The organism is Pseudarthrobacter sp. RHLT3-21 (assembly GCF_059383495.1).
The window spans coordinates 287770-402678 of sequence record NZ_JBWZCI010000001.1 but is presented as its reverse complement, the minus strand read 5'-3'; the positions used below and the strand labels follow the sequence as shown (position 1 = coordinate 402678).

At 65.8% G+C, this 114909-nt stretch carries 103 protein-coding genes, 4 tRNA genes and 1 pseudogene (2 of these 108 cut by a window edge); 37 read left to right on the top strand and 71 right to left on the bottom strand.

Going from position 1 to position 114909, the window contains the following annotated elements:
• The 8 genes from smc to coaD all read right to left on the bottom strand — a co-directional run.
• A protein-coding gene (smc, locus tag AC50YA_RS01850; RefSeq protein WP_494980678.1) for a chromosome segregation protein SMC crosses the window boundary here: on the bottom strand, positions 1-716 show its start. The gene continues 2875 nt to the left of window position 1, outside the view; the window shows 716 of its 3591 coding nt (coding positions 1-716); its start codon is at positions 714-716; the stop codon falls past the left edge of the window.
• A 102-nt stretch (positions 717-818) separates the two neighbouring features.
• The gene (locus AC50YA_RS01845) at positions 819-1802 is read right to left on the bottom strand and encodes a TolB family protein (RefSeq protein WP_494980677.1); all 984 of its coding nucleotides are present in this window, start codon (positions 1800-1802) and stop codon (positions 819-821) included.
• A gap of 35 nt (positions 1803-1837) precedes the next feature.
• The gene (locus AC50YA_RS01840) at positions 1838-3121 is read right to left on the bottom strand and encodes an MFS transporter (RefSeq protein ID WP_494980676.1); all 1284 of its coding nucleotides are present in this window, start codon (positions 3119-3121) and stop codon (positions 1838-1840) included.
• A gap of 131 nt (positions 3122-3252) precedes the next feature.
• Positions 3253-4200, bottom strand: a complete 948-nt coding sequence (gene mutM, locus AC50YA_RS01835) for a bifunctional DNA-formamidopyrimidine glycosylase/DNA-(apurinic or apyrimidinic site) lyase (protein WP_494980675.1) — start codon at positions 4198-4200, stop codon at positions 3253-3255.
• Between the two features lie 6 nt (positions 4201-4206).
• A complete protein-coding gene (gene rnc / locus AC50YA_RS01830; protein ID WP_494980674.1) occupies positions 4207-4947 on the bottom strand; it encodes a ribonuclease III in 741 nt (246 codons plus the stop codon).
• Between the two features lie 21 nt (positions 4948-4968).
• Positions 4969-5172, bottom strand: coding sequence for a 50S ribosomal protein L32 (gene rpmF / locus AC50YA_RS01825; RefSeq protein WP_009356569.1), 204 nt, complete (start codon positions 5170-5172; stop codon positions 4969-4971).
• Between the two features lie 36 nt (positions 5173-5208).
• Positions 5209-5733: a YceD family protein gene (locus AC50YA_RS01820; protein WP_494980673.1), complete on the bottom strand. Its 525-nt coding sequence runs from the start codon at positions 5731-5733 to the stop codon at positions 5209-5211.
• A gap of 124 nt (positions 5734-5857) precedes the next feature.
• Positions 5858-6358 (bottom strand): pantetheine-phosphate adenylyltransferase, encoded by a 501-nt coding sequence (gene coaD, locus AC50YA_RS01815; protein WP_494980672.1) that lies wholly within the window; start codon positions 6356-6358, stop codon positions 5858-5860.
• 43 nt (positions 6359-6401) lie between these two features.
• On the opposite strand from coaD, the gene AC50YA_RS01810 reads away from it, so the two are divergent.
• Together AC50YA_RS01810 and AC50YA_RS01805 are read left to right on the top strand one after the other, a co-directional pair.
• Positions 6402-7631 (top strand): aminotransferase class I/II-fold pyridoxal phosphate-dependent enzyme, encoded by a 1230-nt coding sequence (locus AC50YA_RS01810; protein WP_494980671.1) that lies wholly within the window; start codon positions 6402-6404, stop codon positions 7629-7631.
• Positions 7631-8419, top strand: a complete 789-nt coding sequence (locus AC50YA_RS01805; protein ID WP_494980670.1) for a spermidine synthase — start codon at positions 7631-7633, stop codon at positions 8417-8419. Before AC50YA_RS01810 ends, AC50YA_RS01805 begins: the two co-directional genes overlap by 1 nt.
• A 19-nt stretch (positions 8420-8438) precedes the next feature.
• On the opposite strand, the gene rsmD is transcribed toward AC50YA_RS01805, so the two are convergent.
• The 4 genes from rsmD to thiL are packed head-to-tail and all read right to left on the bottom strand — an operon-like array spanning position 8439 to position 13333.
• The gene (gene rsmD / locus AC50YA_RS01800) at positions 8439-9083 is read right to left on the bottom strand and encodes a 16S rRNA (guanine(966)-N(2))-methyltransferase RsmD (RefSeq protein ID WP_494980669.1); all 645 of its coding nucleotides are present in this window, start codon (positions 9081-9083) and stop codon (positions 8439-8441) included.
• A 9-nt stretch (positions 9084-9092) separates the two neighbouring features.
• Positions 9093-11360, bottom strand: coding sequence for an ATP-dependent DNA helicase RecG (locus AC50YA_RS01795; protein ID WP_494980668.1), 2268 nt, complete (start codon positions 11358-11360; stop codon positions 9093-9095).
• Positions 11350-12360, bottom strand: coding sequence for a DAK2 domain-containing protein (locus tag AC50YA_RS01790; RefSeq protein ID WP_494980667.1), 1011 nt, complete (start codon positions 12358-12360; stop codon positions 11350-11352). The genes AC50YA_RS01795 and AC50YA_RS01790 overlap by 11 nt, the downstream gene beginning before the upstream one ends.
• Positions 12361-12382: 22 nt before the next feature.
• The gene (thiL, locus tag AC50YA_RS01785) at positions 12383-13333 is read right to left on the bottom strand and encodes a thiamine-phosphate kinase (protein ID WP_494980834.1); all 951 of its coding nucleotides are present in this window, start codon (positions 13331-13333) and stop codon (positions 12383-12385) included.
• 212 nt (positions 13334-13545) lie between these two features.
• Between thiL and AC50YA_RS01780 the strand changes: the two genes are divergently transcribed.
• The gene (locus AC50YA_RS01780) at positions 13546-14049 is read left to right on the top strand and encodes a DUF3515 domain-containing protein (RefSeq protein ID WP_494980666.1); all 504 of its coding nucleotides are present in this window, start codon (positions 13546-13548) and stop codon (positions 14047-14049) included.
• 31 nt (positions 14050-14080) lie between these two features.
• Here AC50YA_RS01780 and AC50YA_RS01775 read toward each other — a convergent pair whose 3' ends face one another.
• From AC50YA_RS01775 to leuC, 6 genes are all read right to left on the bottom strand, one after another.
• Positions 14081-15229 (bottom strand): D-alanine--D-alanine ligase family protein, encoded by a 1149-nt coding sequence (locus tag AC50YA_RS01775; RefSeq protein WP_494980665.1) that lies wholly within the window; start codon positions 15227-15229, stop codon positions 14081-14083.
• Positions 15230-15231: 2 nt separating this feature from the next.
• A complete protein-coding gene (locus tag AC50YA_RS01770; RefSeq protein ID WP_494980833.1) occupies positions 15232-16281 on the bottom strand; it encodes an NAD(P)H-dependent glycerol-3-phosphate dehydrogenase in 1050 nt (349 codons plus the stop codon).
• Positions 16281-17048, bottom strand: coding sequence for a lysophospholipid acyltransferase family protein (locus AC50YA_RS01765; protein WP_494980664.1), 768 nt, complete (start codon positions 17046-17048; stop codon positions 16281-16283). Before AC50YA_RS01765 ends, AC50YA_RS01770 begins: the two co-directional genes overlap by 1 nt.
• Before the next feature lie 10 nt (positions 17049-17058).
• On the bottom strand, positions 17059-18384 hold the full coding sequence (gene murA, locus AC50YA_RS01760) for a UDP-N-acetylglucosamine 1-carboxyvinyltransferase (protein WP_494980663.1): 1326 nt from the start codon (positions 18382-18384) through the stop codon (positions 17059-17061).
• A gap of 216 nt (positions 18385-18600) precedes the next feature.
• A complete protein-coding gene (gene leuD, locus AC50YA_RS01755; RefSeq protein ID WP_494980662.1) occupies positions 18601-19203 on the bottom strand; it encodes a 3-isopropylmalate dehydratase small subunit in 603 nt (200 codons plus the stop codon).
• Positions 19204-19212: 9 nt separating this feature from the next.
• Entirely contained in the window at positions 19213-20667 is a 1455-nt protein-coding gene (gene leuC / locus AC50YA_RS01750; protein ID WP_494980661.1) for a 3-isopropylmalate dehydratase large subunit, read from the bottom strand.
• Positions 20668-20780: 113 nt separating this feature from the next.
• Between leuC and AC50YA_RS01745 the strand changes: the two genes are divergently transcribed.
• Positions 20781-21500: an IclR family transcriptional regulator gene (locus AC50YA_RS01745; RefSeq protein ID WP_494980660.1), complete on the top strand. Its 720-nt coding sequence runs from the start codon at positions 20781-20783 to the stop codon at positions 21498-21500.
• Between the two features lie 47 nt (positions 21501-21547).
• Positions 21548-22087: a DUF1697 domain-containing protein gene (locus AC50YA_RS01740; protein ID WP_494980659.1), complete on the top strand. Its 540-nt coding sequence runs from the start codon at positions 21548-21550 to the stop codon at positions 22085-22087.
• A 5-nt stretch (positions 22088-22092) separates the two neighbouring features.
• Here the strand turns inward: AC50YA_RS01740 and AC50YA_RS01735 are convergent, their stop codons facing one another.
• From AC50YA_RS01735 to AC50YA_RS01720, 4 genes are all read right to left on the bottom strand, one after another.
• Positions 22093-23709 (bottom strand): GTPase, encoded by a 1617-nt coding sequence (locus AC50YA_RS01735; RefSeq protein ID WP_494980658.1) that lies wholly within the window; start codon positions 23707-23709, stop codon positions 22093-22095.
• Positions 23706-25469: a dynamin family protein gene (locus tag AC50YA_RS01730; protein WP_494980657.1), complete on the bottom strand. Its 1764-nt coding sequence runs from the start codon at positions 25467-25469 to the stop codon at positions 23706-23708. The genes AC50YA_RS01735 and AC50YA_RS01730 overlap by 4 nt, the downstream gene beginning before the upstream one ends.
• A 160-nt stretch (positions 25470-25629) precedes the next feature.
• Positions 25630-25705, bottom strand: a tRNA-Glu gene (locus tag AC50YA_RS01725).
• Positions 25706-25848: 143 nt separating this feature from the next.
• Positions 25849-25920, bottom strand: a tRNA-Gln gene (locus tag AC50YA_RS01720).
• Between the two features lie 318 nt (positions 25921-26238).
• Here AC50YA_RS01720 and AC50YA_RS01715 point away from each other — a divergent pair.
• Entirely contained in the window at positions 26239-27633 is a 1395-nt protein-coding gene (locus AC50YA_RS01715) for a hypothetical protein (RefSeq protein ID WP_494980656.1), read from the top strand.
• Between the two features lie 8 nt (positions 27634-27641).
• Here the strand turns inward: AC50YA_RS01715 and AC50YA_RS01710 are convergent, their stop codons facing one another.
• From AC50YA_RS01710 to AC50YA_RS01695, 4 genes are read right to left on the bottom strand one after another with little or no spacing between them, the layout of a single operon-like run.
• Positions 27642-28379: an HAD family hydrolase gene (locus AC50YA_RS01710; RefSeq protein WP_494980655.1), complete on the bottom strand. Its 738-nt coding sequence runs from the start codon at positions 28377-28379 to the stop codon at positions 27642-27644.
• On the bottom strand, positions 28379-29893 hold the full coding sequence (gene gltX, locus AC50YA_RS01705) for a glutamate--tRNA ligase (protein WP_494980654.1): 1515 nt from the start codon (positions 29891-29893) through the stop codon (positions 28379-28381). The genes AC50YA_RS01710 and gltX overlap by 1 nt, the downstream gene beginning before the upstream one ends.
• 20 nt (positions 29894-29913) lie before the next feature.
• Positions 29914-30690, bottom strand: coding sequence for a fumarylacetoacetate hydrolase family protein (locus AC50YA_RS01700; RefSeq protein WP_426990437.1), 777 nt, complete (start codon positions 30688-30690; stop codon positions 29914-29916).
• A gap of 55 nt (positions 30691-30745) precedes the next feature.
• Positions 30746-31543 (bottom strand): MBL fold metallo-hydrolase, encoded by a 798-nt coding sequence (locus AC50YA_RS01695; RefSeq protein ID WP_494980653.1) that lies wholly within the window; start codon positions 31541-31543, stop codon positions 30746-30748.
• A gap of 99 nt (positions 31544-31642) precedes the next feature.
• Between AC50YA_RS01695 and AC50YA_RS01690 the strand changes: the two genes are divergently transcribed.
• The gene (locus AC50YA_RS01690; protein ID WP_494980652.1) at positions 31643-32251 is read left to right on the top strand and encodes a hypothetical protein; all 609 of its coding nucleotides are present in this window, start codon (positions 31643-31645) and stop codon (positions 32249-32251) included.
• 103 nt (positions 32252-32354) lie between these two features.
• On the opposite strand, the gene AC50YA_RS01685 is transcribed toward AC50YA_RS01690, so the two are convergent.
• The 12 genes from AC50YA_RS01685 to ilvD form a co-directional block, all read right to left on the bottom strand.
• Positions 32355-33467 carry a branched-chain amino acid aminotransferase gene (locus AC50YA_RS01685; protein ID WP_494980651.1) on the bottom strand — a complete coding sequence of 371 codons (1113 nt, stop codon included), beginning with the start codon at positions 33465-33467 and terminating at the stop codon, positions 32355-32357.
• 111 nt (positions 33468-33578) lie between these two features.
• Entirely contained in the window at positions 33579-34631 is a 1053-nt protein-coding gene (locus AC50YA_RS01680) for a 3-isopropylmalate dehydrogenase (protein ID WP_494980650.1), read from the bottom strand.
• 43 nt (positions 34632-34674) lie between these two features.
• Positions 34675-35424, bottom strand: coding sequence for a class F sortase (locus AC50YA_RS01675; protein ID WP_494980649.1), 750 nt, complete (start codon positions 35422-35424; stop codon positions 34675-34677).
• Between the two features lie 115 nt (positions 35425-35539).
• On the bottom strand, positions 35540-36391 hold the full coding sequence (locus AC50YA_RS01670) for a hypothetical protein (RefSeq protein WP_494980648.1): 852 nt from the start codon (positions 36389-36391) through the stop codon (positions 35540-35542).
• Between the two features lie 368 nt (positions 36392-36759).
• Positions 36760-38319 (bottom strand): methionine--tRNA ligase, encoded by a 1560-nt coding sequence (gene metG / locus AC50YA_RS01665; RefSeq protein WP_494980647.1) that lies wholly within the window; start codon positions 38317-38319, stop codon positions 36760-36762.
• A 34-nt stretch (positions 38320-38353) separates the two neighbouring features.
• Positions 38354-39109, bottom strand: coding sequence for an ABC transporter ATP-binding protein (locus tag AC50YA_RS01660; protein ID WP_494980646.1), 756 nt, complete (start codon positions 39107-39109; stop codon positions 38354-38356).
• Positions 39106-41901 carry an ABC transporter permease gene (locus AC50YA_RS01655; RefSeq protein ID WP_494980645.1) on the bottom strand — a complete coding sequence of 932 codons (2796 nt, stop codon included), beginning with the start codon at positions 41899-41901 and terminating at the stop codon, positions 39106-39108. The genes AC50YA_RS01660 and AC50YA_RS01655 overlap by 4 nt, the downstream gene beginning before the upstream one ends.
• A 205-nt stretch (positions 41902-42106) precedes the next feature.
• Positions 42107-43696, bottom strand: coding sequence for a phosphoglycerate dehydrogenase (gene serA / locus AC50YA_RS01650; RefSeq protein WP_494980644.1), 1590 nt, complete (start codon positions 43694-43696; stop codon positions 42107-42109).
• 126 nt (positions 43697-43822) lie between these two features.
• Entirely contained in the window at positions 43823-44848 is a 1026-nt protein-coding gene (ilvC, locus tag AC50YA_RS01645; protein WP_494980643.1) for a ketol-acid reductoisomerase, read from the bottom strand.
• Positions 44849-44947: 99 nt separating this feature from the next.
• A complete protein-coding gene (ilvN, locus tag AC50YA_RS01640; RefSeq protein WP_160671864.1) occupies positions 44948-45460 on the bottom strand; it encodes an acetolactate synthase small subunit in 513 nt (170 codons plus the stop codon).
• Between the two features lie 2 nt (positions 45461-45462).
• The gene (locus AC50YA_RS01635) at positions 45463-47370 is read right to left on the bottom strand and encodes an acetolactate synthase large subunit (RefSeq protein WP_494980642.1); all 1908 of its coding nucleotides are present in this window, start codon (positions 47368-47370) and stop codon (positions 45463-45465) included.
• 385 nt (positions 47371-47755) lie between these two features.
• Complete coding sequence (gene ilvD, locus AC50YA_RS01630) at positions 47756-49477, bottom strand: dihydroxy-acid dehydratase (protein ID WP_111907887.1); 1722 nt, start codon at positions 49475-49477, stop codon at positions 47756-47758.
• Positions 49478-49658: 181 nt separating this feature from the next.
• On the opposite strand from ilvD, the gene AC50YA_RS01625 reads away from it, so the two are divergent.
• From AC50YA_RS01625 to AC50YA_RS01615, 3 genes are all read left to right on the top strand, one after another.
• The gene (locus AC50YA_RS01625) at positions 49659-50807 is read left to right on the top strand and encodes a sunset domain-containing protein (RefSeq protein WP_494980641.1); all 1149 of its coding nucleotides are present in this window, start codon (positions 49659-49661) and stop codon (positions 50805-50807) included.
• Complete coding sequence (locus tag AC50YA_RS01620) at positions 50746-51948, top strand: PQQ-dependent sugar dehydrogenase (RefSeq protein ID WP_494980640.1); 1203 nt, start codon at positions 50746-50748, stop codon at positions 51946-51948. The genes AC50YA_RS01625 and AC50YA_RS01620 overlap by 62 nt, the downstream gene beginning before the upstream one ends.
• A 116-nt stretch (positions 51949-52064) precedes the next feature.
• A tRNA-Lys gene (locus tag AC50YA_RS01615) sits at positions 52065-52140 on the top strand.
• A gap of 163 nt (positions 52141-52303) precedes the next feature.
• Here the strand turns inward: AC50YA_RS01615 and AC50YA_RS01610 are convergent.
• Complete coding sequence (locus AC50YA_RS01610) at positions 52304-52759, bottom strand: MarR family winged helix-turn-helix transcriptional regulator (protein WP_494980832.1); 456 nt, start codon at positions 52757-52759, stop codon at positions 52304-52306.
• A gap of 95 nt (positions 52760-52854) precedes the next feature.
• Between AC50YA_RS01610 and bcp the strand changes: the two genes are divergently transcribed.
• The 8 genes from bcp (at position 52855) to AC50YA_RS01570 (ending at position 62908) form a co-directional block, all read left to right on the top strand.
• The gene (gene bcp, locus AC50YA_RS01605) at positions 52855-53328 is read left to right on the top strand and encodes a thioredoxin-dependent thiol peroxidase (protein WP_494980639.1); all 474 of its coding nucleotides are present in this window, start codon (positions 52855-52857) and stop codon (positions 53326-53328) included.
• Positions 53329-53481: 153 nt separating this feature from the next.
• Positions 53482-53563: transfer RNA gene (locus AC50YA_RS01600), tRNA-Leu, on the top strand.
• Between the two features lie 249 nt (positions 53564-53812).
• Positions 53813-54484: a fasciclin domain-containing protein gene (locus AC50YA_RS01595; protein WP_494980638.1), complete on the top strand. Its 672-nt coding sequence runs from the start codon at positions 53813-53815 to the stop codon at positions 54482-54484.
• 144 nt (positions 54485-54628) lie between these two features.
• The gene (locus AC50YA_RS01590; protein ID WP_494980637.1) at positions 54629-56302 is read left to right on the top strand and encodes an ABC transporter substrate-binding protein; all 1674 of its coding nucleotides are present in this window, start codon (positions 54629-54631) and stop codon (positions 56300-56302) included.
• A 79-nt stretch (positions 56303-56381) separates the two neighbouring features.
• On the top strand, positions 56382-57884 hold the full coding sequence (locus tag AC50YA_RS01585; protein ID WP_494980636.1) for a malate:quinone oxidoreductase: 1503 nt from the start codon (positions 56382-56384) through the stop codon (positions 57882-57884).
• A gap of 87 nt (positions 57885-57971) precedes the next feature.
• Positions 57972-61205, top strand: coding sequence for an efflux RND transporter permease subunit (locus tag AC50YA_RS01580; RefSeq protein WP_494980635.1), 3234 nt, complete (start codon positions 57972-57974; stop codon positions 61203-61205).
• A 123-nt stretch (positions 61206-61328) separates the two neighbouring features.
• Entirely contained in the window at positions 61329-62438 is a 1110-nt protein-coding gene (locus AC50YA_RS01575) for an LLM class flavin-dependent oxidoreductase (protein WP_494980634.1), read from the top strand.
• Positions 62438-62908, top strand: a complete 471-nt coding sequence (locus AC50YA_RS01570) for a MarR family winged helix-turn-helix transcriptional regulator (RefSeq protein WP_160671885.1) — start codon at positions 62438-62440, stop codon at positions 62906-62908. The genes AC50YA_RS01575 and AC50YA_RS01570 overlap by 1 nt, the downstream gene beginning before the upstream one ends.
• 77 nt (positions 62909-62985) lie before the next feature.
• Here the strand turns inward: AC50YA_RS01570 and AC50YA_RS01565 are convergent, their stop codons facing one another.
• Together AC50YA_RS01565 and AC50YA_RS01560 are read right to left on the bottom strand one after the other, a co-directional pair.
• On the bottom strand, positions 62986-63792 hold the full coding sequence (locus AC50YA_RS01565; RefSeq protein WP_494980633.1) for a transglutaminase-like domain-containing protein: 807 nt from the start codon (positions 63790-63792) through the stop codon (positions 62986-62988).
• A 70-nt stretch (positions 63793-63862) separates the two neighbouring features.
• Positions 63863-64678, bottom strand: a complete 816-nt coding sequence (locus AC50YA_RS01560) for a hypothetical protein (protein WP_494980632.1) — start codon at positions 64676-64678, stop codon at positions 63863-63865.
• A gap of 94 nt (positions 64679-64772) precedes the next feature.
• On the opposite strand from AC50YA_RS01560, the gene AC50YA_RS01555 reads away from it, so the two are divergent.
• From AC50YA_RS01555 to AC50YA_RS01545, 3 genes are read left to right on the top strand one after another with little or no spacing between them, the layout of a single operon-like run.
• Positions 64773-65435: a DUF1684 domain-containing protein gene (locus AC50YA_RS01555; RefSeq protein ID WP_494980631.1), complete on the top strand. Its 663-nt coding sequence runs from the start codon at positions 64773-64775 to the stop codon at positions 65433-65435.
• 57 nt (positions 65436-65492) lie between these two features.
• Positions 65493-66341, top strand: coding sequence for a fumarylacetoacetate hydrolase family protein (locus AC50YA_RS01550; RefSeq protein WP_494980630.1), 849 nt, complete (start codon positions 65493-65495; stop codon positions 66339-66341).
• A 17-nt stretch (positions 66342-66358) separates the two neighbouring features.
• Positions 66359-66850, top strand: coding sequence for a GtrA family protein (locus tag AC50YA_RS01545; protein WP_494980629.1), 492 nt, complete (start codon positions 66359-66361; stop codon positions 66848-66850).
• 87 nt (positions 66851-66937) lie between these two features.
• On the opposite strand, the gene AC50YA_RS01540 is transcribed toward AC50YA_RS01545, so the two are convergent.
• The 6 genes from AC50YA_RS01540 to AC50YA_RS01515 form a co-directional block, all read right to left on the bottom strand.
• Entirely contained in the window at positions 66938-68095 is a 1158-nt protein-coding gene (locus AC50YA_RS01540) for a cysteine desulfurase family protein (protein ID WP_494980628.1), read from the bottom strand.
• Positions 68096-68102: 7 nt separating this feature from the next.
• Entirely contained in the window at positions 68103-68975 is an 873-nt protein-coding gene (gene nadC / locus AC50YA_RS01535) for a carboxylating nicotinate-nucleotide diphosphorylase (RefSeq protein WP_494980627.1), read from the bottom strand.
• On the bottom strand, positions 68968-70797 hold the full coding sequence (locus AC50YA_RS01530) for an L-aspartate oxidase (RefSeq protein ID WP_494980626.1): 1830 nt from the start codon (positions 70795-70797) through the stop codon (positions 68968-68970). Before AC50YA_RS01530 ends, nadC begins: the two co-directional genes overlap by 8 nt.
• A 53-nt stretch (positions 70798-70850) precedes the next feature.
• Positions 70851-72173: a quinolinate synthase NadA gene (nadA, locus tag AC50YA_RS01525; RefSeq protein WP_494980625.1), complete on the bottom strand. Its 1323-nt coding sequence runs from the start codon at positions 72171-72173 to the stop codon at positions 70851-70853.
• Positions 72170-72880 (bottom strand): NUDIX hydrolase, encoded by a 711-nt coding sequence (locus AC50YA_RS01520; RefSeq protein ID WP_494980624.1) that lies wholly within the window; start codon positions 72878-72880, stop codon positions 72170-72172. Before AC50YA_RS01520 ends, nadA begins: the two co-directional genes overlap by 4 nt.
• A gap of 157 nt (positions 72881-73037) precedes the next feature.
• Entirely contained in the window at positions 73038-73517 is a 480-nt protein-coding gene (locus AC50YA_RS01515) for an Lrp/AsnC family transcriptional regulator (protein ID WP_494980623.1), read from the bottom strand.
• Between the two features lie 175 nt (positions 73518-73692).
• Here AC50YA_RS01515 and AC50YA_RS01510 point away from each other — a divergent pair, with 175 nt between their 5' ends.
• The 8 genes and pseudogenes from AC50YA_RS01510 (at position 73693) to AC50YA_RS01475 (ending at position 80258) form a co-directional block, all read left to right on the top strand.
• Positions 73693-75072 carry an amino acid permease gene (locus AC50YA_RS01510; RefSeq protein ID WP_494980622.1) on the top strand — a complete coding sequence of 460 codons (1380 nt, stop codon included), beginning with the start codon at positions 73693-73695 and terminating at the stop codon, positions 75070-75072.
• Between the two features lie 198 nt (positions 75073-75270).
• Positions 75271-76320 (top strand): thiamine pyrophosphate-dependent enzyme, encoded by a 1050-nt coding sequence (locus AC50YA_RS01505; protein ID WP_494980621.1) that lies wholly within the window; start codon positions 75271-75273, stop codon positions 76318-76320.
• Positions 76321-76429: 109 nt separating this feature from the next.
• Positions 76430-77413, top strand: a complete 984-nt coding sequence (locus tag AC50YA_RS01500; protein WP_494980831.1) for an alpha-ketoacid dehydrogenase subunit beta — start codon at positions 76430-76432, stop codon at positions 77411-77413.
• On the top strand, positions 77406-77735 hold the full coding sequence (locus AC50YA_RS01495; RefSeq protein WP_494980620.1) for a biotin/lipoyl-containing protein: 330 nt from the start codon (positions 77406-77408) through the stop codon (positions 77733-77735). Before AC50YA_RS01500 ends, AC50YA_RS01495 begins: the two co-directional genes overlap by 8 nt.
• A gap of 4 nt (positions 77736-77739) precedes the next feature.
• Positions 77740-78567, top strand: a complete 828-nt coding sequence (locus tag AC50YA_RS01490; RefSeq protein ID WP_494980619.1) for an alpha/beta fold hydrolase — start codon at positions 77740-77742, stop codon at positions 78565-78567.
• Positions 78568-78637: 70 nt separating this feature from the next.
• Positions 78638-78991, top strand: a pseudogene (locus tag AC50YA_RS01485) (hypothetical protein); the annotation flags it as partial.
• Positions 78992-79118: 127 nt separating this feature from the next.
• Positions 79119-79574: a serine hydrolase gene (locus AC50YA_RS01480; protein ID WP_494980618.1), complete on the top strand. Its 456-nt coding sequence runs from the start codon at positions 79119-79121 to the stop codon at positions 79572-79574.
• Positions 79575-79610: 36 nt separating this feature from the next.
• Positions 79611-80258 (top strand): phosphoribosyltransferase, encoded by a 648-nt coding sequence (locus AC50YA_RS01475; protein ID WP_494980617.1) that lies wholly within the window; start codon positions 79611-79613, stop codon positions 80256-80258.
• Between the two features lie 87 nt (positions 80259-80345).
• Here the strand turns inward: AC50YA_RS01475 and AC50YA_RS01470 are convergent, their stop codons facing one another.
• Positions 80346-81680 (bottom strand): MFS transporter, encoded by a 1335-nt coding sequence (locus AC50YA_RS01470; protein WP_494980616.1) that lies wholly within the window; start codon positions 81678-81680, stop codon positions 80346-80348.
• 279 nt (positions 81681-81959) lie between these two features.
• Between AC50YA_RS01470 and AC50YA_RS01465 the strand changes: the two genes are divergently transcribed.
• On the top strand, positions 81960-82685 hold the full coding sequence (locus AC50YA_RS01465; protein ID WP_494980615.1) for an IclR family transcriptional regulator: 726 nt from the start codon (positions 81960-81962) through the stop codon (positions 82683-82685).
• A gap of 32 nt (positions 82686-82717) precedes the next feature.
• On the opposite strand, the gene AC50YA_RS01460 is transcribed toward AC50YA_RS01465, so the two are convergent.
• The 4 genes from AC50YA_RS01460 to AC50YA_RS01445 form a co-directional block, all read right to left on the bottom strand.
• On the bottom strand, positions 82718-84022 hold the full coding sequence (locus AC50YA_RS01460; RefSeq protein WP_494980614.1) for an MFS transporter: 1305 nt from the start codon (positions 84020-84022) through the stop codon (positions 82718-82720).
• Positions 84023-84134: 112 nt separating this feature from the next.
• Positions 84135-87212 (bottom strand): AAA family ATPase, encoded by a 3078-nt coding sequence (locus AC50YA_RS01455; RefSeq protein WP_494980613.1) that lies wholly within the window; start codon positions 87210-87212, stop codon positions 84135-84137.
• Positions 87209-88390 (bottom strand): exonuclease SbcCD subunit D, encoded by a 1182-nt coding sequence (locus tag AC50YA_RS01450; RefSeq protein ID WP_494980612.1) that lies wholly within the window; start codon positions 88388-88390, stop codon positions 87209-87211. Before AC50YA_RS01450 ends, AC50YA_RS01455 begins: the two co-directional genes overlap by 4 nt.
• A 71-nt stretch (positions 88391-88461) precedes the next feature.
• Positions 88462-89463 (bottom strand): MIP/aquaporin family protein, encoded by a 1002-nt coding sequence (locus AC50YA_RS01445; protein ID WP_494980611.1) that lies wholly within the window; start codon positions 89461-89463, stop codon positions 88462-88464.
• A 143-nt stretch (positions 89464-89606) separates the two neighbouring features.
• Here AC50YA_RS01445 and AC50YA_RS01440 point away from each other — a divergent pair, with 143 nt between their 5' ends.
• Positions 89607-90689 carry an ADP-ribosylglycohydrolase family protein gene (locus AC50YA_RS01440; RefSeq protein WP_494980610.1) on the top strand — a complete coding sequence of 361 codons (1083 nt, stop codon included), beginning with the start codon at positions 89607-89609 and terminating at the stop codon, positions 90687-90689.
• Here AC50YA_RS01440 and AC50YA_RS01435 read toward each other — a convergent pair.
• Positions 90676-91194: a DUF4395 domain-containing protein gene (locus AC50YA_RS01435; RefSeq protein WP_494980609.1), complete on the bottom strand. Its 519-nt coding sequence runs from the start codon at positions 91192-91194 to the stop codon at positions 90676-90678. The genes AC50YA_RS01440 and AC50YA_RS01435 overlap by 14 nt on opposite strands.
• 107 nt (positions 91195-91301) lie before the next feature.
• Positions 91302-92297 carry a 3'-5' exonuclease gene (locus AC50YA_RS01430; protein WP_494980608.1) on the bottom strand — a complete coding sequence of 332 codons (996 nt, stop codon included), beginning with the start codon at positions 92295-92297 and terminating at the stop codon, positions 91302-91304.
• A 127-nt stretch (positions 92298-92424) separates the two neighbouring features.
• Here AC50YA_RS01430 and AC50YA_RS01425 point away from each other — a divergent pair, with 127 nt between their 5' ends.
• Entirely contained in the window at positions 92425-93198 is a 774-nt protein-coding gene (locus AC50YA_RS01425; RefSeq protein WP_494980830.1) for a DedA family protein, read from the top strand.
• Positions 93199-93300: 102 nt separating this feature from the next.
• On the opposite strand, the gene rdgB is transcribed toward AC50YA_RS01425, so the two are convergent.
• The 6 genes from rdgB to clpS form a co-directional block, all read right to left on the bottom strand.
• A complete protein-coding gene (rdgB, locus tag AC50YA_RS01420; protein ID WP_494980607.1) occupies positions 93301-93972 on the bottom strand; it encodes an RdgB/HAM1 family non-canonical purine NTP pyrophosphatase in 672 nt (223 codons plus the stop codon).
• Positions 93969-94727 carry a ribonuclease PH gene (rph, locus tag AC50YA_RS01415; RefSeq protein WP_058932038.1) on the bottom strand — a complete coding sequence of 253 codons (759 nt, stop codon included), beginning with the start codon at positions 94725-94727 and terminating at the stop codon, positions 93969-93971. The genes rdgB and rph overlap by 4 nt, the downstream gene beginning before the upstream one ends.
• A gap of 87 nt (positions 94728-94814) precedes the next feature.
• Positions 94815-95612 (bottom strand): MBL fold metallo-hydrolase, encoded by a 798-nt coding sequence (locus tag AC50YA_RS01410; protein WP_494980606.1) that lies wholly within the window; start codon positions 95610-95612, stop codon positions 94815-94817.
• Positions 95609-96619 (bottom strand): glutamate racemase, encoded by a 1011-nt coding sequence (murI, locus tag AC50YA_RS01405; protein WP_494980605.1) that lies wholly within the window; start codon positions 96617-96619, stop codon positions 95609-95611. Before murI ends, AC50YA_RS01410 begins: the two co-directional genes overlap by 4 nt.
• A 126-nt stretch (positions 96620-96745) precedes the next feature.
• Positions 96746-97312 (bottom strand): DUF2017 domain-containing protein, encoded by a 567-nt coding sequence (locus tag AC50YA_RS01400; protein ID WP_494980604.1) that lies wholly within the window; start codon positions 97310-97312, stop codon positions 96746-96748.
• Complete coding sequence (gene clpS, locus AC50YA_RS01395) at positions 97305-97697, bottom strand: ATP-dependent Clp protease adapter ClpS (protein ID WP_494980603.1); 393 nt, start codon at positions 97695-97697, stop codon at positions 97305-97307. Before clpS ends, AC50YA_RS01400 begins: the two co-directional genes overlap by 8 nt.
• Positions 97698-97735: 38 nt before the next feature.
• On the opposite strand from clpS, the gene AC50YA_RS01390 reads away from it, so the two are divergent.
• Together AC50YA_RS01390 and AC50YA_RS01385 are read left to right on the top strand one after the other, a co-directional pair.
• Positions 97736-99064 (top strand): nicotinate phosphoribosyltransferase, encoded by a 1329-nt coding sequence (locus AC50YA_RS01390; RefSeq protein WP_494980602.1) that lies wholly within the window; start codon positions 97736-97738, stop codon positions 99062-99064.
• Positions 99064-99696 carry an isochorismatase family protein gene (locus tag AC50YA_RS01385; RefSeq protein ID WP_494980601.1) on the top strand — a complete coding sequence of 211 codons (633 nt, stop codon included), beginning with the start codon at positions 99064-99066 and terminating at the stop codon, positions 99694-99696. Before AC50YA_RS01390 ends, AC50YA_RS01385 begins: the two co-directional genes overlap by 1 nt.
• An 87-nt stretch (positions 99697-99783) precedes the next feature.
• On the opposite strand, the gene AC50YA_RS01380 is transcribed toward AC50YA_RS01385, so the two are convergent.
• The 8 genes from AC50YA_RS01380 to AC50YA_RS01345 all read right to left on the bottom strand — a co-directional run bounded on the left by AC50YA_RS01380 (position 99784) and on the right by AC50YA_RS01345 (position 109173).
• Positions 99784-101568, bottom strand: coding sequence for a DEAD/DEAH box helicase (locus tag AC50YA_RS01380; RefSeq protein ID WP_494980600.1), 1785 nt, complete (start codon positions 101566-101568; stop codon positions 99784-99786).
• A complete protein-coding gene (locus tag AC50YA_RS01375; RefSeq protein WP_160671973.1) occupies positions 101568-101909 on the bottom strand; it encodes a DUF3039 domain-containing protein in 342 nt (113 codons plus the stop codon). Before AC50YA_RS01375 ends, AC50YA_RS01380 begins: the two co-directional genes overlap by 1 nt.
• Positions 101910-102046: 137 nt before the next feature.
• Positions 102047-102829: a glucosamine-6-phosphate deaminase gene (gene nagB, locus AC50YA_RS01370; RefSeq protein ID WP_494980599.1), complete on the bottom strand. Its 783-nt coding sequence runs from the start codon at positions 102827-102829 to the stop codon at positions 102047-102049.
• Between the two features lie 30 nt (positions 102830-102859).
• On the bottom strand, positions 102860-104431 hold the full coding sequence (locus AC50YA_RS01365; RefSeq protein WP_494980598.1) for a transporter: 1572 nt from the start codon (positions 104429-104431) through the stop codon (positions 102860-102862).
• Positions 104413-105219 carry an ABC transporter ATP-binding protein gene (locus AC50YA_RS01360; RefSeq protein ID WP_494980597.1) on the bottom strand — a complete coding sequence of 269 codons (807 nt, stop codon included), beginning with the start codon at positions 105217-105219 and terminating at the stop codon, positions 104413-104415. Before AC50YA_RS01360 ends, AC50YA_RS01365 begins: the two co-directional genes overlap by 19 nt.
• 72 nt (positions 105220-105291) lie before the next feature.
• On the bottom strand, positions 105292-106389 hold the full coding sequence (locus AC50YA_RS01355) for an NADH:flavin oxidoreductase/NADH oxidase (RefSeq protein ID WP_494980596.1): 1098 nt from the start codon (positions 106387-106389) through the stop codon (positions 105292-105294).
• Positions 106389-107396, bottom strand: a complete 1008-nt coding sequence (locus AC50YA_RS01350) for a co-chaperone YbbN (RefSeq protein WP_494980595.1) — start codon at positions 107394-107396, stop codon at positions 106389-106391. The genes AC50YA_RS01355 and AC50YA_RS01350 overlap by 1 nt, the downstream gene beginning before the upstream one ends.
• Before the next feature lie 76 nt (positions 107397-107472).
• Positions 107473-109173 carry a DUF8094 domain-containing protein gene (locus tag AC50YA_RS01345; protein ID WP_494980594.1) on the bottom strand — a complete coding sequence of 567 codons (1701 nt, stop codon included), beginning with the start codon at positions 109171-109173 and terminating at the stop codon, positions 107473-107475.
• 216 nt (positions 109174-109389) lie between these two features.
• Here AC50YA_RS01345 and AC50YA_RS01340 point away from each other — a divergent pair, with 216 nt between their 5' ends.
• Positions 109390-110709, top strand: a complete 1320-nt coding sequence (locus AC50YA_RS01340; protein ID WP_494980593.1) for an AI-2E family transporter — start codon at positions 109390-109392, stop codon at positions 110707-110709.
• Positions 110710-110719: 10 nt separating this feature from the next.
• On the opposite strand, the gene AC50YA_RS01335 is transcribed toward AC50YA_RS01340, so the two are convergent.
• The gene (locus tag AC50YA_RS01335) at positions 110720-111520 is read right to left on the bottom strand and encodes an alpha/beta hydrolase (RefSeq protein ID WP_494980592.1); all 801 of its coding nucleotides are present in this window, start codon (positions 111518-111520) and stop codon (positions 110720-110722) included.
• A 107-nt stretch (positions 111521-111627) separates the two neighbouring features.
• A complete protein-coding gene (locus AC50YA_RS01330; protein WP_494980591.1) occupies positions 111628-111984 on the bottom strand; it encodes an Rv1322 family protein in 357 nt (118 codons plus the stop codon).
• 37 nt (positions 111985-112021) lie between these two features.
• On the opposite strand from AC50YA_RS01330, the gene nucS reads away from it, so the two are divergent.
• Together nucS and AC50YA_RS01320 are read left to right on the top strand one after the other, a co-directional pair.
• Positions 112022-112717, top strand: a complete 696-nt coding sequence (nucS, locus tag AC50YA_RS01325; RefSeq protein ID WP_058933052.1) for an endonuclease NucS — start codon at positions 112022-112024, stop codon at positions 112715-112717.
• A 316-nt stretch (positions 112718-113033) separates the two neighbouring features.
• Positions 113034-113237, top strand: a complete 204-nt coding sequence (locus AC50YA_RS01320; protein ID WP_011692441.1) for a cold-shock protein — start codon at positions 113034-113036, stop codon at positions 113235-113237.
• 147 nt (positions 113238-113384) lie between these two features.
• Here AC50YA_RS01320 and AC50YA_RS01315 read toward each other — a convergent pair whose 3' ends face one another.
• Positions 113385-114909, bottom strand: partial view of a bifunctional lysylphosphatidylglycerol flippase/synthetase MprF gene (locus tag AC50YA_RS01315; protein ID WP_494980590.1) — the 3' portion only. Its footprint extends 1025 nt past the window's final position; only the last 1525 of its 2550 coding nucleotides appear in the window; its start codon lies off the right edge, out of view; it ends in the stop codon at positions 113385-113387.

Here is a 114909-nt window from a genome sequence, read left to right as displayed (position 1 = left end):
TTCTGTTGCTGGACAAGGTCGTCGGCCAACAGCCGTGCGCGTGCGTCGCGGACATCGAACTGGACCCGCTGGGCGCGGCGTGCCACATCGGCCTGCTTGCCCAGCGGCGTGAGCTGGCGCCTGATCTCCCCCGTCAGGTCGCTCAGCCGTTGCAGGTTCGCCTGCATGGCTTCAAGCTTGCGGACCGTTTTTTCCTTGCGGCGGCGGTGCTTGAGGATACCGGCCGCTTCCTCGATGAAGCCGCGGCGGTCCTCGGGGGTGGCGTGCAGGACCTTGTCCAGCTGGCCCTGGCCGACAATGACATGCATTTCCCGCCCCATACCGGAATCCGAGAGCAGTTCCTGGATGTCGAGCAGGCGGCAGCTGGCACCGTTAATGGCATATTCGGAGCCCCCGGTGCGGAAAAGGGTCCGCGAGATGGTGACCTCGCTGTACTCGATGGGCAGGGCGCCGTCGGTGTTGTCGATGGTCAGGGAGACGTGGGCCCGGCCCAGCGGCGGCCGCCCGGAAGTCCCCGCAAAAATGACGTCCTCCATTTTGCCGCCGCGGAGCGTTTTGGCGCCCTGCTCCCCCATCACCCAGGAGAGGGCGTCCACCACGTTGGACTTGCCGGAACCGTTCGGCCCCACCACTGCAGTGACTCCGGGTTCAAAATCGAAGGTTGTGGCCGACGCAAACGACTTGAACCCACGGACGGTAAGGCTTTTGAGGTGCAAGGTGTTTCTGTTCTCCTGAGTGGCTGAAGCGGCTGCTTTGCTTTCCCAAATCTACTGCGTCCCTGCGGAATTCCGCGGATTTGGGCCCGTCCGCTGTGGCAGCTACTGCCGGACCACCGCAGGAGACCAGGCATGCTCGATGAGGAGAGAGGGCTGCGCCGCCGGGTCAATGGCCAGTGACCAGATATCGCTGTCCTGGCCGGAATCATCCCGCGGAACGCCGTAGACAACTGTACTTGCGTCGAGCCACTCCAGCTGGTCGTCGATGTCGCGTTGTTCCGCGAGGACGGTTTCCGTTCCTGTGGCAAGATCCAGCACCGCGATGTTGCGGTGACCCACCAGGGTGCCGTTGACACTCTTTTTGTAGGCTATCCGGGTTCCGTCCGGAGAAACTGAGGGACATTCAATGCCGGTGGCCGTGACGGTAAGGGTCCGGTCCTGCATGCTTCCCCGTACCAGCCAGATCTTCCCTTGGGAGGAGGCAGTGGCGTAAAAGGCATCGGGCTCCCCTGGCACGAAGGTCACACCCCAAATATTGCGGTCAGTGGCCTTGATCTGTGTTCCGCCCGAGATCAGGAGAAATTCCTCAAGGTTGCCGTGGATGGTGCCGTCCCGGCCACGGACCACCGTCTCCGTGGAAAACCCTGCGCTGGCGTACGAGTGCCCGGCAACGAACACGGTGGTCGCCACAAGTGCGCCGTCCGCACTGATGCGCGTGCGGCTGGGAATTCCTGCCAGCGCCCACGATTCGACGGCGTCCAGGGAGTCGTCGTACGTGGTCGCTTCAAAATTGGTGGGGATCTCGTTTTTGGTGCGCAGACAGCTGACCAGGCCGCGGACCGCGTAGACGCGGTCACACGCGTGTCCGCTGAGGGCCCGCTGGCCGGAGGGGTCAGCGAGCAGCACGGTGGCGGCCTCCCCGAAGCCTTGGCCCGGCGCGGTATTCCTGAACATCACAAATGGTGCGGAGGGAAGGGATCCGGCGGTGACGATTTCAACGGACGACGGCGCTGCCTGGCTGCTTCTTGCCGCCTGGAACGCCGAGGCGGCGTAGGCTGCCGTCCCCGCGGCAAGCAGAACCGCCACGGCCAGCAAAATAAGCCAACGCGCCGGACCGCGGCTCACGCTGCGGCCATCCACCGGCGGACTCCGCCCATCAGGACCGTGCCCGTGACGAGTGCTGCGGCCAGCAGCCCAGCCACCCAGAACATGGCTGTCACCGGTCCGAGCAGGAACCACAGCACGCCGAATCCGGCGGCAGCGACCATTCTGGTCAAGGCAACCACTGTCTGCGCGGTACCAAGGGCCGTTGCCACGTTCGCTGCCGGCGACAGCTGGCTGACGATTGCGGCGAGGACACCGTCTGTGGCGGCGTAGAAAATTCCCAGCAGGAGCAGGCACCCGAGTGTGGCGCCCAGGCCGCCGAAGGGCAGGGCGGCAAGGACGTAGCAGGCCAGAAGTGCCAGGTGTCCGCCCAGAAAGACCGGTATGCGTCCCCACCGGTCGGCCAGTTTCCCCAGCGGGATGGCGAACAGGAGGAAGACAACGTTGGTTCCCACATACAGCAGCGGAAACCACTGCACGGCAAAGGAACCCTTGTCCTGAAGGATCAGGTAGATAAATCCGTCGCCGATGGTGAGGATGCCCAGCAGGCCGGCTGTCACCAGGAGCCGTGCCAGTCCTTGCTTCTTCAAGGTGGCCCACTGCAGCCGGGACCACCGAAATCCCGGACGGACCTCACGCGCCGGCGCAACAGGACCCCGTCCGCGGCCCGGGACCATCAGCACCAGGGCGGCCACGCCGAGGACCGAGAAGGCCAGCGAAACGATAAATACAGTGCTGAAACCGTTCGGGATCAGCACCAGCACCAGGAATGCCAGCAGCGGCCCGGTGGCGGCACCGATGCTGTCCAGCATGCGGTGAACGCCGAAGGACCGTGCAAGGTAGTCCGGTTGCGCAGCCCCGGAGATCAAAGCGTCGCGGGGCGCAGTCCGGATGCCCTTTCCGATCCTGTCTCCCGTGACGATGCCAGCGATTGCCCAGAATCCCCCGGCGAACAGGAAGCCGATCCGGGCCACCGCGGAGAGACCGTAACCGGCCACCGCAACGCGTTTGGGCTGCCCTGTGCGGTCCGAGACCCAGCCTGCGGCGATCCGTACCACGGCGCTGGCACCCTGGTTGATGCCGTCAATGATTCCGAAGGCGATGGTGGACAGGCCCAGGAAGCCCGTGACGTAAAGCGGCAGTATGGCTGCCACGGATTCCGAGGAAATGTCCGTCATCATGCTGACGATGCCGAGCCAGATGATCACCGGGGACAGCCGAAACGCCGTAGCGGCAGCAGCGGGCATTACTGAGTGCGGGTCCTTCTGGCCGCCGGTGCGGTCCGACATCGAAAGGTACAAGGGCTTGCCTGGTTCCTGCTCAGGGACGGGGCACGGACGGCCGCCTGCAGGCGGCCGACCGCTTTATGGCCTCAGTCTGCCAATGGAATCCACATTGCGGAACCGCAGAATCCGCACACTTTCGCTTCGGACTACCAGCGGCCGTTGCGCGGGCGCGGCTGACAGGCCGGGCAGGAGTAGGAGGAGCGGTTCATGAACTGCTCGCGGCGGATCGTGGAGTTAATTCCGACGGCGGCACAACGGCTGCAGGGTTTCCCTTCCCGCCCGTAGGCATTCAGGGAGCGGTCGAAGTAGCCGGAGGCGCCGTTGACGTTGACGTACAAGGAATCGAAGCTGGTGCCGCCGGCCGCGAGTGCGTCCAGCATGACCTCGCGCGCGCTGGTGATGAGCCGCTCCGCATCGCCGCGGCGCAGCGTATCCGTAGGCCTGGCGTAATGCAGCTTTGCCCGCCACAGGGCCTCGTCGGCATAGATATTGCCGATTCCCGAAACCAGCCCCTGGTCCAGCAGGGCACGCTTTAGGCCCGTCTTGCGCTTCCGCAGCCGGCTGTAAAACAGGTCAAAGGAAAACGCCGGGTCCAGGGGGTCCCTGGCGATGTGGGACGCTTCCTCGGCGATAAGCGCAGCGGGCGATTCCGCCTGGCCTCCCGGGCCGCCGTCGTTCGTAGGAACCATGCCGGCGACGAACAACCCGCCGAAAATCCGTTGGTCAACAAACCTGAGTTGTTCGGGCATTCCGGCTACGGGGCTCAGGCGCAGCCTGACCTTGAGGTGTTTCTCATCCGGCACGTCGCCGTCCTGCATCAGGAGCTGGCCGCTCATCCCGAGGTGGGCCATCAGTGCGACAGACGGTGCGCCGACGGAATCCGCAGTCTCGCTCAGCGGCATCCACAGGAATTTTCCGCGGCGCACAACGTCCACAACCGTAGTGCCCTGGAGATTGCCCTTGAAGTCCTCAGGGCCCAAGGCATGGCGGCGGAGGGAGCGTGGGTCCAGCACCTCTACCGCAGTGATGGTCCGGCCGCGGACCCAACTCACCAGTCCGCGGCGGACCACTTCAACTTCAGGCAGTTCGGGCACGGATTCCTAGACGCTGCGGGAGGACTCTGGTGATGCGCCCTCCGATGCAGAGACTACGGCGGCTCCCGCGCTGGGGGAGAGCTGACGCCATGCGTCCGCGGCGGCTTCCTGCTCCGCTTCCTTCTTGGAGTGGCCTGATCCGTTGCCGTATGGCTTGCCCCCGATGTTCAGGACAGCCTTAAACGTGCGGGCGTGGTCCGGCCCGGCCCCCTCAACGGCGTAGTAGATAGTGCCAAGCTGCCGGCTGGCGGCCAGTTCCTGGATGCTGGTCTTCCAGTCCGTGCCGGCGCCGAGGGCGGCCGCATCCTTGAGGAGCGGGCCGATCAGGCGCATGACCAGCTGGCGGGCGGTCTCGATGTCGTTGGACACGTAAGTGGCACCAATGAGCGCTTCCATGGTGTCCGCCAGGATGGAGGCCTTGTTCTTGCCCTCGGTGAGCTTTTCGCCCTGCCCCAGATAGATGTAGTCCCCGATGCCGAGGCTTCGTCCGATGCCGGCGAGGGCGCGCGTGCTGACCACCGCAGAACGGCGTTTGGCAAGGTCGCCTTCGGGCAGTGTGGGGTTGTCCCGGTACAGGGCATCGGTCACGGAGAAGCCCAGGATGGAGTCGCCCAGGAATTCGAGCCGCTCGTTGGTAGGGATGCCGCCGTTTTCGTAGGCGTAGGAACGGTGCGTGAGAGCAAGACGAAGCGTCCCGGCGTCAATGGAGACACCGAGACGCTTCAGAAGCTCTTCAGTTGAAGACATCATGTCAGCCCAAGCGGCCGATTAGACGTCTGCGACCTTGCGGCCCTTGTACTCAAGGAACAACGCAGTGCCAGCCGAGTCGGTGACGACCTTCGCCTGGTGCGGCAGGCTGTAAGTAACCTGGCCGTTCTCTACGGTCTTCACCAGGTGGGGGGCAGTTGCCTTCCACTGGGAGCGGCGGGCGCGGGTATTCGAGCGAGACATTTTCCGCTTGGGAACAGCCACGGCTAACTCATTTCTCTCTAGACAAACACGTACAAATCAATTTTGCCGGTCAGGCTTAGCCATATCAGCTAGGGCAGCCCAGCGAGGATCCAAGACCTCGTGGTGGTGCCCCGGCTCGTCTTCCAGGCGAATTCCGCATTCGGAACAAAGGCCCTGGCAGTCTTCCCGGCACACCGGCTGGAACGGCAGCATGGTTACAACTGCGTCCCGCAACACCGGTTCAAGATCGATCAGATCGCGCTCGACTCGATATTGCTCTTCTTCGTCTTCTTCGTCCGAAAGCAGGACGCCCTCGTAGAAGAAAAGTTCTTGCACATTGACCTCGAGGTCATACGCAAGGGGATCCAGGCATCTGCCGCATTCGCCTTTTACTGCGGCGACCGCGGTTCCTGATACCAGAATTCCTTCGTGTACGGCCTCAAGCCTCAGATCCAGCTCGATATCCGAGCCTTCCTGAACGCCAATGAGTGCCACACCAAGATCACTTGGTGCGGGTACATGTTCTTTCAGTGTCCGCATGCTTCCCGGGCTGCGCCCGATGTCCTTGACGTCGAACGCCAAGGGCGAACTAGCATCTCGTTTAATGAGAACTCCTGTTGAACATATGACCGACGTACCATCTTAGCCTGAAGAACCGCAGGGACTCAAACCAGGCGACGGACGGCCGTCGAAGTACCGGACTAGCCTACCCTCTTGGAAGCTTATCGGGTCCCGACTCGCCCGCGAGCAACCTTTTATGTACCGAACGGGGCACATAATCGGACACGCTGCCACCCAGGCCCGCCACCTCTTTGATCAGGGTGGACGACAAATGCAGGTAGTGCGCCTCGGCCGGCAGGAAAACCGTTTCCACGCCGCTGAGCTGGCGGTTCATCGTAGCCATCGGAAGTTCGTAGTCGAAGTCGGAGGATGAGCGGAGACCCTTCACAATCGCGGAGACACCGCGCTGGCGGCAGTACTCCGCCAGGAGACCGTCGCCCACCGGTTCCACCACAATGCCTTTCAGGGACGCCAGGGTTTCGCGCGCCATGTCCAGGCGGTCCCCCAGGCTGAACCTGTACTTCTTCGCATAGTTGGTGGAAACCGCAACAATCACCTCGTCAAAGAGGCCGGCGGCACGGGCGATGACCTCGAGATGGCCGTTATGAATAGGGTCAAAGGATCCGGGGCAGACAGCGCGTCTCATGCACCGAACCTACCGCATGGGGCGGCCGGGATACCATGACTGGATGCATCCACCACGGGACCTTTCAACGCCCGCCGCGCCTGCCCCGTGGCAGCGCGCGGCCTCAGGCGCCAACCTGCTGGGACCTGCCGGCCGGCTGGGCGTCACCATCTTCGAGGAGATGACCACCCTGGCGGCACAGACCGGCGCCATTAACCTCGGGCAGGGCTTTCCGGACGAGGACGGACCGCTGGAAATCAAGGCGGCCGCGATGGCCGCCATCGAAGCCGGGGCCAACCAGTACGCGCCCGGCAAGGGCATCCTGGAACTGCGTGAGGCCGTGGCTGCCCACCAGGAACGGTTCTACGGGCTGACCCCGGATCCGCAGACCGAGGTCATCATCAGCACCGGCGCCACAGAGGGGATCGCGGCAACGTTGCTTGCGTTCGTCGGCCCCGGCGATGAGGTGCTGACCTTCGAGCCGTTCTATGACTCGTATGGCGCCGTCATCGGCCTGTCCGGCGCCACCCACGTCACGGCCCCGCTGCTGGCTCCCGACTTCTTCCCGGACATGGCGGCCCTGGAAGCGGCCTTCACCGACCGCACCAAGGTGGTGCTGTTGAATAACCCGCACAATCCCACCGGCGCGGTCTTCCCCCGCCACATTCTTCAGCGCGTCGTCGAGCTTGCCGCGAAGCATGACTGCCTCATCATCACCGACGAGGTGTACGAGCACCTCACCTTCGGCGCCCAGCACATTCCTGTGGCCACCCTGCCGGGGGCAGCTGAGCGGACCATCACCCTCTCGTCCGCCGGAAAGACCTTCTCCTTCACCGGCTGGAAGATCGGCTGGCTGACCGGCCCGGATCACCTGGTGGCGGCGGTCCGCACGGTCAAGCAGTTCCTGACCTACAGCTCCGGTACACCGTTCCAGGCTGCCATTGCGACCGGCCTGGCACTGCCGGATGAGTTCTACCAAGGCATTTCGGCCACTCTGCGGAAGAAGCGGGACATCCTCAGCGAAGGCCTGCGCGCCGCAGGGTTCGACGTCTACACGCCGCAGGGCACATATTTCGTCAGCGTGGACACCGCGCCACTTGGCATTGGCGACTCCGTGGACCTGGCCCGCAGGCTGCCCGGGCTGGTGGGAGTAGCCGCGATCCCCGTCCCGGTGTTCTGCCACCCGGAGGGCGCGGAACGGACACGCAGCCTGCTCAGGTTCGCGTTCTGCAAGAAAGTTGAGGTCCTCGAGGAGGCCGCTGCAAGGCTGGCGACCCTGAGCGGAAAGCTCTGATGGCGGATCCAGGCGGCATACGTTCCACGCGGTTCCTGCGGACCACTGGACAGCACGCCTCGATTGAGCCCGATGCCTTCACCGACGGCGGCTACGTCCTGAGCATCGGCGGGGCCGAGCAGTCCCACGTTAATCTGGCGCACCCCGAGGAGATCTTCTACGAATACCTGCGGCGGATCGGCCATCTGGTGGATCTCGCCGCTCCCGAAGGCCAGCCGATCACGGCCCTGCATCTTGGGGCCGGGGCGCTGACCCTGGCCCGCTATGTCCAGGCGACCAGACCCGGATCCGTCCAGTACGCGGTGGAGCTGGAACGGGAACTCCTCGACTTTGTCCTGCAGCAACTCCCGCTGCCTGGCGGAACCGACCTGCATACCGTCATCGGCGATGCCCGCGACGCCCTGGCGGACCTGCACCCGGAACTTCAGTTCGACGTCGTGATCCTGGACATCTTCTCGGGTCCGGAAGCCCCGGCCCACATCGCCTGCCGGGAGTTCTACCAGGAGGCCCGAGCACGCCTCGCACCGGAAGGGTTGCTGATCATCAACGTGGGCGACGAACCGGGCCTGACACTGGTGCGAAGCCAGGCCGCCGCCATGCGCCGCGCCATGACGGACGTTGCCGCCTTCGCCGAAACCGGGATGTTCGCGGGCCGCTACCCCGGCAACATCATCCTCGCCGGAACGCAGACGCCCTGGCCCGAAGCGTGGACAGCCGAACTGACGGCACGCGGCCCCCACCCCGCGAAGGTTCTGGCCGGCGTGGACCTCGATGGGCTCGCCGGCTGAGCCAGGACTCCCCTGCACCTCAGGCGTTCCGCGCCTCGCCGGGCGCCTGCTCCTGCTCCCGCTCCTCAATAACAACGTCCGGCGCGACGGCGTCAGGCACAAACGGCTCCGCGAACCAGAGCCGGGTTTCGCCGTACTTCTTCTCGGCAAACCGTTCCAGGCCGGCCGGCCAGAACGGCTCCGGAGAGCGCGAGGAGCGCTCCACCACCACCACGGCCGCCGGAGCCAGATGATCGGCGAGTTTACCCAGCACAGCCGACAGGGCAGGGTCATCCAGCGGATACGGCGGGTCCAGGAACACCAGGTCCCAGCTGGCCGTCTCCGCCGCGCGCTCCAGGAAGGACTCCACCTTGGACCGGTGGACCGTCACACCTTTGCGGCCCAGCACACCGTTGATCAGGTCCGCGTTGCGTTGGCACACGGAAGTGGCCTTGGCATCGAATTCCACAAGGTCAACGGCATCAGCGCCCCTGCTTCCGCTCTCCACCCCCAACGATCCGGACCCTGCGTACAGGTCCAGGACCCGGGCGCCGGCGATGATCCCGAAGGCGTCGAGCCGGGAGAACAGCGCTTCCTTAACGCGGTCGGTAGTGGGCCTGGTCAGGGAGCCGGGGACGCTGACCAGCGGGGTCCCGCCTGCGGCGCCCGCGATGATGCGGCTCATGGCCGCCTCCTATCCGCGCTCAAGGAACGCCTCCTTCTCGGGGTTCAAGTACTCGTCAATGGCCTCTGCCAACCGCGGATGCCGCGCCAGGGCCGGATCCGAGCCCACAATTTCCTGGGCGTCCTGGCGCGCCTGCGCGATGATGTCCTCGTGCTCCAGCACCCGCAATAGTTTCAGGGTGGAGCGGCCGCCGGACTGCGACGCGCCCAGGATGTCGCCCTCGCGGCGCAGCTTCAAGTCCTCCTGCGACAGTTCGAAGCCGTCGGTGGTTGCTGCCACGGCGTCCAGCCGGCGCCGGCTCGGGTGCCCGCGTTCCAGGCTGGTGACCAGCAGGCATGTTCCGGGAAGCCCGCCCCGACCCACCCGGCCGCGCAGCTGGTGCAGCTGCGAAATGCCGAAGCGGTCGGCGTCGAGGATCACCATCAACGTTGCGTTATGGACGTCGACGCCGACTTCGATGACGGTGGTGGAGACGAGGAGCTTGGTCCGGTTGGCGGTGAAGTCCGCCATCGCTGCGGACTTCGCGGCAGGGTCCAGGCGGCCGTGCATCGGCCCCAGCGGCACACCGGCCAGGGCCGGCTCCTGGTGGAGATGTTCGACGACGGCGGTCACCGACGCGAGCTCCCGCGCGGCGCCGTCGCCCGCCAGGTCAGCCGCGGAAGGTTCCGCTTCCCCCGGGCTGAAATCGCCGTCGTCGTCCGTTCCGATCCGGGGGCACACCACATAGACCTGATGCCCGGCGTCGATCTCCTCACGGGAACGGGACCAGATGCGGTCTGCCCAGCCGGGGTTCTCGGCGAGGCCCACCACATGCGTGGAAATCGGTGCCCGGCCTGCGGGGAGCTCGTCCAGGATGGAGGTTTCGAGGTCACCGAAGACCGTCATGGCCACGGTTCGTGGAATCGGCGTAGCCGTCATGACCAGCAGGTGCGGCGGCTTGTTGGCCTTTGACCTGAGGACGTCCCGCTGCTCCACGCCGAACCGGTGCTGTTCGTCCACCACGATCAGGCCAAGGTCGTAGAACGCGACGTTGTCGCTGAGCAGCGCGTGCGTGCCGATCACGATCCCGGCCGCGCCGGACGCGGCGTCCAGCATGGCCCGTTTCCGGGCGGCCGCGGGCATGGAGCCGGTGAGGAGGGCGACCTGCACGGCCCCTTCGGCCAGGCCGCCCAGCAGCATCGGGTCGCGGGACAGGGCGCCGAGGGTCCGCCGGATGGAGTCGAAGTGCTGGGCGGCGAGGACCTCCGTTGGCGCCAGGAGCGCAGCCTGCCCGCCGGCATCCACCACCTGCAGCATGGCCCGCAGCGCGACGATGGTCTTGCCCGAGCCGACCTCGCCCTGCAGCAGCCGGTTCATGGGGCTGTCCTGCGCCAGTTCCGTGGCCAGAGTTTTTCCTACGGCGGCCTGGCCGGCGGTGAGCGTGAAGGGAAGCTGCCTGTCGAACGCCGTCAGCAGCCCGTTGGTGGCCGGCCGCCGCGCAGTGGCTTCCTCGGCCGCAAGCTGGGCACGGCGCCGTGCCAATGCTGCCTGCAGGACCAGGGCCTCCTGGTAGCGCAATCGCTCCTGGGCCTTGTTCCAGTCAGCGTGCGATTCCGGCTTGTGGATGAGCCGGTAGGCCTCGGACACCGGCAGGAAATCCTCCCGCGCGACGACCGTCTCCGGCAGCGGATCCGGCAGGGCGCCCAGATCCACGGTTTCCAGGAGCGTGGAGATGACTTTCTGAATCGACCAGCTGGTGAGCTTTGCGGTGGCCGGATACACCGGAATCGGCATGGCAGCCAGTTTTTCAGGGTCCACGGCCGGCATGTCCGGGTCCTCGTCGAGGAGGTGGAAGTCCGGGTTGGTCAGGCCCAATGACGGGCCGTACCGGGTCACCTTTCCGGAGAACATCACGCGCCGGCCGGGCAGGAGCTGGGCTTGGGCCCGGTAGCCGCTGAAGAAAGTGACCTTGAGCGTGCCGTGCCCGCTGCCGGGGCCGACTGAGGCAAGGCGCGGACGGCCATGGGAGGCGGCGTCGTCGGTGATCACGACGTCGGTAATGGAACCGCGGCGGGTATGCATCTTGCGGGTGCTGCTGGAGAGCACCCGCGCAATGAGGGTGACCTCCTCGTCCACGGGCAGCTCGCTGATGGGGGTCAGCTCGCCACGGTTCAGGTAACGGCGGGGGAAGTAGTTCAGCAGGCCACCCACTGTGGCGATGCCCAGGTGCTTCTCAATGGCCGACGCTGACCGTTTTCCGATCAGGTGTTCCAGGCCCAGGCCGAGTTCAGCGCTCATGCCCACTGGAGTTCACCGGAGCTGGTTCGGGATCGCGGGCCATGGCGAGTTCGCTGACCGAAATGTCGCTGGGTTTGCCGAGGGAACGGATCAGGGCGACCGCGGGTGCGGCGTCGGGGACGTGGACGTGGACGCGCCACCGGTAGCTGCCCTCAGCATCGGCCAGGCTGTCCACCTGGCTCATGATGACGGACTCGCCGATCTCGTCGAGCCGCTGGCGCAGTGTGGCCGCGCTGAGCGGCGAAAGGCTGATGGTACACATGACCTCAACGCCGTCGTCAACCGGCATGTCGGCATGGATGTGGGGGTCCTGGACGTCATAGCCGTGCAGCCCGTCGAGGAGTTCGCCCTGCAGTTCTTCGCCCAGGACGGCGGAGCGGAGGCAGTCGAGGATGAGCAGCATGCCAACGCCCCCGGCATCGACCACATGCGCGGCTTCAAGGGCGGCCAGCTGGCTCTCGGTGCTGACTACTGCTCTCAGCGCGGCGTTGACGGCAGCGTCGAGGGCTCTGCCCAGGGCCTGGTTGCTGTCGTCGCCGTTGTGTCCGGCTTCCACTGCAGCGGCGGCCCGGGCGGCTGCTTCCATGACAGAAAGCATGGTCCCTGGTACGGGATCGCTCAACGCGGACCAGGCCCGGATCTGGGCGCGGTTCAGCGCGGCGGCCAGGAGGGTTGACGTCAGGCGTGTGTGACCGGCGAGTGGCTCGGCCGCGGCGCAGAGAAAGACTGAGAAGAGGGTTCCGGAGTTGCCGCGGGCCTGCTCCATCGCGGCCCTGCCGGCGCGCGCCAGCACTGCTCCGACATCCGCCTGGCCGGCGTCAGCGGGGACTGCCGTGCTCTGGCCCGCAGGGTCGCTGTGCAGGGCACGGGCTGCTGCCCGAACCGTGAGGTAAAGGTTGGTGCCCGTGTCACCGTCCGCCACGGGGAAGATGTTGATGGCATTGAGGCGGTCGCTGTGGTTGGCAATGGCGGTTTCGGCCTTGTCCAACCACCGCTTCATCGCTTGCGCGTTGGCGGCAACCTTAGTCTGCAAAGTGATCCCATCCCCCGGTGCCAGCGGCGTGGCCCGCAATTGTGACGCCCGGAGGTGTGGAGCTTTCCGGGGCTTGCACTGAGCCTATCGCAGTGAATCCGGCAGGCAGCTGAACGCCGGCCGGGAATGTGGCCAGCAGCCCGTGGTCCTCTCCGCCACCCAGCACCCAGGCCATGGGGTCAGCCCTGAGAAGGTCCGACGCCGGCCGCAGGGCTTCTGCGAGGGGTTTCAGTGCCGCGGGGTCAAGGTCAAGCACCACGCCGCTGGCGAGGGCCAGCCGGGTTCCGTCGCGGACGAGGCCGTCCGAGATATCCAGCATGGCCGTGGCGCCGGCCGCCATAGCCGGCGGCCCGGCGGACAGGGGCGGCCGCGGCCTGCACTGCAGTTCCACGAGCGCCCGCTGCGCCGGCGCCAGCGACTGCACGGCGTTCTCCGATTCCAGCAGCGCAAGTCCGGCTGCGGCCCGGCCCACCGTCCCGGCCAGGGCCACGACGTCGCCGGCACGGGCCCCTGATCGCAGGACCGCCGTGCCGCCAGCCAGTGAGCCCAGCACGGCGACGGTCACGGAGATTTCCCTGCCGCGGCCCAAATCACCCCCTGCCACCGAGCAGTAAGTGGCCCCCAGTTCCCTGATTCCGGCAGTGAGGCCGTCGGCCAGGTCCGCCACCCAGGTAACGGAAGTTTCGGGCGGCAACGTCAGGCTCACCACCAGCGACATGGCCACGCCGCCCATGGCGTTGATATCGCTGAGGTTCTGGGCTGCCGCCTTCCACCCGACGTCGAAGCCCGTGGTCCGGTATCCGTTGGGCCACTGCAGCCGGAAGTCCTGGTCCTGCACCTGGGTATCGATGCTGATTACTGCCCTGCCATCCGGAGCGGAGACGATGGCGGCATCGTCTCCCGGGCCCAGCAGGGTTGCCGAACCGTGCGTTCCGCCCATTTCCAGCCGCGGAAAGATCCGGGCCAACAATTCGGCTTCGGACAATGCGGCAACAGTCAGCGTTTCTTCAGTTAAGGGAATTTCAGGCACGCCCCTACGCTACAGCGCGGCGCCGACATTGCTGATCCGCCCCCTTGCCTATGAGGTGCTCTCAACCGGCGCACGGCCTACGCGCGTCCCGCTCCACACGGCGGCGGCGCTACGCTGGACAGATGCGCAATCCTCGTTTTTCCTTGCCTGTCCGCGTGTCCGGAATCCTGGTGACTGCGACCCTCACTGGAGCGGTTCTTTCCGCCTGTGCCCCCGTTGTGGATGTCACCGCCGCCGGCGATGCGGCGAACCCGGCGTGCGCGCCGATGATGGTGGCCCTTCCGGACGCCATCGGCGACGCCGCCCTGCGAAAGACCAACAGCCAGGCCACCGCGGCCTGGGGGGACCCTTCACAGGTGATCCTGCGCTGCGGCGTTAACGTTCCAGGCCCGACGACGGACCGGTGCGTGAGTGTCAACGGCATCGACTGGGTCATCAAGGAGGGCGATCCGGTCTGGACGCTGACTACCTTCGGCCGCGAACCCGCCACGGAAATCCTGATGGATCCGGAGAAGATCAGCTCCGCAACGGTCCTGGCTGATCTTTCCGCCTCCGCCGGAAAGATCCCGGCCAGCCGGAACTGCGTGGGTCAGGAAGACCTGCAGAAGCTGCCCTCCAGCAAGTAGGTCTCGGCCAGCTCGACTACCAACCCACCGGTCAGCGCAGGCCGGTCTTACGGTTCAAGGCCAGGTAGATCAGCTCATCGATCAGGTCCGCATAATTCAGGCCCGATGCTGCCCACATCTGCGGGTACATGCTTTTTGGCGTAAACCCCGGCATGGTGTTGATCTCATTGATGATCAGTTCGCCGTCGGGCGTATAGAAGAAGTCGACGCGGCTCAGGCCTTCGGCCCCCACGGCGTCAAAGGCAGCTGCCGCGAGTTCACGGACACGCACGATCGCTTCCTCGGGAATCTCGGCGGGGCAGCTCAGCGCGGCGGCGTCGTCCTCAACGTACTTCGCATTGAAATCGTAGAATTCATGCGTGCCTGCGGCGACGGAGATTTCACCCGGCATAGAGGTCCGGGGGGAATCGGTCCCGCGTCCTTCCAGGACGGCGCACTCAATTTCACGCCCTACGATGCCCGCCTCGATGACCAGTTTGAGGTCGTGGCGTCGGGCTTCCTCGACGGCGGCGTCGAGTTCCTCAAGCGAGTCCACTTTGGAGATCCCCATGGACGAACCCGCCCGCGCTGGCTTGACGAACACTGGAAAGCCAAGCTGGTCCACCTGCTTGCGGACGGCCTCCGCGTCCTTGACCCACTGCCGGTCCGTCACGGCAATGTACGGACCCACGTGTAGCCCGGCTGCCTCGAACACAACCTTCATGTAGTGCTTGTCCATGCCCACAGCCGATGCGAGCACTCCGGCGCCGACGTAGCGGGTGTCGGACAGTTCCAGGAGTCCTTGGATGGTTCCGTCCTCGCCAAAGGGACCGTGCAGCAGCGGAAACACAACGTCAACCGTGCCGAGTTCCTGCGGTACCTGGTTCGGTGCGGCGACGATCAGCTGGTGCTCGCCGCCGATCTCGGCCAGTGTCACTGTTTCCGATGACGGCGGGACCTCCGGAAGCGACGACGCGGACAGCGACCACTGGGCGGTATCCCCCGCAGCCAGCACCCACTGCCCCGATTTGGCGATGCCGATGGGGATGACATCGTACTTGTCTTTGTTGATGGCGCCCAGGACGCCGGCGGCGGTCACGCAGCTCACGGCATGCTCGCTGGACCGGCCACCAAAAAGCACCGCCACGCGGGGTTTGGCCCGGGGGGCTGGATCCGCTGCGGTCAGGTTATCGTCGGACATCGTCAGTAATCGCCTTCGGGTTTCAGGTCCCGGGCCAGCAGCAGCGGCCCCAGTTGGTCAACGGATAGTTTGCCGGCCAGGACGGCTACGACGGCGGCGGTAATGGGCATTTCGACGCCCAGTTTCCCCGCAAGTTCATGCACGGCCGGGCCGGATTTGATGCCTTCGGCGGTTTGGGTCATCTGCTGGGCCAACTGCTCGAGGGTAAGTCCCTGGCCCAGCATCCGGCCAGCCGTATGGTTCCGCGACAGCGGCGAGGAACACGTTGCCACCAGGTCCCCGAGGCCGGCGAGACCGGCCATGGTCCGGGCCTCGCCACCGAGGGCAAGGGCGAGCCTGGACGTTTCGGCCAGGCCCCGGGTGATCACGGAGGCCTTGGTGTTGTCCCCCATCTGTTTACCTTCACAGATGCCCACGGCCAGCGCGATGACGTTCTTGACGATGCCGCCGATTTCAACGCCGACCACGTCCGCCGTCGTGTAAGGACGGAAGTACGGCGCGGTGCAGCTCCTCGCGATCCAGCCTGCGGCCGCCGCGTCGGTACAGGCCACCACGGAGGCCGTGGGTTCCTCGCGGGCGATCTCCATGGCCAGGTTGGGGCCGGAAACCACTGCGATGCGGTCCGCGGGAATCCCGAGTTCGTCGCTGATGACCTCACTCATGCGGGCGTCCGTGCCGAGCTCCAGGCCCTTCATCAGGGACACCACCATGGCGTCAGCAGCGATCAGCTCTTTCCATTCACGGAGCTGGAGGCGCAGTGACTGGGCCGGAACAGCGAGGACCACGAGGTCCGCGCCCGACAGCGCGTCACGGACGTCCGTGGACGCGGTGATGCCGGGCGGCAGTTCGGTGTCCTTCAGGTACTGGACGTTGCGGTGGGAGCTGTTGATCTGTTCCACCACTTCACTGCGCCGGCCCCAGATCCGGATGCTCCGCTGTTCCCCCGCTGCGTCCGCTGCATCGGCGAGGATCTTGGCGAAAGTGGTTCCCCAGGAACCGGCTCCCAGGACGGCGACAGACCGGGCGGAACCCTGGCGGCGTCCGTCAGCCATCACGTTGCATCCGCCGCGTCGTCAGGATTTCCCCGCTCAACGAAGCGACCGTGCGTGGCTTGATTGTGCTTGGAGGGGTCCCAGCGTTCAGCGGGAGGATCCTCCCCGCGGATGCCGGCGAGCAACTCGGTGACGGCATCCATGATCGTCTCAGTGGCCGCGGTCAGCGTTGCTTTATCCAGTGGCCGGTTGGCGTACTGGCTGAGGTCAACGGGCTTGCCCACCATTACGCGGGACGTCTTGCGCGGGAAGAGGTGGAACCGCTTCGCATACCGCGGGAACACCTCATGGGCGCCCCAGTGCGCAATCGGTACCACGGGAATGCCCGCTTCCAAGGCGAGGCGGGCAGCACCGGTGTGGCCCTTCATCGGCCACAGGGCGGGATCGCGGGTGAGAGTCCCTTCGGGGTAGATGATGATGGCCCCGCCGTCGGCCACAATCTCCTGGGCGAGCTGCAGCGAGCGGTTCGCTCCCGCCGTCGAACGTTCCACTGGGATCTGCCGGGTGGCCCGCAGGACCGCGCCCAGGACCGGAACCTTGAACAGCCCGGCCTTGGCCAGGAAGTGCGGGGCGCGCTTCTGGTTGTAGAGAATGTGCCCCACGATGAGGGGATCGATTTCCGTGCAATGGTTGGGCGCGGCAATAAATCCGCCGGCGGGGAGGTTTTCAAGGCCTTCCCACTTCTTGTTCATCATTGCGTTCAGCACCGTGCGCACGATGGCTGCGACCACAACGAATGTGGCCTGGCTCTTGGCCGATTCCTTCACGTACCCACCGCTACTTTGCCGAGGTGACGTCGAAATCGGCGCCGAGGCCGGCCAGCTTTTCGGTGAAACGTTCGTAGCCGCGGTTGATGATGTCGATCCCGGTCACGCGGGACGTGCCGGATGCGGCCAACGCAGCGATCAGGTGGCTGAAGCCGCCACGCAGATCGGGGACGTCGATGTCGGCGCCCTTGAGCTGGGTGGGGCCGGAAATGACGGCGGAATGGAGGAAATTTCGCTGGCCGAAGCGGCACGGCACACTACCCAGGCACTCACGGTGCACCTGGATGCTGGCGCCCATCCGAATGAGTGCATCTGTGAAGCCGAACCTGTTTTCATAGACGGTCTCGTGGACGATCGAGACGCCTTCAGCCTGGGTCAGGGCCACCACCAGCGGCTGCTGCCAATCGGTCATAAAGCCGGGGTGAACATCCGTTTCCAGGACCAGCGGATTGAGCTTGCCGCCGCGGTGGTAGAAGCGGATGCCGTCCTCGCCGATGTCCATGCCGCCGCCTACCTTCCGGTAGGTGTTCAGGAACGTCATCATGTCCCGCTGCGAGGCGCCCTCGACGAAAATGTCACCGCGGGTCACCAGGGCTGCCGAAGCCCACGACGCCGATTCGTTGCGGTCGGAGAGGGCGCGGTGGTTATAGCCGCCCAGGTCCCGGACGCCTTCAATGCGGATGGTCCGGTCGGTCTGGACGCTGATGATGGCGCCCATCTTCTGCAGCACGGCAATGAGGTCGATGATCTCAGGCTCGGTGGCGGCGCCGGAAAGCTCGGTGATCCCTTCTGCGCGGGTGGCGCTGAGCAGTACCTGTTCCGTGGCGCCGACCGACGGATAGGGCAGATTGATCTTGGCGCCATGCAGGCCCTTGGGGGCCGAGATATGAATGCCGCCCGGGCGCTTTTCCACCACGGCGCCGAACTGGCGGAGCACGTTGAGGTGGTAGTCGATGGGCCGGTCGCCGATCTTGCAGCCGCCAAGGTCCGGAATGAAGGCCTCACCGATCGCATGGATCAGGGGTCCGCAGAGCAGGATGGGGATGCGCGAGTCACCGGCGTGGGCATCGATCGCAGTGCTCGGGGCGGTTTTGGCCGCCTTCGGATCCAAGGTGAGGTCACCGCTGACGGGATCCTTGACTACTGTCACCCCGTGCAGCTGCAGGAGCGAGGTGACAACCTCGACGTCCTTGATCTCCGGAACATTCCGCAACACCGACGGCTCGTTGCCCAGCAATGCTGCCACCATTGCCTTGGGAACTAGGTTTTTGGCCCCCCGGACGCTGACGCGGCCTGTAAGCGGGACTCCGCCGCGGATTGTCAGAACACTACTCATATACCGGTTTCCTTACGATTACTCGCCCCAAAATCCTTGCAAAGGCTCCAGCTAAGCATAGGAGGTTGCGTTACCGAACCGAAATACGGCGTGCCCAGCGCCGTCGTTACTTCCCCCCGTCGCGGCCATCAGGAGAGATGCATCGCGGGGTCACCTACGGCCCGTCCTGGGACCTGACATGGGCCGCAAGTGACCCCGCGATGCCCCCAGCGGTGCTCAGGAAAGGCGGGCCGGAAGCGTGGTGGGCTTGAAGGCGGGGCGGGTGGCCTCGTACGCGGTGATGTCCTCTTCGTGCTGGAGTGTCAGGCCAATATCGTCCAGGCCTTCCAGGAGGCGCCAGCGCGTGTAATCGTCGATTTCAAAGGGCGCCGCGATGCTTCCGCAGCTGACGGTCTTGGACGGCAGGTCAACGGTGACTTCGGTGCCCGGGGCGTTTTCCAGTTCCTTCCAGATCAGCTCGATATCGTCCTGGGCCAGCTCGGCAGCCAGCAGCCCCTGCTTGCCGGAGTTGCCGCGGAAAATGTCAGCGAAACGGGATGACAGGACGGTCTTGAAGCCGTAGTCCTTTAGGGCCCAGACGGCGTGTTCACGGGACGAACCGGTACCGAAATCCGGGCCCGCCACCAGGACGGAGCCGGCGTTGAACGGCGCCTGGTTCAGGATAAAGGCAGGATCCTTGCGCCAGGCGGAGAACAGTGCGTCCTCGAAGCCGGTACGGGTGATCCGCTTGAGGTAGACCGCGGGGATGATCTGGTCCGTGTCAACGTTGCTCTGGCGCAGCGGGACGCCGATGCCGGTGTGGGTAATGAACTTTTCCATGGCGGCCTCCTAGGCTGCGTCGGTGCGGATGGCGGCGGATTCGGGAGCCGGATCGAGGTCCGACGGCGAACTCAGGGTGCCACGGATGGCTGTGGCCGCTGCCACCACCGGCGAAACCAGGTGCGTGCGGCCGCCCTTGCCCTGACGGCCTTCGAAGTTACGGTTGGAGGTCGAGGCGCAACGCTCCCCCACCTCCAGCTGGTCCGGGTTCATGCCCAGGCACATCGAGCAGCCGGCGAAGCGCCACTCGGCGCCGAAGTCCTTAAAGACCTTGTCCAGCCCTTCGGCCTCCGCCTCGAGGCGAACGCGTGCCGAGCCCGGCACCACCAGCATCCGGATGTTGGGGTCCTTCTGGCGGCCACGGATGATGTCCGCGGCGGCCCGGAGGTCCTCCATGCGCGAGTTGGTGCAGGAGCCCAGGAAGACCGTGTCCACCCGGATATCCTTCATTGGCGTCCCGGCCGTCAGCCCCATGTACTGCAGGGCGCGTTCGGCGGCCGCCTTGGCGTTTTCGTCGCCGAAGTCCTCCGGGGACGGCACCTTGGAAGAAAGCGAAACGCCCTGGCCCGGGTTCGTGCCCCAGGTGACAAACGGCTCCAGCGTGTTGGCGTCCAGGTCCACCTCGACGTCGAACGTCGCGTCGTCGTCGGTCCTCAGTGTGTTCCAGTACTCAACGGCGGCATCCCAATCCGCGCCCTGCGGCGCGTGCGGGCGGCCATCCATGTAGTCGTAGGTGATCTGGTCCGGTGCCACCAGGCCGGCGCGGGCACCGGCTTCGATGGACATGTTGCAGATGGTCATCCGGGCTTCCATGGACAGCGCGCGGATGGCGGAACCGCGGTATTCCAGGACGTATCCCTGGCCGCCGCCGGTGCCGATCTTGGCAATTACGGCCAGGATGATGTCCTTGGCGGTGACGCCCGGGCGCAGGGTGCCTTCGACATTGATGGCCATGGTTTTGAACGGCTTCAGGGACAGTGTCTGGGTGGCCATGACGTGCTCCACCTCGGACGTGCCGATGCCCATAGCCAGGGCACCGAACGCGCCATGGGTGGACGTATGGGAGTCGCCGCAGACAACGGTCATGCCGGGCTGGGTGAGGCCAAGCTGCGGGCCAACAACGTGCACAATGCCTTGTTCCGCGTCGCCGAGCGAGTGCAGGCGGACGCCGAACTCCGCGCAGTTGTTGCGCAGCGTCTGGATCTGCGTGCGGCTGGTGAGATCGGCGATGGGCTTGTGGATGTCCAGCGTGGGAGTGTTGTGGTCCTCCGTGGCGATGGTGAGGTCCGGGCGGCGCAGCTTGCGGCCAGCCAGGCGCAGGCCCTCAAAGGCCTGCGGAGACGTCACCTCATGGACAAGGTGAAGGTCAATGAAGAGGAGGTCTGGCTGGGCGTTAGCTCCTTCGCCGTCGCCTTTGCGCACCACATGTGCGTCCCAGACTTTCTCGGCCAGTGTCTTTGCCACGGCCATCTCCCTTCACTGCTGTTTGGCTGTTTGGTTCCACTGAACCAGCAGGGCTGCAATATGTGCCAGTCCAAAGATTTGCATCTCAGATAATGAGACGGCAATATCATTACATGGACAATTCTAGTGGAGTCGGCGTCATTGATAAAGCGGCCCATGTGCTTGATGCATTGGAGGCCGGACCCACCACGCTCGCGCAGCTGGTGGCCGCCACGGGCCTGGCCCGGCCCACCGTGCACAGGCTCGCCTTGGCCCTGATCCACCACCGGCTGGTGAGCCGCGACATCCAGGGTCGGTTTGTCCTCGGCAGCCGCCTGGTGGAGCTTGCCTCCGCCGCCGGCGAGGACCGTCTCATCGCATCCGCCGGGCCGGTCCTGATGCAGCTGCGCGACGCCACCGGCGAAAGCTCCCAGATCTTCCGCCGCCAGGGCGAATGGCGTATTTGCGTCGCCTCCGCAGAACGCCCCATCGGCCTGCGCGACACCATACCCGTGGGCACCAAACTCTCTATGAAGGCCGGCTCCGCCGCACAGGTGCTGCTCGCCTGGGAAGACCACGACCGGCTCCTTGAAGGCCTGCAGGCCGCGCGATTCACGCCTACTGTGCTGGCAGGCGTACGACGGCGGGGCTGGGGCCAGAGCCTCGGCGAACGCGAGCCCGGGGTCGCCTCAGTCTCGGCCCCGGTCCGGGGACCGTCCGGACGCGTCATCGCCGCAGTCTCGATCTCCGGCCCCATCGAGAGGCTCACCCGCCAGCCGGGCCGCCTCCACGCCGAGGTGGTCTGCAACGCCGCGCGGCTCCTCACCGACGCCCTGCGCAAGGGCAACGACTGAGGCCTCGCCTCCGTCCAGGCGTGGCTGCCCGCAACTAGGCTGTCGGCATGAACAGCTACGCAGTCTTCCTCCGCGGGATCAATGTCGGCGGGATCAACATCAAGATGGCGGACCTCAGGAACGCCCTTGCATCGCAGGGGTTCGCGGACGTCAAGACACTGCTGGCCAGCGGTAACGTGGTGCTTGCCAGCGACGAGGATCCTGCCGCCGTCAAACGGACGTTTGAGAAGTGCCTGCGTGACGCGTTCGGCTACGACGCCTGGGTGGTGGTTTTGACGGCCCAGCGGGTCTCCGAACTCGTGGCGGCCTGCCCGTATCCGGCGAACGACAAGGCAACGCACACCTACATCACGCTGGCCTCAGACACCGCCATGCTCGATGAGCTGGACGCGGCCGGCGCAGCCCTTGACGGGACTGAGCAGAAGCGCCTCGGCCCGGAGGCACTGGCCTGGCTGGCTCCGGCCGGCGGGACGTTGGACAGCCCCTTCAGCAAGATCTCGTCCAAGGCAAAGTTCAAGGCAACCACCACCACCCGGAACCTGCGGACGCTGATCAAGGTCAGTGACGCCGCAACCGCCCTGGCGTAGCGGCCTTAGTTTCCGGCCGCAGCCTTCAGCGCCGCGTTGAAGGACGCGAGCCTGCTGACCTCAACTTCCGCCGGCTCCACCACGAAGTCCCGGGCAACCTCGCCCACCGCTGCCCGCAGCCGTTTCCTGGCCCTGGCTGCACGCGCCCTCGCGGCTCCTGACCCAATGAACTTTCCGGTCAGCGCCAGGAAGATCCCCAGCGCCACCCCGCCGGCAATCATCAACGTCGGCACCGGCCAGCCTTCCACCTTCGGAACCTCCGGGACGGGCAGTTGGAGATAGCCGAGCCCTGCCAGCACGCCAAGCCAGCCCAGGCCGCCCAGAACCGTCAGCAGCGCGAGCCACTGGACCACGTTGAATACTCCCCACCACCATGACTTCCGGGACGCCATCAGGTCCGTGCCCGCGATGGCCTGGTCCAAGGCATCCGGCAACGCGTCCCGCCCTTCCCGGGCAGCACCCCGGATCGCCGCACGCCACGGTCCGGGTGCGCCCGCACTCGCCGCGTCCGCAAACTCACGGACAGCAGCATCCGTCCGGGCGCGTTCCGGAGCTCCCGCTGCCGGGAGCGACGTCCGGTTAAGTTGGGACGGAGAAGAACTTCTCAGATTGAGCCGGCGGAGCGGATCCGGCCGGAACCGCACCAGCCACCGCGTCGCCGGCCACCCCGTGCGGCGCGTCGACTCGATGCGGTAGGACCGGGCGACTGCGTCCACCACCACGGGCACATTGGCAGCTGTCGCCAGCTCATCGGTGAGCCGGGATCTCGATGCCGGTCTGACACCGGCGGCTTCCCCAACGCCTGCGGCTTCCCGGAGCTGCCCCGAGGCCCGCGAAACGTCCGCGGCCAGCCGCTGCGAAACCGCCTGGCGCTGCACCACCACATGTCGGATGGCGCTCCGGACCTTGTCCACGCCCGTTCCCTTCAAGGCGGATGCTCCCAGGACCTGCACTTTGCCGAGCCCGTCGCGGGCAAGGATCCCTTTCAAGGACTCCAGCACAGGCTGCACGTCCCGTTCGGGCAACCGGTCCACCTGGTTGAGGACCACCAGGGTCACGGCGCCATGTGCGGACAGGGGCGCCAGGAAATCGTTGTGGACTGCCGCATCGGCGTACTTTTGCGGATCCAGAACCCAGACCAGGACATCGACCAGGCCAACCATGCGCTCCACGATCTCGCGGTTCGCGGCCCTGGTGGAATCGAAGTCCGGCAGGTCCAGCAGGATCAGCCCCGTACCCTCATCCGCGAAGCCTGCCACGGGCTCGGCATGGTGGCGGTTGCGCACCTCGAGCCAGTCCAGCAGCGGCTCGCTGCCGTCCGCGCCCCAGACACCTGCCAACGGTTCCGACGTCGTGGGCCGGCGGGTGGCCGCCGTCGCGATTTCAGCCCCGCTGACCGCGTTGAAGAGTGACGACTTGCCACTGCCAGTGGCACCGAAGAACCCAACAACGGTGTGATCAGCCGAAAGTGACCGCCGGGAGCTCGCGCGCTCGAGAAGCTGGAACACCTCCTCGAGTGCGGCGTCCGGCAAGACGCCTTCGGCGAGTTCGCGGGCATCGTTGAGGGCTTGGAGCCTGCGGTCCAGCTGCGACGCTTCACGGGCAACGCTGTGGCGGCTCATGCCTTGTCCGCCAGCCGGGCCAGTGCAGCGGCGTGGTCGGTCAGGATCCTGCCGGTGTCCGTGCCGCCCGCCGGCAGGCGTTGGAGAAACTTCTGCTGCTCTGCCCGCAGGAGGCGTTGGCACCGGGCATGGAGGTCATCCCGTGCCGTCTGCGCAAGCCGGCGCACCGCGTCTTCGCCGAACACTGCTTCGAGCAGTTTCTGGCCGACGACGGCGGTACCGCCCGCCAAGCCGATTTCCAGCCCTGTGAGGCCCGCGGTCATGGAAAACACCACGATCATCAGCGCGGCGCCCAGTCCGTTAATGCCGAAGGAAAGCCATCTGGCCTGCGTGCGCTTGCCTTGCCCCTCCGTGCGGATCAGTTCCATCAGGCCTGCCTGCCACGCCCGGATCTCCGCTGCGGCCACATCGGCAAACCCGGGGCTGGTGCCGGACAGATCGTCCGTCCCCAGGAGCTCGCGGCCGGCCGGGTCCGAGCGCCACCGCTGGTCAGTCTCTTCGCCGGCGTTGGCGGCCTCGTCCAGGATGACGGCCTGCAACCCCGTTTCGATGGCGGCCTCAACCCGTACGGCCGGTGTCGGTTCGCCCCGGAAGAACGCTCCCACCCGGTCCCGCAGCCGTCCGATGTTCTGTTCCAGCGCCCGGAAGAATTCACCTGTTCCGACGAAGTCCTGCCAGCGAGCCAGTACTTCCCCGCGGAGCAGGGCGCCGTCCTTTGTAGCGTCCAGGATCCGGGTTCCGGCATCGCGGTAGGCGGCCTCAGCGTCTGCACGGAGCGATGCCGCGGCCCGCTCCTGCCCCTGGACCGCGCGCGCCACGGTGCCGACCCGCCCGGCCAGCGCCTTCACCGTCCCGTTGAGGGTCCGGCGGGCAATTTCAGACCGCCCTTCGGCGTCGGCTGCAAGGTCCTGCAGCCAGCGCCGCAGCGGTTCCACGGCGGCGGCTGGCAGCATGCCGAGATGGTCCAGGTCCGTCTCCGGCACAATGAACAGCCGGGCATCGCCGAGGCCTTCCTTTTGCAGCAACGCACGGAGATCGGTGCTGACTTCGGCTTCCGCGTCCGCCGGCACACGGTCCAGGACCACGGCCACCATGATGTCCCGCGAGGACGCGTTCAGAAGAAGCTTCCACGGGACTGCGTCCGCATAGCGGTTGGCAGTGGTCACAAAAACCCAGAGGTCCGCGGCGGCCAGCAATTGACCGGCCAGCCTGCGGTTATCGTCGGAAATGGAGTCGACGTCGGGAGCGTCAAGCAGCGCGATCCCCCGCGGAACAGCCTGGTCCGCCACCAGCACCAGGGAGGAAATGGCCTCCGCATCCGGTGTTGCCCCGGCCCGGCTGGCCGGGACGGGTTCCGTGGAGACGGTGCCCCTGATCCGGTTGAGCGTGGGCAGCACACGTTGGCCTTCGAACCAGCCGGCATCGGCCGGGTGGTGCAGCAGAATGGGCTGCCGGGTGGTGGGCCTGATGGCGCCGGAGCGTGTGACCGGGTGCCCCACCAGAGCGTTCACCAGCGTTGACTTGCCGGCGCCGGTGGAACCTCCGACGACGGCAAGCAGCGGTGCGTCCAGGCTGCGGTACCGCGGCAGGATGTAATCGTCCAGCTGGGCGACAGCGTTCCGCGTGTCCTCGCGTGCCTGTTCGACGTCCGCAAGGGAGAGTGGCAACAACACCGCGGAAAGATCCTCACGCACCGACTCGAGTAGTGCTACGGCCGGCTTCGGGTTGGGCGGGCCAGCCTGCGATTTCGGTGCGCGCATAGGCGGCAGAGGCTGCTTGGGACGAAGCCCGTCTGAGGAGGTCACAGCATCATCATGCCAGTTGCGGCAGCTTTTCCACCGGGCCCCTGTTTTGTCCTGATACCGGCACGGCGGACTCCACACGAAAGACGGCCCCGGGCTGGTGCCCGGGACCGCTCGTTGGTGACCCCAGCGGGATTCGAACCCGCGTTACCGCCGTGAGAGGGCAGCGTACTAGGCCGCTATACGATGGGGCCGCGTACTTCCGGGAAGTTTTCACTTCCGACCGGCGCTGGGCCGGTTTGCTAAGTGAGTATTTCATACACTCAGCGCGCGTTTCAAATCGGCGAACCGACGTGAAACCACTGATTTGCCGCGGTTAGCCTGCGACCAAACAGAGCTGGGATACCAGGACTCGAACCTAGAATGACGGTACCAGAAACCGTAGTGTTGCCAATTACACCATATCCCAATGATACTTTCGGGCCGGAGTTTCGGGCTTCAAGCCGCGCTCCGTGCGCCTCAGCACGAGAAATTACTTTACCCGAGACTTTGGGCTGGCACAAATCGGCGACTTTGGGCTGGCACAAATCGACACTGGCGGCCTGATCTCCGAAACCCTTGCCAGATCCCCCGGACTAAGTTTACTCTCGGTAAGTTACTAGAGAGTAACCACCCGCCTGCCTTCGCTGCAGGCAACTCGGAATTTCGATTCTCGTCCGAGCTGCCGCATGGTCCAGGTGGGTGGCCGGCAGCTTTCACTGCTGGCGAACCGTCGAGAGGACCCACCGTGACACAAAGTCGTGCCGCCGCGCCCACCAAGACCCGAACCCGGGCACAGCAGCTCACCATCGCTGTCCTGGCCCTGATGCTTATTGCTTTGCTTGGCTTTTACACCCTGGTCACCGGCAGAATAACCGACGGATCAGCCAAACTGCTGGACGGCGCGGGCCAGGCCTCGGCTGGCGCTGAGCAGCTCAAGGACGGTGCCGGCCAGCTGGCGGCCGGCGCGGGCAAGGCAGACAGCGGCGCCGGCAAGCTGTCCTCCGGCGCTGACAAAGTCTTCCTGGGTGTCAGCGAGAAGCTGGCACCGGGCGCTGAAAAGCTGCAGGCCGGCGCCGACCAGCTCGCCGTTGGCGCTGTCAAGATCGAGACTGACGTCAACAACAAACTCGCGCCCGGCGTCTACAAGGTGGACGATGGCGCCCGGAAGCTCGCCGCCGGAGCCACCCAGCTCGCCGCGGCACTAACGCCTACGGCCACCGGAAACGCCGAGAACAACCTGGCGGACGGCGCTACTGCCCTGGACGCCGGCGCGGCCCGCCTGGCCTCCGGAACCGGCGAACTGGCCGCCGGAACGGGCCAGCTGAAGGGCTACCGGGGAGCGAACAACTCCCCCGAGGCAGGTACCGGCACCGCAGCCCTGGCGCAGGCCCTTGAACTGCTGGAGGCCGCAGCCTCGGACCCGCTTCAGGGCCTGGCGCCGCTGGCCGTTGTCAAGGACAAGATCGCCAAGATCACCGCTGGAGCCCACAAGCTCGACGCCGGCGCGCAGCAACTGCAGGCTGGCGCCGGGAAGCTCAATGACGGAGCAGCACAGCTGCATACGGGAACAGGGCGCCTCACCGCCGGCTTCGCCACGTTGGGTGAGAAGCTCAACAGCCGCGATCCCAACAAACCGGGCGTTGTGCTCGGCACCGAACTGCTGGCCGCCGGAACGTCCCAGATCCGCACCGGAATGGACGGCGTGCCCGGCAATGCCGACCGCCCGGGCCTGATCAATGCCGTGGCCAAGATCACTGAGGGCAGCTCACGGCTGGCGGACGGCACGCTGGCTTTAAATGCGGGCATCAAGGGCGATCCGGCCGATCCCGGAAACCCCGGCCTGCTCCAGGGCTCCCAGGCACTGGCTAGCGGCGCTTCGGAGCTGGCTACAGGCAACACCAAGCTGGCCTCGGGATCGACGGTGTTGGCGACCGGGGCCGAGAAACTTGCTAACGGCAATGCCCGGATTGCGGATGGCACGGACACCCTGTACTCGAGCGCAGCCGCCATCTCGCCCACCAGCATGGTGGGGAAGTCAGATACCGCCGTTGCCGTCGGCCTGGTAGCTGTGCTCGTGTTCGGATCCGTCGGCATCTACATCGTGCTGTGGAATAGGCGAAGGCTGCAGCCTGCGGAGTAACCGGCCCGTCAGCCCAGCAGCTGCGATAGCGAGGTGACCTTGTGACCGGCGAAATCCGGCGCGGTCTCCCCCACCCTGTTGAGCCAGACCCCTACCAGGCCTGCCGCCGTCGAACCTTCAGCGTCCAGCAGCCGGTTGTCCCCCACATAGAGGGTCTCCTCCGGCGCGGTCCCCAGCAGTCGGACGCCTTCGAGGTAGATGGCTGGCTCAGGTTTGGCTACCCCTACGGTGTCCGTGCCAACCAGACGCACAACGCGTTCCAGGCCGGCGCCGTCGAGCTTGGCCCGCTGGTAGTCGTGCACGTTGTTGCTGACGGCACCGTAGCGGATACCGGCGGCGTCCAGCACGTCAAGGAGCGGCAGTACGTCCGCGAAGGCCCGCACATAGCTGGGCTGCAGCCGGCTGTAGGCCGAAAGCCACCCGTGCGCTTCTTCGCCGTCGGCAAGTTCCACCCCGAAGTGCCCCAGGGCCGCGCGTCCCCGGAGGAGGCGCTGATCGTTGAAGGTCAGCTCCCCCGCCAGGTACCTGTCGTAGTAGTGCGTGGTCTCGTGCGTGAAGATCCTGCCGAAGCGCTCCCAGCCGGTCTGGTCCAGGCCGGGCAGGAGGTGCTCGCTGACCTCACGCAGGGCGGTGGTCATGGCGTACTCAAGATCCACCAGGGTGTCGTCGATGTCGAACAGGACGCCCCGGATGGTCCCGAAGCGCGTCTTCAGGACTCCGTCAGCAGTGGTGCCTGTGATAGACATCAGCCGCGGAAGGTGCGGAGCCGGCTCAGGGACGAATCCTTGCCCAGGATCACCATGGATTCGAAGAGCGGCGGCGAGATCCGGCGCCCGGAGATGGCGGTGCGGACCGGACCAAAGGCCAGCCGCGGCTTCAGCCCGAGGTCCTCCACGAGTGCCTGCTTCAGGGCCGTCTGGATCTCCTCCGGGTTCCAGTCCTGAACAGGCTCAAGGGCCGTAAGGGCGGCGTCCAGCACTTCGGTCAGGTTCGCGGGCAGGCCCTTGCGGGCATCGTCTGCGACGTCGATCGCGTCGTCGGCCTTGAACAGGAAGGCGAGCATCTCCGGGGCCTCCCCCAGCAGGGTGATCCGCTCCTGGACGAGGGGTGCAGCCTCGGTGAGGATCTCCTCCTCCCGGTCCGTGAGGATCTCACCTACCAGGTCCGCGGCCCGGAGGTACGGCACCAGGCGCGCACGGAAATCGGCCGCCTCAAGCAGCCGGACGTGCGTGCCGTTGATCGCCTCTGCCTTCTTCAGGTCAAAACGTGCCGGGTTGGCCAGCACGTCGTGGATGTCGAAGTGCTCCACCAACTGCTTGACGGTGAAGATGTCCTCGTCGGCGCTCAGGGACCAGCCCAGCAGGGACAGGTAGTTCAATAGGCCCTCGGGGATGAAGCCGCGTTCGCGGTGCAGGAACAGGCTGGATTCGGGGTCGCGCTTGGAGAGCTTCTTGTTGCCCTGGCCCATGACGTACGGAAGGTGGCCGAACTCCGGCATGTACTCGGCCACGCCGATGGCGTAGAGGGCACGGTACAGGGCGATCTGGCGGGGCGTGGAGCTGAGCAGGTCCTCGCCGCGCAGCACATGGGTGATTCCCATCAGGGCATCGTCCACCGGGTTCACCAGCGTGTACAACGGCGCGCCGTTGGCACGGACCACCGCGAAGTCCGGCACTGAGCCGGCCTTGAACGTGATCTCGCCGCGGACGAGGTCCTTGAACGTGAGGTCCTCGTCCGGCATCCGCAGGCGCAGCACGGCCTGGCGGCCTTCGGCCTTGTACTGGGCCAGCTGTTCCTCGGTGATGTGCCGGTCAAACCCGTCATACCCCAGCTTGGGGTCCCGGGAGGCCGCACGGTGGCGGGCTTCGATTTCAGCGGGCGTGGAGTAGGACTCGTAAATGTGGCCGCCGGCCTTCAGCCGCCCGATGACATCCTGGTAGATGTCGCTGCGCTGGGACTGGCGGTACGGCTCGTGCGGGCCGCCCACTTCGACACCCTCGTCCCAGGTGATGCCCAACCACTTCAGCGCGTCCAGCAGCTGGTGGTAGCTTTCCTCGCTGTCCCGCGCCGAGTCCGTGTCCTCGATGCGGAAGACCAGGGTGCCCTTCGTGTGCCGGGCATAGGCCCAGTTGAACAGCGCTGTGCGGATCAGGCCGACGTGCGGGGTGCCCGTGGGTGACGGGCAGAACCGCACCCGGACCGGGGTATCGGCAGTGACGGACGGGATGGCGGCAGGGTTCAGCGCAGAGGCAGTAGTCATAGTGGTTCCAACTTTACCCGTCAGCGGCGGACCACCGGGTTGGACAGGCGGCCGATGCCCTCGATCTCCACGTCATAACGGTCCCCCGCGGTGACGAGGTCGACGCCGGCCGGGGTGCCGGTCATGATGACGTCGCCGGGGAGCAGTGTGAAGGCCCGGGACACGATGGAGACGATTTCGCGGACGCCGCGGATCATCTGGCTGGTGCTGCCGTCCTGGCGCAGTTCGCCGTTGAGCCAGCCCTTGATGGCCAGGTCTTCGGTGTCCAGCTCGGTCTCGATCCACGGTCCGAGGGGTGCCGACGTGTCGAAGCCCTTGGCCCGGGCCCACTGCAGGTCCGTTTTCTGGACGTCGCGGGCGGTGAGGTCGTTGCCGCAGGTATAGCCGAAGATGACGTCGTCGACGCGATCTTCCGGGACGTCCTTGCAGATCCGGCCGATGACCACGCACAGCTCGGCCTCGAACGAAACTTCGTCTGAGAATTCCGGCAGCACAATGGGGTCGCCGGGGCCGATGACCGAGGTGTTCGGCTTCAGGAACAGCAGCGGCTGCTGCGGAACTTCATTGCCCAGCTCGGCGGCGTGCTCGGCGAAGTTGCGGCCCACACCGATCACCTTGCTGCGGGGAATGATCGGCGCCAGGAGCCGGACGTCTTCGAGCTTGTGCTTGACGTGGGTGCGCTCCACCCCGTTGAAGAAGGGGTCGCCGTTGATGACAGTGATTTCCTCACTGCCGGGCTCGCCTTCAACAACGCCGTAGAGGGGATCAGAATCGACTACAAACCGAGCAATACGCATGGTTGCTAGCCTACCGTCTTGAGCGGCCACCCCTGCCCTGCGTCACGTTGTGCTGTCAGGCCTCAGCCTGCCCACGCAGGTAGTCGAGCTGCGCGGCCACCGACATTTCGGCCGCGCGCCGGACGGAAGGTTCGACGTCGGCGTACACGGCGTCTGCCACGTCCGCCACTGATGCGTCCCCGCCTAGCCGCACCAGCGCCGCGCGGATCTGCGCCAGCCTCTCGTGCCGGTGATCGCGGTAGGCGCGGGTAATGGCCGCAAGAGACGGAAGCACCGGGCCGTGGGCCGGCAGGACGGTGGCCTGGCCAAGGGCTTCAAGCCGGTCCAAGGACTCGAGGTAGTCCCCCAGCCTGCCGTCCGGGTAGTCCAGCATTGTGGTGCCGCGGCCCAGGATGGTGTCACCGGTCAGTACGGAACCGTGCTGACCGTCGTCGGGAAGGTGGAAGCAAACGGAATCGGAGGTGTGGCCAGGCGTGGCCAGGACCTGGACCGTCACTCCGGCCGCCTGGATGGTTTCACCATCTTGGAGGGGCTCGCCGCCGCCGTGGCAGTGCCGGGGATCGGCCGCTCGGACCGGGGCGCCGGTGAGCTCATGGAGCCGCAGGGAACCCGCTGTGTGGTCGGCGTGCCGGTGTGTCACAAGAATGAGTTCCACGGAGCCTGCGTCCGCCAGGCGGCGGAGGTGGCCTTCGTCCGCGGGGCCCGGATCCACAGCCACGGAGGTGCTGGCTCCGGGGGCGGAGATGAGGTATGAATTGGTGCCGTCCAGGCTCATGGGCCCGGGGTTGGGTGCCAGGAAGAAAACCGTCAGCAGGCTGCCGGTATGAAGAGGGCCGCTCGAGGTGGAGTTCACTGCACCATCTTCGCATCAGGCGGGGCACGGAATAACCTCACCCCCGGCGCGGGTTATGGCTGGTGAACCCACCGCCCAGAGAGAGCAGCCAGCACACCTATGAGCACTTCATCCACCATCTCGTTGTCCGACCTGTTGTCAGGCGCCGACGCCGCGGGACACGACCACGCAGTGGCAGAGAAGAACAGCGGCCTGCAGCACATCCACAACCACGCGACGGGCGCCATTGTCTGGTTTCCCACGTGGCAGAAGTTCCGTGAGACCACCGACTGGCCGTCCGCTGTGGCAGAACAGGAAGCCTTGCTTGCTGCCGCCACGGACGACGGAACGCCGCTTGAAGAGGCAGCCGCCGCCCTGCTGGAGCAGCAACTGAACCTCCTGCTGGAACGCGCCGCAGTATCCGCGGATGCGAATGTTTTTGTTCAGGACAACCTCACGCCGCATCTGACCGGAACCTGGGCCATCGGCGACGCCGTGGCACGCAAGTCCGGCGCGGCACTCACCACAGGAACGCCGTCGGCCGCCTTTGGCGCATACCCCTACCAGGTGTACGCCCAGGACGGCGGCGCCTTCGCCACCGCACTCTGGAACGACGTCATCGATGCCCGCCGCAACCGCGCACTGGCCGACGAAGCGGCGCGCAAGGCCCTGAAGCCGGTCTCCCGCAAGGCGCTCAAGAACGCTGCCCGGAAAGCCGCCCGCCGCTAAAGAACAACGCGGGGTCACTTAGCGCCCATCCCGATGCGGTTAATGGGCGCTAAGTGACCCCGCGTTGCGGTGGTCAGGATTGTGGTGGTCAGGGTTGTGGTGGTCAGGCCAGGCGCGTCAGCCAGCCGTGGGTATCCGGCACGGTTCCGGTCTGGATGCCGAGGAGCTGTTCGCGGATGGCCATGGTGGTCTCCCCAGCTTTCGCGTCCTCGGAGCCGATGAATTCGGTGGTGTCCTTGAGGACCCCGATCGGGGTGATGACCGCTGCGGTGCCGCAGGCGAAGACCTCGGCGATCTCGCCGGATCCCACGCCGTCGCGCCATTCATCAAGGGTGATCTTGCGCTCCGTCACTTCGCGGCCCATGTCCATGGCAACCTGCATCACGGAGGAGCGGGTTACGCCTTCCAGGATGGTGCCGCTCAGCGCGGGAGTGGCCAGTGAGCCGTCCTTCATGACGAAGAAAACGTTCATGCCGCCGAGCTCTTCCACGGCGTCATCGTTGAAGTGGTCCAGGAACAGCACCTGCTTGCAGCCGTTGGCTTCGGCTTCCTGCTGGGCGATCAGGGAAGCTGCGTAGTTGCCGCCGCACTTGGCCGCACCGGTGCCGCCGCGGCCTGCGCGGGCGTACTCGCGGGAGATCCAGATGGATACGGGCTTGAGCTCGCCGCCGAAGTAGTTGCCGGCGGGCGAGGCGATCACCCGGAAGGACACCTCACGCGCGGCCCGGACACCCAGGAACGCCTCGGTGGCGATCATGAACGGGCGCAGGTACAGGGCCTCGCCGTCACCGGCGGGCACCCATTCCTTATCCGCCTGCACGAGTTCCCGGATGGCGCCGAGGAAGTATTCCTCGGGCAGTTCCGGAAGTGCAAGGCGTCGCGCCGACTTGTTCAGGCGGGCCGCATTGGCCTCCGGACGGAAGGTCCAGATTGAGCCGTCAGCGTGGCGGTATGCCTTGAGGCCTTCGAAGATCTCCTGACCGTAGTGCAGCACCGCGGCAGCCGGATCCAGGGAGATGGGTCCGTACGCCTCAACGCGCGCGTTGTGCCAGCCACCCTCGCCTTGCTCGTCCACGCTGTAGTCGACGACCGCTGTGTGGTCAGTGAAGTAATTGCCAAACCCCGGGTTCGCCAGGATGGCTGCACGCTCTTCAGCTGACTTCGGGGTTGCCGAGAGCTGCTGGTTAAATTCGACGCCATGGGCGGTCTGAGTCATGGTTCCTCCACGATCGGCTGCCTTCTGAATGTGGTTCGGCACTGAACCGCAGGGCAGCATTTGGTGATTCGAAACAAGCTTACGCCCGTTGGCAGGACCTTCCGGCCGGACCTAAAGCGCTGCAGCGATGGCATCCCCGACGGCGCTGGTACTGCGGGCGCCGCCGCCGCGGGTTTCGACGTCGGCGATCACCGCAGCTTCGATCCTGCGGGCCGCGGCCGTATAGCCAAGGTGTTCCAGCAGGAGCACCGCCGACAGGATGGCCGCGGTGGGGTCTGCCTTCTGCTGGCCGGCGATGTCCGGGGCCGAGCCGTGGACCGGTTCGAACATGGACGGAGCGGTGCGGTCCATGTTGATGTTGCCGGATGCCGCCAGGCCGATGCCGCCGGTGATGGCTGCAGCGAGGTCAGTGAGGATGTCGCCGAAGAGGTTGTCGGTGACAATGACGTCGAAGCGGGACGGGTTGGTGACCATAAAGATGGTGGCCGCATCAACGTGCAGGTAATCGTGGGTGACCTCGGGGAATTCCTGGGCCACCGCCTCGACGGTGCGCTTCCACAGGTGTCCGGCGTAAACCAGGACGTTGTGCTTGTGCACCAGGGTCACATGCTTGCGTTCGCGGGCGCTGGCGCGGCGGAAAGCGTCGCGGACAACGCGCTCCACGCCATATGCCGTGTTCAGTGAGACCTCGGTGGCCACCTCGTGGGGCGTGCCGGTGCGAAGGGAGCCGCCGTTGCCCACGTAGGGCCCCTCGGTTCCTTCCCGGACAACGATAAAATCGATGATGCCGGGATTGGCCAGCGGGCTGCCTACCGTTCCGTACAGCCGCGACGGCCGCAGGTTGACGTAGTGGTCCAGGCTGAAGCGGAGCTTGAGCAGCATCTCCCGCTCGATGATGCCGGACGGAATCCGGGTGTCGCCGGGGGCGGCGCCCACGGCACCGAAGAGGATCGCGTCCCGTGTGCGCAGGTCGGCGAGGACCTCATCCGGAAGAGTCTCGCCGGTGGCCAGCCAGTGCTCGGCGCCGAGCTTGTAGTGGGTCAGCTCGAGGACAACGCCTTCAGCGGCGACTGCCTTTTCGAGGACTTTCAGTGCCTCGGCAATGACCTCTGGGCCAATGCCGTCACCGGGGATGACAGCGAGATTGATCGTGGATGCGCTCATGCTCCAAGAATATTAAGATCATCCGCATGCCGGACAATCAGTCTCATTTGTTGAGACGAAGGAGCGGGTCCTCCGGTGAGGCCACCACCACAACGTTGGTGCCCCAGAAATCATCCGTGTAACAGGAAATGAGGACCAGCCTGTTGGGTGCCACTTGCCAGATGGGGCTGTCTTTGAGGCCGGACTTGACGTAGGTGGTCACCGAATCCACCACGTAAGCCACTTCGCCGGTGGCTGTGGCCACAGTCAGCCGGTCACCTGCCGCGGCGCGGGTACTCAGCCGGTTGAACGGCGCGTCCCTGTCCGTCCAGCTATGCCCGGCGATGTAGGTGGTATTGACCGAACCCGCTCCGGGCACACCGTAAGGCGACAGCCAGTAACCGTCCATGGTGGGCGGCGGCACGATGGTCTGGGTGGCCTTGTCCTGGCCGGAGGGTTCGAGCGGATGGACCACCACATCGATGTCTGCGGCCGGGTACACCAGTCTCTGAGGCGGCGACGCTGCCGGACCTGCCGGCACCGGTGCTCTGGTGTCCACCGAGGGCGTGGGGGTCGACGGTGCTTGAGCCTGGGTGGTCGGCTGCACCGCAACCCCGGTCACCGTCGGCGAAGTCCCCGGACCGGCCAGGAATGGGAGAAATGCGAACGCCAGGTAGGCCAGCACGCCACAGAGCACCACAAAGACGATGCTTTTGGCGGTGAAGAGCTTTCCCCGCCCCGTTTCCGGCAAACGGTCTGCCTGGTCCCGGGATGGAGTTGATGCCGTTGATTCCGGTGAATGATCGCTGTCCATGGTTACCCCGTATGTCAGTCGGATTGACCCGGTTTGCCGGCAGGCGCCGTGCCCTTGCGGCCACGGCGCCTGCCAGTGATTCAAACAGCGCCCCTGCGGGCGCCAGGATCCGGCGTCATTCCTTCCGAGGCCCGGACACGGTACCGCTGGCCGCCAGAGTCTTGCGGGCGGCCACTCCCGCTGCAGCGAGCAGCATCACGACGATGCCGGCTGCCCAGGGGGCAACGGCAACGTCAGTGGATCCTGCCACTGCAGTCTGGACATTGAAGCCAGGGTTGTTGGCAGCTACGGCACCTTGACCCGTCGGCCTTCCGACAACTGCCCCAGTGGGAATACCCGGCACAACTGGCGTCACTCCCGGCGGCACTACTGGCGGAACGACTGGTGGGACGACTGGCGGGACGACTGGCGGGACGACTGGTGGGACGACTGGCGGTACCTTGGTGGGAACACAGCCGTTCTTAAAGGTGGCCTGGCCTTCGGCCGTCCAGTTCTGGCCGCCCGGCACGATGGTGCCGCTGTTCGGCGGGATGATGTCCTCACCGTTCTGGTGACCGGAGCCGGCGTGGCCGTTCAGCGCATGCAGGTCCACTGCGATTACCACAAAGGGGTTGGTGGTGGAGCCGGTGGCGTGGCAGATGGTGATCTTGTGGCCGCCATTGCCGTTCGGCGGCTCGCCGGGTGCCGCGCAGCCGGCATTCCAGATGTCGACCATGTCAAGATTCTGGCCTGCGGGGAGAATGTTGCCCTCATTGGCCGGAATGATGTCCTCATCGTGCTGGTGGCCCACGTGGCCATTGAGCCCGTTGAGGTTGATTGTCACCGACACATAGGGATTGCTTTCCGAGCCAGTGGCGTGGCAAAGGGTGATCTTCTTATCGTCGTCAGAAGGCGACGCAGTAGCCGGCGCTGTGGCACCCAATAGCGCAAGACCCGCGACACCAAAAGCGGCAAGGATCCGTTTCATTTCCGTCTCCATCCATTGTCTGGTCCAAACTGATCAGACATGTGGAAGAACGGCGCCATCCCCGACACGGAGGGCTAAAGGCAAACGGACAGCATCGGGGCGACGGTTCTCCCAGATGCGAATCATCAGTTTGCTAACCAGATAAGGCTAGACAGACGGACACCGACGTGTCTCCAGTACTCAGTACCCGCCTTCCAAGGCGGGCCCTACTTCCGGCCCCGGAACCGTACTCAGTACCCGCCTTCCAAGGCGGGCCCTACTTCCGGCCCCGGAACCGTACTCAGTACCCGCCTTCCAAGGTGGGACGTACTGACCGCCCCGGAACCCTACTCAGTCCGCGTACAAGCAAGTAGCCAGCCGGGACATACTTAGGCTTCGGCCGGCTCCTCATACTTGGGGAAGACGGGCGCCGGGGCTGGCAGCGGCGTTCCGGCGACAATCGGCGTGGTGAGCGCTGAGAACTGGCGGGATCCGCCGTCGGGCTGTCCCAGGGTGTCCAATAGCGCGGCGGTGGCGGTGGGCATCACGGGCTGGGCCAGGATGGCCACGATGCGCAGCACTTCCAGCGTCACGTACAGCACGGTGTTCATGCGTTCGACGTCGGTCTTCCGCAGCACCCACGGGGCCTGCTCGGCAAAGTAGGCGTTGGTGTCCCCCAGGACGCCCCAGATGGCCTCGAGGGCGCGGCTGAATTCCTGCTTTTCGAACGCGGCGCGGGCCGTCTCCAGGAGCCCGTTGGCCTGCTCCAGGATCGCGGTGTCTTCAGCCGTGAAGGCACCCGGAACCGGGACCCGGCCCTCACAGTTCTTGGCCACCATGGACAGCGAACGCTGCGCCAGGTTGCCGAAGTTGTTGGCCAGGTCCGAGTTCATGCGGCCCACAATGGCCTCATGGTTGTAGCTGCCGTCGGCGCCGAACGGGACCTCGCGCAGGAAGAAGAACCGTACCTGGTCCAGGCCGTACTGCGCCACGAAGTCTGCCGGCGCCACCACGTTGCCGAGGGACTTGGACATCTTCACGCCGTTGTTGTGCAGGAAGCCGTGGATCATCACGCGCTTGGGCAGTTCGATGCCGGCACTCATCAGGAACGCTGGCCAGTAGATGGCATGGAACCGTGAGATGTCCTTGCCGATCACGTGCACATCGGCGGGCCAGAACTTCTTGAACGATTCCGACTCGACGTCCGGATAGCCGACGCCGGTCAGGTAGTTGGTGAGCGCGTCCACCCAGACATACATCACGTGCTTGTCGTTGCCGGGGACGGGGACGCCCCAGTCGAAGGTGGTGCGGCTGATCGACAGGTCGTCGAGGCCGCGCTTGACGAAGCTGATGACCTCGTTGAAGCGGGACTGCGGCGCGCCGAACTCCGGCTGGGCCTGGTACAGCGCCAGCAAGCGGTCCTGGTAGGAGGACAGCCGGAAGAAGTAGCTCTCCTCAGCCGTCCACGTCACCTCGGTGTCCGTCTCCTTGGAGTACCGCACGCCGTCGTCCTTGACCACGGTGTCGTCCTCCACATAGAACGCTTCGTCCCGGACGGAGTACCAGCCCTCGTACTTGGACAGGTAGACATCGCCGTTGGCTTCCATCTTCTTCCAGATGGCCTGCGACGCGGCGTAGTGGTCAGCGTCCGTGGTCCGGATAAAGCGGTCGTAGGTGATCCCCAGCGCGGCGTGGGCGGACTTGTAAACTTCCGCGTTGCGGTCCACCAGCTCCTTGGGTGTGACGCCTTCCTTCTCGGCCGCCTGCGCAATCTTCATGCCGTGCTCATCCGTGCCCGTCAGGAACATCACGTCAAAGCCGTCAAGCCGCTTGAAGCGCGCCATGGCGTCGGTGGCGATGTACTCGTAGGCATGCCCGATGTGCGGAACACCGTTCGGGTAGGTGATGGCCGTGGTGATGTAGAACGGGGTTTTGTCTGTTGCGCTCACGTGCGGGCGTTACCTTTGGTGCGAAGGGGTAGGGCTAGATCAGTTCAGTCAGCGTGTCGCTCAGGCGGACCAGTTCGTGGTCGTGGGAAGCGACCAGTACTGCGATTCCGTCCGAGGTGGTGTCCTTGAGGATGCTGATGATGCGGTTGGCGGAGGCCCGGTCCAGGCTGGCCGTGGGCTCATCAACCACCAGCACACGCGTGCCCAGGATCAGGGCGCGGGCAATGGCCACACGCTGGCGTTCACCACCGGACAGCTGGGCCGGACGGTGCCGCATGCGGCGGCCCAGGCCCACCAGGTCCAGGAGGTCCTTGGCCATGTCGCGGCGCTGGTCCACCTCGCCGTCGGGCACGGCCGGAAGGAGCACGTTCTCGAGGGCGCTCATGCCGTCGATCAGGGCACCGCCCTGGTCAACGTAACCGATCAGGGCCCGACGGCGGTCGGCGATTTCGTCGTCGCCCATGCTTTCGAGGGAATCCCCTTCCCAGAAAACACGGCCCGACGTCGGCAGGGTCAGTCCCGCGCCCACTGTCAGGATACTGGTCTTGCCGGATCCGCTTCGGCCGGCCACACAGTGCATCTCGCCGGCGTGCAGCGTGAGGTCGAAGCCCTCCACAACACTGACGGCTTCAGCACCGCCCTTGCCGCCGCCGTAGCGGATGGTGATGTCGCTCAGTTCCAGCGGGGTCCCGTGGTCCGCGGCCTTGACGATGGTGTTGGCACGCGTCAGCAGGGGCGCCTCAGCCGAGCCGGACCTCCGGCTCCGGTGAACATTCGTCTCGTTTGTCATTGGACCACTTTCGTTGCAATCGGTATCCAGCAAAGTACAGCCACCAGGCCGGCGACGCCGGCCCACAGCGCGGCATAAGGGGCAAGGAGCAGCCCGATGCCCAGCGCGCCCAGGACGCCCAGAGGCAGTGCCACCGTGCCCACCAGCGCGTTTTCGAAGAGACGGACCTGGCGGAGCATGTCCGGGTTCCAGCCCATGGCTTCGAGGATGCCCAGGTACTGGCGTTTGGCGTTGAGCTCAAACCTGCCGGTGACCAGGGTCAGGGTGAGGCCAACGGCGACGCCGGCGAGGGCCAGGAGCATGCTGGGCAGCGCCACGCTTGCTGCAGCCAGCCCGCTGAGCGCACTCGCTCCGGCCGCACGGGGGATGTCGATGAGCAGAGCCACCAGCCCGCCCACTGCGGCTCCGAAGACGCCAACTGCGACGGCCAGGGAGAGGGTATTGAACTTGTTGGTGCTGAGTTGCCTGTTGGCAAACGTCAGCGGGGAGTCCACCGGGATCAGCCGCTCGTCGTGCTGCGGTTCCTGGTCCACCTCATCGCGGTGACGCAGCTGCTGCGCGGCGAAGAAGGCCGCTGCCGCATACAGGACCAGGACGGAGGCCGAGACGATGGCCGTGGTCACGCTCCAGCTCACCAGGCTCAGGACAATCCCGGCCACAGCGAGCAGCGCAGCGCCGACACCGAATTCCTCGAGCACCCAGTTCCTAATGCGCAGCTGGGTCCAGCCCATGGCGCGGAGGGTTCCGGCTTCGCGTTTGCGTTTGCGGATGTAGCTGACGGTGGAAGCGCCGGTCAACAACGCGGCTCCGCACAGGGTGAGGAAAAGCAGTGTGACGTTGGTGCCGGTCAGCGAACCGGAGACTGCGTCGGCCGCGTTCTGCCGGACCCAGGACTGCTGGACAGTGCCCAGCGCTGACTCTTTGCCGGCGTCGTCCTTTGAGTATCCGGGAACAAAAATGCTGGCGTCTTCACGGGCCGAACCGGCAACGACAGTAGCTTCCAGACCCATTTCGCGGATCTCGCTGGCGAGCTTTTCGACGTCCGGCTGGGCTTCCTTCCAGCTGCCGGGGGCCTTGGCCCGGACACGCACCGCATCGATCACGGCGGCGTTGTCCTTGTAGCCGCGGGCCGCTGCCAGGCCGTAGAAGTCGGTGATGGCGCCGGCGGACTGGCTTGCTAGTCCGGTAGCACTGAGTGAGGGCTTGAGCTCGGTACCGGTGACCGTCTTGCCGTCAGCGTCCTTGGTGAGGGTAAACGGCGTGGGGTCGTAGCCACCCAGCGGGAGGCGGTTGACGTCGCCGGCCGCCTTCTCCACGGCCGAGGGGTCGAAGGTCCCGTAGACCATGGCCAGCGGAGCCGCGAGCTTCTCCCCTGTTGCCAGGTCTTCGCGGTACGAGCGTTCATCGACGGGCTCACGCTGCGTCTGGTCCACCGGGGCGCCGTTGGCACCCTTCTCCGGCAGCCGGTTCACCGTGACCCAGTCGCTGGGAACTGCGGCCTTCTGGACCGCGCCGTTGGCGGCCGATTCGCCGTCAGTGTACTTGGGTGCGGCGGCGAAATCCGTGCTCCACGTGGCCGGGGTGTAGAGCCCCTGGTTGAAGTTGCCCTGGTTGCCGAGCAGACCGGAGTGGTCGGTGGAACCGGGCCAGGACAGGGCGAACGGATCCTTCGACACGAACGGCAGGTAGTCCTTGCCGAGGGAGCGAGTGGCGGTGCCGATGTCCTTGACGACCTTCCCGGCTGCGTCGATCTCCTCGATCTTGACGTTGTATTTGAGGTCCAGGGACGTGCCGGAACGGACAATCAGGGGAATGGCCTGCGAGTCCGCGGTGAGCTGTCCGCTGCGCTTCGCCTGCTGGTACTGCGTCATCAGCGGTGCCCAGTACTTGAGCTTGACGCCGAGGAAGTCAGGGCCCTCGTTGAGCTGGTCCATGCTGATGCCGTTGGTGAAGAGGCTTTCGAAGTGGCGGCCGATGGCACCGGCATTCCGCGCGTCAGCGGGCGGGGCCTTCTCGAGCGGGGCCAGGAAGTCGCCCGCGGAGCCGAGCAGTGCGCGCTCGGAGACGGGGTCGACGGCGACCACGGACTCGGTCACTTCGGGAGACAGCGGCAGGGATACCGAAAGGTTGAACAGGTTGTGTTCGGAGCCGCCGGCTGGAGCGGGGAACTTGATGCCCGTCTCGTTTGCGGGAGGGGCGATCCGGATGCTGGTGCCACCGGCCGTCTTCTCTTCGATCAGGCGGGCCTTGCCCAGGCTGCCCTCGGCGGTGGACTTGAACAGGGTCTGCTCGGAGACGCCGTCGGAGCTGACGGCGCTGGCTGTGAGGCGGTACTTCTTGGTCTCGTCGCGCAGGACGGACTCTGCAGCCGGCCATTTGCCGGGGTCCGTTGCGCCGGCGGCCTGGTCCGTGGTGGCCGTGCCTGCCAGTCCGGAGTTGTAGCCAAGGTAGTCCATGGCGTCGAGCCGCGGAGCTTCCAGGTTCTGCGTCACGCGGGACACCAGGCTGATGGGCGCTGCCACCGAGGTTCCGGAAAGCTTCCGGATCTTCTCGAGCTGGTCAAAGCCGATGCCGCCGCCGCCGTTGGCGATCTCCGGCTGCATCAGCGCAGCGGAACCTGCCTTGGCCTGGACCAGGACATCGTAGAGACCTCGCGAATTCTCATCCACCGTCCGGTTAAGTGCGGCCTGCGACTGGCCTTGGACGAGGACCGACAAGCACATGGCTGCGATCAAGATGGCCGCGGTCAGCAGCAGCACTTTGCTTCTGATGAACCTCTGGACGGCGTTCATTGGGGCTCCCTGAAACCTGGATTGCGTGCGCACACCGGGATCCGCAGGCGGCGGATATAAAGGATTTCCTGCCTGGTGTGCAAAAAGTAGTGGCCGGTCTGCCGGCGTGGTCCCGAAACAGGACCCAGCCATTGTAAGCAGACCGGCCAATCATACGTGGCCGGCGTTAATCTCCGGTCACGCGTAGTTGATGGCGGTGCTGTTCCTAGTCCTCGAGGTCCACTTCACGGACCATCTCGGCGCCGATGCCTGCCTTGATGGCGTCAAGCACCTGCTGCGGAACGGAACTGTCGATGGTGAGCAGCGCCAGAACCTGGCCGCCTTCCGCCTGCCGGGCCACCTGCATGCCGCCGATGTTGATGTTGTTCATGCCCAGGATGTGTCCGATGGTGCCGATCACACCGGGCCGGTCGGCGTAGGAAACCACCACCAGGTGCTCGCTGATGGGGATCTCGACGTCGTAGCCATTGACGCCGACGAGCTTCTCCACCTGCTTGGGGCCCGTAAGCGTACCGGCCACGGAGATCTGGCTGCCGTCGCTCAAAGCACCCCGGATAGTCAGGACGTTGCGGTAGTCCTCCGCTTCCGCCGTCGTGATCAGGCGGACGTTGATGCCGCGCTGTTCGGCGATGACGGGGGCGTTGACGTAGGAAACCTGCTCAGTCACGACGTCGGCGAAGATGCCCTTGAGCGCGGCAAGTTCCAGGACCTTGACGTCCAGCGCCGCGATCTCGCCGGCCACCTCGACGTCGATCTGGGTCAGCGAGGCGTGGGTCAGCGCGGTGAAGATCCGGCCCAGCTTTTCGATCAGCGGGATGCCCGGACGGACGTCGGGCGCGATCACGCCGCCGGCCACGTTCACGGCATCCGGAACGAGCTCACCGGCCAGCGCCAGGCGCACGGACTTGGCAACGGAGACGCCTGCCTTCTCCTGGGCTTCATCGGTGGATGCACCCAGGTGCGGGGTGACCACCACGTTGTCCAGGGCGAAGAACGGAAGTTCCGTGCTGGGTTCCTTGACGAAGACGTCCACGGCTGCGCCGGCGATCTGCTTGTCCTGCAGGGCCGCGTAGAGTGCCTCTTCGTCCACGAGGCCGCCACGGGCCACGTTGACCACGTAGGCGGTGGACTTCATCTTGGTGAACGCGTCGGCGCCGAGCATACCGACGGTTTCCGGCGTCTTGGGCATGTGGATGGTGACGAAGTCCGACTGGCTCAGCAGTTCATCGAGTGTGACAAGCCTGACGCCGAGCTGCGCGGCGCGGGCCGAGGTGATGTACGGATCGTAGGCGAGGATTTCGGTGTCGAAGCCCTGGAGGCGGGCAGCAACGAGGGCGCCGATGCGGCCCAGGCCGATGATGCCGATCTTCTTCTCGAAGAGTTCGATGCCGGTGTATTTGGAGCGCTTCCATTCACCGTTTTTCAGGGCGGAGCTCGCCTGCGGGATGTGGCGTGCCAGGCTAAGGATGTGGCCCACCGTCAGTTCCGCTGCCGAAATGATGTTCGACGTCGGGGCGTTGACCACCATCACGCCTGCCTGTGTGGCGGCTTTGATGTCAACGTTGTCCAGGCCAACGCCGGCGCGGGCGATGATCTTCAGGTTCTTCGCGGCGGCAATGGCTTCGGCGTCCATGTGTGTGGCGGAGCGGACCAGGATGGCGTCCACGTCCGCGATGGCGGCGAGCAGCTGGGTCCGGTCGGCGCCGTCGGTGTGGCGGATCTCGAAGTCCGGGCCGAGGGCCTCGATGGTGGCGGGCGAAAGTTCTTCGGCGAGCAGTACTACGGGTTTTGACACGGCTGATCCTCTGCGTTGCAGTCCTGGGGATAGAACAAGTCTAGGCTGACAGAAAGGCCGGGCTCACATTGTTAAGTGTGAGCCCGGCCTCACTGTTGCACGGTGAATGGCGCCGGAAGGGCAGACTTAGCGGGCTGCGGAGCCGTCTACGTAGTCCGCGTCCGTCTGCTGCCAGGCGAACAGGGAGCGCAGCTCGCGGCCAACGGCCTCGATCGGGTGCTTCTCAGCCTTGGCACGCAGGGCCATGAACTCGGCGCCGCCGTTGTCCTGGTCGTCAATGAAGCGCTTGGCGAAGGCACCGCTCTGGATGTCGGAGAGGACAGCCTGCATGTTTTCCTTCACCGCGGGGGTGATGACGCGCGGGCCGGAGACGTAGTCGCCGTACTCTGCGGTGTCGGAAACGCTCCAGCGCTGCTTGGCGATGCCGCCTTCCCACATGAGGTCAACGATGAGCTTGAGCTCGTGAAGCACCTCGAAGTAGGCGATCTCCGGCTGGTAGCCGGCCTCGGTCAGGGTCTCGAAGCCGTACTGGACCAGCTGGGACACGCCGCCGCACAGGACAGCCTGCTCGCCGAAGAGGTCGGTTTCGGTCTCTTCGGTGAAGGTGGTCTTGATGACGCCGGCGCGGGTGCCGCCGATCGCCTTGGCGTAGGACTTGGCCAGGTCCCAGGCTGCGCCGGAGGCGTCCTGCTCCACGGCGATGATGTCCGGGATGCCACGGCCGGCTTCGAATTCGCGGCGCACGGTGTGTCCCGGAGCCTTCGGGGCGATCAGGATGACGTCAACGCCCTCCGGAGCCTCGATGTAGCCGAAGCGGATGTTGAAGCCGTGGGCGAAGGCGAGTGCCTTGCCGGGGGTCAGTTTGGCCTTGATGGAGTCGTTGTAGATCGAGCGCTGGTGCTGGTCCGGTGCCAGGATCATGATGACGTCGGCCCATTCGGCGGCGTCGGCAACGCTGAGAGCCTTGAAGCCGGCTTCTTCGGCCTTGGCGATCGACTTCGAGCCTTCCTTGAGGGCGATGACAACCTCGACGCCGGAATCGCGCAGGTTCAGCGCGTGGGCGTGGCCCTGGGAGCCATAGCCAACGATGGCAACCTTGCGACCCTGGATGATCGACAGGTCGGCGTCGTCGTCGTAGAACATTTCAGTCACTTGGGTAACTCCTCTTGAGTGTGTTCACTGGGTAAATAGTCTGTGGTGTTGCGGTACTGCACGGGCAATGCGCCGCAGGTGGGGCTGCGCCCCGCCTTACTAAGCGCTGCGCAAAGCCCTGTCACTCATGGAGCGGGATCCCCGTCCAACGGCCAGGGTGCCGGACTGCACAATTTCGCGGATGCCGAAGGGCTCGAGCACTGAGAGCAGCGCCGTGAGCTTTTCGGGGTGGCCTGTTGCTTCAATGACCACGGAGTCTGTGGAGACGTCAACCACTGAAGCACGGAACAGGTCTGCAGCCTGGGTCACCTGCAGACGAGTTGCGGCATCCGCACGTACCTTGACCAGGATGTGGTCTCGCTGTACGGAAGATTCGGGGGTCAGCTCAACAATCTTGATCACGTTGACCAGCTTGTTGAGCTGCTTGGTGACCTGTTCAATAAGGTCACCATCGGCGTCGACGACGACGGTCATCCGGGACATGCCCGGAACTTCCGTCGGGCCGACGGCCAGGGAGTTGATGTTAAAGGCGCGTCGGGCGAACAGGCTCGCGACGCGGGTCAGTACACCGGGCTTGTCTTCAACCAGAACGGACAGTGTGTGGCGGGTCATGTTCAGTCCTCCTCTTCCCATTCCGGGGTCATGTTGCGGGCAACCTGGATCTGGTCGTTACTCACGCCGGCGGGCACCATTGGCCACACCATGGAGTCGGGGCTCACCACGAAGTCGATGACCACAGGGCGGTCATTGATTTCGAGGGCCTTCTGGATGGTGGCATCAATATCCTCGTCCCGCTCGCAGCGGAAGGAAGCACAACCGTAGGCCTCCCCCAGCTTGACGAAGTCCGGGATCCGGACGGTCTCGTGGCCGGTGTTGAGGTCCGTGTTGGAGTAGCGGCCCTCGTAGAACAGGGTCTGCCACTGGCGGACCATGCCCAGCGACGAGTTGTTGATGATGGCAACCTTGATGGGGATCTTGTTGATGGCGCAGGTGGCCAGTTCCTGGTTGGTCATCTGGAAGCAGCCATCGCCGTCGATGGCCCAGACCACGCGGTCCGGCTCCCCCACCTTGGCGCCCATGGCAGCCGGTACGGCATAGCCCATGGTGCCCGCGCCGCCCGAGTTCAGCCAGGCATGCGGACGCTCGTACTTGATAAACTGCGCCGCCCACATCTGGTGCTGGCCAACGCCGGCAACGTAGATGCCTTCGGGGCCGGTCAGCGCGCCGATGCGTTCGATGACGCGCTGCGGGGCGCTGAGCCCGTCCTCCGGCTCGGTCCAGCCCAGCGGGTAGGTTTCCTTAAGGTTGTTAAGGAACGCCCACCACGTGGTGAGGTCCGGGGTGCCGGCGGATTCGAACTGTGAGCGGACCGCCTCGGTGAGCTCGGGGATGATTTCCTTGACGGATCCCACGATCGGCACGTCGGCGGTACGGTTCTTGGAGATTTCGGCGGGGTCAATATCCGCGTGGATCACCTTGGCGTTCGGCGCGAAGGACTTCAGGATGCCCGTCACGCGGTCATCGAAGCGGGCTCCGAGCGTGATGAGCAGATCGGACTGCTGCAGCGCCGTCACGGCAGAAACGGTGCCGTGCATCCCCGGCATCCCCACGTGCTGCGGGTGGGAATCCGGGAAGGCGCCGCGTGCTGTCAGAGTGGTGACCACAGGCGCGCCGGTCAGTTCGGCCAGTTCGCGGAGCTCAGCAGAGGCGTGCGCCTTGACCACGCCGCCGCCGACGTACAGGACAGGCTTGCTGGCTGCGGCAATGAGTTTGGCGGCTTCGCGGACCTGCTTGTTGTGGCCGCGGGTGACCGGCCGGTATCCCGGCAGATCGATTTTCGGCGGCCAGGAGAACGTCATCTGTCCCTGCTGGGCATCCTTGGCGATATCCACCAGCACCGGGCCGGGGCGGCCCGTGGACGCGAGGTGGAAGGCCTCGGCCATGACATGCGGAATATCCTGGGGGTTGGTGACCAGGAAGGAGTGCTTCGTGATCGGCATGGTGATGCCCACGATGTCTGCTTCCTGGAACGCATCGGTGCCGATCACGGCGCTGGACACCTGGCCGGTAATGGCCACCAGCGGCACGGAATCCATGTGGGCATCCATGATGGCGGTAACGAGGTTGGTGGCACCGGGGCCCGAGGTGGCGATACAGACGCCTACCCGGCCGGTAACCATGGCATAGCCTTGCGCGGCGTGGCCGGCTCCCTGTTCGTGACGGACCAGGATGTGATTCATCCTGGAGGCCATCAAGGGGTCATAGGTAGGCAGGATAGCGCCACCAGGCAAACCAAAAATATCGTCGACGCCGAGTTCTTCGAGCGATCGGACAATAGCTTGTGAGCCGGTCATCACCGTTGGGGGTACAACGTTGTTCGGCCCAAGGACAGGAGAGACAGCGGCAAGATCAGCGACGACGGCGGCCTGGTCAGCCGTTCGGTCGGCGCGTTCCGGAGCCTTGGGGGCTCCAGCGGACTTAGTAGCCATCAGCGAGGGGCTGATCGGCGATCCTTTGCTCATCGGACTCTTCCTTGTGGATCATCTGTGTACTTGGAAATGCGGGAAATAAAAAAACCCCTCAGCCTTGCGGCTTTTCGAGGGGTTGCGCGTGACAGTTCGTTACCAGTCGGGCTAGTCAGCCACACGCTTGGTAAGGACGACGACTGCATCTGCAGCGGCGCAGCTGGTAACGAATACGATCATGCGTTCAGTTTTCCCTCTGCGTGAGATGCGTGTCAACGAGGGTGGTGCACATCTCACAGTGTGGACACCGTTGTCCACTAGTTGGCCACGTTCCCCAACTGGGTCGCAGTAACTGTCGTTTTGAGCGCTCATAACGACAGTTACTGCTACCTAGTTGGGCTCAACCAGCGGCCGGTGGTTGAGCCAGTCGAAACCGGACTTACTACCCGCAGTATGCGCCCGTCGAGGCACTGTGGACCAGCTTCGCGTACTTGGCGAGCACACCCTTGGTGAACTTGGCCGGGAGGGGCTCCCAGCCGATCTTGCGGGATTCGAGCTCGGCCTCATCCACCAGCAGGTCGAAGCTGCGGGCGGCGATGTCCACGCGGATCCGGTCCCCGTCCTTGACGAAGGCAATGGGGCCGCCGTCGACAGCTTCCGGTGCCACGTGGCCGATGCAGAGGCCGGTGGTTCCGCCGGAGAAGCGTCCGTCGGTCAGCAACAGAACGTCCTTGCCCAAGCCTGCGCCCTTGATGGCACCGGTGATGGCGAGCATCTCGCGCATGCCGGGGCCGCCCTTGGGGCCTTCGTAGCGGATGACCACAACGTCCCCGGCCTTGATCAGGCCCTTGTCCAAGGCGGCCAGGGCGCCCTGCTCACGCTCGAACACGCGGGCGGTGCCTTCAAAGACGTCGGCGTCGAAGCCGGCACTCTTCACCACGGCACCCTCCGGCGCCATGGAACCGTGCAGGATGGTGATGCCGCCGGTCTTGTGGATCGGATTGTCCATGGCACGGAGGATCTTGCCGTCCAGGTCCGGCGGGTTGATCGCGGCGAGGTTCTCGGCAACGGTCTTGCCGGTGACGGTGAGGCAGTCGCCGTGCAGCAGGCCCGCGTCGAGCAGCGCGCGCATGATGACCGGCACACCGCCGATCTTGTCGACGTCCGTCATAACGTAGCGGCCGAACGGCTTGAGGTCACCCAGGTGCGGGATCTTGTCGCCGATGCGGTTGAAGTCCTCCAGGTTCAGTTCGACTTCAGCTTCGCGGGCGATGGCCAGCAGGTGCAGGACGGCGTTGGTGGAGCCACCGAAGGCCATGGTGACGGCTATGGCGTTTTCGAACGCCTTTTTGGTCATGATGTCCCGGGCGGTGATGCCGAGGCGGAGCAGGTTCACCACTGCTTCGCCGGACTTGCGGGCAAATTCATCACGACGGCGGTCTGCCGAGGGCGGGGCGGCCGAGCCGGGCAGCGACATGCCCAGCGCCTCGCCGATGCAGGCCATGGTGTTGGCGGTGTACATTCCGCCGCAGGCGCCTTCGCCGGGGCAGATGGCCTTTTCGATGCGGGTCAGGTCTTCGAGGCTCATCTTGCCGGCGGCACAGGCACCGACGGCTTCGAAGGCGTCAATGAGGGTGACTTCCTTTTCGGAGCCGTCCTCGAGCTTGACCCAGCCCGGCATGATGGAGCCCGCGTACAAGAAGACGCTGGCGAGGTCCAGGCGGGCGGCAGCCATCAGCATGCCCGGCAGGGACTTGTCACAGCCGGCGAGCAGGACGGAACCGTCGATGCGCTCGGCCTGCATCACTGTTTCCACGGAGTCGGCAATGACCTCACGGGAAACGAGGGAGAAGTGCATGCCTTCGTGGCCCATGGAGATGCCGTCGGAGACGGAGATGGTGCCGAACTGCATGGGGAAGCCGCCGCCTGCGTGGACGCCTTCCTTGGCGCCCTGGGCCAGCCGGTTCAGGGAGAGGTTGCAGGGAGTGATTTCATTCCAGGAACTCGCAACGCCGATCTGGGGCTTTGCGAAGTCGTCGTCGCCCATGCCGACTGCGCGGAACATGCCGCGCGCGGGGGCGGCATGGATCCCGTCGGTGACGACCCGGCTGCGGGGCTTGATATCGATCTTGTTCTCGGTTGCTGTTTGGGTGTCCTCACTCATGGGTCAAAGTCTATGACTCCGATCGGGACGCCAACGACCCGAATGGCCCGTTTGGCCCATTTTCAGGAATATTTCGATCAAATAGTGGACTCTCGTCTCAAATTTTGAGACGGACCCTTACCGGCCCGCCGGAACCTAGACAGTCCCGTTCGCGCCGACGTACCGTCAGGGAACGGCAACCATGCCTTCCGGACTGAAGGGCCCTGCTATGGATTTTGTCTTCTGGATTATCCTCATTGTGCTGATCGTGGGCGTTGTATGGTGGCTGCTGAACCGCGGCAGCTCCTCGGGCACAGGCGACTCCATGCCGATCCGGACGGACGGCGGCCTGGCCGGCGGAAGCGCGGCTGCCTCGGCGGAAGCCGCCGGCACGGCGGGCATCCCCAGCGCTGCGGGCTTCGGCGCTGCTGAGCCGGCAGCGCCGACGACGGCGGACGAATCGCCCGAGCGGTCCAGCGCGGCAGAACACCAGGACGCCGACGGTGAAGCCGACTCTGCCGGTTCCACGGATACTGCCGCAACTGATGCACCGGAACGCCTGCCCTCCGACGAACTGTCATCCCCTGAAGGGTCGGCTGGCTCTGAGGAACCGTCGCCCCCTGAGGGCCGGGCCCGTCCCGAGGATCCGGCTCGCCCGCAGGAGCCAACAACCCCGGAGCCTGTAATCCAGGAACCCGGCAGCCGGGAGGCAGACGAAGCCGAGTGGGAAACCCAGTGGTCAGAGGCAAGCGCGCCAACCCCCGCGGCCGCCAGCCACCGGCCGGCAGGCGAAGCGTCCACCGCTATGGCAGGCACTCCGCTGCCCGAAGCACCACCGGCCCAGGACACCGGATTCGTGCATCACTCGGAATACACGGAGCCCCATGCGCCTACGCTGCCCGGCGCCGAAACGGCCGCTGCCGAAGCCGCTGAAGCGGACGGGGACGGGGACGGGGACGGGTACTCGGACGTGGAACCGGACGCTGTCGATTCAGCCAGTGGCGCGGCAACCACGAAATCCGCGCAAACCGCAGGTTCCACGGAGACTGCAGTACCCACAGAGCCTGCGGAACCCGCGACCATGGAGCCCGCAGCGGTGGCGGACAACGAAGCTGCGCCGGAACCAACGGGACACTTGGCCGCGGACCAGCCCTACGGCGCCGGCTCAGCGTCGCCCGGCCCGGACGGGAGCGGCCCGGCGGATTTCGAGGTCAAGGCCGACGCCGGATCGATGGTCTATTACGAAGAGGGGCATCCTGACTATGAGCAGACGAAAGCCGACGTCTGGTTTGAGTCGGCGTCCCACGCGGAGGCTGCCGGTTTCCGGGCTCCCCGGCGCACCCGCATCTGAACGGGCGCAGGCGCCCTTCCGGGAGTTCGCGGCGGTCAAGCCCGCTGCGGGCGCCTTCGCAGTGTGCCTGGCCCTGCTGCTGTCGGGCTGCACGGGGGACGCCAACGACGCTCACACCGGCAGCGTCACCGGTACGGGCAATGCCACCGGCCCCGTCACCACAACCGCCACGGGAAAAACCACGCCGCCGGAAGTTGTGGGCCGCCTCGATCTCCAGCTCGACATTCCCTGGGCCGCGGTATTCCTGCCGAACGGGATCGCCATCATCTCCGAGCGTGACTCAGCACTGCTGAAGGCTGTCCGTGATGGCCGGGCGACCACTATCGGCCAGGTCCCCGGCGTAGACCCAGGCGGTGAGGGCGGCCTGCTGGGACTCGCCCTCTCCCCCGGCTTCGAGGCCGACAACTACCTTTACCTGTACTTCACGTCTGCGCAGGACAACCGGATTGCCCGGCTCAAGCTGACCGAACAGCCTGACGGATCCTTGGACTTTGGCGACCCCGAGGTGGTCTTTTCCGGAATCCCCAAGGCATCCACGCACAACGGCGGCCGGATCCGGTTCGGCCCAGACGGGTTCCTGTACGTGGGCACTGGCGACTCCCAGCACCGGGAGCAGCCGCAGGACCCGAACGCCCTGGGCGGGAAGATCCTGCGGCTGACTCCCGAGGGTGACCCCGCACCCGGCAACCCTTTTGACAATGCCGTGTACAGCCTGGGGCACCGGAACGTCCAGGGACTGGCGTGGGACAGCGCCGGACGGCTCTGGGCCAGCGAGTTCGGCCCGGACGTCAACGATGAGCTCAACCTCATCGCCGCGGGAGCCAACTACGGGTGGCCCGCAGTGACCGGGGCGCCGCACCGGGAGGGGTTCCGCGATGCGAAGGTGGTTTGGTCTTCCACGGCGGACTCCTCGCCCAGCGGCCTGGAAATTGTCGGGTCCACCGCCTACCTCGGAGCCCTGCGCGGCCAACGCCTCTGGACGGTGGCCCTGTCCGGCGAGGAGGCCAGTGCGCCTGTGGCCTATTTCACAAGCGAATACGGCAGGATCCGGGACGTCATCAGGACCCCCGACGGCGGCTTCTGGCTGCTTACTAACAACAAAAACCCTGATTTTGTGCTGGTTCTGGGCCCTCCCGGCTGAAGCTCGGGGCAACGGCGGCTTCGATTTCACATGGCCCGAAAGTTCGTGTAGAGTTTCATGTCGTTGCGGAGATCAACCGGGAAAGAAAAAGCCCGGAAGGTCACCACAAAAGAGATGCACCTCTAGCTCAATTGGCAGAGCAATTGACTCTTAATCAATGGGTTCCGGGTTCAAGTCCCGGGGGGTGCACCAAGGGAAATACAGCCCCTGGCACGCGGAAACGCGGCCAGGGGCTGTTTCTGTTTCTGGCGCGAGAATTACATCGGCAATGACATTAGGCCAAAAAATCCGGCACCACCACTGCGGAACTTTGCAGCGGGGATGCCGGAGAGGTCTTTTCCGGATTCCGGGATTCCTAGCCGAGAGGGGCGCCGTCCACCAAAGCCCGGGTGGCCGGCGATGCGAACTGGCTGGCCAGCTCACGGACCACGGCCTGGAGCTCCTGCCGCAGGACGTCAGGGTCAATGGTTGCCGCAGCGAGCACCGCCCGCTCCATCTCAACTGCTGCGGCTGCGGCTTTCCGGCCGCTGTCGGTGAGGGACACCACCTGGCTGCGGCGGTCCGAGGTGCTACGGACACGGGCAATGTGGCCGTGGGACTCCAACCGGCTAAGGGTCTTACCCATGGTCTGGGCCTGAACGCGCACATATTGGGCGAGCTGGGCCTGGGTCATAGGTCCTTGAGCTGCGAGGACTTCGATAGCGATCACGCCGGCGTGCGTCAGTCCGATGGCACTTAGCTTTTCGTTCCAGGAGTGTTCAACGAGGCGTGCCGCAGTGGACAATAGGCGCCCAGTGGGCCAGCGATCCATGTCAGGCATACCAGCAAGTATAGCCAAGGCTGGTTAGCACCGGCTCTGGATGCTTACTAAAATGGTGCGTTCCGCCTGCAACGAGGAGATTAATAGTGGCTGACAGACTCTTGACCGGTGACCTGGCTCCCGGCTTCACCCTGAAGGACTCGTCGGGTAAGGACGTCAGCCTTGCTTCCCGTCACGGCGGCAGCACCATCGTCTATTTCTACCCGGCCGCCGCAACCCCGGGCTGCACTAAACAGGCATGCGATTTCCGCGACAGCCTGGCGTCCTTCACGTCGGCCGGCTATCGGGTCCTGGGCATCTCCCCCGATTCGGTGAACAAACTTGCTGCCTTTGCCGCCAATGAGGACCTTAGCTTTCCGTTGCTCTCGGATGGGGACCACGCCGTGGCCGAGGCCTATGGAGCCTGGGGCGAAAAGAAGAACTACGGACGGACCTATGAGGGACTGATCCGCAGCACCGTGGTGATCGATCCCGACGGCAAAGTGGCATTGGCCCAGTACAACGTCCGGGCCACCGGCCACGTGGCGAAACTGCGCCGCGACCTCACGCTGGACGCGTAGCGCACAACGCGTGAGCCGCCGGTGCGGGCAGGCAGGAACCGGCTGACCGGAACCCCGCCTGCCCGAGGCTACAATGGAAACTGGCATCCGCCGTCGTACGTTTTTATCCGTTGGCCATCTGGCCAAGGTCAAGACAGCGGCGGCACCTGCCAAGCGCGAGTGGTGAAATTGGCAGACACGCAGGATTTAGGTTCCTGTGCCTTCGGGCGTGGGGGTTCAAATCCCCCCTTGCGCACACATAGACAGAGATCCCGGGCCCACAGGCCCGGGATCTCTGTCGTTTAACTGCTGCCAGCCACGCCGTTCTCCTCCGGTTTGGCGCCAAATTTAAAACTCTTGGCGATCCACCCATCCGCTTCCGCGCTCCGGCCGAATACCCATTGAGACACCAGCCAAGGGCAGGTGCCCAACAGTCGGAAAAGGCCACGCGGCAGGCACCAAGTCTGCGGCAGGCAAGAAATCGGCACAAACAAGGAGAACCGAAATGCAGTCATTCAAGCGCACATCCTTCACCGTCGCAGGCGTTGCAGCTGCAGCCCTGTTGAGCCTCACCGCCTGCGGTGGAGCCGCATCAACAACCCCGAGCTCCTCCGCTCCGGCCGCCGCACCGTCGGCTTCCAAAATGGCTCCGTCACCGTCCGCCAGTGCTGCTGCCATGGATCCGGCCGCAAACCTCGTTGGCGCAGGCTGCGCCGGCTACGCGGAGAAGGTCCCCACCGGTGCAGGCTCGGTTGCCGGCATGGCCCTTGACCCGGTAGCGGTCGCGGCGTCCAACAACCCCATCCTGACCACCCTCACGGCAGCTGTCTCCGGCAAGCTGAACCCCAAGGTTGACCTGGTTGACACCCTTAACGGCGGCGAGTTCACAGTCTTCGCTCCGGTGGACTCCGCCTTCGCCAAGATCGACGCGGCCACCATTGAAACGCTGAAAACCGACGACGCCCTGCTGAGCAAGATCCTGACCTACCACGTGGTCCCCGGCCAGATCACCCCGGACAAGATCGCCGGCACACACGCCACGGTCCAGGGCGGTTCAGTCACGGTTACCGGCAGCAAGGATGCCCTCATGGTTGACGGTGCCAGCGTCATCTGCGGCGGTGTCAAGACCAAGAACGCCACCGTTTACCTGATCGACTCGGTGCTTATGCCCAAGTAGTCCCGCTTTCACGCCCAGAGGCCTGTTCCCGCCGGAACGGGCCTCTGGGCGTGTGCCCAGGGAACACCGGGTTGCGTCAACTAGACTGTGTCCTTGGCCCGCAGTCGGCGGCGCCGGCCAGAAGCAGCCAGAGGTGATAGACGAGTGCCCAGCAGTACTTCGCGGCGAACGGTCATCAAGACCGGCGCCGTTTTTATGGCGTTAGGTCTGACATCCTGTACCGGCATCCCTTCGCCGTCACCAACATCCACGTCCCCTTCGACGGCGCCCGCCGGCGTTGAGCCCACCGAAACGTTCACTTTCGGCACGGCGTCCCAGCCCTTGGGCCTTGACCCTGCGCTCTCGAGCGATGTGGAAAGCTACCGGATCACTCGGCAGATCCTCGAAGGCCTGGTGGGTGTGGACCAGACCACCGGTAAACCCACGCCGCTGCTGGCAACGGAATGGTCCGAAGCCGACGAAGGCCGCTCCTATACGTTCAAACTCCGCAGCGGCGTCTCGTTCCAGGACGGCACGCCCTTTAACGCCGACGCCGTGTGTGCCAACTTCAACCGCTGGTTCGCCTTCTCCCCGGAACTGCGGCGGCAAGCTCCGGGAAGCTCGTTCAAAAGCGTGTTCAAGGCACATTCCGACGATGCTGCGCTCTCCATTTTCAAGAGCTGTACGGCCTTGTCCGCTGACACTGTGCGGATCGACCTGACCCAGAACTTTACCGCGTTCCTCCAGGCGCTCACGCTGCCGGCGTTCGCCATGGCGTCCCCGGCAGCCCTCACCGCGGGCACAGCGGACGTCCTGGACCAGACCCGTGGCGGAAACCCGGTCTCCCGGTTCGCCACCAACCCCGTCGGCACCGGACCGTTCAGCCTGGCCTCCTGGGACGAAGCGAGTGTCCGGCTCGTCAGCCACAAAACCTACTGGGGTGACCGCGGGCAGATCTCCACCATCAATTTCGTCACGTACGACCACCCCCAGACGCGGCTTCAGGCCCTCCTGGACGGCAAGATCGACGGCTACGACGCCGTCACGGTGGGCAATTTCGATCAGCTGGTCAAGCGGGGCATGCAGATCGTCCAGCGTGATCCTTTTTCGGTGATGTACCTGGGCATCAACCAGGAAATTCCGGTCCTGCAGAACGAAAAGGTCCGGCAGGCCATTGAACTGGCCATCGACAAGGAAACCCTGATCCGCAAGTTCTTTATCGACAACACCGCCAAGGCCTCACAGTTCGTCCCGCCCAAGATCAGCGGTTTCAATAACGACGCTCCCGCTCTGGGCCACGACCCGGTCAAGGCCAAGGCCTACCTGGCCGAGGCCGGCTACAACGGGGAGGAACTCAGGTTCTACTATCCCCTCAATGCCACCCGCCCGTATCTGCCCACGCCGGAGAAAATCTACGCCGAAATCAGCCGGCAACTGACCGCCGTCGGGCTCAACATCAAACCTGTCCCGGTGGACTGGTCTGCGGGCTATCTCCAGAAGGTGCAGTCACCCGGGGACCACGGGCTCCACCTGCTCGGCTGGAACGGCGCATATGCCGACGCCGATAACTTTGTGGGCCCGCTGTTCGGCGAGAAGAACGGCGAATTCGGATACCAGGACCCGCAGGTCTTTTCCAAGATCAACCGCGCCCGGGGCCTCCCCGCAGGCAAGGAACGCGACGATCAGTACCACACCATCAACGCCCAGATCGCGGCCACTGTGCCGGCCGTTCCCATCGCCTTCCCCATCTCGGCCCTCGCACTCTCGGACCGCGTCAGCAGCTACCCGGCGTCCCCGGTACTGAATGAAGTTTTCACAAAGGTACAGCTAAAGCCTTGACGGTCCGGCCCAATTTCAGTATGCGGGCTGCCCGGGGATATTCTTTGACAGCCAGAGCCGCTGCTATCGGAGACTGATTGTGACCTTCATATCCAAGACCCAACATGCCGACGTCGTACTGATTGGCGGCGGCATCATGAGCGCCACGCTCGGGGCGTTCATCAAGCAGCTTGAACCGAACTGGACCATCTCCCTGTTCGAACGCCTGGATCAGCCCGGGCTGGAAAGCTCCGACCCCTGGAACAACGCCGGAACGGGACATGCCGCCCTGTGCGAGCTCAACTATTCCCCCGCAGCCAAAGACGGCTCGGTGGACCCGGCCAAGGCCCTGCTCATCAACGAACAGTTCCAGCTGTCCCGCCAGTTCTGGTCCCATCTTGTGGAAGAATCCCTGATCGGCTCGCCGAAGGGCTTCATCAACACCGTCCCGCACATGAGTTTTGTGATCGGCGAGAACAACACCAAGTTCCTCAAGACCCGCTACGAGGCGCTCAAGCCCCACACGCTGTTCCGCAGCATGGAGTACTCCGAGGACCACGCGCAGATCGCCAAGTGGGCACCCCTGATCGTCAAGGGCCGCGACCCCAAGCAGAGGATCGCCGCGACCCGGGCAACGGAGGGGACCGACGTCGACTTCGGGGCACTCACCCGTGAGCTGACCACCTATCTCGGGAACAACGGCGTCGAAATCAACTACGGCCATGACGTCACCGGGATCTCCAAGGCGGCCGACGGCGGCTGGGACCTTTCGACCAAGCACCCGGCTTCCGGGGAACACGGCAACATACATGCCAAGTTTGTGTTTGTGGGCGCCGGCGGCGGTGCGCTGCACCTCCTCCAGGCCTCCGGCATTCCGGAGAGCAAGGGATACGGCGGCTTCCCCGTATCCGGCCAGTTCTTCCGCTGCACCGACGAAAAACTGGCCGCCCAGCACAGCGCCAAGGTCTATGGCCAGGCCTCGGTGGGTGCCCCGCCCATGTCAGTCCCCCACCTGGACACCCGCTATGTGGACGGGAAGCGTTCACTGCTGTTCGGCCCTTACGCCGGCTTCTCCACGAACTTCCTGAAAAACGGCTCGTACCTTGACCTGCCGCTGTCCATCCGTCCCAGCAACATCATCCCGATGCTGGCTGTGGCCAAGGACAATATGGACCTCACGGCCTACCTCGTGAAAGAAGTAGCCAAGCGCCACGGCGACAAGGTGGAGGCGCTCCGGGAGTACTACCCCGAGGCCAAGGACGGCGACTGGGAACTCATCACCGCCGGCCAGCGCGTCCAAATCATCAAGAAAGACCCGAAAAAGGGTGGCGTACTCCAGTTCGGCACCGAAGTCATCGCCGGCCGCGACGGCACCATCGGGGCGCTTCTTGGGGCCTCGCCCGGCGCCTCCACGGCCGTGCCCATCATGATTGAACTGCTGCAGAAGTCCTTCCCCAAGAATTTCAAGGGCTGGCAGGGCAAGCTCAAGGACATGATGCCGGGCTACGGCGTCAAGCTGGATGAGAATCCGGATCTGGCCGCAGACCTCGAGACGGCAACGGCCAAGGCATTGCAGCTGGAGAGCGTTTCCGCCAACCACTGACGCCCGGCAGTCCGGCGGGCGTCAGGCCCGGCTGGACGGTCCGGTCCGGTCCATAGGAGTCCGTCAACCCCACAGGAGAGACCCGCGATGTTCCGGCTGGCACAACTTTCATTGGCAAACCGGGCGCTGATCGCGCTGATCACCGTCTTCGCGACGGTGTTCGGCGTGATCACCATGTCATCGCTGAAACAGGAACTCATCCCCTCCATTGAGTTCCCGCAGATCACTGTCCTCTCTGCCATGCCCGGCGCGTCACCTGAAGTGGTGGACAAGCAGGTCAGCGCACCGCTGGAAACTGCCCTGAACGGCGTCGAAGGCCTGGAGTCCACCTCTTCGACGTCGCGCAACGGCGTCTCACAGATCTCCATGGTGTTCACCTACGGGACAAACCTTGACCGCGCCCGGAACCAGATCGACCGGGCCATCTCCAACGCCAAGCGTTCCCTGCCGGAGGACGTGCAGCCGCAGGCCATCGCGGGCAGCATCAGCGATTTCCCCATCGTCTTCCTGGCAGTGTCCTCGGACAAACCGCTGAGCGAACTCAACGCCGACCTCCAGCGTCTCTCCGTTCCCCGGCTCCAGAAGATCGACGGCGTCCGGGGAGCCGACGTGACCGGCGGCGCCACCCAGCACATCCAGATCCTCCCCCGTCCCGAAGCGATGGCCGCCAAGGGCGCCACGATCGAGTCCATCCGCAACGCCCTCGGCAACAACGGCGCGCTGATCCCGGCCGGGACCATCCAGGAGCAGGGCAAGACGCTCTCCCTCCAGATCGGCAGCCCGGTGGATTCCCTGGACGCCATCAAGGCATTGCCCCTGGGCGGAGCCAAGGATGCCGCGACGATCGGCACGGTGGCCGACGTCAGCCTGCAGGACAACGAACGGACCTCCATCACCCGGACCAACGGCCAGGAAACGCTGGCGGTGTCCGTGACCAAGAAGCCCGAGGGAGACACCGTGGGAATCTCCCACGCCGTGAACGACTCGTTGGCGGACCTTGAGGCCGAACTGGGGTCCAACGCAAAATTCACGGCCGTGTTCGACCAGGCCCCGTTCATCGAGAAGTCCATCAAGGACCTCACCACCGAGGGCCTGCTCGGGCTGGGCTTCGCCGTCGCCGTCATCCTAGTTTTCCTGATGTCTGCCCGCTCCACCCTAGTTACTGCGGTGTCCATTCCGCTCTCGCTGCTGATCACGTTTATTGGCCTGTCCGCGACCGGCTATTCACTGAACATCCTGACCTTGGGCGCGCTCACCATTGCGATCGGCCGGGTGGTGGATGACTCGATTGTGGTGATCGAAAACATCAAACGCCACCTCAGCTACGGGGAGGAGAAAGTCCCGGCGATCCTCACCGCCATCCGGGAGGTGGCTGGCGCCATCACAGCCTCCACTTTGACCACCGTGGCGGTCTTCCTGCCCATTGCCTTTGTGGGTGAGCTCGCCGGCGAACTCTTCCGGCCCTTCGCCCTGACAGTCACCATGGCGCTGCTGGCATCCCTGCTGGTATCGCTGACCATCGTGCCGGTCCTTGCCTATTGGTTCCTCAAGAGCCCCGCCGGTTCCGCTGCCGGTCCGCCTGCTGCCCGCGAAGCTACCGCCCGTGTTGCTGCCGCAGCCCGTGCCCAGGCCCAGGAGGCCGAACAGAAGAGCCGGCTTCAGCGTGCGTACCTGCCGGTCCTCAGCAAGACCCAGAAGCATCCGGTGCTGACGCTGGTCGCCGCCGTTCTGGTCCTCGGCGCCACGGCGGCCATGACGCCGCTGCTGTCCACCAACCTCCTCGGCGATTCCGGCCAGAACAGCATGACTGTCCGCCAGGTGATGCCGGCGGGCACCAGCCTGGCCGACACCAGCACTGCCGCCGTTAAGGTCGAGGAAGTCCTCCGCGGCATCGAGGGGGTCAAGAATGTCCAGGTCACCTCCGGCAACGCGCAGGCCGGTTTTGCCGCCCTGACGTCTTCCGGCTCCGCCAATTCCTCGTTCACTGTGGTGACGGATGAGAAGGCGAACCAGGCAAAGCTGCAGGAAACCGTCCGGGCTGAAGTGGGCAAGGTGGCCGGTTCCGGGAAAATTACTGTCGGTTCCCAGCAGGGTGGCTTCGGGACGTCCTCCACGGTGGACATCACCATCAAGGCGGCAACGTCCGAGGACCTCCGCATGGCGAGCGAGGCCATGGTGGAAGCCATGACCGGCGTGCCGGAAACCAGCGAGGTGACCACCAACCTCGCGGCCAGCCAGCCGGTGGTCCAGGTCAAGGTTGACCGGGCCAAGACCGCGGCGGCCGGACTGAACGAGGAACAGGTAGCCGGCGTCCTGGCTGCCACGATCAGCCCCATCCCCGCAGGGACGGTCCGGATCGACACCAACGACTTTCCGGTCCAGATCGGCAAGGGCACCCGGTTCACCAGCATCGACGCCGTGCGCAACATCCCACTCCCGGCATCCGGCGCCCCCGTCACCCTGGGCAGCATCGCGGCCGTGGAACAGGTGGACGTGCCGGTCTCCATTACCGCCAGCAACGGCCAGCGGACCGCCAAAGTGTCAGTCACGCCGTCGGGCTCCAACCTTGGTGCGGTGAACGCGGAGGTGCAGAAGCGCCTCACGGACGTCAGCCTCCCAGCGGGGGTCACGGCGGAACTCGGCGGCGCCACCACCCAGCAGGCTGAGTCCTTCCAGCAGCTGGGCCTGGCGCTGCTCGCGGCGATCGCGATTGTCTACGTCATTATGGTGGCCACCTTCAAGTCGCTGATCCAGCCCCTGATCCTGCTGGTGTCCGTTCCCTTTGCTGCCACCGGTGCCGTGGCGCTGCTGCTGGCCACGGGCGTTCCGCTGGGCCTGCCGTCGCTGATCGGCATGCTGATGCTTGTGGGCATTGTGGTCACCAACGCCATTGTGCTCATCGACCTCATCAACCAGTACCGGCAGCCACGGGACGGCAGCGCAGGGATGAGCGTGCCGGACGCAATCACCCATGGCGCGAGGCAGCGCCTCCGCCCCATCCTGATGACCGCGCTGGCCACCGTTTTCGCCCTGACACCCATGGCGCTCGGCCTGACCGGGGGCGGCGGCTTCATTTCCCAGCCGCTGGCCGTGGTGGTGATCGGCGGCCTGGTCTCGTCCACAGCGCTGACCCTGGTGCTGGTTCCGGTGCTGTACCGGCTTGTGGAGGGACGGCGGGAAACAAAGGCACTGCTCCGTGCCATGCAGCAGCGCCCGGAGTTTGCCGCGGCGGACGATGTCGATGCCGAGTTCCGCGACTGGACCACCGGTATGGTGCCCCGCGTCAGTGGCCGCCGCGCCGCTCCGGGCGACCCGCAGTAACGCCTGGAATATTCTCACCGGGGAGATGTTATATCCGTCGATACATGCAAACGCATGAAACTCGGGTATAGTGGAAACAAGCCCAGAGAAGTCCAGAGAAGTCCAGGAAACGGAAGGCACACCATGCAGATTGGCGTATTCAGCGTCAGTGACATCACCACTGACCCCACCACCGGCCGGACGCCCACGGAGAACGAACGCATCAAGGCGGCCGTGGCGATCGCCAAAAAAGTCGAGGAAATCGGCATGGATGTCTTCGCCCTCGGCGAGCACCACAACCGCCCGTTCTTCTCCTCCTCGCCCACCACCACCCTCGCGTACATCGCCGCCCAGACCGAGCGGATCACCCTCTCAACAACCACCACGCTGATCACCACCAACGATCCGGTCAAGATCGCCGAAGACTTCGCCATGCTCCAGCACCTCGCCGACGGCCGCGTGGATCTGGTCCTGGGCCGCGGCAACACGGCTCCGGTGTACCCGTGGTTCGGCAAGAACATCCAGGACGGCGTGGAACTGGCCATCGAAAACTACAGCCTGCTGCGCCGGCTGTGGGACGAGGACACGGTGAACTGGTCCGGCAAATTCCGAACGCCGCTGCAGAACTTCACCTCCACCCCGCGCCCGCTCGACGGCGTGGCCCCCTTTGTGTGGCACGGATCCATCCGCACACCGCAGATCGCCGAAGTGGCCGCCTACTACGGCGACGGGTTCTTCGCGAACAACATCTTCTGGCCCAAGGAGCACTACCAGCAGCTGATCAGCCTCTACCGTGAGCGCTACGAGCACTACGGCCACGGCAAGGCGGACCAGGCCATCGTTGGCCTCGGCGGCCAGTTCTTCATGCGGAAGAACTCCCAGGATGCCGTGAAGGAATTCCGGCCTTACTTCGATAACGCACCCGTCTACGGCCACGGCCCGTCGCTGGAGGACTTCACCTCCCAGACACCGCTGACGGTGGGCAGCCCGCAGGAAGTCATCGAAAAGACCCTCACCTTCCGCGAGTACTTCGGCGACTACCAGCGCCAGCTGTTTTTGATCGACCACGCGGGCCTGCCCCTGAAGACGGTGCTGGAGCAGCTTGACCTGTTCGGCGAGGAAGTCCTCCCGGTCCTCCGCAAGGAATACGCGGCACTCAAGCCCGCGCACGTCCCGGACCCGCCCACCCACGCCGGCCGCGTGGCCGCGCTGATGGCTGCGCAGGCGTCTGACACTGCCCCTTCGGAGGCGTGATGGCTGCCGGCGGCAACGAATCACCCATCCGTTTGGCAGCGGAAACCTGGGAATCCCTGTTCCGGGCGCAGGTTGCCGTGATGCGCAGGCTGCAGGCCGGTCCCGCTTTCCGAAAAGTGGCACTGAACGAATACGACGTGCTGTTTACACTCTCCCGGTGTCCGTCCGGCTGGCTCCGGCTCAATGAACTCAATGACCATGTCCTGCTGAGCCAGTCGAGCCTCAGCAGGCTGGTTGAGAGGCTGGAAAAGCGCGGGCTCGTGGTCCGGATGGCGGCGCCCGACGACGGCCGCGGCGTGCTGCTGAAGCTCACCGAGGAGGGGTCTGCCCTCCAGAAGGAGATCGGCCGGGAGCATGTGCGCGACATCTCCAGCCTGGTGGGGCCGGCCCTGACGGCTGCCGAGCAGAAGGAACTTCAGCGGCTGACCGAGAAACTCCGGCATTCCGTGGGAGCGCGGCCGGCAAAGTAACCGCCTGGGAACTAACTGGCCGGGAAGTATCTGGCCGGGAACTCACCGCCCGGCAGTGACCGGGCGGTGCCGGGAAACTAGCCCAGCATGACCAGCTTGGCCGGATCTTCCGACGGCAGCTGGCCGTTGACCACAGCGCTGACGCGCAGTTCGGTCAGGGTCAGGCGGCCGCCCACCGTGGACAGGAACGCGGTGTCGGACGAGTCGCGGCCGGCTGTGATCCGCAGCATCGACTCCCGCGGGGCCAGCCCCGTGGGGTCGATGACGTGCCAGGCGCCGTTGACATGCGCCTCGGCTACCGCGTGAAAATCCATGGGACTCAGCCCCGGCGCGTACACGGCGGCGAGCCGGGCCGGGACGTCCTTGGAACGAAGCAGGGCGATGGCCAGGTGCGCGAAGTCCCGGCACACTCCCCTGCGGTGCAGCAGGGTTTCGACGGCGCCGTCAGTACCCCTGGACGAACCGCTGATGTACCGCAATTCCCCGAAGACCCAGCTCCGCACGGCCTGGAGCAGTTCGGCACCGTGCAGGCCGCCAAATTCGGCGTAGGCCGTGGGCAGGAGCCGGTCCGACTCCGCGTAGCGGCTTGGCCGCACGTAGCGGATGAGCTCAGCCAGGGTGGCTTCTTCCGGGACGGCCTGCCCTGCCACCGTCGCCGAGTACTCAACGGTGACCTCGGTGGGTTCAACGAATTCCATATAGTGCAGGCGGCCGCCATGATGGTCCGCGAGTTCCTGTAATGGAACCGGCTGCCCGTCGGCCGTGACAGTCAGGGATTCGTCAAACGAGGTGTAGCCGGGATTCCTGGCCACAGCGATGGCCAGGGCTGCCTTCGTGTCGGCGATGGTCCTGACAACCATACGTGCTGAAACGGTGCGTTCCATGTATCTCCGGGGTGTGAGGTAGTGGCAGAACTTCCCGCTCTGGCCCGGGGATGAGGAGCCGGGGGCGGGACTAGTTTTTGATCTCCAGAGACATTAGCATCCGCTGGACGTTCGCGAATTCCGAGCTCTCGTCCACGTACTTTGCGGCCTGGCCCAGGGTGTCGAACGCCTTGGCCGGGGCCACTTTTTCATCCGGGGCGAAGGCTTTCAGGACTCCGAGGTCACCGAACGAGTAGTCCCCTTTCCCGGCCGGGCCACGGACCACGTTGCGCAGTTCGCAGGCTTGGCCGCCTGCCCCGCCCACAATATTGGTGATGCCGTAGGAGCCGAAGTAGCGGTAGCCCTGGATGACGCGGAACACCACGTGCGGTGCGATGGTGCCTTCCGCCGTCAGGCCGGGAAGGTCCAGCGGCACGCTGCTGATCACCACGTAGGGTTTCCGGGCAGCTTCGGGGCACTCGGACGACGACGGCGGCAGCCCTGTCCGCAGGGCAGCCACCACCGTGCCGTCCTGCTTTTTCACCTCGATCTTCAGGGCACCCGGCAACGTACCGTCCTCCGGCGTGACGGACTGGGCGATCCATTCCTCCGGCAGGTCGAAGCTGACGGTCTTCGCCGGGTCGGTAAAGGTCTTCCAGGCAGCAGCTGTTGTGGCCGGGCCCGGTGATGTGGACGTCGTGGCGCCCGCTGTGGCAGAAGGATCCGACGACGGGGACCCGGTGGCGCGGGCGGTTGAGCTCGTGCTGGAGCCAGGGCTGGCCGATGTGTCCGGCTGCGCCGTCCACGCTGAATCGCTGTTGCCAGGCGCGCTGCAGCCGGCCGCCATCGCGCCGACCATCAGCAGCGCTGCCGTCCGAACTCCCCACATTGTCGCCTTGTGTGTCATGCAGCCAGCCTATCGGCGGACGACGGCGGCCAGGAGCCGGAGCCTCGTGTCGCCGTCGGACATTCCCCGCACGCAAGGGACTAGGCTGGTGCCTATGGCGGATGAGCAGTATGGCGCGGACCTTGAGAGCCTGGCGGACATCTCTGCCATCGACATTGCGGACTGGCGGCTGCGGACTTTTGCCCTGTACGACACGGTGCGGAAGGTTGCCGCTGAAGATCCGGCGGAGGCCCATTCCCTCTGGCGGCATGAACGCGACCGTATGTTCGCCACGCATCCGGCCTCAGCCCTCAGCGTGAAAGACAAGTCGCAGTTCTCCGGCCTGAAGACGGCCGACTACGATCCCATCTATCGCTTTTATGTGCCGCTGACCCTTGAGGGGGCCGGCCGGGAAATGACCGTGGAAACCGCCACTGACGGTGTGGTCCGTTTTGTCCGGCTGGGCACGTTCGACCTACCCGAACTGGGCCAGCTGGGCGTGTGGAAGCTGCACGGTTACGGCGGCGGGATTTTCGTGCCGTTCCGGGACGCCACGGCCGGCCAGCCCGGCGGAACGTACGGCGCCGGCCGGTATCTCCTGGACACCATCAAGGGCGCATTCCACGGGGTCCATGGTTCCGGGGCGGGCGCCGAGTTTGTCCTGGATTTCAACTTTGCCTACAACCCGTCCTGCGCATACAACGAGGCCTGGGTCTGCCCGCTGCCCGGCCCCTCCAACCGCCTGGCCGTGGAGATCCCGGTGGGCGAGCTGTACTGAGCCAGCCACCGGCGGTCGCCGCTGCCGGGAGTCGGCCTGAGGACGTAGGATGTCATCATGACTGCCAGCGCTCCCCGCCGCCTTGCCCGTGTCCGCCCCCTGTCTCCGGCTGTTGCCGACGAGCATTTCTTCGTGGCCAATGACGCCCCGAACTTCGCCTCCGCCGCCGGCCGGTCCTGGACAGTTGTTGATTCCCCCTTCGAGGCGTCCCGCGCAAACGCGAGCCACCCGGCCCGGCCGGGCTGGGAGGCCGGCACGGTAGTAGACCAGGACTCGTTCACGTTCCTGGCGCCGTCGGTCCCCTTTAACGTCTTCGGCATGGCGCACAACACCGGCCAGGCCGGCCGCGACCTCCCGCCGCAGGCCTTTCACAAGGCGGCATCGAGCGTGATCGGCCCCGGCGACGCCATTGAACTGAGCTCCACGGTTGGCTACGTGGACCCGGAAGCGGAACTGACCGTCGTCGTCGGGCACACCGTCCGTGGCCTGACCCTGGCGACTGCCCGGAGCGCCATCCTTGGATTCACCATCGGCAACGATGTCTCGGCGCGCGATCTGCAGAAGTCGGACGAACTGTGGATCAGCGCCAAGAGCCAGGACACCTTCACTCCCGTTGGCCCATGGATCGTGACGGAGCTCGACGACTCGGACCTGTCCATTAGCATCGTCCACAACGGCACCGAGCTAAAAGCCGCCAGCAGCGACGACCTCGGCTGGAAGGTGGACGAGATCCTCGTGTACCTCAGTTCCTTTATGACCCTGCACGCCGGCGACCTGGTCCTCACAGGCTTCCCGGCGGAGTGTGCACGCATCCAGCCCGGAGACACGGTTGTGTGCCGTGTGGAGGGTATTGGCGAGCTCAGCAACCCGGTCAAGGCTGCGTCCTGGGAGGAAACTCCCGCCTGATATGTCAGGCTTAGGCCATGGAATCCCCTGCTGCGCCCAGTGCCCAGCTGACGCAGCAGCCCACCCGTGGCGCGCCTGCCACCAGGCACTACCGCGGAATTTTGAAGTTTCCGGTGGTACGGCAGCTCCTGCGCTTTACCGGCGTCGGCATCATCTGCACCGCCACCTCCCTGGCGCTGTATGCGTTGCTGCGCCCCTGGCTGGGACCGCAGCTGGCCAACGCGGCCGCCCTGGTGCTGACGTCCTTGATGAACACGGCGCTGAACCGCAGGCTGACATTCAAGATCTCCGGGCAGCGCCGGATGGCCCGCGACCACCTGAACGGCATGATCGTCATCGCCGTGGCGCTGGTCATTACCGGCGGCAGCCTGGGCGTGCTGCATTGGCTGCACCCGGACGCCACCGTGTCCGACGAGCTGTGGACCACCACACTCTCGGGCTTCGTGGCCACCGCCGTGCGGTTCACGATGCTGCGCCACTGGATCTTCCGCCGCGCCCGCCACATCTGACCCACGCCCCCAACTGAGTAGCGCTATCTGTCGTTTTGAGCCTCCAAAACGACAGATAGCGCTACCCAGTTGGGCGGGAGGGGGCTGTTAGCCGCGGCCGAGGGTCCTGACGCTCCCGACGGCGGTGCCCACGGCTGCCGCCGCCTGCTCGAGTTCGTCCGCGGTCACTGCTGAGGTGAAGCTGAACCGCACAGCTGTCTGCGCCACTTCGGCGTCATAGCCCAGGGCGGTCAGCACCGGCGACGGCGCATCCGAGCCGGCGGCACACGCCGAACCGCTCGAGCACACCACGCCCTGCCGCTCCAGCTCCAACAGCACGGATTCGCCGCTGGTGCCGGGGAAACAGAACGACGCCACTGACGGCAGCCGTTCCGTCCGGTGCCCGGTGAGCAGGGCGCCGGGAACGGTGTCCAGGATGGTGGCGATAAAGCGTTCGCGGAGAAGGGCCACGCGGGCGGCGAGTTCCGGCCGTTCGGCGTGGGCGAGCGTCAGTGCCGTGGCCAGCGCCACGGCACCGGCAACGTTTTCGGTCCCGGACCGGCGGCCGCGTTCCTGGCCGCCGCCGTGCACCAGGGGCTCCATGCGGGTCCTGCCGCGGACATACAGTACGCCGCACCCTTTGGGCGCGCCGAGTTTGTGGCCGGAAATGCTCAGGGCGTCCACGCCCAGCGACTTAGCGTCCAGGGGCAGCCAGCCCGCGGCCTGGACGGCGTCGGTGTGGAACGGGATGCCCCGCCCAGTGGCGATGGCGGCCAGTTCGGCGACCGGCTGGATGGTGCCCACTTCATTGTTCGCGTACATAACGCTGACCACGGCGGTTTCCGGCCGGAGCCCTGCGGCGAGCGCCTCCGGCGTCACCCGGCCGGTCCCGTCCACCGGAACCACATCCACGGTGAATCCGTGGAATCGCTCCAGGTAACGTGCAGACTCCTCTACAGCTGGGTGTTCGACGGCGCTGATCACCACGCGGTTGAGGCCCGGGTCGGCAGCCTGCCGGGCCAGGGCAATGCCCTTGACCGCGAGGTTGTCCGCCTCGGTGCCGCCCGAGGTGAAGGTGACCTCGCCCGGGCGGCAGCCAAGCACCTTGGCCACGGCCGCGCGGGCGCCTGCGAGCGCGGACGCCGCGGCCTCGCCCAGCGTGTGATGGCTGGAAGGGTTGCCGAACTCGCCGCTCAGGTAGGGCCACATGGCCTCGAGGACTTCGCGGCGGACGGGTGTGGTGGCGGCGGCGTCGAGGAAGATCATGGGCGTTTCAGCCGACGCTCAGTTCGACGTCCAGGCCGAGGTCCAAGGCAGCCACGCTGTGGGTGAGACCACCGATGGAGATGACGTCCACGCCCGCCGCGGCGATGTCCGCGACGGTGCCGAGGTTGACGTTGCCGCTGGCTTCCACCACCGCGCGTCCGTCCACCTGCTTGACGCCGGCGCGCAGCCCGTCAATGGTGAAATTGTCCAGCATGATGGTGTCCACCCCGGCGGCCAGGACCGGTTCGATCTGCTCGGCGCTGTCCACTTCAACCTCGAAATGCGTGGTGTGCCCCAGCTGGGCTTTCGCCGCCGCCAGGAGGGCGGTGAGCTTGGCGGGGTCTCCGCCGGTCATCACGGCCAGGTGGTTGTCCTTGGCCAGCACGGCGTCGGACAGGCTGTATCGGTGGTTGGCTCCCCCGCCGCAGCGGACGGCGTAGCGCTCCAGCACGCGCAGGCCGGGGGTGGTCTTGCGGGTGTCCGTGATGCGTGCTTGGGTGCCTTCGACGAGCCGGACGAATTCAGCGGTCTTGGTGGCGATGGCACTCATCCGCTGGACGAGGTTCAGCCCGACTCGTTCGGCGAGCAGCACCGAGCGCGCGTTGCCGGTAACACGCGCGAGGTGGGTGCCGGCGTCGAACGCTGCCCCCTCAGCGAGCAGCAGCTCCACGTCGGTGCCCGGGTCCACGATCTTCATGGCGTCGCGGAACACCGTTCCACCGCTGAACACGCCGGGCACCCGCGCGTTCAGTACCGCGGTGGCGCGGGCTTCGGCGGGGATCAGCAGCTGCGAGGTGATGTCACCGTTGGGCGCGTCCTCGGCAAAAGCCCGCTCCAGGATGTCCCGGACGGGTGCGGCGGGGAGGGTCAGGCTAGTCATTTACGAGGCTCGCTTTCCGGCTCATGGTGTAACGCTTATCAAAATGTTCGACGACGGCATCCGCGGCCACGCTGTCGCTGCGGTAATGCGCCCCCAGGGATTCCCGCCGCTCCCGCGCGGCATGCACCAGCAGCTGCGCAGCCAACAAAAGATTGGCATCCTCATGCTCCCGGGGATCAAGGGAATCAGGAACGTTCTCAGAGGGTTCGACGACGGCCCAGGAGCCAAGAGCGGCCCCCGCCTCCCGCAACAACCCGCCGTCGCGAAGTACTCCTGCGTTAGCAGTCATCACCCGCCGAAGTGCAACCCGGGAAAACGGCCCGGCCTCAACAAACGACGTCTCAACAGGCCCCGGCGCCGGGACCGTTTCAAACTGCCAGGAAATGGGCGCGGAGGCAGCCACCCTGAAGGCGAGTGATCCATCGTCGGTTGCTCCCACGGCGAGCGAACGAACGTCGGCCGAGGGTGTTCCGGAAGCGAGCGTCAAGGGGAGGCCGCTCGCGGCCGAGACAGCGAGCGGAGGAACAGCGTCGGGCGCCAACCCACCCGCGCCGTCGCTCAAGAAAGCAGAAACAGCCCGCCGCCCGAAGACAAGACCTTCAAGCAAAGAGTTGCTGGCAAGCCGGTTAGCCCCTTGGACGCCGGTGCAAGCAACCTCGCCGGCGGCCAGCAACCCAGGCACAGAGGTCCTCCCGTAAAGGTCGGTAAGAACCCCGCCCATCCAGTAGTGGGCGGCCGGTGCCACGGGGACGAGTTCGCGGGTCCAGTCGACACCGGCTTGGCGGGTGCGGGCGCTGATGGTGGGGAAGCGCTTTTCGAGGTAGCCCTTGCCTTGCCTGGCCTCGACCACTATGGCGTCGAGGAACACGTGCCCGTTGGGGTCCCCGAGGGTGGCGAGGTGCAGGGCGATGCTGCGGGAGACGACGTCGCGCGGGGCAAGTTCTGCGTCGGCGTGATAGGCAGGCATAAAGCGTTCGCCGCGGGCGTCCAGCAGGATGGCACCTTCACCGCGGACAGCTTCGGAAATCAGGAGCGGTTCAGCGCCATTGCCGGCTGCCTCGAGGGCATCGGCCGGCAGCACCATGCAGGTGGGGTGGAACTGAAAGAACTCCAGGTCCACCACTGCGGCTCCGGCCCGCCAGGCGAGCGCCAGCCCGTCGGCAGTTGCCACGGCCGGGTTGGTGGTCTGGGCGAACAGCTGGCCCGCTCCCCCGGTGGCCAGGAGCACTGCATCACCGTGGACGCCGAGTTCCCGCCCGTCGTGGAGGAAATTCACGCCAGCCACGCGGCCTTCGCTCTGCGACAGGGACGTGACCTGGGCGTGCCCGATGACCTGGATCCGGCCAGCGGCCTGCGCATCCAGAACGGTCTTGATGAGCGCCCTGGCAACGCCGGCACCGGTTGCGTCGCCGCCGGCGTGCAGGATCCGCGGCGCTGAATGGGCGGCTTCCAGACCCAGCGAGGGGTCGCCGTCGTCGTCCAAATCGAAACGCACGCCGAAGCGTTCCAAGCCGGCGATATCCTGGCGGGCCTCCGTGCAGAGCACGCGGACGGCGTCCTCGTCGCAGTGCCCGGCCCCGGCTTTGAGGGTGTCTGCGATGTGCGCGGCCACGGTGTCCCCGGGTGCGGGCTCGTCGAGGACGGCGGAGATGCCGCCTTGGGCGTAGTACGTGTTGCTGTCCGCGAGCGCGCCCTTGGTCAGCAGCACCACTTCGGCGCCGGCATCGGCGGCAAGCAACGCGGAGTACAGTCCCGCGATGCCGCTCCCGACGACGATCAGCCGCCGGGGTGCCGGACCACCGGCTGGGCTCTCTGCGCTCATGTGGGGCTCGTTTCGGTTTCCAGGGTTACGGCGGGCGGGATTGCAGCTGCGGGCTACAGCGGACGCGCGGCGAGCATACGCTCAAGCGCGGTTTTGGCGTTGTCCTGAACGGAACCGTCCACGCTGATGCGGTTGACGATGCGGCCTTCGACGAGTTCCTCCAGGACCCAGGCGAGGTAGCCGGGGTGGATACGGTACATCGTGGAGCAGGGGCAGATCACCGGGTCCAGGCAGAAGATGGTGTGCTGCGGGTACTCGGCGGCGAGCCGGTTCACCATGTTGACTTCCGTGCCGATCGCGAAGGTGGTCGGTTCGGTGGCGGCGGCGATGGCCTTCTTGATGAAGTCGGTTGAGCCGGCGGAATCGGCGGCGTCCACCACCTCCATGGGGCACTCGGGGTGCACAATCACGTTGACGCCGGGGAACTCGGCACGGGCCTTTTCGATCTGGCCGACGTTGAAGCGCTTGTGGACCGAGCAGAAGCCGTGCCAGAGGATCACGCGGGAATCGAGCAGGGCCTGTTCGTCATTGCCGCCCAGTTCCTTGCGCGGGTTCCACATGGGCATCTGCTCCAGCGGCACGCCCATGGCTTTGGCGGTGTTCCGGCCCAGGTGCTGGTCGGGGAAGAACAGGACCCGCTGGCCCCGTTCGAAGGCCCATTCCAGGACCACCTTGGCGTTGGAGGAGGTGCAGACAATGCCGCCGTTGCGGCCGCAGAAAGCCTTCAGGGCGGCGGAGGAATTCATGTAGGTGACCGGAATGACCGGAACCCGGCCCTCGGCGTCGGCCTCGGTGCCGAAGATTTCTTCGAGCTGTTCCCAGCACTCTTCCACGGAGTCGATGTCCGCCATGTCCGCCATGGAGCAGCCGGCGGCGAGGTTGGGCAGGATAACGGCCTGTTCCGGGGTGGAGAGGATGTCCGCGGTCTCGGCCATGAAGTGCACGCCGCAGAAAATGATGGCCTCTGCCTCGGGCTTGGTCAGGGCGGCGTTGGCCAGCTGGAAGGAGTCGCCCACGAAGTCGGCGTACTGGATGACCTCGTCGCGCTGGTAGAAGTGGCCCAGGATCACGGCGCGATCACCGAGCGTGGCCTTGGCGGCCCGGATGCGGACGTCGAGCTCGTCGTCGCTGGCGAGCTTGTATTCTTCCGGCAACTGGCCCTGGCGAGGCGTGGCGGCCGGCGCAACATCCGCACTGGAGGCTCCGGGTCCGTAGGCCGGGCTACCCGCGAGCGCCTCGACAAGGTCGTATTCCCACGGTCCCTTGGCGAGCGCCGGGCTGCAGGTGGCAGCTGTTTTGCCTGCAGCCGCGTTTCGGGACGCGCTTTCGGCTTGTTCGCGCGTGATCAGCTGGATGGCTGTGTTGACGCTGCTCATGGTGTGCTCCTGTTATCGGGGTCAAGGCCGGGGCGGCCGGTGAAGCGGTAAAGACGCGGCGGACGGTGCTTGCCGCCCTGGAGGTATTCGCCGGTTTCTTCGATTTCCGGCGTGGACTTGAGCTGGCGGCGGAAGTTGGCCGGATCCAGCCGCGTGTCCAGCACGGCTTCATAGACTTCCCGGACCTGGGCGAGGGTGAAGTACTCCCCCAGGAAGTGGTAGGCCACCGAGCCGTAGGCCAGCTTGTTCCGCAGGCGCCGGAGCGCGTACTCAACAATGGCGTTGTGGTCGAAGGCCAGGTCCCCCACTTTGTCTGCCCGGAACCACTTAACGTTCTCCGATTCGTCGGCGAGGGCGGCCTCAGTGGGCTGGACCAGCGCCCAGTAGGCGATCGACACCACGCGCTGGGTGGGCGAGCGGTGCAGCCCGCCAAACGCGTAGAGCTGTTCCAGGTAGCTCGGCGTGAGCCCTGTGGTTTCCCGGAGGTTCCGGGAGGCACCATCCTGCAGGGACTCAACATGAGTCAGCGGTCCGCCGGGAAGTGCCCAAAGGTCCTTGTACGGCTCACGAATCCTGCGGACCAGGGGAAGCCAGAGGGTGGGCCGGCCCGAGGATTCGCTGGGCCGCAAGGCGAAGATGACGGTGGAGATAGCGAGCGAGGGTGCCGCGGTGGCCCGTTCGGAGACGTTCGCTGAGCTGCTGTACACGGTTACTCACCCGCTCCCTGCTTCTGGGGTTCATTGCCATCACTTAGTTATAGTCAATTTGACTAGAACTGATTCTACGGCCACATTCCTCTGATTCAAAATATTTCGCCGCCCCTCGACGCCGGACGAAGTCTCCCTCGGCGGGTTCGCGGAGACGCTACTCCGGCTGGATGGCGGCTGCGGCTTCGAGCAGGTTCAGTGTCCTGCCCTGGAAGTGGGTGTTGAGGACAATCACGGAGGACGCGCGGAGCACGGTCTTGGTGGCGATCATTGCATCCAGAACGCGCTGCAGGTCCGGATTGGACCGCGCGGCGATCCTCGCCATGAGATCCGAACTGCCGGAAACGGTGTGGACCTCGATCAGTTCCGGGATCGCGGCCAGCGCCGCGGCCACGGCGTCGTGGCCCAGGTCCTGGTTGATGGTGAGCGAACAGAACGCGACCACCGGGAAGCCGAACTTGGCGGGATCAGGCCGGGGCACCCACGAACTGATCACGCCGGCCTCCGTCATCCTGTCCAGCCTCGACTGGACGGTGGCGCGGGCAACGCCCAGGACCCTCGAAGCCTCCAGCACCGAGCCCCGGGGACTGTCGGTAAAGAATCGGACAATTTTGGCATCCAGGGCATCGACGTTCATACAATCTCCTCCGCTCGCCACCATAGGGTAGGCAACTTGCTAGCCAATAGTCATTCGAATGATTCAAAGTGCCATCATCGTTGCACACCGGTTGCCCGCGGGCCAGCGACTTAGGCGGTAAATTCAAGTGGTCCCTGCGGGGGCACCAACCCCAACCCCAAGAAGGTTCACAGGCATGACATCGAAGTCCACGGCAGTGCGGCCGGTATCCCACCTCGGCCACACCATGAAACCCCGCCAGCTCACCATGATGGGACTGGGCAGCGCCATCGGCGCCGGCCTGTTCCTGGGTTCTGGGGCCGGTATCCAGGCTGCCGGGCCCGCCGTGCTGGTCTCGTACCTGGTCGCCGGGACGCTCATCATCCTGGTGATGTGGGCGCTGGGCGAGATGGCGGCTGCGAATCCCACCAGCGGCGCGTTCTCCGTCTACGCCGAGCGGGCCCTTGGAAAAACCGCCGGCGCCACGGTGGGCTGGCTGTGGTGGCTTCAGCTGGTGGTGGTCATTGCCGCGGAAGCTCTCGGCGCCGCAGGCCTGCTGTTTTCTGTCTGGCCGGTTATCCCCGTCTGGGTCCTGGCCCTGATCTTTATGGTTGTGTTTACGGCCATCAACCTGACGGGGGTCAAGAACTTCGGCGAGTTCGAATTCTGGTTTGCCATCCTGAAGGTTGCCGCCATTGTCGCGTTCCTGGCCGTGGGGGCCGCCCTGCTGCTGGGCCTCCTGCCCGAGGTAGCTTCGCCCGGGCTGGCAAACATCACCACCGATTTTGCCCCCGCCGGGCTTGGTGGAATCGCCACGGCATTGTTCGTGGTGATCTTTGCCTTCGGCGGAACCGAGATCGTGGCCGTGGCCGCCGCGGAAACGGAGGATCCGGAGCACAGTGTGGGCAAGGCGATCCGCACGGTGTTGTGGCGCATCCTGGTCTTCTACATCGGGTCGGTCTTTGTCATCGCGGCCGTTCTGCCGGTCACCTCCGAAGGACTCGCCTCGCCATTTGCCGGCGTGCTCGACGCGGCCCGGATCCCGGGCGCCGGCACGGCGATCACCCTGGTTGCCGTCGTCGCGCTCCTCTCCGCACTGAACGCAAACCTCTACGGCGCGTCCCGCATGGTGTACTCGCTCGCCGAACGCGGCGAGGCTCCCCGGTTCCTGGCCAGGCTCAGCGGCGCCAGCGTGCCCATGGTGGCGGTAGGCGTCTCCGTGGCGTTCGGCTTCTTCGCCACCGTTCTGGAGCTGCTGTTCCCGGACCGGATCCTGCCGGCCCTGTTCCAGCTGGTCGGATCCACGTGCCTGGTGGTCTGGGGCACGGCCCTCGTCTCCCAGCTGATCCTCCGGCGCCGCGCGGACCGGACCGGTGCCGTCCTTCCGCTGCTGATGAAGGGCTTTCCGGGCCTGACAATTTTCGGACTGGTGTTACTCGGCCTGATCTTCGCCGTCGGCTTCAGCGCGGAAAGCAGCCGCGGACAGCTACTGAGCACGTTCGTTCTGGTTGCCTGCCTCGCGGCGGCCTGCTGGCTCGGCGCCCGGCTCACCACCCGCGATCGCCAGCCCAAGTAAGTAGCGCTATCTGTCGTTTTCGGCGGTCAAAACGACAGATAGCGCTACCTAGTTGGGTGAGGGGCAGAAAGAGCGACGGCGGATCGCACTGTACAAATTGCGAAGCTGCCGGCCGCAACATGGGACAGTTCTTGGCAGTCTGGCCAGCCCTCGCTGTGCTGATTGCCCACGCACCAGCCGGTGACTAGGGTCACAGGCATGGACACACTTCCGCCGCCGGAGCCCGGTCACGCAACGTCGCCACTGACCCCCGGCCAGCTCCGCGAACTGTATGCGCTCATGGTGGCCGTCCGGCACCTGGACACCTCCGCCGTCGCCTGGCAGCGGCAGGGCATCATCCCCGGCTATGCCCCCGAACTGGGCCAGGAAGCAGCCCAGGTTGGCAGCGGCTACGCAGTGGACCTGTCCCGCGACTTTGTCTTCCCCACGTACCGGGAAATGGGTGCGGCCCGCGCCATGGGCGTGGACATGGTTGCCTACATGGCCACCCACAAGGCCACCTGGCATGGCGGCCTTTACGATCCCCTGGAATCCCGGCTCGCACCGATCCAGGCGGTGGTGGCCGGCTCCGTGCTGCATGCCGTTGGCTGGGCCCATGGCCAGACCCTGGCTGCCGCCCCCGGCGTCGAAACCGGCGTGGCTCTGAGCTACTTCGGCGACGGCGCCTCATCCCAGGGCGACGTCCACGAGGCCCTGAACTTCGCGGCCATCATGAAGGCGCCGGTGGTGTTCTTCGTCCAGAACAATGGTTGGGCCATCTCAGTGCCCACCGAACGCCAAGTGGCCGGCGGCTCAGTGGCTGCCCGCGCCGGGGGCTATGGCATCCCCGCCGTCAAGGTTGACGGCAACGACGTGGTGGCCGTTGTGGACGCCACACGGCGAGCGCTGGCACACTGCCGGGCCGGAAACGGGCCCGTCCTCATCGAAGCCATGACCTACCGCCGCGGCCCGCACTCAACCTCCGATGACCCCGGCCGCTACCGCACCCTTGCGGAAGAGCACAACGACGGCGGCCCGGACCCGCTGGAACGCTTCCGTCAGGTCCTGCTCGCCGACGACGTCGCAGATGAGGAGTTCTTCGCCGCAGCCCTCGCCGCGGCCAAGGCGGAAGAAGAACAGATCCGGGAGGGCCTCCAGGCCCTGGCGCCGCGCCCAGGCAGCGAAATGTTCAGCCTCGTGTTCCAGGAAACCACGCCCGCCCTGCAGGCCCAGGCTGCCAACTGGCGGAAGGAGTCCGAGCATGTCTAACTCGGTCGTTGGATTTCGACACGCTCAATCACCGGCAGAGCAGGCCCAACCGACGGAGGAGCAAGCTCAACCACCGGAAGGGCAGGCCCAAACCCCGGAGACCATCGTGATGTCCATGCAGCAGGCCCTGAACCGGGCCCTCGATGAGGTCCTCGCGGAAAACGCCAAGGCCGTCATCTTCGGCGAGGACTGCGGCCGGCTCGGCGGAGTCTTCAGGATCACGGACGGCCTGCAGGCAAAGTACGGCGAGGCCCGGGTCTTCGATACCCCGCTGGCGGAGTCCGGCATCCTGGGCATGTCCGTGGGCCTGGCCATGGCCGGTTTCCACCCGATCCCCGAGGTGCAGTTCGACGGCTTCGCCTACCCGGCCATCAACCAGATCGTCTGCCAGATCGCCAGGATGAACTACCGCAGCCGCGGCACCCTGCCGATGCCCATCACCCTGCGCGTTCCCAGCTTCGGGGGCATCCGCGCCCCCGAACACCACGGCGAATCGCTCGAGGCGCTCTTCGCCCACGTACCGGGCCTGAAGGTGGTGTCGCCGTCGAACCCGCACGAGGCCTACCACCTTCTCAAGTACGCGGCCTCCCGTCCGGACCCGGTGATCTTTATGGAGCCCAAGTCCCGGTACTGGCAAAAGGGTGAGGTGAACGTCGCCAACGCCGATGCCGGCGGCGGCTCCCCCACCGGCGCCAAGGTCATGCGCGAAGGCCGCCACCTCACGCTCGTGGCCTGGGGTGCCATGGTTGCGCGCTGCCTGCAGGTGGCCGAACTCGCGGCTGAGGACGGCGTGGACATCGAGGTCCTGGACCTGCGCTGGCTCAAGCCCATCGATGCCCGGGCCCTGGTGACGTCCGTGGCGAAGACGCGGCGGGCCGTCGTCGTCCATGAAGCTCCGCTGACGTCCGGCCTGGGCGCGGAGGTGGCCGAACTCATCACCCAGGGCTGTTTCAACACCCTCAAGGCGCCGGTGGAACGCGTGACAGGCTTCGACGTCCCGTACCCCTCCGGTGACCTCGAGGACGAATACATCCCCAACGTTGACCGGATCCTTAGCGGGATCCAGCGAGTATTGGAGTACCGCCGTGGCTGAAATTTCATTCCCGCTCCCGGACCTAGGTGAGGGCCTGATCGAGGCGACCGTGCTTGAATGGCTGGTTTCGCCCGGCGATCAGGTGGAAAGGAACCAGCCGCTGGTGGAGGTGGAAACCACCAAATCCGCTGTTGAACTGCCCAGTCCGCAGGCAGGTAAAGTGGTGCGTACCTTCGGTGGGGCAGGCGACAGGATCAATGTCGGCGAACCCCTGATCGTGTTCGAGGTGCCGGACAACACTGCCGGAATCGTGGGTACGGTCCCGAAGGATGAGGCTCCGACGCGCCGGGTCCGCCTGAGCGCCGTACTTGATGAGGACTGACACGATGAGCGGCAGGCACACCGGCGAGATGCATTCCCACACCGTTGAGGGCACCGACCCCCAATTGTTTGTGGAGGTGCACGATCCCCAGGACGACGCGGGACTGCGCCCTGTGCTGCTGCTGCACGGCTTCTCCTCTTCCAGCAAACTCAACTGGCATGACACCGGCTGGGTGGCGGCCCTGCTGGAGGCCGGCCGCCGCGTCATCACCGTGGACCTGCCCGGCCACGGCCGCAGCGGCGCCCCCGAAGACATGGACTCCTACTCCCCTAGCCGGATCCGTGCGGACCTGCTGCAGATAGCGTCCGACGCCGGCGTGCGGCCATTGCACGACGGTGACCCCGCCAGCGGGGTGGACGTTGTGGGCTATTCCTTGGGCGCCCGGCTCGCCTGGGAATTCGGTGCCACCCAGCCGGAGATCGTCCACCGCCTGGTCCTGGGCGGACCGAACATCGCCGATCCACTGGCAGCCTTTGACCTCATCGCCGCCCAGAACTACCTCGCCGACGGCACTCCCATCGCCGACCCGTCCACAGCCGGCCTCCTCAAGTTGGCCATGCTCCTGCCGAGCAACAACATCTTCGCGCTGCTGTCCCTGGTGGACGCCATCAAGGCCGAACCCTTCGATCCTGCCGAAGCCGTTCCGCACATGCCCATGCTTCTTGTGGCCGGCGACCAGGATGAACGCGCCGCCACCATGCCGCAGCTTGCCGAACTGGGAATCCGGGCAGGGTCCATGGCCGAACAGCTGACGCTGCCCGGACGGAACCACACCAACGCCATCACCAGCCGGGCCTTCAAACAGGGCGCCATCGCTTTCCTGGGTGTCTGATCCTTAGACGGCATGATCCCTGACAGGGGTTTCATAGCTCCCGCATAGGTTCCGCTGCTTTGATCCTCAGATGCACGATCCTTCCAAGCCACGCGCCCCTCGCAGGCCGGCCGCCCTGCGCCGCCGTTCCGTCCTGGTGGCGGCCGCCGGTTTCCTCGCTATGGCTCTGATCGCCGCCGTCTACATCCTGGCGCCTGCCCGGGCCGGGCAGCGAGCGGCGTCGCGCACATCAATAGGCATCGACACTTTTGCAAGCTCCGCCCGGATTGATGCGGACCTGGACGCAGCCATCAATGCCATCATTGGCGACAACAGCCAGTACCAGGTGGGTGTTGCGCTCATGGCCACCGCCAACGGGGACCTGCATCAGTACGGCGTGGAGGAACCGTTCCAGGCAGCGAGTACGGCCAAGGTCCTGACGGCTGCGGCCTATTACCACCTGGTGGAGGAGGGGTCGGCGTCCCTCGATGATCCTCTGGGCGCCTTCACCTCGGGATTCCAGATCCAGACGATGGTCCAGGAAAGCAACAACGATTTCGCGGAGCCTGCTGATGGACGCCGTGGGCCTTTCCGAACTCTCGGCGTACGCCGCCTCCATCGACGTCACCTACGACCCCGAGGTGAACACGCTCTCGACCGCCGACATGGCCCATATCCTGGCGGAACTGTTCGAGGGCCGGCTCCCGGACCAGGAGCATACGGAGCAGCTGCTGTCGTATATGCAGGACACCAACTACGAAAACCTCATTCCGGCCGCAGTTCCGGACGGCGTTACCGTCTTTCACAAGTACGGGCTCATCGATGACGAACTCCACGACGCCGCCGTCCTCGCCATGTCTTCCGGCAGCTACGTGCTGGTGGTTTTCACGAAGGGTGCCGACCTGAGCGACGTCCCTGAGCGCCGTACTGATCCAGGACATCACCAAGGCCGTTACCACCGCCCTTTCCTGACTCGGCGGCGCACGGGAGACAGGATCCACGCTTCCCGGTGCGGCGGCAGAAGGTAGGCTGGAAGCGGGGCGGAGTCAGCCGGAGAGGGAGCAATGAGCACGCGTTTTGAAGACCGCACCGAGGCCGGTGAACGGCTGGCGGCGGTGCTCACCCAGTTCCGGGAACGCCCCGACACCATCATCCTGGGGCTGGCCCGCGGCGGTATCCCCGTGGCTGCCGCAGCTGCCAAGGCCCTGTACCTGCCACTCGGCGCCGTTCTGGTTCGGAAACTCGGCATCCCCGGCCACAACGAAACAGCGTTCGGCGCGCTGGCCTGGTCCGGAGGCCGGATAGTGCGCCTGCTCAACCGCCCCCTGGTCACCCGCATCCTGGACCACGGCGTCCGCCAGGAATGGCTGGACGAAGTGGAGGCACGGGAGAGGGCCGAGCTGCTACGACGGGCCGGCACCTACCCTGGGATCAGCAACCACCTCACCGGCAAGACAGTCCTCCTGCTCGACGACGGCCTGGCCACCGGAGCCACCATGCGCGCCGCCGTCGAGGCCGCCCGTTCCGGTGGTTCGGCACGCGTCGTCGCCGCAGCGCCGGTGGGTTCCGTGGAAGCCTACGCGGCCGTGTCCCGGGTGTGCGATGCCGTGCTGTGCCTGCATTTGCCGGGCAAGTTCCGCGCCGTGGGCAGCTTCTACCGGCACTTCGAACAATTGACCGATGAGGACGCCATCAGCCTGCTGAACCAGTAGGCCCCACTCCATCACTGGGCCCGCACGGCAAAAACGGCGGGTCCAGGCCAGATGGCCGGAACCCGCCGTTCTGCGATGCAAACAACTTTAGTGGTGGCTGCTGACGCCGAGCGGGTTGCCCTTCGTCTCCTTGGCAAGCAAGACCCCGACTGCGGAAATCACGCACAGGATCATGATGTAGATGCCGATGGATCCGGTCCATTTGGTGCTCTGGAGCAGCGTTTCGGCAATGGTCGCAGCGAAGGCACCACCCAGGATCGCACCGAAGGCGTACCCAATGGAGATGCCCGAGTACCGGACATTGGCCGGGAACATCTCGGCGTACATCGCCGACATGGGGCCGTAGGAGAGACCGAGGCCGATGGTCAGGACGAACAGTGCCACGCCGTACAACCAGATGTTCCGGGTGTCGATCAGGGCGAACATCGGGATCATCCAAACGAAGATGATCGCATAACCGATCAGGAACGTCTTGACCCGGCCGATCCGGTCCGAGAGCCAGCCGCCTGCAAGCGTGAAGATCAGCCAGCCGAAGGAGGCAAGCGTGGTGGCCAGCAGGATTTCCGGGACCGGCATCTTCAACGTCCTGGTGGCGTAGGAGATAAAGAAGGCAATCAACAGGTAGCCAGCGGCGTTGTTGCCGATGAAGATCATGGTCGAGTAAAGCACAGGCCTCTTGTGGCTACGAATTAGCTCGCTGAGGGGCGCCCTGCTTTCGGCCTTTCGGGCGGACATCTCCTGGAAGACGGGGCTCTCGGCCACAGCCCGCCGGATCAGGTATCCCACCACAATAAGCACGATGGACAGCAGGAACGGCACCCGCCAGCCCCACGCCGCGAAGTCTTCCTTTGACATATTCGAGTTGAGAACGAAGAGCAGGCCGGTGGCCAGGATCATGCCGACCGGGACACCGATCTGCGGGTACGCACCGAACACACCGCGACGACTCTTGGGGGCGTGTTCCACGGCCATCAGGGCAGCGCCGCCCCATTCGCCGCCGGCGGAGAAGCCCTGGGCAATGCGGAGGATGATCAGCAGGATGGGGGCCCAGACGCCGATCTGCGCATAGGTCGGCAGCATGCCGATCAGTGAAGTGGCTGCGCCCATCATCAAGAGGGTGAAGACCAGCATGGCCTTGCGTCCGAGCCTGTCGCCAAGGTGGCCGGCAACCACTGCACCCAGCGGGCGGAACAGGAAGCTGATGCCGATGAGGGCGAAGGACAGGATCTGGGCCAGGCCCGGGTTGGATTCGTTGAGCGGAGCCAGGAACAGCGGGGACAGCAGGGTGCCCGTCAGTTGCGCGAAGATGAAGAAGTCGTACCACTCGATGGTGGTGCCGACCAGCGTTGCTGCGAGGACCTTGCGTTCCTCGTGCTTGCTGCTCGGGCCCGCCTCGGAATCGACGCGTGAAGTTTCGGTCATTGGAACTCCGTGGCTTGGGGGCAGCTTGGTTAAGGATTAGGGCTGCCGAGGTGGATTCAGGCCGTCCGATTTACTGATCGAACGGTCAGTTAGTACGAGGTTACGCGAAGACGTGACGAAACGCACTACTTTGTTGATTGTTCGTGCGGATCAGTTCCATAGTTGAACTGTCTTTTCGAAATCAGCACACAGCTTTTCGAAATCACAACACAGTCCGAGTGCGCGAAGCACCAAGACGGCACACGGGCAGCGCCCGTGCAGCCGCCTAGGATGGAATCCATGACCCCCACCGCAGTCCCTGCCGGAGCAGCCCAGGCTTCGCCGTCCCAGACCCTTTCGCGCGGAATCCGGGCACTGGAAATCCTGGCCGCGGCGCAGGCTCCATTGACCATTGCGGAACTTGCAGACGCCATGGGGGTTCACCGTTCCGTGGCCTACCGGATCCTGCGGACCCTGGAGGACCACTCCTTACTGGTGCGCGATGACGCGGGCAAAGTCCAGCCAGGACCCGGGCTCGCTGTCCTGGCGCGGGGCGTTGCCCGCAACCTGCAGACGGCGGCGCTGCCGGAACTGACCCAACTCGCGAATGCCCTGACCATGAGCGCCTTTGTGGCCGTGTGGGACCGCGATGACTGCGTCACCCTGGTCACTGTGGACCCGCGGCACACCGGAGCCGCGATCGTCCAGCACCCCGGTTCCAGGCATCCCATCAGCGCCGGCGCGCCTGGAATCGCGATCCAGTCAGCGTATTCAGAAGCGGATTGGCATGCGGCCGCCCCGGGGACCCCCTACCGGCCTGAGGCCGGAACCGCGCGGCGCGTGGGCTATGCCGCCAGCCATGACGAAGTCATCGCCGGCGTCTCCTCCGTGGCAGTTCCGGTCAGGGTCCCTGGTGGCCGGCCTGCCGCGCTGGCCGTTGTTTACATCCGGGCAGCCCAGAATCCGGATGAAATCGCCGCTGCACTGATGGCTGGCGCCGGGCGCATTGAGGCCCAGCTGGGCTGACCACCACACACGCGGCCGTGGCCCGGCGTCGGCTAGTGGCGTTTGTGGAGAATGGCCACAGCCGCGGCGCCAAGCACCAGCAGTCCGCCTGCGGCAACCACAGGCACAATGAATGCGGTGTGGTAGCCGTGGGCCTGCGCGAGCTGGCCACCAACGGCGGCCCCCAGTGCGGTTCCCGCCACGATCCCGCTCGCCAGAGCTGTCATCACGGTCCCCAGCCGTTCTACCGGCGCCACCAGGCCTCCGATCGCGAACACCGTGACCATCACGGGACCCACCGGCAATCCCAGGACCAGAAGCACCGCGACCATGCCGCCCAACGATCCCGGCACCAGAAGCAGCAACGCAAGCACTGTCATCAGCGTCGCGCTGACCAGCCACCGGGCGGCCGGGGTGAAACGCTGGGGCCAGTACGCCACGGACAGGGCTGCGGCGGCAGAACTCAATCCCATGACCGCATACAGCAGTCCGGCGATTTCGGAGGTGGCGAAACTCGCGGAGAAGGAGCTCAAGGCCGTCTGGGCGGACCCGAAGAAGGTGCCCATGGCCACCATCGCCAGGACGGGCAGTGCGACGACGGCGGGAATCCTGGCTGCCTTGCGCGAGGCTGCGGAGCCCCGGTTCAGGGGAACCGCCTTGTGGGTGGAGTGCACGGCAAAGGCGGGCACCAGCGTGATGGTCATGGCCGCGGCCAGGGCCAACGGCAGCCAAGGGGCCACCAGGCTGGCCAGGATTCCCACCAGGGCCGGCCCCAGGACGAACGTCAGCTCATCGGCTGTGCCCTCGTAAGACAGGGCCGTGTCCAGGTCCCTGCCGGCCTTCGCTCCCTTGCCCCTCGAGGTGAGCGCCATCCAGCGCACCCTGGCCAGCGGCCCTACCTGCGGGCAGCTGGCACCCGCGAGAAACGCGGCGGCGATCACGGCCACGGGAAAGGATCCGGCTTCGGGCGCAGCCCAGGCCGTGCCGATCAGTGCCAGGACCGCCATCGTGTTGAGCACCGCCGCAACCAGGAGGACGGGCCGCTGCCCCCTTCGGTCTGCGAGGGCACCAAGGACCGGGGCGCCGAGGGCCGAGCCGATCCCCACAGCACCTGCGGCAGTGCCACCCAGCGCGTAGGAGCCGGTCACGGATGTGACCAGGGTCAGGGCGCCGACGGTAAGCATGGCCAGGGGCAGCCGGGCGAACAGGCCCAGGGGGATAAAGCTGCGGCCGGCGAGGTGCGGGAGCCTGGCGAACCGCCCCGTGGGCGGAACCAGCGCAGCGGAGGCCGGCGCAGTGTCAGGAGTGAGAGGCGCTTCCAGGGAAGCGGGCAGGGAGGACGTTGTGGAAGAGTTCAAGGTTCCGGGCTCGTTCAGTAATGCGCATCGTCCCTCCTCCCGATGCGCGCGACCCGGTAACTGTCCAATTATATAGGCCGGTTAGGCCCAGTCCAGCCCGGCATGGCCGCCGTCACACCAGAGCCTCGGCGGCGTCGGAAATGCGGAGCGTGGAACCGTTCCGGCCCTTGAGAACCTGGAGTTGGGTTCCGATGCGCTGTTTCATCTCCCCCACATGGCTGACCAGACCCACAACGCGCCCGCCGTCCCGAAGGCCTTCGAGGGCATCCATGACCTGTTCCAGGGATTGTTCGTCCAGGCTGCCGAAACCCTCGTCTACAAAAAGCGTCTCGATCTGGATGCCGCCGGATTCCTGCTGCACAACGTCTGCCAGCCCCAGGGCGAGGGACAGGGACGCCATAAAGGATTCACCGCCGGAAAGGGTGGAGGTGTCCCGGCGGTGTCCGGTCCACTGGTCTACCACTTCCAGGCCCAACCCGGATTTGGCGCCGCGCGCGGCCTTGGCGTCTGAATGCTGGAGCAGGTAGCGGCCATCGCTCATGGCGACCAGGCGTTCGGAAGCAGCCAACGCCACTTGTTCAAGCCGTGCCGCGAGGACGTAGCTGTTCAGGCTCATGCGGTAAGTGTTGTCTCCACGGCCTGCGGCGGTATCAGCCAGGCCTGTCAGCAGCTGGGCGCGTTCCCGGGGAACGCGCCCGGAACCGGCCAGCTGTTGGTAGTCGTTGCGGATAGCGGCCAGCGATTCCACACAGCGCACGGCCATGCCGGCGGCGAGATCGGCGACCCGTGCCTCCTGCCCGGCCTGCTCCGCGGCAACTTGCAGTTCCGCGAGGAGGGCTTCGTCCACCAGGGGATGGGCTGCCTCTTCAGTCAGTGCCAGCAGCAGATCCTCGGATGCGAACAGCTCTGCAATCCGCGCCTGTTCGTCCTGGCCGGCCCGGACCTCGGCCTGCAGGGCAGCAGCATCAGCATTCGAAAGCAGCTGTGCGCGAGCCACCTCCGCCGAGCTGAAGCCAGCGTCCGGCAACGCCAGTTCAAGCTGGATCCGTGCTTCCTCGGCCCTGGCCTTGGCTCTGCTGAGCAAGGCTTGGGCCTCCACGGCCTTCTCCAACGTGGCGGCGGCGTCCTGCAGCGACCGCAGCCTGTGCGTGAGGCTGCGATGACCGCCACGCAGCACAGAGAGTGCGCTGTCAAGGGACGCCAGCTGGTCCACCAGTCCCGACAATTCAGCGGTGACCTGCGCGAGTTCGGATGCTGCGCTGTGCCTGGCGGAATCCGCTGCCGCAATTCGGGCCTCCGCGGCCTCAAGCTGCTGCCGGAGGTCCGCGAGGTTCTTCACCGCCAGCTGCGACTCTCCGGCGGCGGTGCGGGCAGACTCGAAGGCAGTCATCGCATCCTCTTCGGGCGTGTCCCCGCCCTGGCCTTTAAGGACAGCCACCAACTGGTTCGCGTCGCCCAACTCACGGGCCCGTGCTGCCAGCTTTGTCTCTGCGGCCTCATGGTCCTGCTGGGCGGCTTCCTCGGCCTGGCTGAGGCCCAGCGCTGACGCCGCAGCCTCCGCGGGAGCCGGGTGGTCCGCACTTCCGCAAACGGGGCAGGCTTCCCCCTCGGCCAGCTGGGCAGCGAGTTCGGCAGCGGCGTTGGCGAGTCTTTCCTCGCGCAGGTCCAGCCAGCGGAGTTTCTTCCCGAGCTGGATCTCCCGGGACGCCGAGTGGCGGTCGGTGGCGAGCGTCTGCGCCGCACGTGCAGCTGCGTAGCGCCGGACGACGTCAAGAAGTTCCCCAGCCGCAGCGGCTTCCTTGGCACGCAGGATGGCAGCTGAGGCCAGTTCCGCCAGGGGCTCCAGGCCAGCCGTCAGGGTTTCCTGCTCCGCGCGGAGGGCCTGCAGCGAAACGCCCAGGTCAAGGTCCTTTTGTGTGAGTTCCAGCTGCTTTGTGGTGAGCGCGGCGCGCCTGGCAACCAGTGTATGCAGGCGTTGCTCGTCCGGCAATCTGGCTTCCACAACGGCCAACAGGGACCGGAGGCGCCCGAGCTCACCAGCAATATCAAGCGCCCCTGCGGCGGAGAGCCCGGCATCGGCGTGGGCCGCATCCAAGGCCCCACGGTCCAGCTGGTCCAGTTCGGGGTCTTCGTCCGCCGCCATCCGCAGCAGTGTGATGGCTGATTCCACGGCTCCCGCCGCGTGCCGGACCTGGGTCTGGCTGGACTGGGCAGCCTGCAGCTGTCCCGTGAGCACCTCGGCGCGGCGGTGTTGTTCGAGCCGGACGGCATGTAGCTCCAGGGATGGCAGGGCCGCCTCAGCGGCTGCCTTCCGGGCCTCGGCGACTGCCAGCTTGCGGTGCCGTTCCCGCCGTGCGGACTCGTTCTCCAGCCGGCCTGACGTGTGCCTGCTGACGGCCGCCGCGGCCTCAGCGGCGGCGGCCAGTTCCGCTGCGCGGTGGGCCGCTGTTTCCTGCAGCCATTCGATCCGGGCAGCCGATTCCTCCTGGGCAGGAGCTGCAGAATCATCGATGGCCAGCGCGGCGGCTTCTGCTTCAGCGCGACCCGCCAGCACCTCAAGCTCTCCGTTCAGCCGGGCCACATCGTTCCGCGCGGCTTGGGCCTGCGCCGACAACTCCTGCTCCAGTGCCTCGAAACGCTGGGTGCCAAAGAGCTTCTGCAGCAGTTCCAGGCGGTCGGCTGCCTTGGACCGCAGGAAGGCGGCAAAATCGCCCTGGGGCAGCATCACCACGCGGGTGAACTGTTCCCGGTCCATTCCCAGCAGGGCGGTGATTTCAGCGCCGGCTTCATCATTGCGTCCGGATCTCTCCGTCCACGTCCCGCTGGTGCGTTCCCGGAGGAGCGTTTTGGCCTGCTGTGTGGTGAAGCCGTTCTTCCCCCGGGCGCTGGGTTTGTCCCAGGCCGGCGACCTGGTGACTTCGAAGTGGCGGCCCTGGGCGGTAAACTCGCAGGTGACCGCCGGTTCGAGCGACGGCTCGGCATGGTCGCTGCGCAGGCGCTTACCCTCCTGGCGCGCCCCGGGCACGGATCCGTACAGCGCAAAGCAGACGGCGTCCAGCACGCTGGTCTTCCCTGCTCCGGTGGGGCCGTTGAGGAGGAAGAGCCCGTGGGCGCTCAACCTGTCGAAGTCGATTTCCTCGGTGCCCGCAAAGGGCCCGAAGGCGGAGATGACCAGGCGGTGGATCCTCATAGCGATGCCTCCCTGAGGCGTACGTTATCCAGCGCCGCGGCGATAGCCGACTGCTCGGCGTCGTCCGCGTCCCGCCCCCGCACGTGATCGAGGAATCCGCAGCAGAGCGAGAGATCATCCTGGGCTTCGGCGAGCCGGCTGCTGTAGCTTTTGGACGCCTTGACGGCGCCGCCCTGCGGATCAAATCCCAGGACCAGCGTGTCCGGAAAACGGGCCCGCAGCCGTTCCATGGCCTGCGCGGGCCGCTGCTCATCCGTCAGGGTGATCTGGCAGTACGCTCCTTCGGCCCAGGAATGTTCTGCGGACTCCAGGAGATCCGAGATTTGGCCGCGGAGCACCGCCAGCTTCCGCGGGGCTTCCCACATCAGTTCCGATACGCCGGTCACGCCGTCCGGGCCGACGTCGATCAGCCAGCTTCCCTTGGTGTGCTTGGCTTCGGAGAACGAGTAGGCCAGGGGCGATCCGGAGTACCTGACCTGCGGCGACAGGCTCTGCCGGCCGTGCAGGTGCCCCAGCGCGGTGTAGCTGAATCCGTCGAACAGGTCCAAAGGCACCGCTCCGACTCCCCCGATGCTGAGGTCCCGCTCACTGTCTGAGCTGATGCCTCCGCTGACGAACGTGTGGGCGAGGACCACCGAATGGACGGTTCCCGCTGCGCGGCGCTGCGCGAGGTCCGCCCGGATACGGTCAGTGGCGGCGCGGGTGACTTCGAAGTGGCTGGCGGTTTCTGCACCGAGTTGTTCGGCGACGAGGCGCGGTTCCAGCCAGGGGATTCCGTAGATGGCCAGGATGGCGCCGGGCGTCTCACCATCACTTATGCCCAGCGGCAGGACGACTGGCTGGTCCAGGTCCGCCAGCCTGGTCCGCAGGTGGACGCCGCCACGTTCCAGCAGCCGGGAAGCGAAGCCCAGCCGGATGGCGGAGTCGTGGTTGCCGGATGTCAGCACCACCGTGGCACCGGCCGCCGTCAGCCGCACCAAGGCATCGTCCAACAGCCCCACGACGTCGACGCCGGGCAGGGCGCGGTCGTAGACATCGCCGGCGATCAGGACAACGTCGACGGCGTTTTCAGTGACGGCGCTGACGAGCTGATCAACAAATGACCGTTGGGCGTCCAGCATCCCGACGCCATGGAAGGACCTGCCCAAGTGCCAGTCCGATGTGTGCAATAACCGCATATTCTTACGCTAGCGGCTGCCACCGACAGTTTAGGAAACCGCCGCAACAGGCCGTGGCCCAGTCAGGCCAGCTAGCCGCGCTTTCCGTCGAAGAAGTCCTGGGCCTCGTCGCGGCTGTCCGGCCGGTCCGCGGTGGCATGGGCCTGTGCGGGCTTCACCGGGGCAGCTGCCTTGGCAGGCACCGCAGCGGCCTCGTCGGCGACGTCGGCGTCGACGTCGGCATCCTCGTCGTCGTCAAAATCCTCAACGTCGTCGGCAGCGCTGTCGTCAAGCACTGATCCGGCGGCGCCTGAATCCGTACCAGCAGCAACCGGCTCGGCGAACCCACGGAAGACCAGCCCGGCGATGCCCGCGCCTGCCAAGGGAGCAACCCAGAACAGCCACAGCTGCTCGAGGGACCAGCTGGAGCTGAAGAGGGCCGAGGCCGTGGCGCGGGCGGGGTTGAACGGCGCGTTGCCCACGGACAGGCCCAGCTGCAGCAGAACGGCGAAGGCGAGGCCCACGGCTACGGCAGCCGCCGTCTTGTTGATGTTGTTGCGCGCGGTGGTGCCCAGGAAGACTGCGACCAGGATGGCGGCCCCGAGTACTTCCAGCAGGAGCACGCCGGCGAGGGGCGCCTGGATGATGGAATGTTCGCCGAAGCCGGCGGTCACGGTGTCGAACGCCGTCCGCGTGTCCTGGATGCCCGGCAGGGTCCGCAGGATGCCGAAGAGTGCGAGGGCGCCCAGAAGCCCGCCCACCAACTGCGCGCCGATGTACGCGGCGGCGTCACCGAGCCGGATCCGGCCGGCGACGGCGTGGCCAGCGGTCACCGCCGGGTTGAAGTGTCCGCCGGAAACGTAGCCGAAGGCCAGCATCGCCGCGGTCACCGCGAGGCCTGCCGCGAGCGCGGCGGGCAGCGGGCTGGACTGCGGGATGGAGAACAGCGGGACGCCCAGCCCTGCCACCACGATGAAAAGGCTGCCAAAGGCTTCTGCAGACAGCCTGGACACCAGCCCGTGCCGGATTTCGGCACCGCTGCCGGCAGTCAGCCCGGAGGCGGGATCACGGTGGACGGGCACAGGCGTGGTCATGGTGGGGCAATCCTTATCGTTGGGGTGTGGTGCCTTTGCATTCTGCCAAGGGATTCTGGGCGTTGGCTGAGTCCGAGCTTAGTGGACGGACGGCGTGGCACACCCGGCGCGTTCCACCTACGACCCACGGTAAATTGACTGTCATGAGCATTGAACCGGGCGCCGTTGCCGCGCCCCCGCTGAAGTCCCGCATCCACGGCTGCCTCCTGGGCGGCGCCTTAGGAGACTCGCTGGGCTACGCGGTGGCGTTCGACTCGATCGAGGCCATCCGCCAGCGCTTCGGCCCCGCGGGCCTGACGGACCTGGCAGCGCTCGACGGCGGCAGTCACTTTTCGGACGACACGCAGCTGACGCTGTACACCGTGGACGGGCTGGTGGAGGTGCTCGAATGGGCCAATGACGGCGTGGGTGCCGATGCGAACGCCTGCGTGTGGCTGGCCTATCTCCGCTGGCTGGACACACAGGGTGAGTCTGTACCACCGCAGGCCCCGGCTCAGCCGCCGCGGTGGATCGACGGCAACGAGGTGCTGAGGCGCCGCCGCGCCCCGGAAAAAACGTGCATCAGCGGACTGGCCACCGGTGAAATGGGGACGGTCTACCGGCCGGTGAACCCTGAGTCGAAAGGCCGCGGAACGGTGATGCGGTCCGCGCCGTTCGGCCTGATTCCCTACATAGCGTCCGACGCCGTCTATAAGTTGAGTGCCGACGCCGCCTCCCTGACCCACGGCCATCCGTCCGCACGGCAAAGTGCCGGCAGCTTCAGTCTGCTGGTCCACCGCCTGGTGGCCGGTGACACGCTGGCGGACGCCGCGGCGGCGGTCCTGGAGGAGGTGCGTGGCCTGAAGGATGTGGCGGCGGAACTTCCCGAGCGGCTCGAATCGGCCATCCGCTGTGCGGGAACAGGCGTCCTGTCGCCGGAGGAACTGGTTCGGCAGCTCGGCGAGGGATGGGTCGCGGAGGAAGCGTTCGCCGTCGGGCTTTACGCTGTCCTGGCCACAGCGCCCGGCGCGGACTCCACCCTGTCGCCGCAAGGCCATTTCCGGGCGGCCATTGCGCTGGCCGTCAACCACAGCGGCGGCAGCGATTCCACGGGATCCATCGCGGGAAATATCCTGGGCGCCTATTACGGCGAAGAGTGCCTGCCCCCTGAATGGCTCGACGCCCTCGAAGCGCCGGACGTCATCCGCGGCATGGCCGATCTGCTGGTGGGCGTTACGACCGCTTGAGCGCCACGTTGTTGCAGGCCTCGCAGATGTCCTCCGGGATCAGGCCCCGGCGCTGCAGCACTCCGAAGATGATGCAGCCCAGGCAGAATCCGGCGAAAGCCTCCAGCGAGGCAGCCGCAATGAGAACCGCCAGCGCAATCCAGGCTGCGGGGGCAGCACCGGCAAGGAACAGGATCAGCGCCGTAGTGGACACCACCGTTCCCATGCCTTGGGCAAAACGCTTGGGCGGTCCGGGAACCAGGCGTACGCTGCCCATCCGTGGCGCCAGGACCTTGACGGAGAGCAGTGCCAGCGGCGAGATCCGTGGCCCGAACAGCACCCGCAGCCAGAAGCCCGCGGCGATCAGTAGCAGTCCCCAGACGGACCCGCTCAGCAGTGTGGCGCCGGCCAGCAGCACCACGAGGCCGGCGGTGATCCGGGCCGTGTACTCATTGACGGGGTTGGGAAAGGCGAACACGGCGGACCAGTTGATTCCGGTTGTTTGGCCGTCCGTTAGTTTGCTCATCCTGCAAGGCTAGGAGCAGGGCCTGCCGCAGGGAAGAATTGTTGCGCCGGATGAACGCGGGCCGGGTCAGCGCAGCCGGATCCGGTGAAGCGTGAAAGCAGGACGGCTCAGCCGCCCACCATCTGCAGGAACTCGCCTTCGGAGAGCACTTCAATGGGCTGGCCGCGGTCATGGAGCTCCAGGACGCGCCGGGCCTTGCCGGTCAGCCTGCCGGACCGCAGGTCCGAGGCCACAAAACCGTCGCCCACCACCAGCACCGTAGTACGGGCCGTCACGCGGCTTTCCGGCCGGGCACCCAGCTCCGCGGAACGCACCTTCGCTTCCGGCCGGGCCATGGAAAGCTCGCCGGTGAAGACAACGGTCTGGCCGTACAGCGGGTGGGAGGGTTCGGCGTCGGCATTGGGGACCGGGTTGGCGCCCTCTTCCGGCCACCCGGACAGGAACGGGCGCACCAGTGCGGCGCTGTTTCCGCCGGCGGCGGCGCCTGCAAGTGCGGTCAGGCTGGCTTTGGACAGGACATCGTGCGCCGGGTCAAACGCCTCCTGATGCGGCAGGACCAGGCCCAGGGACAGGTACAGCTCGGCAATGCTGTTGGCGTTGTTCCGCGCAGCGATGTCAATCAGGATGCCGGCGCAGGCACGGGCGTCTTCTGCGGCATCGTGATGGTTGACCAGCGGCACACCGGCTTCCTCCGCGGCGAACGGCAAGGAATTGGAGACCAGGGAGTAGCAGCGCCGGGACAGCATCACCGTGCAGACGTAGTCGTAGGCAGGGCCGGGCAGGCCGGAGACCTCAAGCCCTGACCGGATCACCCCCAGGTCAAAGGCCGCGTTATGCGCCGCCAGGATGTCGCCCCCGATAAAGGCACCAATCTCCGGGAACAGCTCACCGAAGCGGGGAAGGCCGGCCACATCCGTGGCCTGAATGCCGTGGACCCTGACGTTGTGGTACTCGAAGTGGTCGTGGTTGACCGGCGGACGCATCAGCCACGACGCCTCATCCACCACGCGCCCGCCCCGCACCTTCGTCAGGCCAACCGCGCACGGTGAACCCCGGAAGCCATTGGCTGTCTCGAAGTCGATCGCCGTAAAGTCCAAACCCACGGCCCATACTTTACCGCTGGACGGAGCCGTTCCCGTGTCAACGGGGCGGCCCTGTCGCGCATATCACGCGTCCGACGCCGGGTGGCGGGGGTGCGTCAAGTACCCTGAGAAGGTGAACTTTCTTGCGATCAGCGACCTTGCCGCGCCCATGCTGGGTGGTGCAGGACCAGTCCAGCCGCAGCTGGCCTCCTTCCTGCCCGACTGGCTGAACCCCCAGATTTTCCTGGCCGATCCCGCACTTGCGCCCTGGGTGGTGCTGCTGGTCTGCGGAATTGTCTTTGCCGAGACGGGCCTGCTGGTGGGATTCTTCCTCCCCGGCGACTCGATGCTGTTCACGGCAGGGCTGCTGGTGGCAACGGACACCATTCAGTTCAATGTCTGGCTCCTGGCGCTCCTGATCACCATTTCCGCCATCATCGGCAACCAGACCGGCTACCTGATCGGCTCCAAGGCCGGCCCCGCCATCTTCAACAAGCCGAACTCGCGCCTCTTCAAGCGCGAAAACGTGGAGAACGCCCACGCCTTCTTCGAAAAGCACGGCGGCAAGGCCCTGATCCTCGCCCGCTTCGTGCCGATCATCCGGACCTTCGTGCCCGTGATCGTTGGCGTGGCCCAGATGGACAAGAAGAAGTTCTTCCTGTTCAACGTGATCGGCGCGGTCCTGTGGGGCAGCGGCGTCACGCTGCTGGGCTACCTGCTGGGTGACAGGGTCCCGTGGGTCCGGGAGAACCTCGACATCATCTTCATCGTCATCGTGTTAGTCTCCGTGATTCCGATCGGCATCGAAGTACTCCGCGGCCTCTCGGCCAAGCGCCAGGCTGCCAAATTCGGCACGGATCCGGTCGACGAGTTCATTGAAGAGCACGCTCCCGTCGAGGAGCGCAAGACCAACCTGGACTAGATCCTTGAAGCGCCGCTGGCCGGCGCTGCATCCAAGGCAAAACTAAGGGAGCCCTACCATAGTGGGGCTCCCTTAGCTGTTAAGGCGTTTCAGGCGTGGGCCCTACTGGCGCGCCAGTGCGTCGACGATGGCCGGCAGCAGGGCCCGGAAGGCCTGCCCGCGGTGGCTGATGGCGTTCTTTTCCGCCGCTGACAATTCTGCGCAGCTGCGTTCCTCGCCGGCCGGCTGCAGCACGGGGTCGTAACCGAAGCCGCCCTCACCGCGGGGCTCGCGCAGGAGGGTCCCCTCAAGCTGGCCGTACTCCACCACTTCGCGGCTCCCGGCACCCGGTCCCGGGACCGCCAGGGCCGCAGCGCAGACAAACGCGGCCCCCCGGTGCCCGTCCGGGACATCGGCGAGCTGGTCCAGCAAGAGCTTCAGGTTGGCGGCGTCGTCACCGTGCCGGCCCGACCAACGCGCGGAAAAGATTCCCGGCGCCCCGCCCAGCACGTCCACGGCCAGCCCCGAATCATCGGCAATGGCCACCAGACCCGTGGCCTCGGCCACGGCCCGCGCTTTCAACAGCGAGTTTTCGGCGAAGGTCACACCGGTTTCGACGACGTCGGGCGCACCTGCCGCCGCAGCGTCCACCACCTGAGTGTCGACGTCGAGCCCGGGGACCTGCCCGCGCAGCAGCTCGCGAAGCTCCTTGAGCTTGCCCTTGTTGTGTGTGGCCAGGACGAGGCGAAGTACGGGCGCGCTACCCGATTCAGCGTTCACAGCGTTCTGGTTCACAGTGCGTCTGCGAGGGTTTCGCGCTGGATCGCCGCCAGCGCGGTGGTGCCCAGGAGTGCCAGGTCCAGCAGCTGGTTCAGCTCGTCGCGGTCGAAGGGTGCGCCTTCTGCGGTGCCCTGGACCTCCACGAACTTCCCGGAGCCGGTGACCACCACGTTCATGTCGGTTTCGGCGCGGACGTCTTCAACGTAGGGCAGGTCCAGCATGGGCACGCCGTCGATGATGCCCACCGAAACGGCTGCGATCGTGTCGATCAGGGGCTGGGCGTTCTTGGCGATCAGTTTGTTGTCGCGGGCGAAACGGATGGCGTCCGCGAGTGCCACGTAGGCGCCGGTGATGGCCGCGGTGCGGGTTCCGCCGTCGGCCTGGAGGACGTCGCAGTCCAGGACGATCGTGTTTTCGCCCAGGGCCTTGGTGTCAATGATGGAACGCAGCGAGCGTCCGATCAGCCGGGAAATCTCGTGGGTCCGCCCGCCGATTTTCCCCTTGACGGACTCGCGGTCGGAACGGGTGTTGGTGGCCCGGGGAAGCATGGCGTATTCCGCCGTGACCCAGCCGCGGCCTTCGCCCTTGAGCCAGCGCGGCACCCCTGCCGTCAGGGACGCCGTGCACAGGACCCTGGTGTTGCCGAACTCGATGAGGGCCGATCCCTCGGCCTGCTTGGACCATCCGCGGGTGATGCTGATGGGGCGGAGCTGGTCGGGGGCGCGGCCATCGGCGCGCACTACGGGCACTGCAGTTGCTTCAGAAGTCATGCCTTTAGCTTATCGACTCGCGGCGAACCGTCCCGCCGCAGCGAGAGCAGTCGACCACGCAGAGCGGCGGACCAGAGGTGCAGCGGATCAAACGGTGTAGTGCACACCGGCCACGGCAACGGCCACATCGCCGCCGAACACGGGGCGCGCTTCGGCCATGACGGTGGTGGGCGATGTCCAGACCGGAATATGAGTGAGCAGCAACCGGCGTGCGCCCGCGCGCTCGGCCGCCTCGCCGGCGCGCTTGCCGGTCAGGTGGACATCCTTGATGTCGTCGTCGCGGCCTTCCTCAAACGCGGCCTCGCACAGGAACAGGTCAGCATCCTTCGCCGCTTCCTCCAGCCCGGCGCAGGAATCGGTGTCCCCGGAATAGGTCAGGACCCGGCGGACCGGGTTGCCCTGCTTGTCCGGTTCGGTCACTTCCACCCGCAGGGCGTAGGCCTCCTCCACGGGGTGGTTCACCGCGAACGGCGTCACCGTGAACGGCCCCACCGTGACGGATTCCCGTTCCGTCCAGTTGGTGAAGTCGAATTCCTCGTGCATCCCCGGATCCAGCTCCAGGCCGTAGGCGGTGGCCATCCTGTCTGCCGTCGCGGCGGGGCCCCACACAGGAATCCTGCCGCGTCCCCAGCCGCCGGGCTTCCAGCGGACCGCCACGTGCAGGCCGCACAGGTCCATGCAGTGGTCCGGGTGCAGGTGGGTCAGGAAGATCGCGTCGATGTCCTCAAGGTCCGTGTAGCGCTGGATGGCGCCCAAGGCTCCGCTGCCAAGGTCCATCACGATTTTCCACGTCCGCTCGCCGTCGTTGGCGGTCAGGAGGTAGCAGGACGCCGGGGAGCCCGGGCCGGGGAAGGAGCCGGTGCAGCCGACGATGGTGAGCTTCACAGGCCAGGACCTCCGGCCCGGTGGGCGCCCACAAAGTTCGAAATCCTGGGTCCCGACGACGACTGCCGGGCGCTGGCGGACTGCGCGGCGGCGATCATCTCGGGGGTGATCCGCGCCAGGCTGCCGGTGGGGTACTGGGCCGCCACGTGGTCCACGTGCCGGACGGACAGGACCTCCGGGCCCAGGAAACGGCGGGCCAGCGTTTCGAACTGGCCGGCGTCGCCGGTGGCGATGAAGTGGTGTTCGGGCGGTGTCGCGGCGGTGCGCTGAAGATCGTGGGTGGCGAGGGCCCGGTAGACGTCCTTCGCCGTTTCCTCGGCGCTGGACACCAGCGTCACGGCGTCGCCCATCACGTAGGAAATGACGCCGGTCAGCAGCGGATAGTGTGTGCAGCCCAGCACCACGGTGTCCACGCCGGCCGCCTTCAACGGCGCCAGGTATTCTTCGGCGAGGGCCAGCAGGGCGGGTCCGGTGGTGATCCCGGCCTCCACGTAGCTCACGAACTCCGGGCAGGCCACGGACGTGATCGCCAGGTCCGGCGCGGCGGCAAACGTGTCTTCGTAAGCCCGCGAACCAACGGTGGCAGAGGTACCGATGACGCCGACACGCCCGCTCCGCGTGGCAGCGACAGCCCTCCGGACGGCCGGCTGGATCACCTCGATGACGGGAATGCCGTATTTCGCGGTGTACCGCTCGCGGGCGTCCCGCAGGACAGCGGCCGACGCCGAGTTGCAGGCAATGGTCAGAAGCTTGACGCCGGAGTCCACCAGTTCGTCCATCACACCCAGCGCGTTGGCGCGGACTTCGGCAATGGGCAACGGCCCGTAGGGCCCGTTGGCGGTATCCCCCACATAAAGGATGGACTCGTTGGGGAGCTGGTCGATGATGGAACGCGCCACAGTCAGTCCGCCGACACCGGAATCAAAGACGCCGATGGGACGGGACCCCACCGGGCCGGTGGTGCTGCTGGCTGCGGAGTCCGATGCGGCTGCGTCTGACGGATCCATGCTCGAGGCTGTAGTCATGATTATTCGAGGATAGGTCTTCCCCGGGGCCGCAGCCATCACATTGTGAGGCCGGACTCATGTCAAATTTGTCACATTGGCGGACGCATCCCGGAACAGAACAGCAGATCAGGCCCGGGAATCCAGGGACTGGAGCATCGCCTGGACCAGGGATTCCTGCAGCCACGTGGTGAAGTTGTACACCAGTGCGAGGTAACTTTCCACGTCCTCGGCCTGGGACCAGTCCTGCATCAGGTGCACGTGCCCGGCGTCTTCTTCATCCCGGATGTCCAGGCGCTCCGCAAGCACCAGGCGCACATCGTTCAATGCCATGGACCAGAGTCTGGCCCCTTCGGCGGTGAGGACCACTTCGTCCTTGTCCAGGTCCAGCGCGGCGGCGCGCAGCGCGCCGATCTTGGTTTCGCGCAGCGAGCGCTCGGTGAGCTGGCGGAACTCAAGGGACGCGCCGTCGTCGTTCTTCATCACGTTGGGCAGCAGCCGCTTAACCGCGCGGTCGGTCGGCTCCTGGACATCCATATCCAGTCCGATCAGGGCGGCCAGCGGATCCTGGCTGGCGTTTTCGGCCGGCTGGAGCATGGAGATGACGTCGTCGATCAGGCTGCGGAGCAGCTCCCGTTCGGCTGGTTCCAGGAACCCGGTGATGCCCTTGAGTCCGTTTTTGAAAGCCTTAGCCACGTTTCCCCTTGCCCTGCCCGGACCCGCCGGATTTTCCTGAGTTTCTGGAACTTCCACCGTTCCCGCCGCTGGCTTTCTCCACGGTGGCCCAGAGGCCGAAGCCGTGCATGGCCACGGCATGCCGCTCAACCTGTTCCTTGCTGCCGTGGGCAACAATGGACCGGCCCTTCTTGTGGACTTCCATCATCAGCTTGTTGGCCTTGGACTCTGAATAGCCGAAGTAGCTTTGGAAGACGTAGCTGACATAGCTCATCAGGTTGACGGGATCGTTCCAGATCACCAGATTCCAAGGGATGTCCGGGGCGGTCAGGGAGTCGGTGGACACCTCTGTCCCGGTCCGGGTGCCCTCCTGTGTATCAGGGCCGAGCGCAACGCTTAAGGTCATCTGTCCATTCTATGGGGATGCACACTAGAGTGAATTTCGTGAGTACCTCCGCCGGCTGGGACCATCCCCGCACGTCCTTTTACACAGACCACTACGAGCTGACCATGCTGCAGGCGTCGCTGCATTCGGGCGCCGCACACCGTCGGTCGGTCTTCGAGGCCTTTGCCCGGCGTCTGCCCGACGGCCGTCGGTACGGGATTGTGGCGGGAACGGGCCGCCTGCTGGAAGGCATCGCCGACTTCCGGTTCGGCGAAGCAGAGCTGGACTTCCTGGGCCGGACCGGCGTGGTCAACCAGGACACCTTGGAATACCTGGCAAACTACCGGTTTTCCGGTGACATCTGGGGCTACCCGGAGGGCGAGGCGTACTTCCCCAACTCCCCCATCCTGATTGTCGAATCAACGTTTGCCGAAGCCTGCATGCTGGAGACCTACCTTCTCTCTGTCCTGAACCATGACAGTGCCATCGCCTCCGCCGCATCCCGCATGATCACGGCGGCCGGCAACCGGCCGTGCATCGAAATGGGATCCCGGCGCACGCACGAGGAATCGGCGGCCGCGGCCGCCCGCGCCGCCGTGATCGCCGGGTTCGATAGCACCTCCAACCTCGAGGCCGGCATCCGCTACGGCATCAAGACCGTGGGCACCGCCGCGCACTCGTTCACGCTCCTCCACGACACCGAGCGGGACGCCTTTGAGGCGCAGATCGCCTCCCTCGGCCCCGGCACCTCGTTGCTCGTGGACACGTACGACGTCGAAGCTGCCGTGCGTGCCGCCGTCGAGTTGGCGGGGCCCAAGCTGGGGGGCGTCCGTCTGGACTCCGGGGACCTCGTGGCCCAGGCCCAGTGGGTCCGGCAGCTGCTGGACGAGCTCGGCAATGTGAACACGAAGATTGTGGTGACCTCGGACCTGGACGAATTCGCCATCGCCGCGCTGCAGTCCGCCCCGGTGGATTCGTACGGCGTGGGCACGTCGCTGGTCACCGGCTCCGGCGCACCCACCGCGAGCATGGTCTACAAGCTTGTCAGCCGCACCGACGACGCCGGCAATTTCGTCTCCGTGGCGAAGGCCGCCAAGAACAAAACCAGCATGGGCGGACGGAAATATGCGCTGCGCAAGCTCAACGAGCGGGGGGTGGCCACCCAGGAAATTGTGGGCATCGGCCACCGCCCCGAGGACGACGGCAACGACCGGCCGCTGCTTCAGCAGTTTATGAAGAACGGCGAGCTGCTGCCGGGCTGGACCGGACACGAGGGTGTGGTCCGCGCCCGCCAGCGGCACGCGGACACCATGGCCGAACTGCCCGGCGTCGTCAACCGCCTGCAGCGCGGCGAGCCTGCCATCCCCACCATCTACGAGGAGAACTGATGTCCCGCGCCCTGATCATCGTTGACGTCCAGAACGACTTCTGCGAGGGCGGCTCCCTGGCCGTGGCCGGCGGTGCCGATGTTGCCGGAGCCATCAGCGAGTACGTGGACGCCCATCACAACGAGTTCGACCACATTATTGCCACCCAGGACTGGCACATCGATCCCGGTGCACATTTTTCCGACACACCCGATCTCAAGGACAGCTGGCCGCGGCACTGCGTCGCCGGCACACGCGGCGCCGAACTCCATCCGGACCTGGACACCGAATACATCCAGGCCTACTTCCAGAAGGGCCAGTTCACCGCGGCGTATTCCGGCTTTGAGGGCCTGCTGGCCCCTGAGGATGCTGTCCCCACCGGGGAACGCCAGCCTGGTGCCATGCCCGCTGACGCAGCCTCCTACGCCCCGGCGGACGACGCCATCGGACTGGACGACTGGCTGCAAAGCCACGATGTGGAGGACGTTGTGGTGGTGGGGATCGCCACCGACTACTGCGTTATGGCCACCTCGCTGGACGCGGTCCAGGCCGGCTACTCCGTCACGGTCATCCGTTCACTCACCGCCGGCATCGCCGAAGACCTGGAGGATGCCGTCGCCGAAATGGAACTCGGCGGCGTCGAAGTCGCCTGACGCCTGACACAAGCCGCCTGACACAGGACCAACAGCAAGCGTGGCCCGGGATGCACAGCACCCGGGCCACAGCTGTCTCCTGGGGTCCTACTTCCGGCCGATGAACCAGTCCTGGAGCTTGCGCAGCCTGGACTGAAGCTGCTCCTCGTTCGCCTGGGCCACCGGCGGGCCGCCGCAGACCGTCCGCAGCTTCGTGTGCACCACACCATGCGGGGTTCCGGTCCGCGCCGACCAGGCCGCCACGTTTTTGGCCAACTCGTTGCGCAGGTCCATCAGCATCCGATGATCCGGTATGGCCGGCGCCGCAGCGGCCGGCTCGGCTGCCGGTGCCCGCCTGTTTTTGCGGTTGAGCTGTTCGTGCTGTCGCTGCCGCAGCAGCGTGCCCACCTGCTCGGCGTCCAGCAGCCCGGGGATCCCGAGGAAGTCCAGTTCGTCCTCCGAGCCCACTTCTCCCCCGGTGCCGAACTCGCCGCCGTCGAACAATACCCGGTCGAAGGACGCCTGGGAGTCGAGGGCCTCGAACTTGCCCTTAGTGAGGCTGTCCGACGCCTTGTCCTCCCGGTTGGCTTCTTCCATCAGCGAGTCCTCGGGATTGAACAGGCCGTCGCTGTCCTCTTTCTCGGGGCGGTCCAGCGCGTGGTCGCGTTCGGCCTCCATCGAGTTGGCCAGGGCCATCAGCTGCGGCACGGACGGCAGGAAGACCGAAGCGGTTTCGCCGCGCTTCCGGGCACGCACAAAGCGGCCCACCGCCTGGGCGAAGAACAGCGGCGTGGAAGTTGACGTCGCATAGACACCCACGGACAGCCGGGGAACGTCCACGCCTTCGGACACCATCCGGACGGCAACCATCCACCGCTTCTCGCTCACGGTGAATTCCTCGATCTTGCTGGAGGCCTTGGCGTCGTCGGAAAGGATCACAGTGGGTGATTCGCCGGTGATCCTCTTCAGCTGCCCGGCATAGGCCCTGGCATCCTCGTGGTCCGTGGCGATGACCAGCCCGCCGGCGTCCGGAACCGTACGGCGCACTTCGCTGAGGCGTTTGTCCGCTCCCGCCAGGACAGCGGGAATCCATTCCCCGGTGGGGTTGAGGGCCGTCCGCCACGCCTGCGAAACGATGTCCTTGGTGACTGCTGATTCGCCGAGGGAAGCGGCCATTTCCTCGCCGGCGCTGGTACGCCACCGCATCTGGCCCGAGTAGGCCATAAACATCACCGGGCGCACCACATGGTCACGCAGGGCGTTACCGTAGCCGTAGGTGTAGTCCGCTTTCGAGCGCCGGATGCCGTCCTTGTCCTGCGCGTATTCAACAAACGGGATGGGCGAGGTGTCGGAGCGGAACGGAGTCCCGGTCAGGGAGAGCCGCCGTGCCGCCGGGTCAAACGCTTCGCGGAGGCCGTCGCCCCAGGACAGGGCCTCGCCGCCGTGGTGGATCTCGTCAAGGATCACCAGCGTGCGGGCGGCCTCGGTCTTGGCGCGGTGCAGCATGGGTTTGCTGGCCACCTGGGCGTAGGTGACAGCTACGCCAACGAAACCGCGTCCGTGCTGGCCGTCGGAGTTTTTGAAGTTGGGGTCAATGGCGATGCCCACTTTGGCAGCCGCGTCAGCCCACTGGCGTTTCAGGTGGTCCGTGGGCGCCACGATGGTGACCCGGTTCACCGCCCCGGATTCGATGAGCATGGAGGCCACGCGCAAGGCAAAGGTGGTCTTGCCGGCGCCGGGAGTTGCTACGGCCAGGAAATCGCGGGGATCGGTCCTGAAGTAGAGGTCAAGGGCTTGTTGCTGCCAGGCACGGAGTTTTTGGGCGGTTCCCCAGGCTGCGCGTTCCGGATAGGCCGGTGGCAGGGTGGGGCCGCCAAAGAGCGTCTCCGTCACTACTTGTTGTTGCCCGAGTCCCCTCCGGGACCCTTGCCGCCGTCGTTGCCCGGGCGGAGGCCCTCATAAACCTCTTTGCACATGGGGCACACCGGGAACTTCTGCGGATCCCGGCCAGGCGTCCACACTTTGCCGCAGAGGGCAATGACAGGATCACCCGTCAGCGCGGATTCCATGATTTTTTCCTTGCGCACGTAGTGCGAGAAGCGTTCCCGGTCACCGGGCTCCACTTCCTGGCGCAGCTCTTCGCGCTCGATGGTTGCCGTGGACGTTCCAGCCCCGGAAAGCTCGCGCATCGGGTCGTTTTCGAGAGGGTCCGTCATGCTAGTCATGGCATCCATCTTAGCGTCCCCGGACGGAAGGCGTTCGACGGCGGGAGGACCGTTTTGCACTCACCGCACCCGCCGCCGTCGGCCGTTCCGCGCAACACCGGTACCCGCCCGCCCGTGGTGTGTGGCCGGAATTACAGCCTTGGGAATTACAGCCCCTGCCAGTCAGGTTTGTGATCGTACGTGTGCCGGTAGAAGTCGGCGAGCTTCAGTGACGACGCCGCGGCCTCATCCACCAGGACGGTGGCGTGCGGGTGGAACTGGAGGACAGAGGCCGGGCAGATGGCGGCGACGGGCCCTTCCACGAAGTCGCGGACGGCCGGTGCCTTCTGTGCCCCGGTAGCGATGAGGACAACGTGCCTGGCCTCGAGAATGGTGCCCAGCCCCTGGGTCACCACGTGGTGCGGCACCTCTGCCAGTCCGGCGAAGAACCGGGCATTGTCCCGGCGGGTCTGCTCGATCAGCGTTTTGATACGGGTCCGGGATGCGAGCGAGGACCCGGGCTCGTTGAAGCCGATGTGGCCATCCGTACCTACGCCCAGGAGCTGCAGGTCCACGCCGCCCGCCGCCCGGATGGCATCTTCGTAGTCGCGGCATGCCGCGGCCAAGTCCTCGGCCGCACCGTCAGGCGTATGGACGTTGCCTTCGGCGATGTTGATGCGGCTGGTGAATTCCCGCCGGATGACTTCCCGGTAGGACTCCGGATGCCCGTGGGCCAGTCCTACGTATTCGTCCAGGGCAAAGGCATGGGTATTGCTGAAGTCCAGCCCGTCACGCTGGTGCCGTGCCGCCAGCTCGTCGTAGACAGGCAGCGGCGATGACCCTGTGGCGAGGCCCAGCACAGCGGTGGGCTTGCGCCGGAGCAGGGCCTCGATGGCATCGGCGGCGAGCCGTCCGATCTGTTTGCTGCCCTGCAGAATGACAACTTCCATGTCCGGTGGCCTTTCTGGTGCTTTACGGAATCAGCGGTTGACTGTCAGTTGGGCCAGCATCTCCGGGCCACGGGCCTCCAGCCAGCGGCCACCGATCCTGATGCCCACCACAAAAAGTACCAGTCCCAGGACCGGGCCCAGCGCAAGGTTCAGCCACCCGAAGACGGGATTTCCCGTCACGCTTTGGGCAATGATCAACCCGGCTTCCGGAAGCACCAGGATGGACAGGACACCCATGCCGCCGAACTGCACGGCCATGGTCTGGCCGACGTTGCCGGGTGGCTTCTTGAACGGGCTGTCTCCGGGCAGGGGCACTGCGACGTTGTACCGCGCCGAGACTACCGACGAGAGGCCAAGACCGGTCAGGAGAATTCCCACCGAGAGTCCCAGCACTCCGGGCAGCCATTCCCAGCTGCCGGTGAACATAAACGGCACCACTGAAAAGGCCAGCACCACCGGGACGGCGAGAATCAGGCACGCCAGGGCCCGGCCCAGCCGGTCCGGGACTCCCCGTACGCCGGTGGCTAGGTGGAGCGCGAACGCGGTGCTGTCGTAGGAGATGTCGGCGGAGATCGACCAGGCCATGAGGAAAGCCGTCAACGGGCCCAGCATCGCGAGGATTCCGAAGCTGTCCCCCTGGCTCGCCTGGAAGAACATCACCACCGCCAGCAGCGGAATCACAATGAGCGATCCGCCGTAGCGGGGATCCCGCAGCCAGTAGGTCAGGGCACGTGCCGTGACGGCGCCGGTCGGTGTTGCAGGCAGGAGCGCGAACAGCCCCAGTTTGCCGCCCTTGCGGCTCCCGCTCCCCGCATACGGAGGGTTAACAAGTGCACGTTCCAGGAGGACTTTCCAGCACCAGGCAAGTCCCGCGAGGGTGAGCAGCGAAATGAGCAGCTTCGCGGCGGCCTCACCGGGCCGTCCGGCGTCGACGTCTCCGCCCAGGGACCAGGCAGCACCCAGCGGCGTCCAGGCGAGCGTCCGGGCAAAGGCAGGCAGGAACCCGGCGGACGCCGAGATCCCCTGCGACACTCCGGCCACGATGGGGCCCATCAGGATCAACGGGACCATAAAGACAACGCCGCTGACGTCCTTGAAGCGCCGCGACGCCGCCAGGCTGGCCGTGGCGGTGGTGACCACCTTGCACAGCACAACGCACGTCATGACACCGAGGGCCGCTCCCAGCAACGCGGCAAGGGCAGGAACGAAGCCGCGCGCCCACGTGCCCACGGTGGCCAGTGCTACGAGGGACGTGGCCACCCCGGGAATTCCGATGAGGCCGCCCAAAGCCAGTCCGGTCAGGAGCTGCCGCATGGGGACCGCAAACGTGGTGAAGCGGGCGGGATCGAGGGTCATGTCTGTGGCCGAGACCGCCACCGGGATGATCCCCCAGCCCAGGATGGCCGCTGAACCGGCGAGCACGACGGCCGTGAACGCCAGCTCGTTGTTTTCCTGCCGCAGCATCACCAGTGCCACGACCAGCGCACCCACGATTCCGAGCGCATAGAGACCGCCGAAGGCCAGGCCCACGAGCTGCCAGGGGCTGCGCCGAAGGCCGTTCCGCAGCAGGGTCAGCTTGAGCCTTAGGAGGTGCGCAACCATTCCAGGCCTTCCGTGTGGTTGCGTCCGCCGACTAGCTGGACGAACCTTTCTTCCAGCGATGCCCCGGCGCGGACTTCGTCCACGGTCCCGGCAGCGAGGAGCCTTCCGGCCGCCACTACGGCGACATGGTCGCACATCCGCTGGACGAGGTCCATAACGTGGCTCGAGACGATCACCGTCCCGCCGGAGGCCACATAGCTGTCCAGGATGGACCGGATGTTGGCCGCCGAGACGGGATCCACGGATTCAAAGGGTTCATCAAGCACCAGCAGCCGCGGGGCGTGGATCAGTGCCGAAGCCAGGGCGATCTTTTTGGTCATGCCGGCCGAATAGTCCACCACGAGGGTCCCGGCGTCCTGGTTGAGGTCCAGGGCCGACAACAGCTCGCCCACGCGGGACGCCACCACGTCTTTGTCCATGCCACGCAGCAGCCCCGCGTACGTGACCAGCTGTTCGCCGGTGAGCCGGTCAAAGAGGCGGACACCGTCCGGGAGGATGCCCATCAGTTTCTTGGCCTCCAGCGGCCGGGCCCAGACGTCCACGCCGTGGACAATGGCTGTGCCGAAGTCCGGCCGCAGCAGGCCGGTGGCCATGGACAACGTGGTGGTCTTGCCGGCGCCGTTGGGGCCCACGATGCCAAAGAATGAACCTGCCGGGACGTCGAGACTGATCCCGTCCACGGCGATTTTTCCGCCGAAACGCTTGGCGAGCCCACGGATGGACAGGGCAGGAAAAGGCCCGGCGTGCGCCACCGGATCAGAGTAGGGATCGGGATGCGGAGCAGTCATAGTGCCAGCCTAGACCCAGGTCCCTGCCGACGGGGTCCTCCCGCAGGAGTAGGGCCAAAGGCGTAGGAATGCCTAGAACGAATGCCGCGGGATGGCCCGTTCGTACTGAGGCGCCCACGGGAGGTCATGCCCCAGTTCAAACGCCGCCCGGAGCCACCAGTGCGGATCCCGGAGCGCGGCCCGGGCAATAAACACGCCGTCGGCCTGCCCGGTGGCCACGGCATGCTCCGCCTGGCCTGCGGAAGTCAGGAGGCCCACGGTGCCCGTGGGAACCCCGGCTTCCCGGCGGATACGTGCGGAGAACTCCGATTGATAACCCGGACCCGGCTTGATGTCCTGATGGGCCACGGCCCCGCCGCTGGAGACGTCAATGAGGTCCACCCCGTGCACCGCCGCCTGGGTGGCCAGCCGGACCGAAGACTGGACATCGACGCCGCCCGGCGCCCAGTCGGTGGCCGAAATCCTCAGCAATAGGGGCATGGATTCGGGGATGACATTGCGGACCGCATCAACAACGGCGAGCATCAGCCGGTTCCGGCCGGCTTCGTCCCCGCCCCAGGAATCGGTCCGGGTATTGATCAGCGGGCTTTGGAACTGGTGCAGGAGGTAGCCGTGCGCGCCATGGATCTCCACGGTGTCGAAGCCGGCGTCCACGGCACGCACTGCGGCGGCCGCGAAATCGGCAATGACCTCCCGGATCTGTGCCTCGGTCATCGCGGCGGGTGCGGCATAGCCGTCGAAGGCAAGCCCTGCTGGACCCACCGTGGGCCAGCCGCCGTCGGACTCCGGGACGCTCCCCCGCTGCCCGGCGAACGGCCAATAGGTGGACGCTTTCCGGCCCGCGTGGGCAAGCTGGGCGCCGATCTTCGCTTCAGCGGCACCGTGCCGGTGCACAAAGGACGTGATCCGCTGCCAGGCCTCGGCCTGTTCGTCGTTGTACAGCCCGGCGTCGCGGGGGCTGATCCTGCCGGCCGCATTCACGGCGGCCGCCTCGGTGAGAATCAACGCGGCGCCGCCCGCGGCGAAGGAGCCCAGATGCATCAGGTGCCAGTCGTTCGGAACCCCCGGGGCGCCGTCGGGACCGCAGCTGTACTGGCACATGGGTGACACCCAGCCGCGGTGCGTGAGTTCCAGGGAACGGATCTTGAGCGGCTGGAACAGGGCCGGCACTAGAACAGGACCCTGGCGAGTCCTTGGCGTGCCTTGGCCACCCGGGGGTCGGACGTGCCCACCACGTCAAAGAGCTCCAGGAGCCGTACGCGGGCGGTCTCCCGTTCCGGGCCGAAGTTCCGGCCGATGAAGGTGATCACGCGGTTCAGCGCGTCCTCCACGTGGCCGCCGGACACGTCCAGGTCCGCCACGCCCAGCTGGGCGGCCAGGTTGTCAGGTTCGTTGGCGGCGAGGGTGCGCAATGCTTCAGAGTCCCCGGCGGAGAGCGGCTGGATCCGGGCCATCAGCTCCACCTGGGCCAGGCCGGCCTTGGCCTCCGCGTCGGCGGGCATTTCCAGCAAGGCCTGGCGGTAGGCCACGGCTGCCGCCTCGTAGTCGCCCGCCTCAATGGCGTCGAAGGCGGCCTGGTGCAGCGGCGGGAGGGGTGCCGGTTCCGTTTCCGGCGGCGTACCGCCCCCGCCGAGGCTGCCCGTGACGCCGTTGGCGGCCGCCACTTTCAGCAGTTCATCCAGGAGGGGCCTGATCTGGGCTTCCTCGGCGCCGCCCTGGAAGAGCGGTACGGGCTGGCCCTTGAGGACGGCGACGGCAGTGGGGACGGCCTGGACCTGGAAGGCCTGTGCCAGCTGCGGGAAGGCTTCGATGTCCGCCGCCCCTAACACCAGGCGGCCGCCGTAGCTGTTGATGACCCGCTCCAGCGAGTCAAGCATCGCGGCGGATTCCGGCGAGTACGCCGCCCACAGCGCGAAGACCACGGGCACCTGGGCGGAAAGCTCCACGAGTTCCTGGAAGTTGCCTTCAGTGACAGTGACCCGCAGCGGCGCCGCGCCGCCGTCGTGCGCTACCGCATCTGCTTCTGCGCTGGCACCGGCATCCCCGGGAACCGGCGGATTGCCGGGAGCAGCGGGCGGCGCCTGGCGCTGTTTCAGGGATGAAAGGTCGACGGCGCCACGCAGGTTAAGCAGGCTGGCAGCGGCTGGAGGGACTGGGCGGGAAGCTGGCGAACTCATGCTTTCCACTCTAGCCACTCCGGCCGCTGCCGGGGGTAAGCCGCCGGGGCAATGTCAGGGACTGGACCCTGCGGACCTATTTGAAGCTTGCGCCTACCAGCCCGCGCGTTGCGGCCACCAGCTTGATGGGATCCGTCGAACCTGCCGGCGGGACGTAGACCGCCATTGATTCAGCAAAGTTCAGCACCATTCCGGTGGTGGTTTCCTTGCCGCCGGCGAGCGCCGCGGCGTCGTCGCCGATGGTGAGTTTGTCACCGGAGGCTTTCGGCGTGCCATCAAAGCCGAAGTTGATCCGGCCCAGCACCAGCGCCCCGCCGTCGGCCGTCCGGAACACAACAGTGCTTTCCGGCACCACCTTGTGGGTGAAGGAGAAGTTGCCGTTTTCGCCTGACTTGACCACCTCGGCCTGGTACGAGAGCGTGTCGGCGATGTACGGCGAGGATGCCCCCTCCACCAGCTTGTCCTTGAAGCTCGACTCTGCATTGGTCAGGCGGTCGGCCAGTCCGGCCATGGCTTCTTCGCCGCTGTACAGCAGGCCCGACTTGTCGTTGGCGGCCAGCGTGTCCGTGCCGTCCCGGCCGATGGCGGGGAAGGTGGTTCCCGGCTGCAGCGGGGTGGTCTCGGTCAGCTTGTAGTTCTCCCGGGGCGAGGGCTGGACCAGGGTGAGCAGCTGCGGGACGACGTTGCCGTCACCCTGCGTGACGGCAAGGACCGAACGGGGCCAGCTGCGGTCGCTGGTGACCACGGTGGTGAGGAGCTTGGTGGAACGGACTGGCATCCGGGCTTCATACGTACCCACTTGGGATCGGATCTTGTAGTTCTGGGTGCGGACCTCAAGCTCCGTCCCGGCGACGCGCTCTGCGAGCTTGGCTGCGTCCTTTGCGGCGTCGCCGGCGTCGGCGGCGCTGGAGACCTGCTCCAGGATCCTGCGGAACTGGGCGTCCAGGAGGACCGGTGCGGCTGCCTGGGCGGCCGCCGGCGACGCTGATTCGGAAGCCGGGGCAGGGGTGGTGGCCGCGTTGGCAGCAACACCCGTGCCGGCCACAACCAGGGCAGTTACTGCGGCTGTGACCATGCCGCCGGAAACCATGCCGAGCCGTGAGGAGGACTTCGCCTCAGCCCTTGCCCGGGCACGCCGGGCGAACAGGCTTCCTTTGCCATTGCCATTGCCTTCGCCGTCGCGCTTGCGGGCGGACAGGACCACCAAAGCGATGCCGGCGAGGATCAGCAGGCCGCCAAGCACCGTCAGCGGGATGGCCCACGGGGTGCTCGTGTCATTCGGGAACGTCATGGAGATCGACGACGGTGCGGGCTTGGTGCCATCGGACGCCAGCAGCAGCGACCATTCGCCGTCAGCGGGGGGAGTCCATGAGTACTCCAGCTCGCCGCTCGCGTTTTCGGTGGACACCCAGAGGTCGGATCCGGACGGATTCGGCGCGGTGGCGTCGCCGTCGGCGTGCTCAACCTGCAGGGTTTTGTTGTCCTCGGAAACCCCCGTGATGGTGTTGTGGGCTGTCGGGCCCACCCAGGCGTCCACGTCGTCAGGCCGGCCGGCCGCGAGCAGGAAGTTGCCGTCGCCTTCGATCTTGATCTTCACCGTTCCGCCCTGCGCGGTGCGCAGGTTCTGGTCGATGACGGTCAGTGGCGCCGCCGCGGCATCTGCCGGGGCGGATGCCGTAAAGGTCTCGGAGGGAGCCCAGATTGTCTTCTGGCCGATACCGGCCAGAAGTGTCAGGAGGCCGAGCAGCACGAGTGCAACTGCAGTCTTGAAGCGCAAAGGAAACACCTATCATTCGCGGGGGTTTACTTTCAATAGTAACCGTTTTGTTACCAGAACCCCCGTTTGGGTGCCGGCGGAGTCCGGACACAGCGGTGCCGGCACGGCCCGGCGGGCGCCCTCGCTCCTGTTGGCAAGGCTGCTGATAGTGTTTGCGATGATCATCACATCGGCCCGCAGATGCGGCGCCACGCACGGAACAGGCCCCCTAAACCAGTGACTGACAAGACGGAAGAGTCCTCCACGGGACACGAAAATCAACCGGCCGCTGGCGCCCTGGAATCCTCGCCGGAAAGGCCTGCGACGGCCAGGCTGCGGGACTCCGCAGCTGCCGCCCTTGGCCAGCTTGTGCGGCGCCTGCGCCAGCCGCTGCCGGGCGCCCAGCCCAGGCTCCGGTTTGAGATCCCGCCGGAATACAACCACACGGAAGAACCTGCCGCCACCGAGGACGGCGAGGCCGGCAGGACGCCCGCGCAGTTTGGCAGTCCGGGTCCCCGGATGTCGATGCAGCATCCCCTCTACATGGGCTTTATGGGCACTGTAGGCGTGGGCCTTGCCCTGCTGGTCTACTGGATCGGTTCCAACACCACGCAGCTGCTGCTGTGGATTGTCGCTGCCCTGTTCATTGCCCTTGGTCTGGAACCCGTGGTCGGGTGGCTGGAGAACCGCCGGATTCCCCGCCCGGCCGGCATTCTCCTGGCCGTCCTGGTCCTGGTGGTGGCTGTAGGAGGGTTCTTCGCTACCCTCATCCCCACCATCGTGGAACAGGTCACCCAAATTGTGGTGCAGGCACCCACCTGGGTACGGGACTTCATCGACTCAGAATTCTTCCGCAACGTGGATGACCAGTTCGGTGTGCGCGACCGCATCAACGAGGAACTCGACAAATTCGTCAACAATCCCGAGGCGATGGGCGGGATCTTCGGCGGGGTGGTGGGCTTCGGTTCCACCCTGGCCAACGGGCTCTTCGGCACGTTGATCGTCCTGGTCCTGAGCCTCTATTTCCTGGCAGCCCTTCCGGCCATGAAGAAGTGGGGCTACCGGCTGGCGCCGCGGTCGCGCCGGGCACGGGTGGAAGCCCTGTCCGAGGAGATCACCCGTTCCGTAGGCAACTATGTGATCGGGCAGGCCTGCGTGGCATTGCTCAATGCCACGTTTGCGTTCATTGTGATGTCCATTGTGGGTGTCCCGTTCGCCCTCCTGCTGGCCTTCGTGGTGGCCCTGCTGGCGTTCATCCCCCTGGTGGGCGGCATGATCGCCGGCATCGTGGTCCTGCTGATCGCTTTGACGGTCGGGTGGCAGACGGCCGCTGTCTACGGCATCTGCTACTTCGCCTACCTCCAGTTCGAGGCGTACTTCATCTCCCCGCGCATCATGCAGAAAGCCGTGGCCGTGCCGGGGGCCGTTGCCGTGATCTCCGTGATTGCCGGCGGCAGCCTGCTGGGCGTCCTGGGCGCACTGATCGCCATCCCGACGGCGGCCGCCATCCTGCTCCTGATCAAGGAGATCTACATCGTCCGCCAGGACAAGCACTAACGGACAGGCACTAGGCGGCTGAGGTAGCCACCGGGCCGTTCCACACCTGCGGCAGGCCTTCGGGTCCGGATCCTGCTTCCGTCACCTCATCTACGATTTCATTGAGCACGCGGGAAGCGTACTTCTCCCCCACCCAAAGGTGCTTGGCGCCGTCCACCCCCACCACCCGGGCCTGCGGCACCAGGCTGAAGCGTTCAGCGGCGGCCGCCGGCTGCAAGTAGTCATCATGCTCCGGCACAAGCACCGTGAGCGGCTTGGCGGAGTCCGCCCAGAGGCGCAGGTGGGCGTCGGTGGCACGGTGCAGCGGGGGCGACAGCAGCACGGCACCTTCGATTTGGCTGGCCACAGGCTCAACGGCACCGTACATCAGCGCCAGCTCGGTGCCGAAGGACCAGCCCACCAGCCAGCGGTTGGGCAGTTGGCGTTCGACGGCGAATCGCACGGCCGCCTCAACGTCCTGCCGCTCGCCGATCCCCTCCTCGAAGGAACCCGCGCTGGTTCCGCGCGGCGAACCCGTCCCGCGGGTGTTGAACCGAAGCACGGCCACGCCGGCAAGGGCAGGAAGCCGGTACGACGCCTTGCGATAAACATGCGAGTCCATAAAGCCGCCGTGCGTCGGAAGCGGATGCAGGGTGATCAACGTGGCGGTGATCGGGCCCGACTCCGGCAGCGCCAGTTCCCCCACCAGGGCGTGGCCATCTTCGGTGCGGAGCTCGATGTTCTCGCGCCGGGCCGGCAGCACCGTTGACGCGCGGATGGGTGCGGGCCCTGCTGGCTGGCTGAATTCGTACGACGCCGGATCAAAAGTCATGCCTGCCAGCTTAGCGACTTCCGGCGGCCGCCAGGCGCCGTGTTCCGGCTCGTTGGCGCGGATTCTCCGGAGCGCCGCTCGCCCGGGCTGGTCCGGGCTGGTCCGGGTCAGCGGTAACGGTAGGTCCGGGACAGCCAGCAGTTCGTGTGCCAGTGGCGGCGTTCAGCCAGGCCGGCGGCCGCACCGAACAGATGATCGTCCTTCCAGACCACCAGGTGGGCGATTCCGGGGACAACAGCGGTGGAGCAGCCGGGGCAAATATAGGTTTTTTCCGCGTTCCTGGCGGTCATGGTCCTGACCATCCACTCGCCGTCGGGCGCACTTTCCCGCCGGGCGATTCCAGCACGCGCCCGCTCCAAATCCAGCTCAGGAACATCGCCGTTGCCCTTTTTGCCGGCCGGCTTTCCGGCAGCTCCGCCCGGCCTTTCGGAGGCAGGTCTGCGGGGACGGTTGGAACGCGGCATGCCTCCATTCTGCCCCAGCCCCGGTAGTGTGTACGGCGTGCGACTTGTCATAGCCCGATGTTCAGTTGATTATGTTGGCCGGCTCAAAGCCCATCTCCCCCTTGCCACCAGGCTCCTGCTGGTCAAGGCCGACGGCTCGGTGCTGGTCCATTCCGACGGCGGCTCCTACAAGCCGCTGAACTGGATGAGCCCGCCCGCAACCCTGCGGGTATCCTCGCCGGAGGACATTGACCTGGAGCTTGGCGTCACGGAACAGTGGACAGTCCAGTCCGCCAAGACCGATGACCGCCTGATCATCAACATCCACGAGCAGCTGCACGAGTCCTCCCACGATCTGGGCGTGGACCCCGGACTGATCAAGGACGGCGTCGAAGCTGACCTCCAGCGCCTGCTCGCCGATCAGATTGAGACCTTGGGCTCGGGCTTTTCACTCATTCGCCGCGAGTACTTCACCGCCATCGGCCCGGTGGACATCCTGGCCCGTGACGCCAGCGGGGCCACGGTGGCCATCGAGCTGAAGCGGCGGGGCGACATCGACGGCGTGGAACAGCTCACCCGCTACCTTGAACTCCTGAACCGCGATCCGCTGCTGGCTCCGGTCCGTGGCATCTTCGCTGCCCAGCAGATCAAACCGCAGGCCAAGGTGCTGGCCAACGACCGCGGCATCGACTGCATCACGCTGGATTATGATGCCATGCGCGGTGTGGACGACAGCGACTCCCGGCTTTTCTGATGCCCGCTATCCGCTTTTCTGACGCCGGGTATCCGCACCGGCGACCGCCTTCGGCCCCTGACAAGGGGCTTCATCCGTTTTTTACGCCAAATTTGCCGTATTGGCCGTTCAGAGGCGTTGACCTGAAGGAATCGGCGTGAAATTCTTAGATCAGTCTTTGTGTAGGTGTTTTTCATGCTCGCAAGACAAGTTGCGAGCGCGAAGCTCCTGCAGCGCATGTTCCCAGGAACGGCATTGAAGGATTCTTCTCGCGGAGTGACCAAGTCCAGCACGAGGTGTGCCGGACTTAGACAAGTTCCATAATGAGGAGAAATAAATGGCACAGGGAACCGTCAAGTGGTTCAACGCTGAAAAGGGCTTCGGCTTCATCACCCCGGATGACTCCGATGGCGATGTCTTCGTTCACTACTCGGAAATCCAGACCGGTGGCTTCAAGACCCTCGACGAGAACCAGCGCGTTCAGTTCGAAATCGGTCAGGGTGCCAAGGGCCCCCAGGCTACCGGCGTAACGCTGGTCTAGTCTCCCGCCCGGTGGCCGCCAGCTGCGCGGCTTCCAGCGAAGACGAGATCCCCGGCATCCGTGCCGGGGATCTTTTCTTTGTCCACCGCATGTTTGTCCACGGTGACTTCGCCAGCCACAAAAGCTTCGGGCCTACTTCCAGGACGATCAGCTTCCCTGGCCCACCAGGCCCCGGACCAGCCGTGCCCCCTGGCGCAGCGAAAGGCCGGGCAAATAGGCCCGCGTGAGCGCCCGGCCGATCGCAGGCAGCTGCAAGGGATCCTGGTAATACAGATAAAGCGCCCGGTACTCCGGTTTGAAGCGTGATTTGAAGGCCGCCAGGGACCGGAATCCGTAGACCGGTTCAAGGGCGTGGCCCACCACATCGAGGATGCGGACGAGGTTCTCGGCCTGCATCGGCTCCCCCGGTGTCTCGTCGTCGGGCAGGCTGGCGAGCGGGGACCCGGAGAGCGAGATGACCTCCACGGATTCGCGCAACTCCAGGACCGCCGAAGCAATCAGGAACTCCATCACCCCGGGAAACCCGTCGGCACCCCGGCGCATAACGTCCAGCGTACGGCTGACCAGGGTCCCGCCGTCGTAAACCGGCAACCAGCTGGTGACCCCGTGCACCTGGCCGTCGCCGTCCACGGCAAGGCAGCACAACACCTCGTCGTCCATCAGCTCATCAATGCCGCCGAGCGTGAATCCCATTTCCGGAACTGATTTTCCTGCCGCCCATTCCTCCGATACTTCGCTGAGACGCGCGCGCAGCGCGGAGGGAAGCCCGTGGTAGGTACCCCAGACGGCTTTGACGCCCAACTTGGCGGCGCGGTTCCGCGCAGTCCGTACGTTCTGCCATTCCTTGCCCGTGAATTCGAGTTGCCGGACCGACAGCCTGGTCTCCTGCGCCACGGACACGCGCTGGAAGCCCTGGTCCCGCAGGATAGGCCACAGCGTGTCGTCGCACGAGTAGAAGGCCGGGCTGAGCGCGCGGCCGCCGCAGTAGGAAAGAAACCCTTCAGCGGTCCGCTGACGGGAGTCGGCCGCACCGAAGGGGCCCGCAAGCGTCAGGGCAATACTGCCGTGCAGCTGGTAGGCGACGGCGCCGCGTCCATCCGGGCTGAACCAGTACCGGTTGGGCTCCCAGAGGGCCATCCACGACAGTGAATCGCCGCCCTCATGCAACAGCTTCCGCGCTGTGGCCCTGTCGTCGTGGCCCGAATCGCTGCCATGATGCCGGCCCAGGAGCACGGACCAGACGCCAGCCAGCGCAACAAGCCAGAAAACGGGCCCGGAGTAGCCAAAAATGAAGGACTCAAGGCCGTTCCGGTCAGCAAAAACCCGGTGATAGAGATTAGGAAGTGGAACCGGCAGATACTGCCTGGACAATTCGGCCAACAAACCCAGCAGGCCGCCGTCGCGCGTTATGCCCCCTGCGGCAAACCAGGCAAGGGCGTAGCTCCCGGCCAGCAACAGCCAGACACCCCCTACCACTGTCAGCAGCCGACGCCGGGCAGCCGGGACAGTCTCCACGCGGAACTGCCGGCGGTTTACCCAGAGCAGGACGGCCAGCAGCAGTGGGACGATCACCAAAGGCAGAATGTGGGCAAAACCCGAACCCATGGCGGCAGTCTGCGGCCGCGCCGGATAGTGCGGGATCAGCGCGAACAGGGCCAGGTAGACGGCAGCC

Coding starts and splice junctions, on each gene's coding strand:
- AC50YA_RS01550 (WP_494980630.1), top strand. CDS start 65,493: ATGACTGCCAGCGCTCCCCGCCGCCTTGCCCGTGTCCGCCCCCTGTCT.
- AC50YA_RS01690 (WP_494980652.1), top strand. CDS start 31,643: ATGAGCACTTCATCCACCATCTCGTTGTCCGACCTGTTGTCAGGCGCC.
- AC50YA_RS01455 (WP_494980613.1), bottom strand. CDS start 87,212: ATGAGGATCCACCGCCTGGTCATCTCCGCCTTCGGGCCCTTTGCGGGC.
- AC50YA_RS01435 (WP_494980609.1), bottom strand. CDS start 91,194: ATGAGCAAACTAACGGACGGCCAAACAACCGGAATCAACTGGTCCGCC.
- murA (WP_494980663.1), bottom strand. CDS start 18,384: ATGAGTAGTGTTCTGACAATCCGCGGCGGAGTCCCGCTTACAGGCCGC.
- AC50YA_RS01555 (WP_494980631.1), top strand. CDS start 64,773: ATGGCGGATGAGCAGTATGGCGCGGACCTTGAGAGCCTGGCGGACATC.
- AC50YA_RS01625 (WP_494980641.1), top strand. CDS start 49,659: ATGCCTTCCGGACTGAAGGGCCCTGCTATGGATTTTGTCTTCTGGATT.
- AC50YA_RS01735 (WP_494980658.1), bottom strand. CDS start 23,709: ATGAGCCGCCACAGCGTTGCCCGTGAAGCGTCGCAGCTGGACCGCAGG.
- AC50YA_RS01595 (WP_494980638.1), top strand. CDS start 53,813: ATGCAGTCATTCAAGCGCACATCCTTCACCGTCGCAGGCGTTGCAGCT.
- AC50YA_RS01660 (WP_494980646.1), bottom strand. CDS start 39,109: ATGACAAACGAGACGAATGTTCACCGGAGCCGGAGGTCCGGCTCGGCT.
- leuD (WP_494980662.1), bottom strand. CDS start 19,203: ATGGAAAAGTTCATTACCCACACCGGCATCGGCGTCCCGCTGCGCCAG.
- rsmD (WP_494980669.1), bottom strand. CDS start 9,083: ATGAGCCGCATCATCGCGGGCGCCGCAGGCGGGACCCCGCTGGTCAGC.
- AC50YA_RS01730 (WP_494980657.1), bottom strand. CDS start 25,469: ATGCGCGCACCGAAATCGCAGGCTGGCCCGCCCAACCCGAAGCCGGCC.
- AC50YA_RS01545 (WP_494980629.1), top strand. CDS start 66,359: ATGGAATCCCCTGCTGCGCCCAGTGCCCAGCTGACGCAGCAGCCCACC.
- AC50YA_RS01440 (WP_494980610.1), top strand. CDS start 89,607: ATGAGCATTGAACCGGGCGCCGTTGCCGCGCCCCCGCTGAAGTCCCGC.
- ilvD (WP_111907887.1), bottom strand. CDS start 49,477: ATGAGTGAGGACACCCAAACAGCAACCGAGAACAAGATCGATATCAAG.
- AC50YA_RS01480 (WP_494980618.1), top strand. CDS start 79,119: ATGGACGCCGTGGGCCTTTCCGAACTCTCGGCGTACGCCGCCTCCATC.
- AC50YA_RS01475 (WP_494980617.1), top strand. CDS start 79,611: ATGAGCACGCGTTTTGAAGACCGCACCGAGGCCGGTGAACGGCTGGCG.
- AC50YA_RS01675 (WP_494980649.1), bottom strand. CDS start 35,424: ATGGACAGCGATCATTCACCGGAATCAACGGCATCAACTCCATCCCGG.
- AC50YA_RS01530 (WP_494980626.1), bottom strand. CDS start 70,797: ATGAGCGCAGAGAGCCCAGCCGGTGGTCCGGCACCCCGGCGGCTGATC.
- AC50YA_RS01635 (WP_494980642.1), bottom strand. CDS start 47,370: ATGAGCAAAGGATCGCCGATCAGCCCCTCGCTGATGGCTACTAAGTCC.
- AC50YA_RS01465 (WP_494980615.1), top strand. CDS start 81,960: ATGACCCCCACCGCAGTCCCTGCCGGAGCAGCCCAGGCTTCGCCGTCC.
- rnc (WP_494980674.1), bottom strand. CDS start 4,947: ATGTCTTCAACTGAAGAGCTTCTGAAGCGTCTCGGTGTCTCCATTGAC.
- AC50YA_RS01655 (WP_494980645.1), bottom strand. CDS start 41,901: ATGAACGCCGTCCAGAGGTTCATCAGAAGCAAAGTGCTGCTGCTGACC.
- AC50YA_RS01775 (WP_494980665.1), bottom strand. CDS start 15,229: ATGTCCGACGATAACCTGACCGCAGCGGATCCAGCCCCCCGGGCCAAA.
- AC50YA_RS01515 (WP_494980623.1), bottom strand. CDS start 73,517: ATGAACGTCGATGCCCTGGATGCCAAAATTGTCCGATTCTTTACCGAC.
- AC50YA_RS01505 (WP_494980621.1), top strand. CDS start 75,271: ATGGACACACTTCCGCCGCCGGAGCCCGGTCACGCAACGTCGCCACTG.
- AC50YA_RS01360 (WP_494980597.1), bottom strand. CDS start 105,219: ATGACTGCTCCGCATCCCGATCCCTACTCTGATCCGGTGGCGCACGCC.
- AC50YA_RS01385 (WP_494980601.1), top strand. CDS start 99,064: ATGTCCCGCGCCCTGATCATCGTTGACGTCCAGAACGACTTCTGCGAG.
- AC50YA_RS01470 (WP_494980616.1), bottom strand. CDS start 81,680: ATGACCGAAACTTCACGCGTCGATTCCGAGGCGGGCCCGAGCAGCAAG.
- AC50YA_RS01580 (WP_494980635.1), top strand. CDS start 57,972: ATGTTCCGGCTGGCACAACTTTCATTGGCAAACCGGGCGCTGATCGCG.
- clpS (WP_494980603.1), bottom strand. CDS start 97,697: ATGACCTTAAGCGTTGCGCTCGGCCCTGATACACAGGAGGGCACCCGG.
- nadA (WP_494980625.1), bottom strand. CDS start 72,173: ATGAGCAGCGTCAACACAGCCATCCAGCTGATCACGCGCGAACAAGCC.
- AC50YA_RS01740 (WP_494980659.1), top strand. CDS start 21,548: ATGAACAGCTACGCAGTCTTCCTCCGCGGGATCAATGTCGGCGGGATC.
- AC50YA_RS01320 (WP_011692441.1), top strand. CDS start 113,034: ATGGCACAGGGAACCGTCAAGTGGTTCAACGCTGAAAAGGGCTTCGGC.
- AC50YA_RS01490 (WP_494980619.1), top strand. CDS start 77,740: ATGAGCGGCAGGCACACCGGCGAGATGCATTCCCACACCGTTGAGGGC.
- nagB (WP_494980599.1), bottom strand. CDS start 102,829: ATGGAAGTTGTCATTCTGCAGGGCAGCAAACAGATCGGACGGCTCGCC.
- ilvN (WP_160671864.1), bottom strand. CDS start 45,460: ATGACCCGCCACACACTGTCCGTTCTGGTTGAAGACAAGCCCGGTGTA.
- AC50YA_RS01350 (WP_494980595.1), bottom strand. CDS start 107,396: ATGAGTTCGCCAGCTTCCCGCCCAGTCCCTCCAGCCGCTGCCAGCCTG.
- AC50YA_RS01780 (WP_494980666.1), top strand. CDS start 13,546: ATGCGCAATCCTCGTTTTTCCTTGCCTGTCCGCGTGTCCGGAATCCTG.
- AC50YA_RS01700 (WP_426990437.1), bottom strand. CDS start 30,690: ATGCGTATTGCTCGGTTTGTAGTCGATTCTGATCCCCTCTACGGCGTT.
- AC50YA_RS01745 (WP_494980660.1), top strand. CDS start 20,781: ATGGACAATTCTAGTGGAGTCGGCGTCATTGATAAAGCGGCCCATGTG.
- AC50YA_RS01560 (WP_494980632.1), bottom strand. CDS start 64,678: ATGACACACAAGGCGACAATGTGGGGAGTTCGGACGGCAGCGCTGCTG.
- thiL (WP_494980834.1), bottom strand. CDS start 13,333: ATGGGCGGAACGCACGGTTCGGCAACCCTGCTGGGCCCGGGAGACGAT.
- AC50YA_RS01685 (WP_494980651.1), bottom strand. CDS start 33,467: ATGACTCAGACCGCCCATGGCGTCGAATTTAACCAGCAGCTCTCGGCA.
- AC50YA_RS01570 (WP_160671885.1), top strand. CDS start 62,438: ATGGCTGCCGGCGGCAACGAATCACCCATCCGTTTGGCAGCGGAAACC.
- AC50YA_RS01670 (WP_494980648.1), bottom strand. CDS start 36,391: ATGAAACGGATCCTTGCCGCTTTTGGTGTCGCGGGTCTTGCGCTATTG.
- coaD (WP_494980672.1), bottom strand. CDS start 6,358: ATGAGACGCGCTGTCTGCCCCGGATCCTTTGACCCTATTCATAACGGC.
- AC50YA_RS01450 (WP_494980612.1), bottom strand. CDS start 88,390: ATGCGGTTATTGCACACATCGGACTGGCACTTGGGCAGGTCCTTCCAT.
- AC50YA_RS01610 (WP_494980832.1), bottom strand. CDS start 52,759: ATGGATCGCTGGCCCACTGGGCGCCTATTGTCCACTGCGGCACGCCTC.
- AC50YA_RS01790 (WP_494980667.1), bottom strand. CDS start 12,360: ATGAAGCGGTGGTTGGACAAGGCCGAAACCGCCATTGCCAACCACAGC.
- murI (WP_494980605.1), bottom strand. CDS start 96,619: ATGGATCCGTCAGACGCAGCCGCATCGGACTCCGCAGCCAGCAGCACC.
- AC50YA_RS01445 (WP_494980611.1), bottom strand. CDS start 89,463: ATGACCACGCCTGTGCCCGTCCACCGTGATCCCGCCTCCGGGCTGACT.
- AC50YA_RS01565 (WP_494980633.1), bottom strand. CDS start 63,792: ATGGAACGCACCGTTTCAGCACGTATGGTTGTCAGGACCATCGCCGAC.
- AC50YA_RS01810 (WP_494980671.1), top strand. CDS start 6,402: ATGCATCCACCACGGGACCTTTCAACGCCCGCCGCGCCTGCCCCGTGG.
- AC50YA_RS01805 (WP_494980670.1), top strand. CDS start 7,631: ATGGCGGATCCAGGCGGCATACGTTCCACGCGGTTCCTGCGGACCACT.
- AC50YA_RS01680 (WP_494980650.1), bottom strand. CDS start 34,631: ATGAGCGCATCCACGATCAATCTCGCTGTCATCCCCGGTGACGGCATT.
- AC50YA_RS01375 (WP_160671973.1), bottom strand. CDS start 101,909: ATGGATGCCATGACTAGCATGACGGACCCTCTCGAAAACGACCCGATG.
- rph (WP_058932038.1), bottom strand. CDS start 94,727: ATGACTTCTGAAGCAACTGCAGTGCCCGTAGTGCGCGCCGATGGCCGC.
- AC50YA_RS01575 (WP_494980634.1), top strand. CDS start 61,329: ATGCAGATTGGCGTATTCAGCGTCAGTGACATCACCACTGACCCCACC.
- gltX (WP_494980654.1), bottom strand. CDS start 29,893: ATGACTACTGCCTCTGCGCTGAACCCTGCCGCCATCCCGTCCGTCACT.
- AC50YA_RS01365 (WP_494980598.1), bottom strand. CDS start 104,431: ATGGTTGCGCACCTCCTAAGGCTCAAGCTGACCCTGCTGCGGAACGGC.
- AC50YA_RS01510 (WP_494980622.1), top strand. CDS start 73,693: ATGACATCGAAGTCCACGGCAGTGCGGCCGGTATCCCACCTCGGCCAC.
- AC50YA_RS01795 (WP_494980668.1), bottom strand. CDS start 11,360: ATGAGCGCTGAACTCGGCCTGGGCCTGGAACACCTGATCGGAAAACGG.
- AC50YA_RS01500 (WP_494980831.1), top strand. CDS start 76,430: ATGTCCATGCAGCAGGCCCTGAACCGGGCCCTCGATGAGGTCCTCGCG.
- AC50YA_RS01330 (WP_494980591.1), bottom strand. CDS start 111,984: ATGCCGCGTTCCAACCGTCCCCGCAGACCTGCCTCCGAAAGGCCGGGC.
- AC50YA_RS01540 (WP_494980628.1), bottom strand. CDS start 68,095: ATGATCTTCCTCGACGCCGCCGCCACCACACCCGTCCGCCGCGAAGTC.
- nadC (WP_494980627.1), bottom strand. CDS start 68,975: ATGACTAGCCTGACCCTCCCCGCCGCACCCGTCCGGGACATCCTGGAG.
- AC50YA_RS01710 (WP_494980655.1), bottom strand. CDS start 28,379: ATGTCTATCACAGGCACCACTGCTGACGGAGTCCTGAAGACGCGCTTC.
- AC50YA_RS01335 (WP_494980592.1), bottom strand. CDS start 111,520: ATGACTTTTGATCCGGCGTCGTACGAATTCAGCCAGCCAGCAGGGCCC.
- AC50YA_RS01770 (WP_494980833.1), bottom strand. CDS start 16,281: ATGGCTGACGGACGCCGCCAGGGTTCCGCCCGGTCTGTCGCCGTCCTG.